Here is a 98,144-nt window from a genome sequence, read left to right as displayed (position 1 = left end):
CATACAAGAGGGGCATACTTTAGCTGAGTTAGATGCTATTAAACAAGAATTGACTACCCTCAAGCAACTACCAGAAAGACAAGAGTACGAAACTATTTTTCGAGAGTTTGAGCAGCAGTTGCAAGCAATGAGCGATCGCCATCGTTATCGCAAACATCAACGACAACAAACACGCCAGTTATTGAGCGAATCTCTCTTGCCAGCAGCACTCACTATTGCCCTTGAACAGCTTAACGAAGAAAGTCGCCAGGATGGAATTGAACGACGGCGACTAAAGCAGGAACGAGACACAGCTTTGCAGGCATTAAAGGAAGCGATCGCCTCAGCAAATATTAAAATACAAAACCTCAAACAGAAGCGGAAAGCTTTATCTCAGCAATTACAGTCGCAAATGCACGCTGCTTACTCCCTGATGAATTTTTTGGGGCAATCTGTATCATTACAGCAATTGATGCCGAATGGTTTACCTACAGGAACGGGAGACTGTTGTGCGCCAAAACTCTTACACTATGCAGCAACGCATGGACTTAAACCCCTAGCAATGGGTGAATTTTGGTGGGGTTCATCCTGTCAAGACAAAATTCAGGGTGAATTTTATGGCGCTTGTGTGGAACGTTGTCAGCCGTTGATGGGATTTTTGTTGTCGGGTTTGAAACCTACGCGAAACCTTGAAAAAGAACAAATTAATGTGATTTATGAGGACGAATGGTTAATTGCTGTGAACAAACCTTCGGGGTTGTTATCAGTTCCTGGTCGTTATATTGATACCCAGGATAGCGTTCTTAGCCGTTTGCGTCATATGTTACCTGAGGAAGAGATGCTCGCTGCTGTGCATCGCTTAGATCAAGATACCTCTGGTATTCTCTTACTGGCACGAGATAGCCAAACTTATCGTCAATTTAGCCAGCAGTTTCAACAGCGACAAGTTTACAAGGTTTATGAAGCCATACTTGCCGGTGTTATCAACACAGACACAGGGATAATCGATTTACCATTGTGGGGAGATCCAGAGAATCGACCTTATCAGCAAGTTGATTGGCAACGTGGTAAACCTAGCGTGACAAACTTTCGTGAGATCGCCAGGGAAGGAGATTACACCCGTGTAGAATTTGTACCACTCACCGGACGCACCCATCAATTAAGAGTTCATGCGTCAGATGTGCAAGGATTGGGAGTGGTAATTTTAGGCGATCGCTTTTATGGTTGCACTGCTAAAGCAAATCGATTACACTTGCACGCCAGAGAACTCTCCTTTCTGCATCCACGCTCAGGAAAAACAATTCACTTACACATAAAAACACCATTTTAATTGAGTCGCCCTTTTTGTATTGGCAGGGAGGGTATGAGATAGGTTTGACTCCACAAATATCAAGAGTGTAAAACCTCTTGGATTCTCCATCCCCAATCCCCGATTAGTTATTGTGTAAAGCAGAAACCTTTGCCAAGGCATCCTTGACGTTGCTGGGTAACTGACGCATGATTTTCCCCCTATCTCTATCCAAAGCCACTAATGTCACTTTGGCAGTAACAAATAGTTGCTGTCCATCAGTGGAGACAATAGCGTAATCCCAGTTGATCCGGACACCAGTCACATCTATCATCCGCGCTTTTACCACCACTGCCATACCTAACTGAACTGAACGATGATAGCGGATAGAAAGTTCTACTACTGGTAAGTCGCAGCCTAAGGCAACTAAATCAGCAAACTCAATGCCAATGGAGCGCAAACATTCTACTCTGGCTTCTTCCATCCAAGTTAAATAGGTACCATGCCAAACAATACCCGCATAGTCTGTATGGTGGGGATGAACTCTCACGGGATACTCAAACCAACTATCGAACTGACGTAATGATGAAACTTGGATGGCGTTGGTTGGTGGTAATTGGGCTTGGTTTGATTGTTCGTCAGACATCTTCTTGTTTTTGAGCAACTTAAGTTTTTCCAAATCTGGAATAACATAAAAAAGCGTCGCATTGTAGAATTTATTCAATTAATAAGGTTTAAACTCCTAAATAAAAGGAGTGCGTGATTATGCAGCTTCATCTGCCTTATTTCAGTACTTTGGTTTCATCTGTAATTTTTTTATTTAATTTTGGATTAGTAGAACCACTAATTCAAGAGGTAAATTTAAAATTTAATTACGGAGAAAAACATCAGATATTGGTTCAGAAAAATCAGCGATCGCCTGGGGTGGAACGTTCCCCACAAAAGGCGGGACTTCTCTCCCAGACGCTAGGCGAAAGCCCATCGCAAATTGAAGCATTAAATAGACAAGCAATCCTAAATTCCCAACAAGACCAGCCACAAGCCGCATTGCAGAAGTTACAGCAAGCTTTAGCTATCAGTCAAGAAGGAGGGCAAAGCTTCTGGGAAGGAGTTACCTTGAATAATCTTGGTAGAGTTTACCAAAAACAAGGTAATTATTCATTAGCTTTGTTGTCTTTTCAACAAGCAGCAATTATCTATAGACAAATTGGCGATCGCGTCCAATTAGGCAAAACTTATAGTAATATCGGATACCTATTTCAAATTCAAAATAAACCAGATTTAGCCATCTTCTTTTATAAGCATTGCGTGATTAATCGTGAATCAGCACGTTTGCAAACAGCCAATTTATCTGAATTGCAACCAAATGCGTATAATCTAACAGTAGGTCAAACTTACCGAATTTTGAGTGAAAAATTGCTCAAAAAAGGACGTGTAGCTGAAGCACAAAGGACTATGGATTTACTCAAAGTTGAAGAACTACAGGAGTACTTGCATAATGTTCCTGGTAATCAACATACTGCCACAGGTATTGCAATTGTCGCCACAGAAAAACCTGTTAAAGAAAAACTAGATCAGACTGTAAATAATGCCGTAGCTTTAGGTAAAGAACTGACGAAACTCAGAAAAATTCCACCACAAGAGCGATCGCCACAACAAAATCAACGCGTTAGGCAATTGGTGACACAGCAACAGCAATTACTAGACAAATTTAACAAATTTATTACTAGTCCAACTGTTACATCACAGTTAGAACAAATTAGCCGTACTGCTAGACGACAAAATCTAGATTTAGAAAGTATCAACGAAATTCGGGATAATTTAGCTCGCTTACCCCAAAAATCCGCAATTATTTATCCGCTAGTTCTCAAAGATAGCCTGGAATTAGTAGTAGTTACCCCAGAATCTCCGCCTATTCACCACACGGTGGCTGTTCCCCAAGCAAAACTCCATCAAACTATAGCTAACTTTCGTCAGGCGTTAACCAATCCCAGCAAGGATATTAAAACACCTGCGCGTCAGTTATACAACTGGCTGATCAAACCTATAGAAGCTGAATTAAAACAATCAGGCACACAAACCTTACTTTACGCACCAGATGGCCAGTTACGCTACATTCCCTTATCTGCTTTATATGATGGCAAACAATGGCTAGTTGAGCGTTTTAGTATTAATCACATTACCGCCGCTAGCCTGACTAACTTGAACACTTCACGGGATCAGACTTTACGGGTTTTAGCTGGTGCTTTTACTCAAGGTAGTTATCAAGTAACAGTTGGTAATCGACGACTGGCTTTTTCTAGCTTACCGTTTGCGGCGCTGGAAGTAGAAAATCTAGCCGCTACCATTCCTCAAACTAAAAAATTGTTAGGTAAAAGCTTTAGTCCGCAAATTACAGTACCACAGATGGATGATTATACAATTGTCCATCTAGCGACTCATGCAGCCTTTGTGGTCGGTAAACCACAAGATTCATTCATTTTATTTGGTAATGGCGATCGCGTGAACCTGTCAGATATTGCCACATGGTCACTACCTCATGTAGATTTGGTAGTTTTGAGTGCCTGTGAAACTGGTTTAGGTGGGAAGTTGGGGGATGGTCAAGAAATTTTAGGCTTTGGTTATCAAATGCAGAAAACTGGTGCAAAGGCTGCTATTGCCTCACTTTGGGCTGTGGATGATGGTGGCACTCAAGCATTAATGAGTGTGTTTTATCACAAATTATCTACAGATAAATTAACGAAAACCGTAGCTTTACGGCAAGCTCAAATAGCTTTAATCAAAGATATAGAGTCAACCAATCACATAATGCCTGTAGCCAACAATGGTAACTTTCATCACCCTTATTACTGGGCATCCTTTATTTTGATTGGGAATGGCTTGTAGAATAATTCGTAATTCGTAAATTTAATTTAAGGCATAGAATTTATGCTCCATCGTCCCTGTATGGAGGGTAGTGCAATTACGAATTATTCTGGCTTCAGCACACAGCTTAGAAGAGTGCGGCAATTAGCTAAATTAATTACGCCAAGGCAAATATAGATAGCTAAGAATTGCTAACCAAGTCTTAATCACTAAGTTTTTGGGTGAGATTTAATCAATTTTCCATTGAAAATTGACTATTAAAACTATATGTACAGAAATTTTTAACCTCGTTTTGCCAACGCCTTGTTCCCAGAACTAACTGGCGTAGGTTGCTTCACAAGATTTGCTAGTTCTTGTAACTGGTTAATTGCCTCTGCACCTTCTAATTTCATCAATTCGCGATCGTCTCGCATCTCTGTCCAGGTGATCCCATAGTCAGATACTAGGAATCGTATCAAATGATTATTACCCAAGCTGACCATAAACGAAGCACTGTTCATTTGGTCGCCGCAGGTATAACAAGAGGCAGGATATCCACGCCGTTCGAGTACAATTGCCAAGGCTTGGAGGTTCATTACCAAGTCTTGAACAAACTGCCGATGTTGATGAGCTAGTCTTAGAAACACTTTTGTCCTCCAGACACCACAGTCATTTTAGTCTCTTTTATATTTTCTTTAGATTCTCTCACCCATTGGTATTGTAAACTATCCATTACAATTACTAGACATTTGTTGAAGTCGTTAATTGACTACCTTGCTCAGGGTAAGAGAAAACTGCACATCCTGCCGTATCAAACAATTCAGTTTGCAAAATCAACACATCAGACAGAGTCAAAAAAAATTAATAATAAATTTACCAACTTTAGTCTGATTTTGTGATTACTAGCAGTGATGGCATCAAGATTAACTCAGATTTAACCTTAGTCAACCATAGAAAAATCACGGATTGCATTTTTAGACTATATGTGGTTTATTTCGTGATTATTACAGTTTTTCAGATGAGTTAATCTTCTCTACAGTGTTGTTATACAGTAAAAGTACAGATTTTATTTCTGGGATTGTTACCAGATTCTGCTTTACCCAATGCAACCCCTCCTGGGTTTATAGAGTTAAATGGATGAGGGCGCAAGCTTTAGAGTGAAAATGCGGGCGTAATGGCCAAATATAGTAGGGGGGTTGATTAAACTTCAGGAAAAGATAACTACAGCCCAAATACCTATAGGCATAAGACCGAGCATAACTAAACTAAAGATAAGTGTGTTGCCATTTCGGCAGTATTTTTTTAGGCTCTAAACGTTAAAAAAATTTAAGTAGATCACAAATAGCCCCTTTACAAATAGAACGGATTTCCTTTAAGAATGCCGATCCTCCTAAAACTCTGTAGCCAATCATATTTAAGACTAACAGTAAGTCACTCTAGCGAGAGTTATAGATACAGAACTTAAAAAGCAATAGAACTGGCTAAAGTGTGCCTGACCACTTGTTCTCTTGTGGAACAGGATTATTCACTGTGAGAGGGTGTAAGGATTTTGGACACATACACCCTTTCCCGATCTTTTGACAGAAATTTTAGGCGGCTACTTGCCACCAACCAAAAGCCGGCCCGATAAAACGGATAGTTACCCAAGCAACGACCATTACACCGATTCCTACCCAAGCACCGCGAGTAGTCCAACTAACGAATAGTTCAGCTTGAGATTTAGTGATGGGAACCCAAGATAAAATACGGGTGTCTTGCCCGTATTCTTCTCCCATAGTTGTTTTACGACGTTTTGCTTCACCCATAATTAAAATTCACGATTTAGTTTAGGCTATAAATTTACTTTAATACTTATGGTCATTAGTTATTAGAGGCGTTGCAGTGTAACGTCTGTACATCAATTATCTTCCTCATACTCACACTACGCTGAATTTTCTTCACCACTGGGGGCAAACAGACTTGGATCGAGATAGTTAAGGCGTGCTAGAGGGCTGAGGACATTGAGGATTTGGGAGCCGTAACTACGATTGACGACACGACTATCGAGTAAAGCGACAATGCCTTGATTTTCACGCACAGGGGCTACGGCTCTTTGTAGTTCATTTAAAGCAGTTGGTAATAAAAATAAACGAAACCAGTCTTGATGCGATCGCTTATAGTGAGCTACTCTACCAGCCACTAGGGGGTGTTCTAAAGATGGTAAGGGTAAAGTCGCAATCACTAACAGTTGAGGCGCAGGTAAGACAGCCTGATGTTCTCGCCAAAATTCCCAACCGCTAACCAAAATGCCATTTTCATCCAAACAGGTTTTTTCTACCTGCACCCGCGAACCAAACTCTGAGGCTAAAATTGCTCCCACCTGAGCCTTTAATGGCACATCTCCCACAAGCAACACTGTCAATCCTGGTGCAGTAGCACTTAGACAGACTAAAGTCCGCACCTTGTGAATGAATGCGGCTTGAAACTCTGGCGTATTAGGTAGAGGTAGCTTGTAAGGTATGTAGAGTTGAATTGCCTCTGATTGGCTATCAGAAGCGAATTTTAAGCAGGTTAAATCATCTAAACCCAAACGCTCTTGAAACAAAGGAGCCTCGGTTTCTGGCTCTAAAGCGCTGCCAATTAGGACTACTGGCTGACGTTGCCAAATAGGTGAGAGAATGTCTCCTAATTCGATTGGTGCGTAATGCAACGAGAATAAACCTTGGCGACGGGCGATCGTTGCCCAGAAGAGGGGTGGGGAGGATGAGGGGGGATGATTTTGCTCGCTGGGTAATTGTTGCCAGAATTTCTGCCATACTTCTGGCACACCTGATGCTGATTTTAAAGCTGTGTGGAGTTTGGTTAAAATATCAGTTTCTGATGGGGAAATTAAATAGCACTCGTAGGGATTTGCTGGATGTTTGAACAGTTCACTTGTCAATTCAATCCTTGCCAATCGGATTGTCTCAGCTTGTTCCGGGCAGGCTAGTATAAGTTGATCCCAGTCTTGGGGTTGAATATCTTGAGTCAGCTGATGACGTACCCAATCTTCTAAATCATCGACTCCATCAATAATGGTGGGTATACCTTGGGGGAAATTATCAGCAGATGTTAGCTGTCCTCTTAGCCAAGCTTCTGGGGAAGTCAGAAGTATTCCTTGGAACTCAGGGTTAGGCCAAGCGTCACCTGTTCTGATTGGTTTATTAACTTGTAGCCATTGCTGTAAACGAGGAATTTCCACTCGCAGCAGTAGTTGTTGCACTGTTTCTGTGGCAACAATAATTACAGGGCCGTGCCACATCAGAGCAGAGGCAATAAAACTTGTGCGATACCGTCCTTGATAGCCACAAACAGCCCCTACTTGAATTAAGGCGCTACGTCCCAGACGCAAGGCGCGTGCTACCAACCGTGCCATCGTTAAATGATGGGGCCAGGAAGGGAAACCCGCCTGCGATCGCAAAAAGTTATGTAATGACAAATGAACTTCTGCCTCAATCACACGCTTTCCATCCCATACAAAATGACTTTAATTGCCAATAGCCCCATTTCTATTATCTCTTTTGTCAGTTGTTGGTTGTCAGTTGTCAGTTGCATTCATACTGACCACTAACTACTGACTACTGACCACTAACCCATTACCCTGAATTATGCCAACTTACACAGGAATTTCCAGCGAAGCCTTCAGACATCCACTGGATCGCCAAGCCGAGCAAGCTTTGCGAAATCTACCAGGATTTGATTTGATTGCTCGTAAATTTGTGGAATTTGTCTACGAACGCCCTCAGCTAGTCTATCTAATGGGCAACACCATCCAAGTAGGGCCTCGGCAATATTCCACTATTTACCAGATGTTTCGGGAGTGTGTGCGGGATTTGGATATTTATCCAGAACCTACACTGTTTGTTTCACAAAATCCTCAGGCAAATAGCTACGCATTAGGTCAAGAGAATCCTTACATAGTCATAAATACAGGGATACTAGACTTGCTCAACGAAGCCGAAATTCGGGCGGTGTTAGCCCATGAACTGGGACATATTAAATGTGGCCATACTATTCTAATTCAAATGGCGATGTGGGCGATGGGTGCGGCTTCAGCCTTAGGAGAATTAACCTTTGGCATTGGTAATTTTGTCTCTCAAGCCTTGATTTATGCGTTTTTTGAGTGGCGGCGCAAGGCTGAGTTAACGGCAGATAGAGCAGCGCTGTTGGTGGTTGATGACCTAAATACTGTTTTATCGTCAATGATGAAGATTTCTGGCGGTAGCAGCAAATATGCCAATGAATGCAGTTTGCAGGAGTTTATTAAGCAGTCCGAAAATTATCAGGCATTAGACGAAGATGGGCTAAATCAAGTGTATAAATTCTTAATGTACAACGGCGCTCAAGGCATGATGTTAAGCCATCCGTTCGCTGTAGAAAGAGTCCAATACCTACAACAATGGGCAGTATCCTCAGAATATCAACAAATTCGCCAAGGTAATTACCAGCGATCGCCTGCCTCTGGTTCTGTAGACGTGAAAGCCTCTACCGCCGAAGCTGAAGCCGAAAGATTACGCCGCCAAATTGAAGAATTACAACAAGAAATTAACAAAATGAAACGGTCTGACTAATGGTGATGGGTAATTGGTAATTGGATATATATGCTAGTTCCCAATCCCCAATCCCTGATTTCATAAAACAGTCATCTAAGAGACTCCGTTGTTTCCCAGTTAGGTGTAGCCTCAGCATGAGAGCGATCATTTTAGATAAATCATCCCTTGGAGAGTGGGAGAATCTCAAATGTGAACCTTGACACCTGCTCAAAAGGCCACCAATAACCTAATTCCTTCTGGAAACTGCTGACTATGGCAATTAACTTTCCAAAGTGGTTGGCTGTATTAGCCACTATTCTTGCCCTGCTTCTACTGATGCCCGTAACTACCTCGGCAGCAACATTTGGATTTCATACTCCCTCTCAAGCAATTTATGCCTCTGCTGCTAGCTTAGTTACCACCTACCCTTCTTTTTCTGATTTGGATTTAACTCCTTTGCAGCGCCAACGACTGCAATCTGTGCTGCAACGCAGAAATAAAGAAATCCAGGCAGTGTTGGACATATCACAGCGTGATACCCTGAGGCATCAAATACACTCTGGTCATAGCTTCAATCAAGCTTTGCTCTCCCTAGAACTGCAACCAGAACAGCAACACCTGATTAAAGCTATAGAACAATTGACAAGCCTAAAATTGAAAGCGCTTTTAGTTAAATATTCAGTGCCAAGCGTTAGTAATTAAAGTCTGTCTGCCTTTTTTAGGAAAATAGCGATCGCCTCTGGGGATATGATGAGGGCGATCGCTTTTTATTTCACTCTTTTTCCAACAAGTCCCAAATGAGGAAGCAAAATTTAAGAAATGTAAGTACATTAAGAATTATGGTAAAAATTATGATACCAAGCAGAAATAAGTAAAGCCAGAAGTCCAAATCAGGTCAAGACTTCTCGGTTAAGAACATAGTGTGATGTTGCACCTCTAATTAACGTGCGCCTCCAACGGAGGCGCACGTTAATTACGAATTACGAATTAGTAATGATGACAATTCTTTTGTCTGTTGTCTTTCTAGACAAAGTGGATGTCGCTGACGCTGTAGCTAGTGGAAAAGATGGAAATGATATCAAAACGAGCAAATATAGAAGAGGATGTCAAATCACTCTGACTAGAAGCATCGTAGACACCATTGCCTTTCACAATCTGATTTGCAGTCGCCACTAACACGGAATCATCGAAGGCTTTACTGCTGTCTAACGAGAATGGACTGGCGATCGCAATATAATTACTGCCGAAGATATAACCGTCTAGCTTTTTGAGTTGGATTTGATCCTGACCGGTTTGAAAATCAGTAATCAAGGCAAAGTCATTCAAGCCTGCAAAACCACCACCGCCTACATAGTAGGGCTTTGTGGCATCTCCTAAGACGAATTTATCAGGATCTGCACCTCCGGTGAGGGTGTCTACTTCATTAATACCTGGTTGGCGACTGTTAGGATCAACGCCGATGATGGTATCTTTACCACCAAGACCAGAGATTTGATCATTGCCTCTACCACCAATCAATAAGTTACCTTGGTTATTACCAACTATAGTGTCAACTTGGGAAGTACCAGTGACGTTAACAAAATTTTGAACATTAAAGTTCAGTGTTCCTAAGACTGGAACACCGTTAACGATGAGACTATTAGTAGAGAGATTGACGTTAAATGACGTGGTTGTACTAGTACCGGTAGAACCATCAATGGTGTTGGCTTGACGTGTTGCACCGATGATAGTTTCAATGTTGAGGATTTGATCTGTACCTGCTGCACCTTTGTTGACAATACCAGATGCTTGTAAGGCGATCGCAGTACCTACATTACTATAGTCAGCTGTATCAAGGTCAGCACCACCATCAATGGTGTCATTACCAGTACCGCCGATCAGGACATCATTACCACCCTCGCCTTGTACGATATCGTTACCATCACCTAATCGGGAAGTCGCAAGACTACTTCTACTCCCTCCACCTATCACATCATCACCAGCACCACCTTGCACGGTGTCATTACCGTTGAGTCCAAAAATTTCGTCGTTACCTTGACCACCAATTAGCAGGTTATTGTTGTTATCGCCAATGATGCTGTCATTTTGTGCAGTACCGATAACATTTACAAATCTCTGCACTGTAAAATTCAATGGGCTAGTTGTGGGAACTCCATTCACTATCAGACTGTTAGCGGAAAGATTAACGCTAACTGATGTAGTAGAACCTGTGGTGGTGGAAGCATCTATTGTATTGGCTTGTCCTTTCGCACCAATTATAGTTTCAATGCCATTGAGTGTGTCTGTTCCGGCTCTGCCTTTTTGAACAATACCCGTAGCTTGTAAAGTAACAGCTTGACCTAATTCACTGTAGTCAACAGTATCAATTCCTATATCCCCAACTATGAAATCATTGCCTGCACTACCAATGATTTGATCATCTCCTTGCAAAGCAACTATTAGATCGTCAACCATAGTACCAACGAGCCGATCATTAAATGGTGTGCCGATAATGGTGTTATACACGTCGCTATTTTTCCTTTAAATTCGGTTGAGGAATGCAAATATTTGTAAATCTTTTTTAAGATATCAGAATTAGGTTAACAATTTGATACGGTTTCATTAAAAATAAAACCCTGCAACAGAGTTTTTCTAATATTCAATACTTTTGCATAGATATATCCATATATCAGCCTGAAATCTTTGTCTTCGCTAGGAAGTTGGCTGTTATGTTCAGTAAAGAGAAAGTGGGCTTTATTCCCGTTTACCCTGAGTTACTGGGTACAAGTTTTGATAATTAAATTTTGTTGCCAAACTTATGGAAACAGTTGACTAATTTGGATGTCTCTAACATCAGGTGATATTCTTCTACGTTCCACAAGCGGACTTTGGTTTGCATCATAGTGCTTTGATTTGTATGTAGCGATCGCATCAATTACAAATCCCCGCCTCCACAAATCATAAAAATTCTTCCCCAATTTCCAATCCCTACTCCCTAATCCCTAATCCCTATTTATAATTAATCTTGCCCTCTGAATAGTTCGTTACCATGTCGGAAGAAGATATCCGTGCCGCTAGGCTGGAGAAAGTAGAACAACTCAAGCAGCTAGGGACTAACCCCTATGCTTACCGTTGGGAGTCTACTCATCACGCCGCCCAATTGCAAGAAAAATTTGCTGATTTAACCAGTGGTGAAGAAGTCGAGACAGAAGTTGCCATTGCCGGACGCATTATGGCGCGTCGCGTTTTCGGTAAATTGGCTTTCTTCACCTTGGAGGATGAAACAGGCACTATTCAGCTTTATTTAGAGAAAAATCGTATCCAAGAAAGCATGGCAGAAATTGATGCCAATGCTTTTAATCATCTCAAACAACTCACCGATGTAGGGGATATTCTGGGAGCCAAGGGAACAATAAAACGGACTGAAAAGGGCGAGTTATCGGTTTACGTCAAAGAATATACCATCCTCACCAAATCCCTACTGCCGCTACCCGACAAGTGGCATGGGTTAACGGATGTTGCCAAACGCTACCGTCAACGCTACGTTGATTTGATTGTTAACCCCGAAGTCCGCCAAACTTTCCGCCGTCGCGCCCAAATCACGGCCGGGATTCGCCGCTATTTGGAACAAAGGGATTTTCTAGAGATTGAAACCCCTGTTTTACAAAGTGAAGCCGGCGGTGCTGATGCGCGTCCCTTCGTCACTTACCACAACACCTTAGAAATGGAGTTGTATCTACGAATAGCAACAGAACTCCACCTCAAGCGGTTGATTGTCGGTGGTTTTGAAAAGGTGTTTGAATTGGGGCGAATTTTCCGTAATGAAGGGATTTCCACCAGACACAACCCTGAATTTACCTCAATTGAAGTTTATCAAGCCTACGCCGACTACAACGATATGATGGCTCTAACAGAAGGTATTATCACCACTGTGGCCCAAGATGTACTCGGCACACTGCAAATTACCTACCAAGGCGAAACGGTAGATTTGACACCACCTTGGCGACGGGTGACAATGCACGATTTAGTAAAAGAATATACAGGATTGGATTTCCATTCTTTCCAAACACTAGAAGAAGCGAAATCAGCAGGTAAAAATGCTGGGATTCCTGGTGTAGATGAAGCCCAAACTATAGGTAAAATCCTGAATTTAGCATTTGAAGAAAAGGTAGAAACAAAGTTAATTCAGCCTACCTTTGTAATTGATTATCCTGTGGAAATTTCGCCATTAGCTAAACCTCACCGTTCTCAACCTGGGTTAGTAGAAAGATTTGAATTATTCATAGTCGGGCGGGAGACTGCGAATAGTTTCTCAGAATTAACAGATCCCATCGACCAAAGAGAACGCCTAGAAGCCCAAGCAGCCAAAAAAGCCGCCGGTGACTTAGAAGCCCAAGGTGTAGATGAAGACTTCTTGACTGCGTTGGAATACGGGATGCCACCTACAGGAGGTTTAGGTATTGGGATTGATCGGTTAGTCATGTTATTAACTGATTCTGCCAGTATTCGGGATGTGATTGCTTTCCCTTTACTCAAACCAGAAGGCAGCTTTATTAAGGCATATCGCTATGAGCCAACAACTCAAACACTGACTCTTGAATTTGATAGTGGAAGTATTTACGAATATTTCAAAGTACCGCTTACTGTTAAAGAAGAATTAGACAATGCACCGTCTAAGGGTCAATATTTCCATAAGTTTATTAAAGGGCAATTCAAGTATGAACAATTGAGTTGATCGAATTAAGTAGAAAATAAGATTTAAAAATAACGCGACCTCTGACCGATTTAAGCCGTGGGTTTGACGTTTTGGAGGTCAGCGATATTTTTAACAATCTCTGCCTCGATAACGCTTCTCACAAGGCGTGAGATAAAAATCATCCCATCAATCAGCAACGCCGGAAATTAATTATCAGTGACATCTCGCAAACTTTAGAATTTAATGCTACACCTGAAGCAGCCCAGGTCAGACCGGAAAATTCTCGTAGCCATTAGCATAGCAAATAATGTCTCAGAATCAATGGGTGATCAATGATTTCCCGGACTGATGGCTGAACATACAAGGGATAAATAGTGATGTCTAAGGCAATTATGAGTAACAACATCCAGGGGTGCAAACAATTATTTGGCGCTAGCTTGTGTACCGCCATTACTTTAATCACAAGTAGTAGTATTGCGGCTCAGGTACAGATGGCAAAACTGAATAATTGGCGCTTTTACCCAGACACAAAAAAGCTAGAAATAACCCTTTCATCCAGTAAAACACCACAGTACTTTTATTTAAACGAACCACCAAGACTAGTTGTAGATATTCCTGATACTCTATTAGGCAAGGTTTCCACCCAGCAAAACTACACCGGTTCCGTTCAAAGAGTCCGTGTTTCCCAATTAAGCGCTAATGTTACTCGCATTGTCTTAGATTTAGCCCCAGGGTCTACTGTAGACGCAAACAAAGTACAACTACAACCTGCTACTCGACAAAACCCTACTCGCTGGGTTTTACGTCCCGCAATTGTGAAAGTGGCTAAACAATCAAGCAACTTCCAACAGTCACCTAAAAGTCAACAACCAACAACCCCCTCCTATATACAATTACCTAGTACCCTACCTCCCATAACTGGTCTGCAACAGCAACCGTTTGTGAGTGTACCGCCCCTGAACTCTAATAATCCCACTTTGAAACCCAGCAATTTTAACAACACTAATTCTTCCACTCCTCCAGTCCCTACCCTACCCAACTATCCAGTGATTGAGTTTGGTCAACCTCTACCTAAATTCCGTTGAAGATGTGATTGGTCATGGGGATTGAGAGTTAGCAAACAAAATAATTATTTCTCACGATTACCTATGACCAATTACCAATTCCCATAGATATAATGAGTCTTCAAAAAGATATATTTTTTGGCTAATTAGTTGACATCTTTAGCCAAACAAAAATTATATCTACTGTTAATTCTAGATGAATATCCGGCAACACAGAATGGTTGTGTTTCGGGGAGTTTCAGGAATTCTTCCAGACTATAAGCTGGGGGGATTGTCAGAGTCATGGCTCCTGAATTTTGGGGAAATGTACTTTTAGTTTAGCGTTGAGCAACCCGCACTAATAAGAATATGCCTACTCCTAGTCCAATAAAGTTTGGTAGCCATGCGCCGATAAAGGGAGAAAAAATCCCAGCTTGTCCTAAAGCGCCAGTGATAAAACCCAGTAAGTAGTAAGAAAAAATTACTATAACACTAATACCAAAACTAGTACCTTTGCCTGTGCGTTGGGGTATGGTTCCCATCGCTGCACCTACTAAACCAAATACTACACAGACAAAAGGCAAAGCAAATTTTTGTTGGATTCTTACTTCCAGTTTACGAATTTTTTGGCGATCGCCACCAAGGCGTTCAATATTTAGCTGGTCTAAAGCTTGGGCAATATTCATTTCCCCGTAGTCGCGGCTTTGTTCTGCCAAGCTTAAGGGTGTGCGGGGTAGTTTGAGTTGTTGCTTCTCAAACCGGAGAATATTACGATAAGAGCGATCGGGCGCTACTAAATAAATTGTGCCGTTATAAAAATCCCAGATGCTTTGTGCGCCATTCCACTCGGCAGATTCTGCGACGACAATTTGATTTAAACCATCTGTTGAACGGTCGATGATGGTTAACCCTTTCATCCGCTTCCCGTCAAACTGGTCAGCATAAAACAGGCGTGTTAATATTCTGTTTTTTGTCCCATCTTTCTCTTGTATATCCCGATATTCAGGGTAAAAAATATTCTGTTGCTTAAACGTGGGTTTGTCTGATTTTAGCGCTTTGTCTAAAGTGAGAGTAGCTTGGTAATTTGCGGCTGGGGCAATTTGCTCGTTAAATAAAAACGTCAGCCCTGTGACGACGAAACTCAACATTACCGCCGTCATCACCATGCGATAGACACTCACCCCACAACCGCGCAAAGCAATAAGTTCACTTTCGCTCGATAGACGACTATAGGTCATTAAAGTCGCCAACAGTGTAGACATGGGGAAAGCCAACACAATGAAATTAGGCAGTTTTAATAAGAAAACCTGCACCGCAATACTAACGGGTAGTCCAGACTCTACAACTCTTCTGACTAACTCAAATACAGCGTCAATCGTCACGCCAATGGATGAAAAAGCGCCAACACCAAATAGAAATGTCGGCAGCAATTCGCTAGTCAAGTAGCGATCCATAATTGTAAAAGGCAGCAGGGAATGAAAGCTGTAAAAAGACGAGAGTTTTTTGGCTACCATAATTTAATTAGTCAGTTGTCAGAGACGCGATTAATCGCGTCTGTACTAAACCTGAAAATTATCACCTAAGTAATATTGACGGACAAGGGGATTATTATATAGTTCATCAGCATTGCCATAAGCCAGAATTTGCCCTTCACGGAGGATGTAGGCGCGGTCGGTGATGGCTAGGGTTTCTCTAACATTATGGTCTGTAATTAAGATTCCCATGCCGCGATCACGTAATTGTGCGACAATTTGTTGAATCTCGAAGACTGCGATCGGGTCAACACCAGCAAATGGTTCATCCAACAATAAGAATTTTGGCCCTTCTCCCCCAGCCGCTAAAGCCCTGGCTAATTCTGTCCGCCGTCTTTCTCCCCCAGATAGTTGAATACCTTTACTTCTAGCAACTTTTTCTAAGCGGAACTCCCGCAGTAAAGTGTTGAGTCGTTTTGCCCACTCCCAACGCGGCACATTGGTTTGCTCAAACACCAATAGAATATTATCTTGTACTGAAAGTTGGCGAAAAACACTGGCTTCCTGAGCTAAATAGCCAATGCCCAATCTTGCCCTTTTGTGCATAGGTAAGCCAGTAATATCTAAACTATCTAGCCAAACTCGCCCCTGATTGGGTTTTTCTAAACCTGTAGCAATGTAGAACGTCGTCGTTTTACCAGCCCCATTGGGGCCTAGTAAACCAACGATTTCACCCTGAGCGACAGAAAGATTAACGCGATTGACAATTACTCTCTTGCCGTAAGACTTGTGAATATTTTCTAAAACAATTTTCACTATGCCTGTGCTGTCTTGTTGGTTGATGCTAATTGGAACGTCGTAATACTGGTGTTGTCGGAGCGGGTGCGTTAGATTGGCCTCCCTGCTGCGACTCTTCAATCATATAGATGGATTCTACCTGGCGATTGGATTGAGGTAAGGCCACAAATCGGCCTTCATCAATCAAATATGTTACCTTTTCTGCGCGGATACTATTGCCACCTTGCTGCAAAATATAGACATTACCACTAAAATCAATGCGGCGTTCCTTGCTGAAATATTGTGCTTGAGCAGATGTCGCCTGAATTTGACGAGCAGGATACAACATCTGCACATTACCACGAGCAGTGATCACCTGATTTTTAGCATCGTATTCTTGAATATCAGAGCGAATCGTAAGCGGGCGATTTCCCCCTGGGGTTTGTGCTGTAACGCTCGATAATTGGTTAGGCAAGGCTACCGTACCGAATAAAGTCACAGGTAGTAGCAAAGCTAATCCCAAACGGCGCATTTTTGACAGAGGCAATTTATAGCAGGGCATCATAGGAATTTAATATTCGGGATTCTGGCTTGTATACTAATTATCTCAAGTACTTTCTCCTAAAATATAATCTCCTATCAGGAGTAGCATGAGATAGTCGCTAGCTGAAATCTTGACGCTACGCTAAAGTTTAAAGTTTCGTCAATAGTCATTAGAGAGACGCGATTAATCGAGTCTGTACAGTTGTCAGTTGTCAATAGTTTTCCCCTGCCTCCCCTGCTCTCCCTTCGCACACATAAAAAATTAGGGAATAAGAAGAAGTTTCTCGTTCCCTGAATTTTTATTCCTCATCCATCATTTGATTAACTAATTATCTGTTACCGTAATTGTCGGTAATGACAGTGCAAGGCTTTCACTGAGATTGCCAGCGTTTATCTTGTCCGCGCCAAGTTCTTGTAGTGTTTTTAACAAGCCCACGCTCTGGTTTAGTAATTCATCTACGTCAATATTGCCATAAACTGAAGGGTAACGTCGCAGGCGATTGCTGCCTTCCCCAAGCAAAATTACCGCTCCTCGCCAGTTGCGATTGCCCAAATGATAAAGACCCACAGCAATTTGTAAAATACCTTGATAGAAGGTTTTTTCTGGTTCGCTGGCTTCAATCCATAAAGCCTCTAAGGTGTCATGACAGGCGTAGAACTGTCCAGCGTTAAATTGTTCTACACCTTGCCAAAACTCTGTGGGCATGGTTTCACTCATCCCATGCTTTCTCGTACTTCTTTAATAGTTTCCAGCGAAATTTCTTGTTTTTCGCCAACAAAGTCGCTCTCCGGTGTGAGAAATAGCATACAATGGCATTCTTTACGTTCTCTCATCGGTACACAAGGGCAGTTCCAGTATGTAGCTTTTACTTCAGCTTCTTTGTCTTCGTAGTGGCGACAAGGACACAAAGGCGCTCCTAATTCGTCTTTATGCTTGGCTAATCCTTCAATCACGACTGCGGTCACAGATGGTTCAGAACAGAAGTATGTGCCAGTCCGTTTGGCATATTGTTCTGAAAAATGGCGCATTGCCTCTAGACTTTTGTCGCTGGATTTTGTGTTAGCTTCTGATGAAATCATGGGGATCGGCGGCTGATTATTTAAATATTTCTTTGCATTGTACCTCAGCCTTACTAGAGTATTGCTGGGGAGTTTTCCCCAAGTTTAGTTTTGGGATATGATTTATATTTTTTCCAGCACGGCTATGAGCAGAAGGGATGGGATCAAAGAACTGCTAGGTATGAAAGATATTTCAATTGTCAGCATTCATTGAAATTTTGAATCGTTAAAATACAATTTTATAATGAATGTAAGGGTTGTTGTAACTGGAGTTGGAGAGGCTTTTCTTGCTCTAGGATGATGCCTGGGTAATCTTTGTTAATTATTACTTGTTCTTTTAGAGATGATATGTCTTGCCATAATACCCAACGACTACCTGGAGGCAGACTAGAAAAACTCAGAGAACTTTGGGTTAACCAAATCCAAGGTGAGTTTGGTGGTTCTGGATTGGTAGCTTCTTCTTGAAATTTGGTTGCTGCTAGTGTTTCCAAAACGAGGCGTTCCCCTTTGATTAACCCTGTCGATGCAGTCCAAATCTGCACTTGCAATTGCTGATGCTGTGCGTAAAAATACAAAGACGCTGCGGTAATTACGGCTTGTTCAAAATTTTCTGCTGACCAATTACCCGCACTGTCTAGGGCGATAATAATCTCCTGTCCACTTGTCACTATTTCTAACTCCCGTACCCGTAATTCTCCATAACGGGCGCTAGTCCGCCAGTGAATCAACCGCGTGGGGTCGCCTTGGCGGTAGGGACGGAGCGATCGCGCTAATCCAGATGTGGCTGTTTGCAATGGTTTACCACGATATTCGCTCCTTTGGCTCTCTTCTTGTCCCAATTCATCGACTAAAGGACAAGTTGTTAAAGGTAATACTGTCGGATACACTATGGCTGTAGCATCACACTGACGCTGACGACGACACCAAAATAATCCCAAAGGCGCACCTGTTCCCAATTCTACGGTATGCCAGCGATAGATGCCCCGGTGCTGGGTAGGTTGGTAGTGTACCCAACGGTAACTATCTTGACTAGCAATTGTTTCTACCCCTTGTTTGATGGGTTTACCTAAAACAAATGGCAAGATATCCGCAACTTGTAACAGACTGACAGATTGCTTGGTGGGATTGTGAATCTCTAATTCTAAAGTTAAGTCATCCCCGGCTGATACAGGTTGGATAGGATAGCGAGTTACAGATAGACCTGTGAGCGATCGCGGTGGTAAAACAGCTGCTATCCCCAATAATGCAAAACTTACGCCGCTAATGGCATACAACCAGCCAGCCATTGTATTAATCGCTGCACCAAAAAAACAAACAGCAACTCCCACTAGCACCCAGCCGGTGTATGCAGGGGCGCTAGCACGGATTTCTAACCAGTTAGTGATGGGTTTAATGATTTTCATGTTTCTTTTTTAACCCAATACTGATGGAAATGGGGACTTTTGAGAGGCAGGGGAAGCAAAGAAGAATAACTATTGACTGTTGACTATGGACTAATAACTATGGACTAATAAATAAAAACTTCCTCACCCAAATTCATGACTTTACCCAACTGGATTACCTTCTCTCGTCTTCTTGGTGTGCCATTTTTGTTGTATGGTTTGTACGACTCTACATCAAAAGCTAGGTGGGTATGTTTGGCAATTTTTTTAGTTGCTGCTTTGACTGATTGGTTAGATGGTTATCTAGCGCGAAAACTTAACCAAGTTAGTGATTTGGGTAAATTTCTTGATCCATTGGTGGATAAATTTTTAGTATTAGCGCCGTTATTGGTTTTGGTGGAGTTGGGGAAAATTCCCGCTTGGGGAGTGTTTTTGATTTTAGCGCGGGAATTGGCGATCGCTGGTTGGCGCGTTAATCAAACGACGATTACAGGGGCGAATATTTGGGGTAAGTTGAAAACTGTGAGTCAGATATTAGCGATCGCTCTTTTAATTGCACCTCTATCATCAGATTGGCAACAAGTATCCTTAATTGCCTTTTGGCTTTCTGTGGCTTTGACACTAATCTCTGGCGGAATTTATCTCTGGCCGCAAAAACTCAGTCAGGCTTCATAGAATATATAGCCGTAGCCAAATATATTAGGACATCAAGCTAAAATAAAATCCTCATAACACAGGGCTTTCAAGTCTGTCAACCGTCAACAGCAACAGTTCTTGTATATTCGTTTGAACATTGAGAATATCTGTAGTGTTGGTAATGGTAAAAACCAATTACCCATTACCAACCACATAATAAATAAACTATTGAGAACAAGACTGTTGCCAAGTCTGTTTTTTCTCAACATTTTGCTGTTTACCTGGCGGTACAGTACGCTCACTCATAAAATAAATATCAAAGCTTTTCAGACTTTGCCCATCAGTATGTTGAGCATTCCAAGTACGGCACAGATATTTTCCGTAAAATGGGTAGAGCTTTTTACCGATTGCCCGATTCAAATTAATAAAATAAGTACGCCACTGCATATTTTGGTAGATGGCACTTCGTAAACCCAAGTCTGGTTTATCCCAAGTTACTGGACTTCCTCCCCGGAAAATATCAACCTCAGTTCCATCTTGCAAACGAGCCGGAATTACGTGCCAGCCGTCATCTCTCGGTGGTGCGGGCGCAAAGATACTCCAAGATTGGTCTAGGCGTGTAGCCCGGCCAATGAATTCTGTACTTTGCCAAACCTTGCGTTTAAAGGCATCGGGGGAATAACTACTGATATTCCAGACAAAAGTATACAACAGCAATAACAGCGCCAAAATATTCAGAATCCGTGATGAGCGTATCTGTATTGGTTTGAATTTAAAGGGTTTGGTGAAATTACCTGCTATTTTGCGGTTAGAAGCAATTACCTCATAAAATTTTGTACCTACTGCCATGACTGGTTTCCATGTGAGCAAGGGAACCAGAAAGCGGAATACAGGTGAGAGACTAACGATGTAGGCTATTCCCTCAAATTTGAAATGTCGGTTTCCCTGCCAGTCTTCCACTACCCAGGAATTGTAGGTTTGCATATCAGTATGGATATCTGGGTATTCTTGCGCCATGAGTAACGGCGTTCCTGGCAAAATCAAGAGTGTCCGCAACAGATGTACTGCTTTTTTACAGAAACCACAATCGGCATCGAAGTAAATTGTCAAGCCTTTATGTTCTGGTGTTTGCAGGCGCTTGTGTAGCCCATCCCAAAAGGAACTGGGGAGGAAGGCTAACCAACTGAAGATACTTAAAAATGGGAAGATGCCCAAGTTCAAAGTTAAGCCAAATCCTGCGTGCAGCAAGACGAAGGTAGTAACAGCACACATCCGAAAGAAGCTGTTACGGAAGGGAATAAACAGCAATAACGGCCCTACCCATTCCAGCACCAAGGTAACGTAGGTAAACAGGGTTAATAGTGGCGGGAAGTTGAGCAGAAAATGACCGAGAGGAGTGGTGTATTGATCAAAACTGAGAGAATAGTAAACAGCACTACCATCAACCCAGACTGGGCTTTTAGTTTTGAAGGCAGCAGAGAATATATAAATAAAACACTGCTGGCAAATTAAGGCAAAAGTAGCCCCAGAAACCACCCTTTCCGGTAACTTGCGCGTATTAGTATTCAGAGCGCTTTCAATGGAGTAACTAGCACCCAGGGGCAGAAACATTGCCCAAAACATCAGCGCACGCAACACATCATCGGCGGCAAAAATTAATGCCGGATTCCGGTTGTGGAGGGAGATGAGCAAAACCCAAGATGCAATCGTGGCAATCCGCGTGCGATATCCCACTAGCATCAGGAGCGCCATCACAGCCGCAATGCCAAACAATACCGCTTGAAAGATGGGTTCGCCACTCATGGCATGGAGTGACCAGTGCCAAGGTTTGCTGATGTCTGCCAGTAAGGCGCGGGGCATAACGCCTGCATCGGTGTAGTGGGCGATATAATCACTGAAACGAATGCCCAAATCGATCAAAAGAATTAATGAGATACCGATGCGAAAAGCCGCTAGCGATCGCAAATCCAGCCCAAATACATCATCTAGCTTCCTTGTCAATATGTTTTTGGATATTCCTTCATTTGCAACCATAATTAAAAGTGTGGAGGTAAGAGTCAGTTGTCAGTTGTTAGTTGTCAATATTTTTCCTCTGCTCCTCTCTCTGCCCCTTGCCCTGTACCTGCGGATTAGTTACGAATAATATTGAGGGTCTTGAGTTGTTCTACTAACTCGGTGGTGCGGGTGCGGCGACCTGGAGGATTGAGGTGATAGTGGGTGTCGGCAAACAGACTCGAATCGGTTTTTACGTTCAAGGTTTGTTTGTCGTAGAGTAGAGGGGCAATTTCACTTAGTTTCTCAGCAGTTTTGCTGATATTACCGATGGTTTTAGTATCAGTACTGGCGTAAATCCACGAAAGTCCGAGAACTAAAGTTGCGCCTTTAGCTTCAACTTCTTTTTTAAACTGGCGAATACGTCGTAAAGCCTGGGGAGAAACTGGCTCTTGGATTTTTAGTTGCCACCAAGCTGACTTAAGGCGCTGTTTCATCACTGTAGGGTCTCCATTCGCAGTGATGGGATCGGAGTAATAACCAGTGAAGCGGCCTTTTTCTACTAATTCTACAGATGACTTGGTAACTGCGCGCAAGGTAGGAACACCAAGCAACATGATATCTTGGGCTAGTTGTTTGGCAGGAACACCCCCAAGTCCGGGTTTACCAATGGCTACACTAAACTGACCAGAGCGATCGCCAAAGCCATCTTTATCATTTAAGATGAGATACTCCGGTATTAGTACGACAATATCACCTTTTTTAATGCTATCGGCGACACTGGGCAGGATGACATTTAAGCCGACTGGGCCATCTGTGGCCATGTTGAGAGCCGGGATGCCTAATTGTTGCTGCATCAATCCTGCGTCTACGGTGTAGTGCGCCCCAGAACCACCGACAATCAAAATCCGTTGGGGAGCTTGGACTTCACTTGCGATCGCTTTTTTCTGCTCATACATGATGCGTAGCCAACTGAGTTCGCCCCCATAACGAGCATTGTATAAGTAACCAACACCCCAGGCTAAAACGGCGATCGCCAACCAACTATTAAGCTGTAGAAATTTTTTCAGAGCAGCCATATAATTCCTTAGAACTCAAAGTAGATAAAGGGCGATGGTGTATTCGCAGCTAGTAAGACGGTTAACGCTAATAGCACCCGCGAAACCCAGGGAGAGAGTAACAAGTCATATTCACACGCCCGTTGTTGCCAGACTCCAATGTGTTCCATGAGTAACAAGGTGATGGCTAATGCTAGAGTAAATCCTAGTGCGATCGCTTCGTTACCACTGAAGAAACTCATGGCTTCGCCAAGATTGGCTAAAGAATATGTCCAAGGGTTCAGGATTGTTTGCAACTTCTCTAATAGTCTTGGTGTCTTGGTTTCCATAAAAAACAGACATCCCAAGATGATCGAACCGAAGGTTAATGCCCAGGAAATAAACTGTGGCATGAGGAACCTTTGCTGTCCAACAAGTTTGTAAAAAGGTCGTCCGGCGTAACGTATAACTAATAACAATAGCCCGTGGTATGCGCCCCAGAAGACAAAGTTCCACGCGGCTCCGTGCCAGAATCCCGAAAGGGTGAAGGTGAGAAATAGATAAAATGGGGCCCACTGTTTGTTCTTACCCATGAGAGGTAAGAAGACGTAATCCCGAAACCAAGTACTAAGTGTGACGTGCCATCTGCGCCAAAACTCGTTAATGCTTTGGGATGTGTAAGGAGCCAAAAAGTTAATAGTTAAGTTGATGCCTAAAAATTTTGCTAAACCCAGAGCAATAAAACTATAGCCGCCGAAGTCAAAGTAAATTTGTAATGTAAATAAGAAGGCAAAGAACCATACTAGCCAAGGGTTTTGGGCTTGGTCTAATTTGATATAAGGTGAAATATTATCTGCTAGGACAAACTTCATGAATAGTCCTAACGACAACCAGCGAAAGCCTGTTTCAAAGTTGTCATAAGTAAATTTAAAGCGGAATGACTCAATTTGGGGAAACAAATCACCCCGGCGTTCGATGGGGCCTGCCACCACTTGGGGGAAGAAGGAGACGAAATTGAGATAATCTAATGCGCCAATAGCACGTTTTTTGCGGCTGGTGTAGGAGTCAACAACAAACGCCACCATCTGGAAGGTGTAAAAAGACAATCCTGGGGGAATGGAACCCATACCGGGAATACTCTTGGATTGCCAATTGTCGGCTAATCCTGGGACTAACAACCCTAAAACATCTTCAACAAAAAAGTTTAGGTATTTGAAGTAGGCAAGAATAGCAATATCTATAATGATGACAGTAGTAGCGATCGCTTTAGCTTTCCATCCTTGTTGACGCAACATCAACCACACCATGACGTAGTTGAAGATGATTTCACAGACGAAGATGGCAAAACTAGAACGAGAAGCGTTGACAAATAATAGGGAAGAAATTGCTGCCAAACCAACTGCATCAAAGATTCCTCTCCACAGGTTCAATGATTTGGCAACATACCGGACTGTAAAGAAAGGGATGCTAAAAAGTAGCAGCACCCACCAGAAAGAAAATTCTGAGAAATTCAATTAACATCCCCCATGAATAATTGATAATTAATAATTCGTAATTCGTCGTTAAGATGGGAATTACGAATTACGTAGGCGTTAGCCTTTGCTACGCAACACTACCGCGAACCCGTAGGGTATTACGAATTAATTAACTGCCACTAATTTTGTTCCACAGACCACCCCAGGCTTTTTCTTTGGGGGCTTCTTGAGGTTTGGTAGCGGGTTCAGCCGTTGCTGTTTCCGCAGGTGTTACACCTACTTCGTTCACCAAATATTGAGACGCTTTTTCAATGGTGGGGTAATCCCAGAGTAAGGTAGGGGGTAGTTCTGCATCAAGCCAATCTTCCAATTCACCGACGATAGTGACTGAATCAATGGAATCTAGACCGTAGCGAGTCAAGGGTTCAGTAACTTTGATGGTTTGAGCATTGATGTTTAATTGTGTGGCAATCTGGTTAACTAACCACCCTTGGATAGTGTCAACGGCGTTATTAGTACTAGGCTTGGAGTTGGAGTCTTTGAGTTGCATCAGTTTTAGTCTCTTGTAGTTGAGGGTTTGCTAATTGGAAGGGAACGATGGAAAACATCCGATTGTCGGTGTACAACCGGACTAACTCTTGGGCAACTGCTGCGTCATCAATGCGCCCTGGTAAGGCTTTAGCTGGGCGGAAGGTTAACAGTAGTTTGCGGAGGCCGAGTGCCAACCACTCGCCATGACTAAAGAAGTCTCCCAAATGATGGCGGTTGTGAAGCCACATATAGACAGAGCTAGCAGCCGCGTGCAGGACGCAGTATTGTTTGGCTATGTCGAAGACTTCTGGTGCTTGCTCATGCCCAAACTGGAAGGTAGACTCTGTAATCTGATGATCAAGAGTGTTTAATTCCTCCTGTACTATTTCGGTTAGTTGGATAATTTGCTGCAATACTTCGGAATTGAGGCTGGAGTCTGCCTTTAAATCAATTAAAGATGTCAGGGCTAAACCTAATCCTTGCAAAACGTCATCACCACCCCGGTTGACTAGTTCCAACTTCTTACCATCAAAAGCGGGTAAGGTTTGGGTTAAGTCAAAGGTGGCTGCTAGACGTGCTTGTAAGGTTTCTTGGTTGCGTCCAGCATTTCTGGCGCGGGACTTGGCGAGTTGACGTAGTTGCAGCAACAAAGCATGGAGGTTAACTACAGTACTGCCATCAAACATACTGATGATGGCGTTATCCCGCAGTACTTTTTGGAAAATGCCATAGTCGTGTTCTTCACGCATATAAAAGCGTGAACCTAAAACGACGGAGACATTCTGCACGACTGTTTCTAGGTTGGTGGTGACGAAGTATTTCACCACGGCTGACCAGACGCTGATTTGCTCTGGCATGGTGTTAAACCCACGGGTAACGCCAATGGTGGCGCAGTCGCAAATCAGGATATCCAGAAACGCATCTGTTAAAGTGCGTTTGGGTTGGGGCATATCATAAACGGTCTTGCCGTATAACTGCCGCCCCAAGGCAAACTTGAGGGTAGTCCGCAGGGCAGTATCAGCAGCCCCTTGGGAAAAGGCGGCACATAAAGCGCGGGTGATTTGGAAGCCTTTGAGTGCTAGTTCTAGTCCTGCCCCTTCTGCCCCCAACCGCATAGATTCGGGGATGAAGCAGTTCTCAAATTTGATCCCACTCATATCTGAACCGCGCACACCGTGGGTAAAGATTTTTGGTAGGTGGCTATAGTTGGCGGGGTCGATTTTGCTCTTTTCTATCATGAATAGGGAGAGGCTACGCGCTCCGCCTTCTTCGTCGGTTTTGGCTAGGACGAAGGTAACCCCGGAGATGGTGGCGCGGTTAATCGGCCATTTTTCGCCGTTGAGGATGTAGCCACCAGGGGCTTTTGTCGCTCTCACATCACTGGCGAGTAAATCGCTACCGTGGGCTTTCTCTGAATAAGCCAGACACATAGCCCCGTTGGCATCTTTCATGAAGCTGGCTAGGGTGCGCTTCTGCTCGTCCGTGCCTGCCATCCATGTCAGGTATGACCAGAACATGGTGGTGAAGGCGATCGCTGCGGTTTGGTCACGGCGGGAAAGGACGCGCACAAAGGCGATAAACTCGTCAAAGGAGGTAAATTCACCGCCGCATTCTGTAGGGATGTAATAGTGCTGGAGTTTCCAGTTATAGAGCCAATTAATAATCTCATGGGGAAACTCTTCTCGTTCGTCCAGGTCAATTACCTGCTTAAACGACATCACATTATTTGGGTTGCTAGGGTCGCCCAAATCTTTCTCTAATGCTTCTGCGATCCAATATTGCTTGAGTGGCTGCATAATTTTCTCCTTAGTGAGTAACTTGCACCTTTTCCAGCAAAGAATTTACTTCCCCTTGTAGTCGCCGATAGCTGGCGGTGTATTTGGGGTTTTCGCTCCAATCGGCTAAAACTTCCAACTCACCGGCGAGGAAACTGGCTTTGCAGGCACGTCGTTGAATTTTGCCACTGGAGGTTTTGAGAACATTACCAGGCTTGACAAGAACCACAGCGTATGCTTGCAGTTCATGAATTTCGGCGATCGCTTGCCGAATATTGGTCAATACCTCATCTGAGTTAAACTCTTCTTCTGGTTTGCGTTTAACTTCCTGGACGACTACCAGTTGTTCCACTCCATCCACATCGATGGAGAAGGCTGCACCATAGTCTGGGCGAAGGGCTGGGTGAATTTCCTGTACAGTCCATTCCAAGTCTTGGGGATAATGGTTAGTCCCCCGGATAATAATCAAATCTTTGATCCGTCCGGTGATGAACAACTCACCACCCTTGATAAAGCCCAAGTCACCTGTGCGGAGGAAAGAGACTTGATTATTCCCGGCAATCTTGGCACGGAAGGTACTTTCGCTTTCTTGGGGGCGTTGCCAATAACCACCAGCCACGCTAGGGTCTGCTACCCATACCTCGCCTACTTCATCCGTCCCACAACGAGTCAAAGTATCTGGATTGACAATTGCCACTTGCGTCTCACAAACTAAGCGACCGCATCCAGGGATAGCCCGGACTCCATCGTCCCAGGTAGTGGCTTCCACAATTTTGTTCTGCTCAATTTTGGTTTTTTCTACCAAACACAGGACAGGTGGTGTATTTCTGGGGCTGGTAGAAACCAACAGTGTATTTTCTGCCAATCCATAAGCGGGTGCAAAGGTTTCCCACTTGAACCCACTAGGGGCGAACTTCTCAAAAAACTCTTCTAACACTCTAGGGTTAATTGGTTCGGCGGCATTCCCGGCTGCTACCCAACTGCTGAGATCCAGGGTAGCTAGTTGTGCATCGGTGACGCGGCGAATGCACTGTTCATAAGCAAAGTTAGGAGCTTGACTATGAGTACCGCGATAGCGAGAAATTGCTTGTAACCAACGTACAGGCTGTTTAATAAAGGACATAGGGGACATAACATAGCAAGGATGACCGTTGTAAATGGGTACGGTCAACCCTTCTACTAGCCCGTAATCGTGGAAATATGGCATCCAGGTGATGGAAACGCTCTCAGTATCATAGCCACAAGCTTTTTGTAGATAAGCGCAGTGGTGCATGATGTTGTGGTGGCTAATCATCACACCCTTTGGTGTGGAAGTCGAGCCTGATGTGTACTGCAAATATGCCAGGGTATTTGGAGTAATTTCAGGGTCTTGCCATTGGTCTGCTAGTTCTAAATCGATGTCTTCGCTGGCAAACCAAGTCATTTCCTCAAATTCGGGAAAATCTAACTTGGCTGCTTGCAGAACACCCAAAAGGTGCTGGTTGGTGAAGACAAATTTAGCGTTGGCATCCTTAACAATAGCCCGTAACCGAGGCAAAGCCCGTTTCAATCTACCAGCATCAGGAGGAGGTGCAGGGATGGCAATGACTCCACCATAAAGACTACCCAAAAATGCTGCCATCACGTCTAATCCCTGGGGGTACAGCAGCAAAACACGTTCACCTTTAGCATTATGTTTCTGCAATAATGCACCAATTGCACGGGCTAGACGATCCAATTCTGCGTATGTTAACTTTGGGCCTTCTGTTTTCCCATCGATGAGAAACATATAGGCGAGCTTGTCCGGCTCATGATTAGCACGAGCGCGTAGCAGTTCAACCAGGGTAGAGACGTTTGTCATTGGCAACTTCTTGGATAGTTAGGCAGTGAGTCATTTGGTGTTTCCAAAACTTATCTGGAAACTATGGCATCACATATCTTACTTTTTGCAGATGTGCTGCTTTCGGATATAGGCTTGCCAGGGATTTTTGTTACCTATTGATTCAGTAATATTGACACAACCATCTACTTATCGGAAGATATTACTCGGTGTTTTCACTAAAAAAATAAATTTACACCATAAGTGATCTGCAAATGTAAGTAAGTGTAGATGAAGCAAAGTATTGATTTTGTAAGCATTTACCGTCTCTCTATTGATGTGGGGGTGAAGAGAGATTATAAATTTACTATGAAAATTTATAATTACTTGGTATCCCTTTGCGTAAATTCGTGGTGAGTTGATGGGGGACTGTTAAACGCAGGGGGGCGCTGAGGTTAGCGCGGTGAACCAGCGCTGCGGGAGGGTTTCTCTCTGCTACGAGACGCTGCACGAACCGCAGGCGACTGGTGTTAGCGCAGCGTTAGCGACGTTAGGAGCGTCACCCGAAGGGAGTTACGCTGAGAGTTTGATGCTAGGTTGCCAAGATAGTGTAATTAGGGAGATGAGGGAGACATTCTGAATCACCATTCAACATTCCCTTCTCCCAACTAAAGTCTGGATGTTAGGCGTTTTGAGAAATACTGTGCTGATAAAAGTAGCGCTTATGTAGAATTACTACGGCAAAGTTACTGACCAAACAAGTGATCGCTAAACCTAACAAAATATACGTAGGAGCCATGACCACGCCAATTTGGAACCATGTATATACGTGTAAAATCATCAAAGTTGCAAAAACACTAGCTAGGCTGACGGCTTGCCAAATTTGATGGGTTGGGCGACCTACGACAGCTAGGATAATTGTTAACAATGTAGCGAGTAAATTGGCTGGGACAAGAAACGCACAAATACCGATACAGTTGGCACGGGAGAACTCAGATAAAACATGAAAATGGAGCATTCATTTTTGGGGATAACGTTAGCATCTAAAGGACAAAATATATTTTTAGATATGTCAATTGAAATTAGGATATATCTAAAGTAATTACTTCCGTCCTTATTTAACATAAATTAAATTTAACGCTTGACTATCATGCCGACATCTGCCTTAGACGGTAAAGACACAGCCGCTATCCAAGCCGCAACAGCAGAAGTTGCTGTATATGATCGCTCCAATTGGGGACTTATCCGTGTTTCTGATGATGACCGTTTGCGGTTTTTACACAATCAAAGTACCAATGATTTCCAGAGTCTGAAGCCAGGACAGGGCTGTGAGACAGTTATGGTGACATCTACAGCCCGGACTATAGATTTGGTGAGTAGCTATGTTCTTAATGATGCAGTCATACTTTTAGTTTCCTCCAGTCGTCGGGAGTTTTTGCTGCAATGGCTGGATCGTTACATCTTCTTTGCTGATAAGGTGCAGTTAACTGATATTACTGATGAAACTGCAACTTTGAGTATTATTGGCCCAGGTAGTGACGCTGTAGTAGAAAAATTGGGTGCGGGAGAAATTATCGGTCAACCCCACGGCAATCATATTACTATCGATGGCGGTGTCGTCGCTGCGGTGGGTAGTGGTTTGGCTTCCCCTGGCTATACGTTGATTTTGCCAGTGTCCCAAAAACAGCAAGTATGGCAGCAAATTCTCGACTCAGGGGCGGTAGAATTAAGCGATCGCGCTTGGGATACTTTACGCATATTACAAGGAAGACCAGCACCAGATGCAGAATTAACTGATGATTACAACCCGTTGGAAGTGGGTTTATGGCAGACTATTTCTTTTAGCAAGGGTTGCTATATCGGGCAAGAAACCATCGCTAGATTAAATACATATAAAGGTGTCAAACAACATCTTTGGGGTATCCGTCTTAACGCTCCGGCAGAAATTGGCGATAGTATTAATATTGGTGATGAAAAAGTTGGTAAACTCACCAGTTATACAGAAACTCCTGATGGTTATTTTGGTCTAGCTTACATTCGTAGCAAAGCTGGTGGTGTGGGTTTAAAAGTGCAGGTAGGAAACAGTGAGGGAGAAGTAGTTGCTATCCCCTTTGTTTCTCATGAATACCCTTAAAAAGGGGTATAGGGGTATAGGGGTGTAAATGTTTAAAACCCTTAACCCTGTGCGTAATTAATTATGTTTTCCATTACCCATTACCCATTACCCATCACTACAAATATGACCAGTATTGAAACAGACAAGATATTATAGATACTTCTGCAACAATAAGCCCAACTTTTCTTTTGTCGCCACAGGTGCTTTCTCTAGATTGGTCAAAATCGCATATTTCAAAGCCGAATGAGCCTCACTATGTGGCGGATTTTCACTCAAGCGCCGCACGGTTTCTTGAATAACTTTTTGAGCATTAACTGCATTGCGTAGTAAATTACCAATTACCATTTCCACGGTGACACTATCGTGGTCTGGATGCCAACAATCGTAATCTGTGACTAATGCCAAAGTTGCATAGGCGATTTCTGCTTCTCTAGCTAACTTGGCTTCTGGTAAATTGGTCATGCCGATGATTGTTGCACCCCAACTACGATATAGATTTGATTCGGCTTTGGTGGAAAATGCCGGGCCTTCCATGCAAATATACGTGCCACCTTTGTGGAGTGTGACATCTGGTAAATTTAAGGATGCGATCGCATCAGCTAAAACTCCAGCTAAATTTTTGCAAATCGGGTCACCAAAGGCAATGTGAGCCACAATACCTTCCCCAAAAAACGTCGAAACTCGATTTCTCGTCCTGTCAATAAACTGGTCTGGGACTACCATATCCAGTGGTTTAGCTTCTTCTTTCAACGAACCCACGGCGCTAGCTGAAATTAAGTACTCCACACCCAATTGCTTCATAGCATAAATATTGGCACGGAAGGGTAACTCTGTAGGTAACAGCGTGTGATTACGACCATGCCGTGCTAGAAATGCTACTCTTGTTCCATCTAATGTTCCCAAAATCAACGCATCAGAGGGCGAACCAAAAGGCGTTTCCATTTGTACTTCTTCTACATCTTTCAGGGCTTCCATTTTGTAGAGACCACTACCACCAATAATCCCAATCTGTGCGTGAGCCATGATTCTTTACCTGTTGCTTGCAGAACTGCCCAGTTATTGTACCTAAAAGGCGAGTATCAGAGGAGGCATAAAGCTTATAAATATTGAGCATTTGCTATTCCGTGTGCCTACTCATGTCAGACTTTACAGAAAATTGTTATTCTCTTGGGATAAATTTAAAAAACATAAATTTTGGTGAGGAATATGCAAATTACTAGCCCCTCAACCCAAATCAATTTAGAAACAGTTTTTGAGCGCATTTTTAGTATTGGCAGAATCTCACGCCGAGATCAGCAGTTATTAATGTCTACACTGCTCTCCAAAGACGGTTTAAGCGAAGGTGAGCGACAGCAAATCAGCCGAGTATTTACTGCTTTGCAAAACGGATTGCTCAAGGTGGTAGATTAACGGCAACAAGAAATTCCTAATAAACCAATTCAAAATAAACCACCAAGATAAGTGTAGGCGATCGCCTTAACTTAATAGTTAAGATCTGTTTGAAAAAAGAATGTGGCAGATACCTTGGTAGGGGCTTACAGATGTAAGCCCCTAAGGTTTCCCTATGTTGCATAAATCCTTAAACTTAGTATTACCTTCTGGTGCTTTGAATTGTCTTCTATAGGTCTGTGAACTTTCTAGCCTTGAATATTATTTTATTTTTGTTAATTTTCTACTACTTTTGGAAGAAAAAATGATTATTCCATTAGAAAGAAGTAATTAATCTTTTAACTCTCTAGAGTGAACTAAATAGCACGAATGTCTTGTCTTGGTTGAATAGAAATTGACTATAGGATTCATACTTGATTTCTGAAATATACGTAGGATGGGCATTACATACCCTACAGATACTTATATTTTTCCAATAATCAAATCAGATTCTTATAAAAATTTTTTCTATTTACATAATAAGAATCTATTTAACTTTCACATCTTTTCGTGTTGGCTGTCAACTGTTAACAAACCATACAAGTGACTATGTAATTTAAAAGCTTCATAGCTTATGACTATACAAGAGCAACTACACCAATGGCATGAATTAGCGCAACAATTGCGAATAGATAGTATTCGCGCCACAACTGGCGCTACTTCAGGCCACCCTACTTCTTCCATGTCCCCTGCCGATTTAATGGCGGTTTTATTAACTAATTATCTTCACTACGATTTTGACAATCCACATCACCCTAATAACGATCGCTTTATTCTCTCAAAAGGACACGCTGCACCCTTACTTTACGCCATGTATAAAGCGGCTGGGGTCATCACTGATGAGGAATTAATGTCACTACGACAAATGGGCAGCCGTCTGGAAGGTCATCCCACACCGGTATTACCTTGGGTGGATGTGGCGACTGGTTCCTTAGGGCAAGGATTACCCATCGGTGTGGGGTTGGGGTTAGCGGGGAAATATTTAGACCAGCTACCTTATAACGTCTGGGTGTTATTAGGTGACAGTGAAACAGCCGAAGGTTCAGTGTGGGAAGCTTTCGACCATGCCGCACACTACACCCTAGACAACCTCATTGCCATTATCGATGTTAACCGCCTTGGTCAACGGGGTCAGACAGAACTAGGCTGGAATACTCAAGCCTATGCTAATCGTGCCAAGGCTTTTGGTTGGCAAGCAATAGAAATAGATGGTCACGATTTGACGGAAATTGACCAAGCCTTTAGCGCTGCTGTCAGTATTAACGATCGCCCCACTGTAATTATTGCCCGTACCAAAAAAGGTAAAGGCGTAGCATCTTTGGAAGATTTGGGTGGGTGGCATGGCAAAGCTTTAAAGCCTGATGCAGCAAAACAAGCGATCGCTGAATTAGGTGGTGAACGTCAGATTACTATTCAAGTAGCCAAACCGGAGCCAGAACAACCCGCATTAGCTAACCCCCAACCCTTCCAACTACCAACCTATGAACAAGGTGCAGAAGTTGCCACCCGTCGCGCCTATGGTGATGCTCTCAAAGCCTTAGGTGCTGCTCAACCTGATGTTGTTGCCCTGGATGCAGAGGTGAGCAATTCCACTTACACTGAAGATTTTGCCGAAGCTTACCCAGAAAGATACTTTGAGATGTACATTGCCGAACAGCAAATGGTTGCAGCTGCTGTTGGCTTGCAAGTACGCCAGTATAAACCCTTTGCTTCGACCTTCGCCGCCTTCTTAAGTCGTGCCTACGACTTTGTGAGGATGGCTGCTGTCTCTCGCGCCAATATTAAATTAGTGGGTTCCCACGCGGGTGTATCCATTGGTCAAGACGGCCCTTCACAAATGGCATTGGAAGACTTAGCCGCCTTTCGAGCAGTGTGGAATAGTACCGTACTCTACCCCTGTGATGCCAATCAAACAGCGAAATTAGTAGAACAGATGAGCGATCTCCAGGGTATTGTTTATCTGCGTACCACCAGAGAAAATACACCAGTGATCTACGGAACTGAAGAAGATTTTCCCATCGGCGGCAGTAAAGTTATTCGTAGTTCCGACCAAGACCAAGCCACCATCATTGGTGCAGGTATAACTTTACACGAAGCCATCAAAGCAGGCGATCACCTCAAAAACGAAGGCATTATAGTCCGCATCATCGATGCTTACTCTGTTAAACCCATTGACGTAAAGACTCTGCATCAAGCAGCCAATGACACAGAAGGCAATTTAGTAGTCGTCGAAGACCATTGGCATGAAGGCGGATTAGGTGCAGCCGTACTGGATGCCTTTGCTGGTGTTGGTAACCTTTCTAGCTACGATGGCCCTCCATTGCAACTAATTAAGTTAGCAGTTCATAATATGCCAGGTTCTGGCACACCAGAAGAATTACTCCATGCAGCCAAAATTGACGCTGATGCGATCGTCGAAGCCGTAAAATTGCAAGTCAGACATCCTATTGGTGCCAGAATTTCAATACATCCTTAATAAAATCTGTCAACTGACTTCAGTCGTCAGCCAGAGGGAAACGAGACAAAACTTTTTTAAGCTGATAGACAGATTATTCTATCTTGCACAATTGGTAACAGTTTATGCCTCTTTATAAACTTGAAGAATTTGACCCTAACTACAGAGAAACCTTTGGTGGGGATGATGTTAAAGCTTTAGAACTCTATACCCAAAGTGGCGTGAGAGTTGGAGCGATCGCTGATGTCTTAGTTGATAATGAAGGACGTTTTCGTTATCTAGTAATTGACACTCATATTGATGATTCAATTAGCAAGAAAATTTTACTACCAATTGGGCTGTCCCAGATCAATTATCCAGAAAGACGCGTTTATGTTGACGGACTGAGCAAAGAACAAGTAGAACATTTACCTGAATATCACGACAATATTGCAGTTGATGAAGAATACGAAGAAAGAGTACGCGGTGTCTTTCGGACACAGACTAGCAATTTAACTTATGACCGTCAGTCATACAACTATCAGCAAGAACCAGCTTTATATAATTTGAATGAGCAATATCATCAAACTTTCAGACTCTACGAAGAAAGATTAATTGCTAACAAGCATCGTGTCAAAACTGGTGAAGTAGCTGTTGGTAAACACATTGAAACAGAAAACGCACGGGTGGCTGTGCCTATTCAAAGAGAACGTGTAGTAATTGAAAGAGCCGCACCAACATCGCCAGATACGATAGTAGATCCCAAAGAGGTTAAGTTTCAACAAGGGGAAGTGGCGCGCATCGAATTGTACGAAGAAACCCCAGAAATTCGCAAAGAAGCTTTTGTACGCGAAGAAGTCCGGGTAAGAAAAGTAGTAGAAAGCGATACCGTTGAAGCCCAAGATGTAATTCGTCGGGAAGAGTTAGATATTGATACTGCTGGTAATTTACTCGTCAATGAAACTAATGTGGAAAGACATGAAAATGGTTGAAAAATTAGTTAAAAGATAGATGATACTTGCTTGCTTTCTGGAGTATACGTAGGGTGGGCAATGCCCACCATAGTCACTATAAAGCAGGCAGGAATAATCTTGCAGAGATAGTTTTTTAACAATAAAATCTGATTGCTATAGTTTTAATCTCCTGAAAAGTAATGACATAAATAGCGAATGATTCTTTATTTGCACTCTATCAACTAAAAAATATTTTATTAATTTAAAATATCTATTACTTTTGATTTTTTATTTAAAAACTGACTTCATTCGCTAGAAAGAGGCAATTTAAATCATAAATACTTAGGTTAGTGATTAAGAGGCATTTTATATATTTGAGGTGGAATCACATGGCACTTTACAAGTTAGCTGATTTTGATCCTAATTATCAAGACTCCTTTCAAGGTAACGACATTAAAGGACTTGGTGTCTATACAGAAAGAAGCGATGAAAAAATTGGTACTGTCAACGATGTTTTAGTGGATGATGAAGGCCACTTCCGCTATTTAATCGTTGACTTAGGTTTTTGGATTTTTGGTAAAAAAGTATTACTACCAGTGGGTCGTTCTCGTATTGATTATGGCGCTGGTCGTGTTTATGCAATTGGGATGACCAGAGACCAAGCTGAAAATTTACCCGAATTCAACGACCGTTTAGCTGTTGATTACGATTATGAAGAACGAGTACGCGGAGTATATCGTAATCCCAGTTACGCTAATACAAGCGCAGACAGATCAACTTCTTTGGAAACATCCACACCTTTGGAAAGCAGAACACCTCTAGAAGCTTCTACACCTCTAGACACAAGCTATAAAACAACTACGCCAGCAACACCCACTTATACCCGTGACACTTACAATTACGAGCAAGAGCCTGCTTTGTTCGGAATTAATGAGCAAGATCACCAAACGCTGAGACTTTATGAAGAACGGCTAATTGCCAATAAACGCCGTCAAAAAACTGGTGAAGTAGCTGTTGGCAAGCACGTAGAAACGGAAACTGCACGGGTTGCAGTACCCGTGGAAAGAGAACGCGTGGTGATTGAACGCGTTACGCCAGATGATGCTGGTAGGTCTGTTGCTCCTGGTACTGCTGACTTCCGTGAAGGCGAAGTTGCCCGTGTAGAACTTCATGAAGAAACTCCTGACATTCGCAAAGAAGCTTTCGTACGGGAAGAAGTTAGAGTTCAAAAAGTTGTCGAGCATGAAACTGTGGAAGCTCAAGAAAAAATCCGTCGTGAAGAATTAGACGTGAATGCTCCTGGTCTTCCCATTGAAGAACGCTAATTGTTCATCAATAGAGTTATTAGTCATTATCTAATAACTCGTCCTAATGCAGTACAGGTAAGTAAGGCTTTTTATTATCAATATTAGCTTTACCTGTACTTGTAATAACTCTAGAGATAAGTTTTAAAAGTAGATTATATGTCCGATAATTTAGCCGCAGAAATACCAATTCACCAACCAATAACTGATAATTCAAGTGAGCAAAACAATCACCATATAATTGAGGAAGAGAAGAACATTCGCTTACTGGAAGAAAGGCTCTTAGTTGATATAAGTAGGCAGAAAATTGGTGAGGTCGTTGTCCGTAAGGTAATCGAAACTCAGATGGTGCAAGTTCCTGTACGGCGCGAAAAGCTGATTGTGGAACAAATAGGCCCAGAACACAAGCAACTTGCAGAGATCGATTTAAGCCAAGGTGAGATTACTGGCATTGAATTAGCTCAAAATGCTAGCCACGAACTACGAGGTTGGAATGGTGGTTTAACGGTAAGTGGTAGCTTTAGCTCTCCTAAAATTGCTAGTTTATTATTAAATGCGATCGCTCTAGAACGCAAACATGGTTGTCAACAGGTACGAGTCTCTATTGTTGTTGAAGACGAAGAACACCAAAAGAAATACCAAGAGTGGTTTGACCGTTGCTCTCATGGTCAGCTATCAAAACACGAAAAATCGGCTGATACCTAGTACCGGAAGTCAAAAGTCAATACTTTATGTAAATGCGTAATGGGTAACTAATCAACTAATTACCCATTATGCTTTACCAATTACGAATTATTTTGTTTCCTGTTCTGGTCGCTGGGTAGCTGGAGGAAAATCGACGTACTCATCAGTTCTCAGAGTTTCTGTATTTGTCAGATTTTCAGGTAGAAGTTCTTCTGGTTCTACTGATTTATCAGCAGCATCACCAATTACTCCATTGGCATTAATGTTAGGTTTATCACCAGTGCCTTTATGGCTAGCGTGACCACTAGGCATAATACTTTACCTCATTTTTATATTCAACTATACTCAGTTTAAACATTTAAACTATGAGAAACTACCTATCGTAAGACTCGTATCCTTTATTCGATAATCTAGCCTTTAGATATAAAATTTAAAAAGTAGACTATTACTTTTGTCTTGGCAAAAATAATAATAAATAATAAAAATGAGCGCGCTAATAAATATATCATTTGTTAGAAGTTACTGCTCGTTAGATGAACAATAATTAAGATAAATCAACTAAGCAATTTGTATAAAGAGGTAAACATGAATCAAGAACCGAGAAAGTTAATTAATTTGTCAGTTCATGAATCGTCTGACCCAAGTATTATTAGTGGTAACCAGAATGAAGGAGACTTGGGAAATAATGATGACTTGAATGATTCTGCTAATCGTTATGAGAACATTGATGTTCCCACTCCCCAGCCTACTGATCCTTTTACAGAATCAACAGTTGTAGATAGACAAATCACAACTGCAAATTTGAGTGCGGGTTAATTTGATCCTACATTGCCTTTGTTGTGGCGATGGCGTTCCGACCAGCGTAGCTGATCGCTTTTCGTCTTGTCTTTAGACATCGCTCGGTTTTAATAAATATGCCATATCTGGCCCAGAGGGAATAATACCACCAGGATTCAACGGAAATAGATTCCCATAATAGTCCCGCTTGATGCTGTCTAAATCACAGGTACTAGCAACGCCCTTTAGCTGATATAAGTTACGCAGATATGCGCCTAAATTTTTATAATCTTGTATCCTGCGGCGATTACATTTAAATAAGCCGTAATAAACAATGTCAAAACGGAACAATGTTGTAAATAGGCGCGCATCGGCTAAAGTGACTTGATCACCGCAAAGATAGCGACTATTGGCAAGTGCAACCTCAATCTCATCCAAGGTGGTGAATAATTCATCACAGGCTTTGTCATACGCCTCTTGGGTTTGGGCAAAACCGCAACGATATACGCCGTTATTGACATTGGCGTAAATCTTCTCGTTCCACCAGTCAATCTTTTGTTTTAGTTCTTCAGGATAAAGATTCAGTGTGGAATTCTTCGCAAACTCATTAAATTCAGAGTTCAGCATGACGATAATGTCTGCACTCTCGTTATTGACAATAGTTTTGGTTTCTTTGTCCCACAACACCGGCACAGTAGAGCGTCCACTATAGCCAGGTTCTGCTAGGGCATATAATTCCGCTAAAGTCTGACAACCTTCCTCTGGAGTGTTGAACACCCAGCCGCCTGAATCGGGAGAGGGAACAACAATAGATACCGAAATTGTATCCTCTAGTTCTTTCAACGCCCGGACTACTAGCGTGCGGTGCGCCCAAGGACAACCCAAACCAACATAGAGAGTGTAACGTCCTGTGGCTGGTTGGTAGGGGCTATCTTCTCCAGTTTTGACAGAATTCCTAAACTGGCTACTAGGACGAATATATTCTCCTGATTGATTACGGGGGGCAAGTTTTGACATCATGATTTGCCAAAGGGTTGTCCACACAAACTTACCTAACCCAATAATCAATTTAGGTGGTAATGACTTGCCTTTTTTCTGAGTCTTACTGATACCTGTCATGATTAAATTGCCTAACTTGCTACCTTTTGCGGCTGACTAGATAGTAAATCTACACTTGCTTCTGGTAGTGGTGGACGCAAGCACAGATAAAGCAACGGGCCAAATAGAGGAATCAAAGCAAATACCCAAAATAACTGGGGTTTTTGCCAACCGCGCCGCGTCATATCATCTCCTAACAATGCTGGAAATAATAGCGAAAGTAGGCAAAAATCTAGGCTCATGACATGGATAAAGCGCTTGGTTTGCCATTGCTGGAGAAAGTTGCTCCAATCTCCTTGCTGTAAACCATAGGCTACTAAAATCGCTGCGACTATAGTGAGAATCATACCAGTCACGCGAGAATCTAATAGTTTAATTAAGGTGTTCTTTGTGCCAGGAAATTGGGGATTGGGTTCTCGCAAAGTTAAATAAGGCAATAGTGCAAAAATACCTACGCCAAATGAAGCTGTGGCGAATAACCAAGCTGGGATTTTTTGCCCTCTACCGTCAATAAACATGAGGGCGCTGTAAATCATAGGCCAGATACCCATGAGGTTGAATAAGGCGATGATTAGGGGATTTACACCTTGCCATTGACCGGTGGACAAGTTTTTGATTAGCTCAAATGTATCGGGTTGATCGGGAGGAGCAAGGACAAAAGCATAAAACGTAAACCCTAACCACAGCACCCCAAAGGCAATTTTTCTGACCATGATTTCATCTAATTTAACTGAAGGCTTCTGAGAGGTAATCAGCAGCAGCCGCTACAACTGCGATCGCACTTTCGTAATCTAGGCGTGTCGGCCCCAAAACTCCCACACTACCCAACGGGACTCCTCCCCGGCGATAGGTAGAAGAAATTAAGGAGCAGGTGCGTATCGGTTCTAACGGGTTTTCTGCGCCGATACGCACTGTTACCTTGGATTTGTGCGTATCTTCTAACTCTGGTTCCTCAAATATTAGCCGCCACAGTTGCTCTTGTTCTTCTTCCAATAGTTGTATAATCGTTTTCACTTGCTGAAGCTGGGAGAATTCCGGTTGACGCAACACTTCTGCCAAACCCCGCACCATGATTTGAGTTGCAGCCGGCGCAGCACTGCGGTGGGCTAATTCTGCTACGGAATTTTTTAGAAACTCTCCATAACTTTGAAATTCTCGATCTAATTGACTCCAATCCAGAGTACTGATTTCTAACAGACTCCGCCCCCGTAAGTGACTATTTAAGAAGTTAGAAACAATTTGTAATTCCCTGTCAATTACTTCTGGGTCGGGTTTTGTTTCGCTCCTCGCTGGGGGTAAATCCATCAGCTTTGAGTGGGTTTCATAACTATCCGTCACCAATATCAGCATGATTCGTCCCGTTTCTATCTGCATTAACTGCAAATGTCTTACGGATGCTGTGTTGGTTTGGGGCATAGTAATCAAGCTAATACACCCACTCAAGCTAGCTAAAATCTGGGCGGCTCCTTGCAACAGTATTTCCAGACTCCAGTCTTCCCATTGCAGATGCTGTTGTAGGGCTGATTCTACCTCTTTTGCTAAAACTTCTGCTCGTGTAGTGTCTCGCAGAGAGGGGGTAATTAACTGGTCAACATAAATGCGATAACCTGAGTCAGAAGGTACTCGTCCAGCAGATGTATGCGGTTGGTACAATAACCCAGATTTCTCTAGTACGCCCATTACATTGCGAATTGTGGCAGAGCTAACGCCCAAGTCGTATTCCTCGACCAAAGCTTTTGAGCCAACAGGCTCTGCTGTAGCTATATAATGACGTACCGTTGCCCAAAGTATATGCTGTTGTCGATTAGTCAACTGGACTTGCATAGGGATATGTTTGACGGAAGGCAAATGCTAAGTAGATTTTGAAAAATTGTGAAATTTTAAAGCAAAAATTCATAATAGTTAATTAGAAACGCAAAATATATATTTCTATTGTAATAACTATTATTAAAATTCTGTGGTTGCTATTTTTTGAGTCGGCTGATGAAAGAAAAAAATTGATGTATTGCTATTTAATTTTCTCAGTATTTTTGCATATATAAATTAGATAAAATGTATTGTAAGATACGTATTTTTATGGTTGATATATATACTAATAATGCTAGCTAAATTTAGGTTGAACCTAACTATATTGGGCTTCATTACTGCAATCTCAAACTCCGAGAATTTTGTCAACAATAGCACAAATAAGCTGGAGTTTAGTATTCCAGCTTGAGATCATTTAATGAGCTAGTAAGCCGCTAATACTGGGGAATTGAGGAGTCAACTAGCAAAGAGTAGGCAGCAATACCACCAGCAATATTTTTGACATTGGTGAATCCCTGAGAGACTAACCACTGACACATCTGAGCAGAGCGGACACCGTGGTGACATAATACAAGGGTTTCTGCTTCTGGATTAAACATAGTTGGGACTTTTTCTGACCACTGAGCATATTCACTCAGGGGTAGGTTGACAAAGCCATCAATTTGGGCGATCGCTAACTCTTGCGGTTCCCGTACATCTATTAACTGAATATCTGCATTTTCATTAGCAAGATATAGAGCTAATTCATTTACACTAATTTGAGTCATTGGTTGCCCAGAAGTATTCCCAGTCATGAGGTTTTAGTAAACAATCCTATATTATTTATGTTGACAGAAAAGGGGAAGAGTGGGGAGTAGGGAGCAGGGGAAGCAGGGGGGGGAAGAGAAAACTATTGGCAACTGACAACTGTACAGACGCGATTAATCGCGTCTCTAACAACTAATTAAATAACTAATGAACACACAACGCTCTTTTTCTGGTTTTATTGTTGCAGGGGCGATCGCTTTGATTGTAGCGGCGATCGCAGGCTTTTACTGGTTCTTCGCTAAAAGTCCGGTTAACCTTGTCTCTTCTAGTTCTCAACCTAGTGCAGCCATATTTATATCGAAGCTGTCTCCTGTAACAGTTTCATTACTGGTAAATCCTGACCGGTTGCAATCTTTCGACAGTTCAGGCGAATTAACTAAACTCAAAACCAGCTTATTGGCTAAGAGTGGCATAGATTATAAGCAAGACATTCAACCTTGGCTAAAAGATGAAATTACATTGGCTGTCACTACCCTAGATATTGACCGTGACCCGGAGAATGGGAGACAACCAGGCTATTTAATGGCGCTAGCAACCAGCAAACCAGAGAAAAGCCAAGAATTTCTGCAATTATTGTTCTCTAAAAGAGTATTAGCTGGAGCGAACTTAGCAACAGAAGAATATCAAGGCGCAAAGGTTATCTATGATAGTTCTTTACCAGAGTCCGATTCTCTGGCTGGTGCAGTGGTTGATAACTTTGTGTTATTCGCCAATAATCCTAAAGTATTGCGTGATGCGATTAATAATGTCCAGGCTCCTGATTTAAATTTGCTGAGTTCTACCCAATACCAAAAAGCTATTGAACAAATACCTAAAGGTTCTCTAGCTACGGCTTTTCTCAATCTCCCTCTAGTGGCACGATGGCAAGGTTTAGATTTACCAGAACCAACCTACGATAGTGAAATTGTCGCTTTCACCTTAAATCCTCAAGGAATATTAGCAGAAACTAGCTTTCTCACTGCATCGGAAATTTTACCAACATCACCCCCACTATCTAAACCTGTAGGCGCATTACAATATATTCCCGCATCAGCAGGGTTGGTCATTTCTGGTTCCCACTTAGACAATTTGGGTAACAGCGATTTAGCCAAACTCTGGACACAAGCAAAAACAGCCATCTCTGGTTCAGGAACAGATATAATTTCCCGATTGATTCAACCCTTAGCCGATGTGCAGAAAAGTCAGGGTATCAATTTAGGACAAGATATATTTAGCTGGGTACAGGGAGAATACGCAGTTGCATTAATCCCCCGTACAGGACAGAGCATTCCTGACTGGGTTTTTGTGACAGAAAAGTCAGAAAATGTACCAGAAGCTATTGGGCGTTTAGATGCGATCGCCTCATCTCAAGGACTCAGTACTAATACAATTAAACTGGACAAGCAAACAGTCGTCGCCTGGACAGAATTAACAACCGCAACTCAAAAAGCTGATGGCAAAAACAAACCATCATTTATAGTGGAAGCCAATGTAAAAGGGGTACATACAACCTTAGGCAATTATGAAATTTTTACCTCTGACCTAGCAACTATCTATGAGGTTTTTACAACTAAAGACAAATCTTTAATCAATAACCGCAACTTCCAAGATACTATCGCTACCATTCCCCAACCAAATCAAGGTTATATCTATCTGGACTGGTCAAAAAGTCAGAATTTAGTAGAGCAGCAAATACCCATACTTAAGCTCATAGAATTAGTCGGGAAACCATTCTTTGAGAATTTGCGATCGCTGACCTTCAGTAGTTACGGTAATGAGCCTGGAACGCTTAAAGGCGGTATTTTATTCCAACTTGATCATTGATTTAGCCAAGCGATCGCACCTGATGAAGAGCAGGCGATCGCTTGATTACAATGGGAGCAAGAAAAGGCTAGCCATTTACCGAGTCAGACAAAAGCTTTTATAATATTATTAATCCCATTGGCGACAAAAGTTAAATTTGTTAAATATTTGTTCCATTTACAAACAAATTGCTCAGGCTACTGACTTATTCTCGATTAAGCTTAATTTTTATACAAAAATATTCAAATTTTTACATATATAGGACTAGTATTTTATTTCTAAAATATAAGTAGGGTGGGCATTGCCCACCACAACCATGATACTGTGGGCAATGCCCACCCTACAGATACTTAGATAAATTCAATAATCAAATCGGATTCCTATATCAAAAATGGGACTTTGAGTATTTACCTAAATATAATTTTTGTCTAAACTATTCTACTAGCACTAACTATGACACTACAAATCTTAAATAAAAACACCACGATTTCAGAGCAGCGATTTCTCCTACCAGGTCATTATACCTGGGAAGAATTAGAGACAATAGAAACTTTAACCGCAGATGCAGCAGGTTTGCGAATAACTTATCTTGATGGGTGCATTGAATTTATGACTCTTGGTGAACAACACGAAATGATTAAAAGTGTGATTAGTATATTATTGGCATTATACTTTTTTGAAAAAGGTATAAACTTTATTCCAGTAGGGAGTGCTACGCGACGGGCAAAAGAAAAAAGTGTATCCTTTGAACCTGATGAATCTTATTACATCGGAGAAAAAAAAGAAAATCCCGATTTAGCAATTGAAGTCAATATTACCAGTGGCAGTATTGATAAACTAGAAAAATACAAACGGTTCAATATTACTGAAGTTTTGTTTTGGGAAAAAAATCAATTACTATTATATCGTCTCAAAAATGATAATTATGAACAAATTAATCAAAGTGAGTTATTCCCGGATTTAGATATAAGTTTATTGGTAAGCTGTGTTTTAATGCCTTCAATTATTGATGCAAGAAAACAATTTTTACAAGGGATGAATCAATAAATATAAACTTACTAAAATATTTGCATATCAATAAATGCAGAAATATATTTGTCTTTTTCTCTGTTTGACTATCATTAATGCTCTAATTGGTATTTATCATCCAAAATTACAAGCATCAAGTATCATTGTTAGACAAAAGCAAAACCCTAATCAATCATTAGCATCTCAGCGTGTGACAAGTCCATTGTTTCGTATTCTTAAAAATGGCAAATATGGTTTTATCGACAAAAATGGCAAAATAGTTATCGAGCCACAATTTGATTTAGCGTGGGGCTTTATCGACGAGCGATCGCAGGTTAAAATTGGTGATAAATATGGATATATTGATACTACAGGTAAACAGATTATACCTCCACAATTTCGATTAGCCTTTGCTTTCTCCAACAGACTCGCTTTAGTATTGATTGATTATAAATATGGCTACATTAACCCTAACGGAAAATTAGTTATCCAACCTCAATTTGAGGAAGCTTTAGCTTTTAGAAATGGTTTAGCAGCAGTTAAGGTTGATGAAAAGTGGGGTTATATAGACTTTAGTGGTAAATTAGTCATTCAGCCACAGTATGATAAAGCTTTACACTTTAACGAAGGATTAGCAGCCGTTCAAATCAACAATAAATGGGGCTATATAAACTCTCAAGGACATATAGTTGTACAACCAAGTTTTGACGAAACCATAGCTTTTTACCAAGGTTTAGCAGCAGTTAAAATTGGTAATAAATATGGGTATATTAATACATCTGGTAAGCTTGTTATCCCACCACAATTTGATGATGCCTGGGAATTTACTTTTAACTTAGCAGTAGTAAAAATCGGTGAAAAATGGGGTTATATTAATCCTCGTGGTGAGATAGTAATTGCTGCTGAATTTGATAGAGTCACAAAATTTGCTGAAGGATTAGCAGCCGTCAAAATTGATAACAAGTATGGCTATATTAATACTCAAGGTAAGATGGTAATCCAGCCAAAATTTGACTTGGCTTTGAGTTTTACAAATGAACTGGCGTTGGTATATGTTGATGGCAAGGCTGGCTATATCAATAAAATAGGAGAGTTTATCTGGAATCCCAGCAATTAATCAAAATGTGAAACATACCTCTTTTCTTACTAGTTTTCACTTTTGTGAGTGAAATCTTCCTCATCAGCATTTATCAAGCAAAGAATATACTCTAATAAAGATGGTGTGAAAACTTTTAATTTTCATGAAAAAAACATAATTGATACTAATCATAAATACGTAATTTGTGCCACATTCAAAGGTTTCACAAACTGTTTATATTTTTCCGAAACTTTTTTAATAGAATATGTATATACCATTACTAAACTATTATTAGAGCCTGTTGGAGGGCTGCTATGAAAGATTGTCGCCCTCGACTTCACTGGCGAGGCGGTTGGCTGTTGGCTATAGTCACTACCGTCATTACGACACCTGTCATCGCTCAGACAGCTAATTTTGCCACACTTCATCTATCACCAGGGTTTGAACCGGCAAAGGGGAAAGTTTCCGGTTATACGGGTGGCTCTTATTCATTGTCTGCCATTAGTAACCGCGATCGCTCAAGAAAACCCTGCATTGGCTTTGCTGACCCTAAGCCGGATCACATTATGGTTTTGGAAAAGGACTTTCCTCGCCTGAAATTATTCATCAATAGTGGCGGGAAAGATACTACTTTATTAATTCAAGGACCAGACGACACCACAATTCGCTGTGGTGATGATACAGGAAAGAGTAAAGACGCTAGCATTGACGATATCGACTGGAAAACTGGAACCTATCGAATTTGGATAGGTAAATTCCACTCTGGAGTCAAAACTAACTACACTTTGACTGTACAGCAATAGCTTGGGAACTGGAAGAGGCAGGAGAAGCAGGGGAGAAAACATTTACTTTATCCCCAATACCCAATACCCAATACCCAATCCCTATTAAAGATATTATGGGATAGTACCTTGTTATGCTTTCCGAGGGTGCTATCTCGATGCTCTCTATACTGCGTGCTGACTTCCGTATCATCTTTGAACGTGACCCGGCTGCTCGTAATTTGCTGGAAGTCTTGTTTTGTTACCCTGGTTTGCAAGCCTTATTATTCCATCGGGTAGCTAACTGGCTGTATCGCCTTGGATTACCGTTTATTCCCCGCTTAATTTCTCACATAGCCCGGTTTTTGACGGGCATTGAAATTCACCCTGGTGCCACAATTGGACAAGGTGTATTTATCGACCACGGTATGGGTGTGGTTATTGGTGAAACTGCGATCGTGGGAGACTATGCTTTGATTTATCAAGGTGTCACCCTTGGGGGAACGGGTAAAGAAAGCGGTAAACGCCACCCTACTTTAGGCGAAAATGTTGTTGTTGGTGCTGGTGCTAAGGTACTGGGCAATCTTCAAATCGGGAATAACGTCCGCATTGGTGCTGGTTCTGTTGTCCTTAGGGATGTACCCGCCAATTGTACTGTTGTAGGTATTCCTGGGCGCATTGTTTATCGTTCTGGTGGACGAGTTGACCCCCTAGAACATAACAATTTACCAGACTCGGAAGCTCAAGCAATTCGCGCTTTGGTTGACCGCATTGAATCGCTAGAACAACAAATACAAGCCTTACAAAATAATCAATCTGCTGCTAAAATTCCTGCTTTGGTTGCTGCAAGTTCACAGGAAGCAGAGAGATCCCACGATTCCCAGTGGTGCAACCTCAGAGATAAGGCAATTCAAGAGTTCTTAGATGGTGCTGGCATTTAACAATTCAAAATAGCCTACGGCATCTCTTACGAGAAGCTAACCGCCAACGCGTAGCGTCTCGTAGAGTATTTTGAATTGGAGCAAAGCGACTTGACTCAGGGTTCAGCGCTCCCGATTATGGGTTAACACCTTGGATGGTCCACTCTTGGTTATGATCACGACGATAAAGATAACGGTTTTGTGGTTCACCTCGTAATTCCAAATGGTCTATCTGGGTGGGTTCCAATAGTAGTAGGCAAAAATTAGGTATTGGTTGCTGGGGATTTGGTGGCGGTGGGTTAAAGGCCGCCTGATCCTCCCCTCTTGGTTGGCTAGGGTGAGGCCAAGCAAATTGTAAGCGTGCAGCATCACTCAGTTCTTGCCAAGTGCTAATCCGGGCTGGTTGGAGATGAGGATGAGATTCATCACTTGCCACTAAAGTTAATTGTCCGGTGATGCGAAACTGCTCTCTGGTATTGGGAAAATACCAACAAGCTTCTGCCCAAGGTTGATGCTGTATCTGGTCGATTTTCTCACTACGAGCATCGGTGATAAATTTGAGTTGGTTGGTGTCTGCCAAAAAACCGCGAAATACGATAGTCCGGTTAGCTGGATGACCGTTTGCTTTGACTGTGGCTAGTTGTAAGTAGTGGGAGTAAACTAGGCTGCGGTTACAATGGAGAGCATGGGCGATCGCGCTTCGCCAAGGAGCTAGAGACATACTAAATAATTTATAATTCGTAATTTATATTACTCTTTTGCTTGGTTAATTAAGTTTGATGGCGATCAGCTAATGTCAGATTTATCGTAAGGTGTGTGATTTCACCTTATTTTAGATTGATATATATTGCTTATTACTAAAATTTGTTATTTGAATGGAAGTAGAGATTAAGTTAAATTTGCCCTATCGCCTATCATTTTCACGCTTTGTCACTGTTAATAATTGCAACTCAGTATATAAACTTTCTGGGTAGGAAAAGTTATTATACACCATAAACTTATGTGGCAATTTGTACAGCACTGGCCTAGCGTAAAGTGGCAAATTTTTCAATCTTTTATCCTCAATCTACTTGGCGTATAGTCGTAATCTGTTAACAAGCAACAAGACTTGATTTATGGTTCGTGAGCTTGAGAGAAAACGTCAGAGTGCAAGGTTTCCTGAATCTGCCCCAGCTGCCAATCCGGTATTTTTTAGAACCTATAGCCGCCGTACAGAAGCGGGGTTAAGGGAAACGTGGGATGAGGTGTGCGATCGCACCCTCAAAGATTTAATCGAATTAGGTAAGCTGAGTCCGGAAGAAGTAGCAATTTTAGACAAGACACAGCGTAATTTAACAGCCTTACCCAGTGGACGCTGGTTGTGGGTGGGCGGCACAGATTGGATCAATAAATCCAAAAACTTCTCCGGTGCCTATAACTGCACATCCACCAACCTCCAAGACTGGAAAGCCTTCGGGTTGATGATGAACCTAGCGATGATGGGGTGTGGCACGGGAGCCGTCATCGAACCGGAATATATTAATCAACTGCCACCCATTCGTAATCACCTGAATATCATTGTTAAAGGGGAAATTGGTACTACCCCTAAACATTTACGTCGTGAATATACACAAACCCATATAGAAGGCAATAGCGCTACTATCTACGTTGGAGATAGCCGTGAGGGTTGGGTTGAATCTTATCAAGCCCTTCTGGAACTCTCCACAGATGAAAGATTTACTGATGAAGTACAAGTGTTTGTTGATGTTAGCGACGTGCGCCAATCTGGGGAAACCCTCAACGGTTTTGGTGGCGTTGCCAATCCCGTTAAATTACCTGGACTTTATCAGCGTTGTGCAGCCATTCTCAACAAAGCCTTAGGCAGAAAATTAAATTCTGTAGAGTGCTGTCTGTTGATTGACGAAGGTGCTGTAACAATTGTTGCAGGCAATATCCGGCGTTGTCTCCCAGAAGATGCTTTAGTTCATACTGCTAAAGGTTTAGTTCCGATTCGTGACGTGCAAGTTGGTGACTTGGTACAGACTCCTTTAGGATTCCGGCGAGTTGTTGATAAATTCGACCAAGGGTTTCAAGATGTCTACGAAATTGAAACTAATGCCACCTACCCCAGGGCGACTTTAAACCACAGACAAGCTGTGTTAGAAGATGCTAAGGGTGGCATTGTCTGGAAACATATTGCTAGTTTAGAAGCAGGCGATCGCCTACTGCACAACAAGCAAGTTCTACCTGGTACAGTTACCCATCTACCCGCCGATTTTACAGAATCTCGTCCCTCCCACAGCCGCACAGCTAAATCCTTCGTTGTTCCTGAACTAACGGCGGAAGTGGCTTGGCTCATCGGGTTTACCCACGGTGATGGCTATGTAGCTCTTGGGCGCAATAAATACGATAAACCATACGGTCGTGTTGAGTGGTCAATGAACAGCCTAGATGCTGAAGTCACAAGTAGAATACAAGCTAAAATCGATGCTGCTTTGGCTTTATTTGGCTTGAGTGCTGTTCATAGCATTACCAAAGGTGAGAACACTGCCAAATCAATCTGTTCATCAATTCGGCTAGCTGAGTATTTCCATCGTCACATCAAACAGCCCAATATTCCCCTGACAGTTCCTAGTTTTATCTTGCAAGGTTCAGTAGATATCAGGGCTGCATATCTAGCTGGCTTAATGGATAGTGATGGTGCTGTTAATAACCGTCCTCCTCACCTAATTACCTCAGTTTATCGGTCATTTATTCGACAAGTAAGTGTAGTTCTATCTAGCCTGGGTATTGCTGGGAGACTTACCACAACTTACCCACAAAATTCAAATTGGCAAGTCAAATACAACTTGACAATTCCAGCGCTAAAGGAGCGTTACAATGCCCTGATTTCGCCGCATTCAGCTAAAGGTGAACTACGTCAAGGCCTGAAAATGTATGGTTTTACCGTTCCTGGTGCAGTCATGCGGGAAACTTACACCTACAGCGAAATGCGCGAGATGGGATTTCAAGGCTCCCGTACTGTAGATGCTAATTACGAACGCTACGTTGCTGAGGCAGATATTTCCTTAGATATTCCTGTCACAGTGAAAGGATTAGGCAGTTACGATCATGTTCAAACCTATGATATAGAAGTCGATGAAGCTCATTGCTTCTACTGCGACGGCTATCTCACACATAACAGTGCCGGAATGCGTCAGTTCATCTCTGATGACCAATTAGGGGCAGCTGCCAAAGATAACCTATGGCAGCAAGATGAAAATGGCAGATGGCGTATTGATCCTGAGCGTGATTCTTTGCGGATGGCGAACCACACCAGAGTCTTTCACCGCAAGCCCACATTAGAAGAGTGCGTTGATGCTGTACGTAAACAATACTACAGTGGCGAAGGGGCAATTCAATGGGCTGGTGAAGCTGTAGCTAGAGCCAATATTGATTTACTACCAACACAAGCTTTGAAAGTAGAGTTTCTCAAAGCTTATGAACAAGGAACGGCTAAAGACTGGTTGCAAAAACGACACCCTCATTTTGATGAAAAAGAGCTAAAACACCGTTTGGCTCGTTATGCTTTAAATCCGTGCGGAGAAATAATAGGTAGCAATTTTCACTGCAACTTATCGGAAATCCACTTAAATCAAATTGACCCATTTAATTACAAAGAACAAGAGGAGGCCTTCACTGCTGGGGCTTTGTCTGTAGCGACACTGTTAAATCACAAATTCCCAGAACCGCGTTATCAATATAGTCGGGAACTAGACCCCATTGTCGGTGTTTCTTTCACTGGTTTATTTGATTTCTTTGTTCATGCTTTTGGTGCAGAGTGGCTGCAATGGTGGGAAGCAGGACGACCAGCAACGCCCCAAGGATTGGCATTTAAGCGCGAGGAAGAAAAATACCTCAGTTCTTGGCGCGAGATTGTGCAGCGTGTTGTGTGGGATTATTGCGATCGCCATAACATTAAGCGTCCAAATCGCTGTACCACCGTCCAACCTAGTGGCACAAAGTCTTTATTAACTGGTGCTAGTCCCGGTTGGCATCCCCCCAAAGCTCAAAGGTTTATTCGTCGGATTACATTCCGCAAAAATGACCCGGTGGCTTTGGCTTGTATTGACTACGGTTACAATGTCATACCTTCCCAGTCAGACAAGGATGAACAGGGTAATTTGCTGAACGATCCGTTAGATCCACGGGTGAGTGAATGGTTAGTAGAAATCCCCGTGGCTGTATCTTGGGCTGATATACCGGGGGCGGATACCATCGACATTAGCAAATTTAATGCGATCGCCCAAATGGATTTCTATATGCAGGTGCAGAAATTCTATGTCACCCACAACACATCTGCAACCATCGAAGTGCGAGAACACGAAGTGGAAACCTTAGGCACACAAATCTGGCAAGCCATTCAAAATGATGAAGGCTACATCAGTGCAGCACTCCTCGCCAGATTCGATGACCACCAAACCTTCCCCCGTTTACCATTTGAGCCAATCTCAAAAGAACAGTATGAGCAAATGGTGAAAGAAGTTGTACAACGTCGTAAAACAGATGATTTTTACGCCGTCTTAAGTCGCTACGATTTCGGCGATTTAATGGAAGTCGGCCCAGCCGGTTGTGACTCTGATAAGTGCATGATGCCTGAACAAAGTCCTAATTAATTCCAAAGTCAATAGTCAAAAGTATAGGACTTACACACCCAGGTTTCCTGTTAAGACTGGGTATAAGAGGGTAAGGATATAGGGGTGTAAGGATTTTAAACATTGACACCCCTATACCCTTCTCCAAACCCTTGATTTTTCGTTTTCATGCGTAAGTCCTCAAGTAATGACTATTGGCTTCTCTGAAAACCTACCTGAATTTACACGTTAAGATTGATGAAGATTTGATATTTTTACACCAACATCAGGAGAAATTTAAATGTTCATTGATGAACTGTCACCCATATTCAAACAATTAGTCCAACATCCAGCCTCTTTTTTGGGTGGATTTGCCTCTGGAGTGTTGAGACTCAACTTGGCTGATGATCCCGTTAAAAGCTGGTTAGATAAGCAAAGAGGCGTTAACAGTTATTCTTTTCCCGTAACTGACGCACATAATGGCAAAGCCAGTGGCCCTCAGTCGATATCGATTGATTAGGGACTGGGGATTGGGGACTGGGTGTAAGGGAGACGAAATACAGCAAATACACACTCACAACTCCCCACACCCCATTCTTATGACCAATTACCCCACTAATACATAATCAGGTTAGATGGAATATAGAGACAGTACTTTATAAACAATCCAAAAATTTAATCATTTCAGACAATGATTGATAAATATATACAGTCTGGCTGTTTGTGATTTTCCACAAAAATTGTTGAGAATTTGATATCACTTCTACTGAGATTGGCAAATTATTTTGAGTTTGATTAACTTGGAAGCCTGCACGTTTTAAAGCACGAATAGTCCACACAGATGCGATACCTTCACCTATCAAATTAATTTCTCCCTTGACTGGTGTATGTAAATGAAACTCCCCAGAAAACATATCAAACTCCACACCTTCACTGCGGAAAGTATCAGCAAAAGCACCACTTAACACCAAATCTTCAGGTGCGCCAACCTGTAAAATTCCACCAGTTGATAATAGCCAAACTTTATCAGCAAGCCGCAAAGCTAAATCTAAATCGTGGGTAGAAAGGAGAATTGCTTGATTAGTTTCTCGTGCTAATTGACGCAACAATTGCATAATTTCCACCCGCCGTGGTAAATCTAAAAATGCCGTCGGTTCATCCAATAACATCACCATCGGCGACTGCGCCAAAGCACGCGCAATCATAATTTTTTGGCGTTCACCATCACTTAATTCACTGACTTGGCGTTGTGCTAAGTGTACTGCTCCTACAGATTTTATCGCCCAATGTACTATTGCTTCATCTTCAGGAGTTAACCTCCCCCACCAGTCAGTATAAGGATGTCGTCCCAAACTCACCAAAGTGTAGGCTGATAGCATTCCTACATCAACTTTCTCAGTCAGTACCAAACTCATACGTTTGGCTAAGTTCTGTGGTTGTAAATGATAGACGTTTTCGCCTAAGAGTCGGACTTCTCCGGCTATTGGGGGTTGCATTCCGGCGAGCGATCGCAGTAATGTAGACTTACCCGCACCATTGGGGCCAAGTAAGCAAACCATTTCCCCAGATTGCAGAGATACCGAAATATCTGATGCAACACACCGAACATTTTTTCTGGATGTTTTATAACCAATAGTCAGATTGTGAGTTGTTAAAATTGGATTACTCATGACGGGAAAGATTTTTGGGAATTACGCCGCAGAATTACCCAAGTTACAACAGGAGTACCAATTAAAGCAGTAATTGCATTCAAAGGTAAAACCATCTGACTTACCCAAAGTTGAGAAAACAAATCAGCAATTAATGCTAAGATTGCACCCATAATTATTACACTAGGGATTAACATTCTATGGTCGGAAGTATTAAATAAACTACGGCACAGATGGGGAATAGCCACACCTAGAAATGCTATAGGGCCACAAAAAGCCGTAATTGCCCCTGCTAATATAGACGCACTAGTAATAATTGAAAATCTAGTTTTCTGTACTGTTAAGCCTAAACTACGTGCGTAAGTTTCTCCCAATAACAGCGCATTTAAAGACTTCGATTGCAACACCGCCACTAATAAACTTAAAACTATCACTGGAATTAAAACAATTAACTGTTTCCAAGTCACCCCAGCAAAACTCCCAAAAGTCCACATAATATAATTTTGAATGCGTTCCTTTGAGCTAAACTGCAACAAAATACTCACAATTGCACTAGTAGCATAACCAAACAATAAACCTAAAATCAGTAGCGTCATTGTGTCTTGCACTCGGCGAGACACAACTAACATCATCCCTAAAACTGATGCTGCGCCGAGACTTGCTGCTATAACTAAACCAAAATCACTAATGATTCCCAAATCTGTTAATAATGTTGGTGTTGTTACACTTGCTGTCAGCACAACTAACGCCACACCTAAACTTGCACCAGAACTAATTCCCAATACAAAAGGCCCCGCTAAGGGATTTTTAAATAAGGTTTGCATTTGTAAGCCACTCACACCTAAAGCTGCACCTGCTAAAGTTGCAGTTAAAGCTTTAGGTAAGCGAAATTTGAGAATAATATGAGCATGAGTTGCTTTTTCTGGTTCTTGTCCGAGTAAAATATTGACTACTTCGTTGATAGGGATATCAACTGAGCCTAAAGCTAAGTCTAATAAAAAGGCACATAGTAAACCTATTAATAAAACTGAGAAAATAAGGCTTTTTATAATTTGAGAATTGTGGGTTAATAAAGAGTTTTTAAATTTATATTTTTCACTTAACATTATTTAAGAATTTTGTGGTAATAAAATAATTGATGATTCGGTAATATCTCTGGATGCAGTATTCTAATTAAGTCAGATAAAACTATATCTGGGTTACTAATTCCACCTTCCCGGTAATCATTACCTCCACTTTCATTAACACGGGCATTATTATTATAAAGATTGCCTATTTTCACAGACTTAAAATCAGCATAGCGATTATCTTCAGCTAATAAATCTTTTAAACTCTGCCAAGATTGGCTAAAATTCAACCAATAGTCAGCATTTGTCGCACGTTCCAAAACAACTTCAAAAGAAAGCGGTAGACTACCAGCAGATTGCTCATTACTCCAGAGATAATCACCTCCAGCATCAGCAAGATATTTCGCTACGTAACTATTCCCACCAGGCATAAACCAAGTACCTTTAAAGTTAAATCCGACAAATACTGTTGGACGGTTTTTTACAGATTTGACTTTTTGAGCTACTTGTTCATATTTATCAGTAATTTCTGCAAATATCTTTTCTGCTTTTTCTTCTTGATTAAAAAACAAAGCCGTAAATTTCAACCATTCACTTCTTCCCAATGGCGTATCTTCCATATATTCAGCATTTATCCCGACTTTCAAACCTGCCTCCGTGAGTTTGCTATAACTATCAGTTTGGGAATTTCCTGTTCCAAAAGTTGTTACTAAGTCAGGATTTAATTCTAATAACCTTTCTATGTCTACATTAGAATTATTACCTACTTGTGTAATCTTTCCGGCTTTGATTCTCTCAACTACATCAGGAGTATTGACTTGTTTACTATTACTAATACCAATTAGTTTATCAACTACGCCTAATTTGGCTAGGTGGGGTAGATGTGTAGTTGATAGAGAAACTATAGAGTGAATGGGAACTGTAATTACTTGCGCCTGCTTAAATCCTTGGGGTGTGGGAGTTCCGCATTGGACTAAAACATATTGAAACTGAGTTTTGGCATTTTGCCAAGGGTTTTTAATAGTGACTACTTTGTAATGTTTGTGATATTCTACCGCCAAACCTCTGGCGTGGGTGATTTTGATTTTATTGGGAAAGTAATCTTGATTGGGGTTATAGTTGGGGGTGCAGGTATTAGTTGATGTGTGAATTGTGGTCTGATGACAAGCGATGATGAGGGTGGCTATGAGGAATAATTGACAGAAGAAAATGATTGGTTTTTTGTGTGGGAGTTTTATCATTTTTATCTCACGCATTCGACGAAGTCGTTCTCGTTCGCGCCAGCGTCTCCGACAGGAGAATGAGAAGAGTAGGCGCATTCGCCGTAAGGTGTTCCCGCAGGGTAGACGCAAAGATTTAAAGGAGATTAGAGGGTTTGGGGTGGGTAGAGGTTTTCGGTGATTTTGTTACCTTTGATTAGATGTTCGTTGACGATATTTTCGGCAACGTTGGGGTTAACGCGAGTGTACCAAGTTCTATCATTGGAATAAAAAACAACTGGGCCGAGTTGACACACTTCTAAACAGCCAGATGTTCTGACTTCGATGTCTAAACCTGCGTTTTCTACTGCTGATTTTAAAGCATCAAATGTAGGTTGCCATTTACGAGAAGGCAGACAGCGTGTAGAGGTACAAACGGAAATATAGGAATGTTTGAGAGGATTTTTGCTAAAGGGTATGGGTTTTTTACCTAATACATAAATATCTCGCAAATCTTGATAAAGAGCTAACTTATCTAGATTTGGTTTACCCTCTGGTAATAAATTTTCTCCATCTACCAAAGGATTAGGTAACAAAATCGTCATTAATTGTTCATTCGCACCATTCCAAAACTGAATCCCCCAACTTCTAGGATTTCCTTCTGTATTAAACCGCCGATAAAAAGCCGCACGAGAAACTAAACGTTGCTTCCTCACTTCCACAGGAGTTTTACACAAAGGGCCACCAAAATTAGTATCAATACATAAATGTAAATGCCAACCCTCAGCCGCTACCGTCAAATAGCCATCATAGAGAATACACAGCTTTGGTGGTGCATTAAATTCCAACTCTAAAACACTACCTTGAACAATATGAGCAATGCCAACTTGTTGCCAATTCTGTTCAAACAAGGTATAAACTAACGATGCTAAAACATCACTGCCACAATCAAAATATTCATACTCAATAAACCCCCCCGTAGCTAAATCTTCCTTAACTACCTCATTAACAAGTGTCACCCAACAATTAAACTCAGCCATTCTTAATTCTCCTTTGCGTGAAAAAAACTAAAACTCTTCTTTTTAAAACCGAGAACTCAACCCAACCTGAAAAACCCTCCCCCCATCAGGATAACCAGGAAACAACTGATAACGCTGATCAAACAGATTATCCAAACTCCCAGTTAAAACCAAACTATCACTAATAGGTACACGCATCTTTAAATCAAAAGTAGTATACCCCGAAAGAAACTCCGTATTAATATTATTAGTGGGATATCCATTTAAGGAGTTCATCAACACCCCCAAATACCAACCTTGAGGATTTTCATAAGACGCACCCAAATTTAATTTATCCGCACCTGCAAACCTTAACGCCTTATCAACCTCCGCCGGATTAGCACTTTCTAAAATACGCGGATCATTCGCCGTATAATTCACAAAAGCATAGATATTTTTCGCCAGTTGTAAATTTAAAGAAGCTTCAATTCCTGTAGTTTGTACTAACCCGATATTTTCCCAAGTCCCTGTATTTCCATTTACAGGGGGCGTGAGTCTTTTAAAGGCAACTGTATCAGAGACACGGTTACTAAAAAATGTCAACCTCAACAAGCCAATATTACCTAATTTTTGGTCAATTCCTACATCAAAACTATCCCCCTTCTCTGGTTTAAGGTCAGGATTACCAATATTAGTAGGATTATTATTAAATAAATTGACTATAGTAGGCACGCGGAAGTTTCTTATATAGTTAGTGCGGAGTGTAGTTGAATCTGAAACTGCAAATTTTGCCCCTATAGATGGTGATGTAAATGAGCCATTTACCAAACTACTAAAATCTTGCCGCACTCCTAAATTCATACTCAAACTAGGAGAAAAGTTAATTTCATACTTTCCAAAAATTGCCCCTTGACCTATAGCATCATCATAATTTTCTCTAGTAATATTTGTCCCATAATTAAACGTGGTGTTGCGTACATTTGTATGACGATAATCAAAGCCATAAACTAAGGTCTGATTCTTGGCAAAGTTCCAGCTATGTGTGGTTTGAATCCCGTAGGAATCTTGTTTAGTATCAAAGCGGTTTTGAGATGTGATTGCACCGCTACGGTCATCAAAGCGAGTATTGAGAAAATCAGCGTAAACTCTCGCTGTTAATAGAGAATCATCACCACTGCCTAATTTAGAGTTCCAGGTTAAATCAGTGAGAACTTGGTCTGTGTATTTGCGATAATTCTCAGTCAGAGAGTTAAAAAATCCCTGTCCAAATTCGGGTACAGGAATAGGTACACCTCCCGGTACTCCCTGTTCTTTACCTAAATATAGGGTGGAGAGGGTTAAGGTGTTACGTTGACCGAAATTTGCCTCTAGTTTGACGTTAAAGTTATTAAAGAGTGCGTCATTATTTCTTCTTGTTCCCTCAAAGTTAGCTTCAGGAATAGTAAAGCGATAATTATTTTGTGCTTGGGTACGGTTGTAACCAATTACCCAAGAAATATCACCTGATTTTCCACTATTTTGAATGCTTTGTTGGTTAAGTCCATAGGAACCGAAATTAACTTTGGTTTCTGTGGTGATTTTCTCTGTAGGACGACGGGTAACAATATTAATTACCCCGCCTATTGCATCTGAACCATAAAGTGTTGAACCACCTCCTGGTAAGACTTCAACTCTTTCAATATTATTAGTGGTAAATTCTGACAAATCGAAACCACCACCACCTAAATTATTAATTGGTCTGCCATCCAATAAGATTAATACTTGTCCGGTATTAGAACCGCGAATAAATTGACCACTTAAGGCGTTTACTTCTGTCCCAACTGTACCGTCACCCAAAATACCAGGAAGAAATCGCAGTGCTTCTCTGACAGTTATTGCACCCTGTGCTTCCATTTCTTCGCCAGTAATCACATACACCGGACGGGTGGAATCTTTTACTGTTCCCTCGCGGCGAAAAGGGGAAAATACAGGTTCATTGAGGAGTTTGTCAATGACTGTCAGTTGAATGTCGGGTTCGGTTTCTGTCGTATCTTGAGATATTACTTCTGTAACTGGTTGTAAGTCTTTGGCTGAACCTTCCTCTTGCGGAAACTCGGATATTTGTAGAACTTCTGTGGCTATCATGCTGGAATTTTCCCACAGCATCCCTGCGGTGATAGTCAAACTAGAAACGATAAGTTGAGTTCCCCATCTGGCAATAAACTGAGTACGCATTGGTAATTGAAGCCACCTGTATAACTAAAAATTTTTCTCAAGTAGAAATTTGAGCTTTTTCGGTAAAAAACTCTCAGCCAGTAGGAAAATTGCTATGTTTAGATAATGATTATTATTATCACACTGATAGTGTAATTTACAAGCTAGTTTTTAAGTTTGTAGTCAGTACTTGAGTGCTGAGAGTTTTGAGGACTAAAGTCCTGACTACGAACTGGATGGACTACTGGTGTTAAATTAACAGCAATTATGATGGAATTTTGCCCACTTACTTAGGGGTGGAATTTTGGCTAAGATGCCTCTTTTTAAAGCTTCTGGACGTTCTGACCAAGGTAGTAAACCAGATGCTTTATTGTAGTATTGAGTGGCGCATTGCAGTATTGCAGATGCGCTATCATCAACTGCTAAATTGCCGAAAAGATAGGTTAACTTCTCTTCTCCCGTAAAGGCAATAACGCAAGCATGGTTGCAAGCACTCATACATTCAACTCCCTGAATGGAGAATTTATGTTGCAATTCCCAAGTTTGTGCAAGTGCTTGGAGTTGTTGTAATAGCTGCTGTCCACCACTTTCGCCAACTCGCTTGCCATCTTGCCACACACTGGCGCAGGTCGTGCAGACAAATAAAGTATGTTGTTTTTTGCTCATTGATTTTCAGGCGTTGCTGATTGATAGCATGAATTAGCCTTACGCATTTACCGCTAGGCGTTCCCGTACCCCTTACACTGTGGGTTCGTGGTAGCGTCTCTCTCTAAAAGAGAAACTAAGGCAACGAGGAGGCTTAGGCGCATTCGCTGTTAAGCGTTTGATGCAGGTAGGCGTAAAGTTACCTCTAGCTTGGATAAAGTAAATATGCAAAGCGAAAGATAAAATACAACTGTGTTTTCCAGTTTGTATCTATAACCTTCTGTGTAAGTATTGATATCTGTAAGGAAATATCTACAATCTCATAGAAATTTGTAGTGTGTGGCGTATATATGACGCTATGAGATAGTGATCCTCTTTAAGGGGGAGAGTATTGATTGCGTTATTCATCTGTACCTCGCAGATAAGAATTTGTTGTACTTTCGGCGGGCATTCTGACTTTGAGGCATAAGCCCCATTACAGTTGCGGGACAGCGCCGGATTTACACCGGACTTTCCCCCTTACCTCTGATGGCTGATCCCCACCAGAACCGAGTTGATATTGAAAAAATACTACCACAGCAATGATGCTGAAATTCAGCCGCTACTTAAAACGTAAAGTAATTGCCAGTGTACCAGAATCAGCAAAAGCTGGGGCGATCGCATAACTTAAGTTTCTCTGCGCTTACCTTTGCGCGCCTTTACGTTTAAATGTCCACCCTCAACCAGCCATGATTTTATGCAAAGCCGTACTAAGAATCAAAGCTAATCCCCAAATACTAAAAGTTTATACTTGGCAGATTGGGTTTACCGTATGTGCGTTCGCGCAGGAGAAGATAACCCATCGCACAAATCCAAGCCAGACAGTTTGACTGTCTGTCATTTGACAGGTCGTTTAAAATCAAATCAAATTGGGGATGTTGCAGCATATATATGTGCTGGGAAAAGCAGACAAGGATGGGAAATAAAGTCAGAATACGACAATAAGATTGTTGTTCTCTAGTTAAGAAATAGTAGGTAAGGTATGTGCCTGATCTACTTACTTTGCTCTGCTAATCAAGTGAGATGTTATTATGAGTCGCTTTTATCGATTCATCTTCAAGTTGGGTATTGCTGTTACACTCGTCTGCTGTTTTTTTACTTTACCTGCATATTCATTGTCTCCATCGGACACGGAAATCCCAGGAGGCGACTTATTCAAGCTAGGGATTGAAAAAATGCAGCACGGCAGTTACTCTGAAGCCAACAGAGAGAAACTACACTCTATGACAAAGCTTTCTTATTACTGAAAAATTTACAGCAACAACTCTCATCTTTATCAGAAATTGCTCTCATCCCCAGATATGCAGAAACTAAGGTGTTTATAGTCCCAGATAGAGATGAGGATATTCTTTGACAGATTGTCTTTTGACAAGCCTATTCCATGAAGTAAACAATATCACTGGAAGTATGGATGTAACACTTAAGAGTTGCGTTCTCAGTCTCGTGGTGTGGTTTTTGTGGAGTGTGGGGCAGCCTTGAAACTAAATCAGTGTATCTATATAGGTATAGCAAGTACGATTTGCTTGTTGATAACTCAGAAAGCAAATGCACAAGAGAAGCCGGTAAACACAAAGAACATTGGATTAATTACAAATATTCCTCGACTGAGTGATATTGAGCGTCCACCAACAAGTGTTAAAGATTGGCTATCACAGTCAGCGCCAACCCCTCCAAAAATCAAGATTACTGGTGTGCGAATCAATCGTACAGACGATAATTTTGAGATAATTCTGGAAACTCCAGATGGAGAAATATCTGCACCAGAAACTCTTCAAGAAGGCAATATATTTATTGCAGATATCCCCAATGCAGTACTAGCTTTACCAGAAGGAAAGGAATTTCGGGAAGACACACCAGTTGATGGTATTTCTTATGTGACGGTAACACAGCAAGAATCTAACAACACAGTACGTGTAACCATCGCATCTTCAGGGAAGCTACCACCAATCCAGGTAGTAAATCAATCTAATGGTTTAACGATCGCCCTTACTCCTACTTCCCCAGACATTGAATTGATAGTAACCGCCCAAAAACGCCCCGAAGACGCGCAGGATGTCCCTCTTAGCTTGACGGTAATTCCTCAGCAAGAAATCGAAGACGCTCAAATTCGTTCTTTCCAAGATATCGCCAACAATACACCCAACTTTAGTTTTCTCCCCACGACTGCGGGGAGTGCTGATTTTAGTTACTACAGTGTGCGGGGGTTAAATAACTTTAACTTTTTAGCCAATCAAGACACCGTTGGCTTTTACATTGATGATGTTCCCTTCGATTATGGCGGCTTTTTAGATGTTGGTTTGATTGATTTAGAACGGGTAGAAGTTTTGCGAGGCCCCCAAAGCACCCTCTATGGTAGAAGTAGTCCGGCTGGGGTGGTGAATGTGATTTCTCGCCCGCCAAGTAATCAGCCAGAGATGCGAATTAGCGCTCTTTATGGTAGCTATAACAACCGGGAATTGCAATTATCCCTCAGCGATGCAATTATTCCTGATAAACTGGCATTTCGACTAGCAGGCGCATACAATGCACGAGATGGCGTATTTGACAATACCTTTCTGAATAAGCCAATAGGAGAGCGATCGCAACTCACAGGACGCGCCCAAATTCTCTGGACACCCACACCAGAATGGAATATATCGTTTAACGCTTATGCTAGTGACAACGATAACGGCAATCCTACCTTTTCTCGACAAAACGCAGAAAACCCTTTTCAAGTTTCCCAAGAAGTTGACGGTTTCCATCGTCTCAGCACTAATACCCAAGCGCTAAAAATTAGCTACAACGGCGATGGATTTCGGGCTACATCCATTACCACCAGGCGATTTAGCAATCAAAATACCCTGGTGGGCGACAATTTCCCCGGTGATTTGCTACAGCAAATTATCGGTATCAATTCAACCTTGTGGTCACAGGAATTTCGCCTCCAGTCCCCTGAAAGTGCCGATCGTTTGCGGTGGTTACTTGGTGGATATTACGAGTCACGGAATTTTAATGTTCTAGATGACACCTTTAAATATAGTGATGCTGGTGCAGTATTCTTTGGCTTACCAGCGTCAGGGAGCGATCGCGTTTCCGCAGAACAAAATCGCCACACCTACGCCATATTCGGACAGATTGACTACAAACCAATTGCACCACTAACTTTGTTTGCAGGTTGGCGCTATGAAACTGCTGACGCTGAACTCGACCGTCGCCGTGTTTTTGTCAATCCTGATGGTACAGCCAATCCACCCACCGCAGAAGTACGCAATGCTACCCTTAATAGTGACGCATTTATCCCCCGCTTTGGCTTACAGTATCGCTTCAATCCCAATTTAATGGCTTACGCCACAATAGCGAAAGGCTACAGACCAAGTGGATTTAACTACCGTGCAGATACAGAAGATACACGCCGATTTCAAGAAGAAACCACCTGGACTTACGAAGCAGGTTTAAAATCTTCTTGGTTAGATGACCGTCTGAGTGCAAACCTATCTATTTTTCAAAGCGATGTTGATAACTACCAAGTGCTGCTGACCGATGATTTTGGCTTTTTTAGAAACGTTACCAATGCAAACGTCAAAGTTACAGGTTTAGAATTTGAACTCAAAGCCAATCCTTTACAAGGACTAGATTTAATTGCTGGTATTGGCTACGTGGACAGCAAATTTAAAAACTATAGAAATTCTTTCACAAATCGAGACTTTAGCAACAACCGCGTTCCTTTCGCACCGGAATTAACCTACAATTTAGCCGTTCAATATCGCAGTCCTGGTGGTATTTTTGCCCGTGCAGAATTACGCGGTTATGGAATAACTTACTTTGATGATGCTAACCAGGTGAAGCAAGACCCCTATGCCCTAGTAAATGCCCGGATTGGTTATGAAGGTGAAAAATATGGCATTTATTTATATGCAAATAACTTGTTTGATACTCGTTATATCACCTCTGGTTTCCTATTCCCACCACCTAATGTAACTGCGGGATTTGGCGACCCAGTAACTTATGGTGTGCGAGTAAGTGCGAGTTTTTAATCTTGATTTTGGAGGCGATAGCAAACATTATCTCTGTCGCCATTTTGCCCTTTCCCAAGTGCTACTATGCTTCCTAAATTGATTTTACTCGCCACACTTTATATTTCTCAGTTTATCCCGACGACATTCTTTATTCAAGCATTACCCGTTTTCATGCGACAACAAAAAATGTCCCTGGATGTGATTGGATTTCTAGGTTTATTAATTCTACCATCAGGATTAAAATTTCTTTGGTCTCCATTCATTGACCGCTACCGTTTAGGCAAACTAGGGCATTATCGCGGTTGGATTATTTGCTTTCAGTTATTGTTGATTTCAACCATGTTAGTAACGGCTTTTATTGACATTCAAGATAACTTAAACGCCTTCCTAACTTGTATGTTTTTAGCATCTTTATTTTCATCCAGTCAAGATATTGCTACTGATGCGTTGGCAGTCAATTTACTCGAACCTCAAGAACGGGGATTAGGTAATGCAATTCAATCTGGAGGCAATATTTTCGGCGCAATTATTGGTGGTGGTGTAATGCTCATTCTCTTAGATAAAATTGGCTGGCGATATAGTTTAATTACTCTGTCGATATTTATGCTGATAAATTTAGTTCCCATATTAATTTATAGAGAAAAAAGTCAGCATCAACTAGAAAATTCAACCTTTTTTCGATCATACTTTCAACCATTTATCAGCTTTTTATCACGTCCAAAAGCATTACCTTGGCTTTTTGTTGTACTGCTATATATGATGGGTGATAGTGTAACAAGTCTGATGATTCGCCCACTCTTGGTAGATAGGGGTTTGTCTTTACCAGATATTGGTTGGATTTTAGGAATAGTTAGCTATAGCGCCCGTATTGTTAGCGCCTTGATTGCGGGATTAGTAATTGTCAAATTAGGAAGAATAAAGTCTCTAATTATATTTGGCTTCATAGCAGACCTGACCACACTTTTATATATTATTCCGGCAATTGGTGTGAGTAGTTTGCTTGTACTTTATACAGTTTGTATTATAGTTAATGCAACCCAAAGTATGGCATATACTGCTTTACTCAGTGCCATGATGGATAAATGCGAAAAAAATACAGCCGCTACTGATTACACAATGCAAGTTTCTGTGATGTTTTTAGGTGGGATTGCTGCCACAGTTTTGAGTGGAATGTTGGCAACTACAATGGGTTACAGTTTTATATTTATAATGAGTGCAGCAGTAAGTTTATTGAGTGTCTTTTTGATTACGCAGGAATATGGAGTTAGTTCTTGATATTGTCTAATTATTGTCAAAAATAACTCAAATACTCACCTAATCCTTTTAATACAGTAAATTAGCGATCGCTCTTTGGGAAAAACTTTTCGGTTTACTGAGAAATGTTCCGTTACCATGCGACTATGACCCCAAGATGCTACGCCAGTCAAGATTTAAACAAATTCAGAGGTTAGTTGATGGATTTTATATCGGACACCGTTGCTCTATCGCGGATGCAGTTTGCACTGACGGCGATTTTTCATATGCTATGGCCTGTTCTCACCACGGGGATGGGAATTTATCTGGTCATTGTCGAAGGAATGTGGCTAAAAACACGCAATCCTGATTACTACCACCATGCTCGTTTCTGGGCCAAGCTATATGTGTTGAATTTCGGGATTGGTGTAGCATCTGGCTTACCAATGGAGTTTCAATTTGGTACGAACTGGGCCCCGTTTTCCGAAGCAGTAGGCGACTTTTTTGGCAGCATTTTAGGCTTTGAGGCTTCGATGGCATTCATGCTAGAAGCCGGATTTCTGGGTATTATGCTGTTTGGCTGGGAAAGAGTAAACCCAGTGATTCACTATTTTGCCACGATTATGGTTGCCTTTGGTGCAAACCTATCTACCTTCTGGATTTTAGCGGCAAACTCTTGGTTGCAGACCCCAGCCGGCGGGGAAATAGTGAACGGGAAATTTGTTGTTGATGATTACTTTCAGGCAATTTTAAACCCCTTCATGGTCAACAGTGTCTCCCATATGTTTTTAGGGACGCTGGAAACTTCTTTGTTTGTGATTGGGGGAATTAGCGCCTGGTATATTCTCAACAACCGCCATCAAGCTTTCTTTGCGCGATCGCTCAAAATTGCCCTAGCAACAGCGATCGCTGTCACCCCATTACAAATCTATGTCGGACACCTCAGCGCTGAACAGGTAGCTGACTATCAGCCTACCAAACTAGCAGCAATGGAAGCCAAGTGGGAAACCTCTCCAGCCGGAGAACCTGCGCCCTGGAGTGTAGTTGCATTACCCAATAATCAGACTGAGCAAAATGACTGGGAAATCTCAATTCCCAACGGCTTAGGCTACATTTTGGAATTCAAAAAAAATCTGTCTAAACCCGTTCTGGGACTGAAAGAGTGGAAACCTGAAGATCGCCCCCGGATGGTGGGTTTGATTTATTATTCCTTCCGCATCATGAGTGGTATCGGCTTTTTCTTGGCTGGCTTGATGGGTATCAGTGTGATTCAATGGTTGCGGGGTAAACTTTCACCAGAAGCGATCGCCCAGCAAAAATGGCTACTGCGAATTTGGATTTTAGCGGCTCCATTGGGCTACATTGCCGTGGAATCAGGCTGGATTGTGCGCTGTGTTGGGCGACAACCTTGGGTAGTTTATGGGAAAATTCGCACAGCAGATGGCGTTTCCCACCTACCGGCGACTGAGGTTTTAACATCCTTGCTAATTTTTGCAGGAATTTATACAGCCCTGTTTATTTGTGCCTTATTCTTTGGTAGTCGGATTATTCGTCAAGGCCCCAACCTAGAGCTTCCCGTTCCAGGTATTGACACCCAACCAGGCGTAGAAACGACTCCGGCTGAATTTGTTCCAGATCAACGTCCTGTGGAAGCACAGCAGTAAATCAATTCGCAATAGCCTGCGGCAAGGCTAACGCCAACGCAATTTGCAATAAAGAGTGCTGTGTATGGTAAATCAATAGGTAATTGTATGGAGAATTTAGAACACTTTTTAGCCCAGGTATGGTTTATTATCTTGGCTCTGTTTTTGTTTCTCTACGTTATGTTAGACGGGTTTGATCTAGGCGTAGGTATCCTGTCCCTAACCAGTTCCAATGAGGAGCGACGGGACATTTTAATGACGAGTTTGGGTAATATTTGGGATGCCAATGAAACCTGGCTGGTGTTGATGGGAGGTGCATTATTTGGGGCATTTCCTCTGGCTTATGGCACCATTTTGAATGCGCTCTACATTCCCATTTTTGGCATGATATTTGGCTTGATTTTTCGGGCTGTGGCCTTTGAATTTCGGGAGCATTCGACAAACAAAGTATTTTGGAACGTCGCCTTTGGAGTTGGAAGTTTCATGGCGGCGCTGTTTCAAGGATTTGCCTTGGGCAGCATTTTAGAAGGCATTAAGGTGGATGAATCGGGTCACTTTATCGGTAGTATGTGGGACTGGCTCGATTGGCGATCGCTCTTAGTTGCCTTGACATTAATTCAAGGTTATGTGTTGATTGGCTCCACCTATCTCATCTTAAAAACTGAGGGAGAACTGCAAACATCCCACTACCGCACAGCAAAAATCGCTGCTTGGACAACTCTTATCGGTGCAATCTTAATCACCATCGCCACCCCTGTTGTGTATGAAAATGCCAGGGCAAAGTTATTTCACCAACCAGAAGTGTATCTATTTTCACTTATTCCCGTGCTAGGTGTGCTGCTAATTGGCTTATTGATTCAAAGCCTGAACCGCAAAGCAGAAACTACTCCCCTGGTTTGGACAGTGCTGCTTTTTCTACTTACCTTTGTGGGCTTGGGATTAGTTGTTTTTCCCTATATCATCCCCCCAGGTATCACCATTTATCAAGCAGCCGCAGCACCTAGTGCGTTAGTGTTCATGATTATCTTCATTGGATTTCTGATTCCCATTATGTTGTTCTACAACATCTACAATTACATTGTGTTTCGCGGGAAAGTCATAGGTACACATTATGGGGAATAAGTTAGGACTTACGCGTGAAAACGCAAGATCAAGGGTTTGGAGAAGGGTATAGGGATGTAGAGGTATAAATGTTTGAAACCCTTACACCACTGCATCCTTACAAACGAGGTTTTCCGCTGCTTGTTTGCTGTTAATCAAACATATAAGACTTGCTAATTTTATTTGCGAGATATTGTAAAATCTCTCACTTTGAAAATTATCATGATCAGTTATTATATGAGCGTATGCCTCAGTTCAGTCGCAGCGTAAGTTTAGTTGGAGTGAATGCCAGCAACCATAATTGCTGCACTACAACATTTGCCGTCTGCAACTAAAGAAGACTATGCAATATTTGCTTAGAACTTTTTTAAAGCTGAACTAGCCGCTCTTTGTTAAGAATTACGTGATCCCACATGACTATCTACGTTGGAAATCTCTCATACCGCGCCACCGAAGCAGACTTAAAAGCCGTATTTGCAGACTACGGTGAGGTCAAAAGAGTCGTATTACCTACAGACCGTGAAACCGGTCGGATGCGTGGTTTTGCCTTTGTTGAAATGAATGAAGATGCCCAAGAAGATGCAGCTATTACCGAATTAGATGGTGCAGAATGGATGGGTCGTCAGCTGAGAGTCAATAAAGCTAAACCGCGAGAAGATGACCGACGAGGTAGTTGGGGTAAAAAACAAGATTATTAATCAAAAATGGCTCCCTACACTAGCAAATTTTATCCTACTTATCAAGACACATAAGGCCGATATTTGCTAGAAATATCTCGGACAATGCAATAAAAATTCCATAATAAATCCGACTAGTGGAGATTTCCCAAAAAATTATTCTACTAGCCGGATTTTCTTTACCTTAAACGCTCCGCATCTAATGGAGAAGGGTTCTAAGAATAAATCGTACATCGCGTTACTTATGTAATTGGTATAAGTACCGCACTCTGTGGACGGAATCTATAATTATCAGGAGAAGACCAATACCTTTAAAATTTATCTCCAAGGAGGTTTAGTCAACAGTCAATGCGAAAATGAACCTTTCAATTAAAAGTGATTGATGCTCACCCTACAAAAGTCGTCATCATATTGGTGCAAGATGTTAATAGTCGTACTTAATATGCCAATCGAGTAGATAACACAAAATACTAAGTACACTTACTCAACCCTATGCTTCTATCTGCCGCAACTCTCCTCACCATAGCAAGCGTAAACTCTCGATTTCTTTAGTTTATCTAAAATCACATCTAGGTTATCAAATTACCTTTCTAAGATAGAGGCAGCAACTATGTGTTGCCACGCAAACTTGATCCAACTAACAGCAGTCGCTAGGAAGTACATAACATGGCTAAAGCCTCAGAATCCTTGGATTTGTCTGTCAACGAGTCTACAGATAAAGCTCTAGACCGCGATTGTACAACCTTATCCCGTCACGTCCTCCAACAACTCCAAAGTTTTTCCGCAGATGCACAAGATTTGAGTGCATTAATGAATCGGATTGCTTTAGCAGGTAAATTAGTTGCCCGTCGCCTTAGCCGCGCTGGTTTAATGGAAGGGGTTCTCGGATTTACTGGGGAGGTAAATGTACAAGGTGAATCCGTCAAAAAGATGGATGTCTATGCCAATGACGTGTTTATCTCAGTGTTTAAGCAAAGCGGCTTAGTTTGTCGTCTTGCATCTGAGGAAATGGATGAACCATATTACATTCCCGAAAATTGCCCCATAGGTCGTTACACCTTACTGTATGACCCAATAGACGGTTCCTCAAACACAGATACAAATCTCAGTTTGGGTTCCATTTTCTCTATCCGTCAACAGGAAGGTGATGATAGTGATGGCCAAGCTAAAGACCTCCTCACCAACGGACGCAAGCAGATTGCGGCGGGTTACATTTTATATGGGCCTAGCACGATGCTAGTTTATACAATGGGTACGGGAGTTCACTCATTTACCCTTGATCCCAGCTTAGGAGAATTCATCCTCAGCGAAGAAAATATCCGCATTCCCGACCACGGCGCAGTTTACAGCGTTAATGAAGGTAACTTCTGGCAATGGGAAGAATCAATGCGGGAATATATCCGCTATGTTCACCGTACAGAAGGTTACACAGCTCGTTACAGTGGTGCAATGGTGAGCGATATCCATAGAATTTTGGTACAAGGTGGTGTGTTTCTCTACCCAGGGACGATTCAAAACCCTGAAGGTAAATTACGGTTGTTGTATGAATCTGCTCCTTTAGCCTTTTTAATTCAACAAGCTGGTGGTCGGGCAACTACGGGATTAGTAGATATCTTAGATGTTGTACCGAAAAAACTACACCAACGTACACCTCTGATTATTGGTAGTAAAGAGGACGTAGCCAAGGTTGAATCATTTATTCAGAATGGTCATTAACAGGCAGGAGGCAGGGGGAGAATAAGAAATAATAATTCCTAACGCCCTACTCAGCACTTACTACTCAGCACTTTCTCAGCTAAATGTGAGAGATTATCTCAGCTGGCCGATGTAATAAGTGATAGACAAAGCAAAAATGCAAAAGTAACCATCAATACTTTGGTGTGTTTTGTCGAAGTCACTTAAAACATCTTTTACGGGGTGAAACAAACTGTAGCTATGGCCATCAATCATTTATTGGAGATTAAAGAATACGGTCAAAGTATCTGGATGGATAATTTGAGCCGTGACATTATTCAGTCGGGTGAACTCAAAAATCTAGTTGAAAATCAAGGGATTTGTGGGATTACTTCCAATCCGGCGATTTTTGAAAAGGCGATCGCCAATAATGTCATTTATGATGCTGATATCGAAGCTGGTGTGCGTGCGGGATTACCCACATACAAAATTTATGAATCCCTAATTTTTGCAGATATCCGTAATGCCTGTGATATCTTGCGCCCTGTATATGAAGCCTCGAATAAATTAGATGGTTATGTGAGTATCGAAGTCCCACCAACCATCGCCCATGATACACAAGCGACAATTAACGAAGCCCGCCGCTATTATCAAGAAATTGGGCGGGAAAATGTGATGATTAAAATCCCCGGTACTGAAGCCGGGTTGCCAGCTGTAGAACAGGTAATAGCTGAGGGCATTAACGTTAACGTTACCCTGCTATTCTCTGTTCAAAGCTACATCAACACAATTTGGGCATATATTCGGGGTTTAGAAAAACGCCTAGCTGAGGGTAAGGATATCAGCCAAATTGCTTCTGTTGCTAGTTTCTTCCTCAGTCGGATTGATATCAACATTGACGGGAAAATTGATGCCAAACTAGCCCGTGGCGTTGATGATATTAGTTTAGAAGCAAAACTGATGGTTGTAAAAGGTAAAGTAGCGATCGCCAATGCCAAGATTGCTTATCAAGAATACAAAAAAATTATTGAGAGCGATCAATGGCAAGCACTAGCAGCTAAAGGGGCAAAAGTGCAAAGATTATTATGGGCTAGTACCAGCACCAAAGACCCCAACTACAGCGATGTCATGTATGTTGATGAGTTAATTGGCCCCGATACCGTCAACACCTTACCACCAGCAACAATTACCGCTTGTGCCGACCATTGCGAAGTCGCTAACCGTGTAGAAACAGGAGTTGCAGAAGCCTACCAATTGATCGAAAGCCTCAAAGACCCAGACATCAACATCGATATCAATGCCGTGATGGACGAATTGTTAATCGAAGGCATTAACAAATTTGTCCAGCCCTTCCAGTCCCTTATGAACTCTTTAGAGGGCAAAGTCAAGCTATTGTCACCAGTATAGGGACTGGGGATTAGGAAGAGGCAGGGGGGCAGGGAGTAGGGAGCAGGGGAGAAAACATTTACCTGATCCCAATCCCCCATCCCCAGTACCCAATCCCCAGTACCCAACTCCCCAAACCTCCATCTAAAATCCCAAAACTGTTATGGTTAGTCTCCTAGAAAATCCCTTGCGCGTTGGTCTGCAACAACAAGGGATGCCCGAACCCCAAATTATAGTCATCTTTGGCGCTTCTGGTGATCTTACCTGGCGCAAACTCGTCCCAGCACTTTACAAATTGCGGCGGGAACGACGCATTCCCCCAGAAACTACCATTGTTGGTGTAGCCCGTCGGGAATGGAGCCACGAATACTTCCGCGAACAAATGCAAAAGGGCATGGAAGAGGCTCATAGCAGTGTCGAACTTGGAGAACTGTGGCAAGATTTCTCTCAAGGTCTGTTCTACTGCCCTGGAGACATAGATAACCCGGAAAGTTATCAAAAACTGAAGAATTTGTTAAGCGAATTAGACGAGAAACGAGGTACACGGGGCAACCGGATGTTTTACCTCTCCGTCGCCCCTAACTTCTTCCCTGAAGCTATCAAGCAACTAGGGGGAGCAGGAATGTTAGACGACCCATACAAACATCGTCTAGTAATTGAAAAACCATTTGGTAGAGATTTGGCATCAGCCCAAAGCCTGAACGCAGTAGTGCAGAAGTATTGTAAAGAACACCAAGTCTACCGCATCGACCACTACTTGGGTAAAGAAACAGTTCAAAACTTACTGGTATTCCGCTTCGCCAATGCCATTTTTGAACCCCTGTGGAATCGTCAGTTTGTTGACCACGTACAAATTACCGTGGCAGAAACCGTAGGCGTGGAAGACCGGGCTGGTTATTACGAAAAAGCCGGCGCACTGCGGGATATGTTGCAGAACCACCTGATGCAGCTTTATTGCCTGACAGCAATGGAAGCACCAAACTCAATGGATGCCGATAGCATCCGTACAGAAAAAGTCAAAGTGTTACAAGCTACTCGCCTGGCTGACGTACACAACCTATCACGTTCAGCAATACGCGGACAATACAGCGCTGGTTGGATGAAAGGTCAACAAGTTCCTGGGTATCGGACAGAACCAGGAGTTGACCCAAATTCCTCCACCCCTACTTATGTAGGTATGAAGTTTTTAGTTGACAACTGGCGTTGGCAAGGTGTTCCTTTCTACCTGCGTACTGGCAAACGGATGCCGAAGAAAGTCAGTGAGATTTCTATCCACTTCCGCGATGTGCCTTCTCGGATGTTCCAATCTGCCGCGCAACAAAGAAACGCCAACATTTTAGCTATGCGGATTCAGCCAAATGAAGGAATTTCCTTGCGTTTTGATGTGAAAATGCCAGGAGCCGAATTCCGTACCCGTTCCGTAGATATGGATTTCAGCTATGGTTCCTTTGGGATTGAAGCTACTTCCGACGCTTACGATCGCCTATTCTTAGATTGTATGATGGGCGACCAAACATTATTCACCAGAGCCGACGAAGTAGAAGCAGCTTGGCAGGTAGTCACCCCCGCCCTTTCTGTTTGGGACTCACCCGCCGACCCCGCCACCATTCCCCAGTACGAAGCCGGAACCTGGGAACCAGCAGAAGCAGAATTTCTGATTAACCAAGATGGTCGTCGCTGGCGCAGACTGTAGGCATAGGGAATGGGGAATGGGGACTGGGGAATAGGTATTGCTTATTGGTTTATCAAAGCTTTTTTCCCTCACACCCTTACACCCCTACACCCTTACACCCCAGATTAAAACTGATCACAGACAACATCACAATTATTATGACTTCCCAAGCTCCTACCATTTTCTCGCTCCAAGCCCCAAAGGATATTTCGCTAAACGAAATTGAAGCGGAACTCAATCAAATTTGGCAAAGCTACGGCATCACTGGCGAAGATGGCGCACTACCTGCGGCTACTCGTGCTACTACATTTACTCTAGTAGTATATGAACCAGAAGAAACCCAATATTTATTGGCTTCTTTAGGATTCTATAACGGCCCAATTGATGGCATCTTAGGCCCACAGACAGAAACTGCCCTGCGACAAGTACAAATCAAGTACGCACTCCCAGAAACCGGCACAGCTACACCGGAAACCATAGCTAAACTGCGGGAAGAATTTGTTAAACGCCAAGGCAATTCTGCTAATGGTGATGCTAATGGCAGTACTTCCTATGCTTACAGCAGTAGCACCAGCCCCAGAATTGCTGATGAAATCGCCCTCCGCAACCCTTGCCGAATTATTGCCCTGTTTCCCATTGTTGGCGAAGATGAAGGGGTAAAGGCGCAAGTTTCTGCCTACTGCCCAATTCAAAAACAATCTTCCAGTACACTCATCTGCTGTGAATACATCACTCTCAGTGGTACAGCAACCGCTTTGGAAAGAATTGGCGGCATGATTCCCGCATTGTTGATTGGTGGCTTGCCAAAATTCCTCTGGTGGAAGGCTACACCAGACCCCAACAACATCTTATTTAAACGATTGGCAGCAGTTTGCAACAACGTGATTGTTGACTCTTGCAACTTCAACGAGCCAGAAAGCGATTTACTCAGCCTGCAAAAGTTAGTAGAAACAGGCGTACCTCTAGCTGATTTAAACTGGCGTAGGCTGGCTGCATGGCAAGAGTTGACAGCCGAAGCTTACGATTCTCCCGACCGTCGCGCCGCCTTGGGAGACATTGACCGGGTGACAATTGATTACGAAAAAGGCAACCCAGCTCAAGCATTATTATTTTTGGGTTGGTTAGCCAGTCGCCTGCAATGGCAACCCATTTCCTATCAAAAGGATAGCGGAGACTATGATATTACGCGCATTCACTTTGTTAACCAAGACCAAAAGCGAGTAGAAGCTGAGTTGGCAGGGGTTCCAGTTGCGGATGTGGGTGATATTGTGGGCGATGTAATTGCCTTGCGCCTCAGTTCAACCAATCCCCAAGCGAATTGTGGTACAGTCATCTGCTCAGAAACCGGTGGTTGTATGCGGATGGAAACCCACGGTGGCGCTCAAGCAGCAGGTCTTTTTCAACAAGTGAGTTCCTTATCGGAACAAAAAGCAGAAGCTTTACTCAGTCAACAGGTACAACGCTGGGGACGTGAGTCACTGTTTGAAGAAAGTTTAGCCTTAATCGGGCAAGTATTTCAGTTAGGCATGAAAAATTAAGCCTGACGAAAAACAAGGGAGATTTCCCCAACTTTCAACAAAAATTGCACCGATTAAGTAAACCCCGGTTTTCCGAATCAACCGGGGTTTTAATACCAATTCAAAATTCAAAATTAAGAATCAAGACAGGACAAGCGTTTAGGTCTGTATATCTGTCGCATTCTTTTTTCAAATTGGTATAAGTTTAACAACAAAGGCAGGAGCCGAGAGAACTGCCCAATTACTAATTACCAATTACCAATTTAAAAATCATCATCAGTATTTCTCATGGCTTTGGGGTCGGGAGCAAAAGCTAACCATAGAGGAAACTGTAGTAGTGCCAGACTAATTTGCTCCTCGGAATCATCAATGAGAATCAAAGGTAACTGATTCGCTTTCACGAAACGGTCTGCTTTCTGCGCTAAAGCATCTGGGGCTTCAAACAATACAACCCCTCTATCTGGGCCAAAATCTGGGCGACCGATACCGAGACAGTCTTGTAAACCGCGCCGCCATTCTCCTAGACGTTCTGGCGTATTAGCTAAAACTAGAGTACGAACGCGATCGCCATATAATTTATGTAATATCGAAATTGCTGCCGAAGCAATCAAAATATTCTGCAAACGGCTACCCATCGTCCGTAAAGCACCCCGTCCCCCTTGGTTAAAAAACCAATTGGCGACTCGTTCGGCGTGGACTGGTTCAAAGGTGCGTCGCAGTTGCCAAGCCGGGCCATAATAATCAGGTTTGTTACGATACTGGTCAATTAGGCGGCGAATTTGCTTGGTAGTGTCTTGAAACTGCTGTTGAGCAAACTGCGGTGTACCTGCTTGAGGTTCGGCGGGTTTAGTGTCTTTTACTGGTGCTTTTTCTCTTTCAACAACGGCTGGGACTAATTGCAGTTGTTCGGCTGAAACTGCCAAATCTTGTAAACTACCTGCTAGATAATCTTTAAAACCTTGTACCCTGATTGCCAAGTCTTGAGATGCACCTGCAAAAGTAGTTCGCATCTCATTACGAATGCGCTCTTGGCGGCGTTCTAGCTGTTCTACAGAAATTTGCAGTGCTTGTTTGCGCTGTTCTAGTTGTGCTAGCGACTCTTGCACAATTCTTCCCAATGCGGTTTGAGTTTCGCTGAGTTGTCCTTGCAGGATTTTGTACGTAGCTTGTAGATTAGCTATTTCTTTTGTGAGTGCTGCTTCAGTACGTTGCAGTTCCGCGATGCGTTGTTCGGCTTCTGTGTATAAGGGATTATTTGGTAATTCTGAACCCAATAATGTAGTTTCTGTTTCTAACGGCTGAACCAAATCATCCGTTGATTCCGCCGTTACATTGTCTGTAGAATTTGCCAATTCTTCATTAGAGACTGATAGCGGCTCAACCAAAGGAGTTTGCCCTTCGATGACCAGAACTGACTCTTCAGATGAGTTTTCTGGATTTTCCAGCTTAGGGTTTTCTTGTTGTATTTGCTCCAACCACTCATCAATCGGTTCTGGAGTTTGAGATTCGTCAGGGTTCATAAACTACAGTGCAATTCCTAAGATGCAAATAATATAGCTTTCAAAAATATACTGTTGAGTTGCCCGAAAATTTCTAAGTTCCCAGTTTAACTTGAAATTGGGGGCTGAGGACTGGGTATTGGGGACTGGGAAGAAAACTCCCTTACTTCTCTCTAAATACGAGGACAACGCTCTTCTAAACAAGCTTTGAGGGTTTTGGGGTCAAATAAAATCGGCAAAAAGTGAATGCTGTTAATTTCTTTAAAGTAAAACAATATGGGAACTTTATCCCAGAAAATTCGCCAGTTTTGCCATTCTCGGAAGGGGAAGCGGCGAATTAGTTTTTCACCTCTGTAGAGGTCAAAATCAGTGGCGGTAAACTGCACACGCAGGCTGACTGTTTGGAATAAAAGAAATAAACCCAAAAAGGCAAACACAATTCCCACCCAAGGTTGTACAAACAGTAGTGGAATGGCCGAAATTACCAACACGACAGGGATATTGTAACTAGGTTTAAGTTCCACAATTGCTGTGGAGTTAGGCGCAGTTGAACTGGTCACACTTTCTCATCCTGGTTTAGTAAACACCTTTCTTATTTTAGGAGTTTAGTCAACAGTCAGTTGTCATTGGTCATGAGAAGAGATGTTGTATACAACGTCTGTACATTAATTTTTCCGACTATCCACTCCCTATCCTTATATCCCTGGCTGGAATGCACCACCAGTTCCTTGAAACATTACCCAGGATAAGAAAAAGTTACTAACGAAGATAATTAATAAGGCCGTAACAACAGCCGTTGTAGTCGATTGTCCTACTCCTTTAGCTCCACCTGTGGTGGTCAAACCCCAACTACAACCAATAATGGCAATTAATACCCCAAAGCAGCACGCCTTAATCATGGCGCTACAAATATCCCAGATTTCTAGTAAGTTACGGGCGGAATCTAAAAATACTGTGTCGGAGATTCCATACATATTTGTGGCAATGATTAATCCCCCTAACATTCCTGTGACTAAGGATAGGAGGGTTAAAATTGGCAGCATGAGGAAGCAAGCCAGCAGACGGGGTATAACTAAATAGTCAATTGGGTCAGTTTTTAACATCAACATGGCATCGATTTGTTCTGTTACCCGCATTGTGCCGATTTCTGCGGCAAAAGCAGAACCAACACGTCCGGCTAATATCACGGCTGTTAGTACTGGCGATAATTCCCTCGTCAATGCTACTGCTAACACTCCGCCGACAAGATTACCTGCGCCAAAATTAATAAACTCCCGTGCTACCTGAATGGTAAAAACTGCACCAACAAAAACTGCTGTTAATAGGGCAATAAATAACGAATCTGGCCCCACTGCTGCCATTTGTTCTTTGGTGTTGCGCCAGTGGATTTTACCCCTCAAGAGGTGAACTATAGCTTGTCCACCCAGAAATATTGCTGCCAGCAATCGCTGACTCCATGTTCCTATGCTGGATTTGGATGTGGTCATTAGTTATTATTCATTTCCATCATTGGAGACGTTACACTGCAACATCTGTACATAGTCCATAGTCAACAGTCAACAATCAACAGTCAACAATTATTTTCCCTTGCTCATTCATCTTGTGGGAAATATTAACTTTGCTTAATGATTTTCTCAGGAAATATAGCTTTGCATGAACACGTTACACATTGCTATAAATTGATATTTTGCAGTAAAAACTCTGTTTAATTAGGCTTTTCCAGCTTTTTATTTTGTTTTGCAAACTTACGCACTTGTGTAACAAGTAACCACTTAATTTAATGAAAACTTAAGATTTTTGACAACTTGTCTGTTGGGAAGCGATCGCACGTATTGTAGAAAGAGGACACATAGTTGTTGGCTATTGTTCACTGTAGTCTCGGAGTTTGTCTGAAATGACTATTTTTACCAATTTTCTCCGTTCTCTGGTGTTGACGATTATTTTTAGCTTTGTCGCTCCCTTATGTTTAATCGGCGGTGTGCTGCTTTTCCTGTCTTTAGGTGGCTATGTTCCCCTTGTGGGAGGCTTAACTGCGGCGATCGCTAACGGAATCTTTAATTTCCTGATTATTTTCGGTAGTGGCTCTGCTCTACACGGGATTTTAGTTATTGGTCTGACTTGTAGTTTTGTTGGCGCACTGTTCGATACTTACGTTTACTACCGATATCAAATTTTAAGGTTAGATTCCTAAGTCATCAAAACTCAATACTGATAGTTTCAAGGTTATGAAGGTGAATTTAACTGTTACTTCCACACCTAATTAGAAATATTGTAACTTTTAGATTTAACAAATATTAATAATCAATTATAACTTTTCAATTAAACAATGTATAGCGGTTGACGGTGTTGAAAGCCTTTTATTGTAAGGGTTTTGTCTTAGCTTGATGTCCTAATCTATCTAGCTACAGCTATACGAGCAAAATCAAGCAAGCTTCTCCTGATCACAAAGAAACTGTAACTCATATCTACCGCAACATCTGATGATTTACAGCGCTTCTCGCTTGTGTGAAATACTCTTTGTAATAAGAGAGAATCTATATCAATTAATAATTAAATACTGACAAATGATCTTTATAGATAGTTCCATCTTGCTTACTCTAGGTTGAACTGCATAAACATACAGATTTTAGATGAGACTAATTAAGTATCAATAATCTTAGTATAATTTATAGGCTTTTTAACTGGAATTATCAGAATAAATTTGACTGAAATATGAAACCTGTGAAATTAACAATAGCAAAGAAACAACCACACAAAACATAAAAAATTCATTAAAATTCGTAAGGGTCTCATAGCTGCTTGTTTTTTTCAAAGAGCAGAGTTAGGACATCTGACCACTAGACAATTTATATTTAGATCATTACGAGGTTTCTATTTGCTCATGGTTTGGCCTTTTAAGTCAAAGTTTCGTAAACAAATCGCTCGCATTGAAATTACAGGTGCGATCGCCAGTGGAACACGCAAACGGGTGCTAGAAGCTTTAAAAACTGTTGAAGAAAGAAAGTTTCCCGCATTACTGTTACGTATTGACAGCCCCGGCGGTACAGTCGGAGACTCCCAAGAAATCTACAGCGCCTTAAAGCGGTTACGGGAAAAAATTAAAATTGTTGCTAGTTTTGGTAATATTTCTGCTTCTGGTGGTGTTTACATCGGTATGGGAGCAGAACATATCATGGCTAACCCTGGAACTATCACGGGTAGCATTGGTGTAATTCTGCGTGGAAACAACCTAGAACGCTTATTAGACAAAATTGGTGTATCTTTCAAGGTAATTAAATCTGGGCCTTACAAAGATATCTTGTCATTTGACCGCGAACTAACCGAACCAGAACAAGATATATTGCAGGAGTTGATTGACACAAGTTACCAGCAGTTTGTCCAAACAGTAGCTGAGGGTAGGTCTTTAGCCGTAGATAAAGTTAAAAGTTTTGCTGATGGACGGATTTTTACTGGGCAGCAAGCTTTAGAATTAGGAGTTGTAGACCGCTTGGGAACCGAAGAAGAAGCCCGTCGCTGGACAGCAGAATTAGTCGGTCTTGATCCTGAGAAAACACCTTGTTATACCCTAGAAGAACGCAAACCCCTATTAAGTAGAGTTTTACCAGGGAGCCGTAAGGGTTACTCAAGGCTAGGTGCAAGTATAGATTGGCTAGAATTTGAAATGTCTACTAGTGGTTTACCACTCTGGTTATATAGACCTTAATTGTCAATAGTCAGTAGTCATTGGTCAGTGGCAAAAGTAAGAAGTGACAACTGACAACTGACAACTGACAACTAACAACTAACAACTAACAACTGAACTAATCAAGGAGGACTGTGGCGTGGAGTGGCGATTGCGTGCAATTCGTGGAGCAACAACCGTTTCGGGAAATAGTGTGGAAGCAATTCGAGAGGCGGTGAGTGAACTGCTAGACGAACTGGAAAGGCGAAATCAACTCCAGCCACAAGATATGATTAGTGTGACATTCTCTGTTACACGGGACTTAGATGCAATTTTTCCAGCAGCGATCGCTAGACCCCGTCCGGGCTGGGATAATGTAGCTATGTTAGATGTACAGCAGATGCACGTTGAAGGTAGTTTACAGCGCTGTATCCGTTTCTTAATCCACGCCTACCAGCCAACCTCTGTCCCGGTTCATCACATTTATTTGCGCGAAGCTCGGAAACTGCGCCCTGATTGGAGTTTACCCCAGGCGCTACAAGCACCGCAGCAAATAGTAGAGTCAAGAGTTTAATTGAAGTGATGAGAAAACCTGGCTTGCGCCCAATTAAGTTAAATTCCAGGGCGCAGAATTTTGTCTGCTAGTTGGGGAAACCATCGCTGGAGGAAAAACAGTAGTTTGGTTTTACCGATTCGCATTTCATAGCGATCGCGTGTAAAATCATGCCAAAATTCATTTACCAGTGCATCAGGGGAAATCTTCCCTTTACCCCGTCCTTGAGTCATGGGTGTATCAACTAAAGGCGCGATAATTTCAAATACTTTAATAGATGTGGTTTCGAGTTGCCAGCGCAAGGCTTTAGTAGCAATATGTATCCCTGCTTTACTACCACAGTAGACAGGTGCGCTTTCTTTGGGAACTAATCCTAAGCCAGAGGAAACATTTATAATCGCGGCTTCGGGCTTGTTCAACAGATGGGGTAACATCAGTTTAATCAATTGCAATGGCGCAATTAAGTTAGTTCGTAACTCTGCTTCGATTAACTCTGGGGTAATTTCTGGATTGGTAAATTCGTAGTTATATTGAATGCCAGCATTGTTGATCAGGATATTCACATTTGGGTAACGATTGACTAGCTTTTGCAAGATATTTAAATCCTGTAAATCAGCAACTTCAGTGAGAATTTCCGGCCATAATGCCTTTACGCCAGCTAATTTTTCAGCATTCCGTCCAGTGATTATCACTGTATTTTGCGCTTGCAGAAATTTGTGTGCTAGTGCCAAACCAATTCCTGATGCACCTCCAGTGATTAAAACTGTGTTGCCTTGGGTTGAAATTGGAGATTTCTTGTTGTAAGCCGGATGTAATACTTTTTTCACCATTGCCAGTTTAGTAAGCGCATTTCAGAACATCTTCTTTAGATGTAATCTGGAGCAATGGTGAAGTCATTAACTTATGTTAATCAGGGTGGAAATTTTTCCTAATTCGGCTAAGAGACACAGGTGAAATGCCCAGATAAGAGGCAATGTGATACTGCTTGACTCTATGATCTAGATGAGGATATTCCGCCAGAAATTTTTGGTATCTGGTCGTGGCATCATCTAGAAGTAACTCTGCCTCGCGTTTTTCTTTTTTAAGATACAATGCTTCTAAAAATTTATGCTTAATTATCTGCCAGCATGAATGCTCTGCACATAATTGGGTGAACTTGTCATAGTCGGCAACTAATAATAATGAGTCTTCTAAAGCTTCAATATAAAATTGAGCTGGCTGTTTTAAAATCAACGCACTGTAGGCAGCAACAAAATGGTCTTCTGGGCAAAATGATTTTGTGAATTCTGTACCCGATGCATTTACGTAGTAGAGACGTAAGATTCCGGAAATAACGAATCCAATTTGCCGGGGTATGTCACCCGCCTGAATGAAAAACTCTCCAGCAGTTAAAGGTAGTGGGTAAAAAGTTTGGTTTAACTTTTGAATTTCATCTGCTGGAATATCTGCGAAGTTTTGCAGAACAGTATTGAGTTGAATATAAGGGGGGGTGGACATACAAAGTGGCGATCACGCTATGCCTCTAGATTATTACTTGATACTTTTTCTTCTTTGTGATGGTGAAATCTGATCCCTAAAAAGATGTCATACACAAATTCAAAGAAATCTTTTTTCTGCAACAATCCTGAAGTTTGATAACAGCCTTTCTCATCTAACAGTGGCTTCATTACATAATAGGCTGGCTGATAGTTATACCAGGGGATAGAAGGCCATAAATGATGAATTAGGTGGTAATTCTGCCCCATAATTAAGATGTTGAGTAACTTTCCAGGGTAGACGCGGGCATTTTTCCAGCGATCGCGTTCCACAAAAGGACGATGGGGCAGATAATCAAAGAATAGTCCTAAAGCTATACCAACTATGAATGCGGGGATAAACCAAAAATTGAGAATGTAGCCCAGGAAATGATATTGAACGGAAATGTAAACAATTGTAATGACAATTAAGCGACTGATAAACCACTCCAGCAGTTCATATTTGCGCCACAGCTTTCTTTGAAAGAAAAATACCTCATGGTACAAAAACCGTACAGCGATTAGCCACAGTGGCCCACCTGTAGAGACGTAATGATCTGGGTCATCTTTGGGATGGTTAACATGGGCGTGATGCTGCAAATGCACCCGCGTAAACACAGGAAAAGCAAAAGCCAATATCAACGCGCTACCATGACCTAACATGGCATTAATTATCCGATTACGATGGGCAGATTGATGACAAGCATCGTGAATGACTGTCCCTGCACAATGTAAAGCTAGGGTATTTGTGCTGAAGCATAGCCAATGAGGCCATTGCCAAAGCCAATAGCCAAAGTTCGACAAAATCAACATGACCACCGATGCCGAAAATAAAAGCATCGTGGGGTTAAAATCACCAGGAGGCGCTAAAAATTCCTTTGGTGGGATTTTTGGTAACTGCTGTGCCTCCAATGAGAGCATTTGTGTCTCCTTTGTGATCAAACATTACAAATATACGACAAATATTAGAAGATAATAAACTTTTGTAATGTTTTGTATAGGGAGATTTATCAAAAACCTATGCTGATTAGCAGGTGAATAGCGCTATGATTCCAGACAAGACCCAAGTATTTTGGGATTTACTCAGTAAAACAAGAAATCAATGGTTGAGGTAAGGGGTGCAGAAGAGTAGTTTACCAAAACCCTTACAGCCATTTTCCATAAAAATTCTTGTAGAGTAAAACTCGTCTTTGCTGATCAATAGGGTGTGCTATCCGTATCACGAATAATTTTGATGTAAGAAACCTTCTCTACGGAAGGATGGAACCCAGATTAGTGTACGATATCTAGTCTATCTCACAGTTCCATAACATCTCCCATAGTTTGAGTCACGGATATAACAGTGACTGAAAACTAAATGCCCCTTAATTTACTATGACTCACTAGATAGCTCCCTAGAATCAGCCCCTATGCAATTAAGAGATTCTGTACGCCGGACAAAAATCGTCGCTACAATTGGCCCTGCCACTAGTAGCCCCGAAATGCTGAAAGCCATCATTGAAGCGGGTGCAACAACGCTGCGACTCAACTTTTCCCACGGTTCCCACGCCGACCATCAGCGTAGTATTCGCCTAATTCGGCAAACCGCTTTTGAACTAAATCAGCCAGTGGCAATTCTCCAAGATTTGCAAGGGCCAAAAATTCGCTTGGGAAAGTTTGAAAACGGGTCTATAGTTTTAGCTAAAGGCGATCGCTTCACCTTAACAAATCGCCCAGTTGTTGGTAGTCAAGAAATTAGCTGTGTCACCTACGATTATTTGGCAGATGAGGTCCCTGTAGGTGCAAAAATCCTCCTGGATGATGGCCGTGTAGAAATGGTGGTAGAGGATATCAACCGCGACAAAGGGGATTTGAACTGTCGGGTGACTGTAGCAGGTAAGTTATCTAATAACAAAGGTGTTAACTTTCCTGGCGTTTATCTCTCAATTAAAGCCATGACCGACAAAGATCGTGAGGATCTGATGTTTGGTCTAGATCAGGGTGTTGATTGGGTAGCCCTTTCCTTTGTCCGCAATCCGCAAGACATCATTGAAATTAAAGAGCTAATTTCCAGCACTGGTAAACAAGTGCCGGTAGTTGCCAAAATAGAAAAGCATGAAGCGATCGAACAAATGGAAGCAGTTCTCGCTTTATGTGATGGCGTAATGGTGGCTAGAGGCGATTTAGGTGTAGAACTACCAGCAGAAGATGTCCCCGTACTACAAAAGCGCTTAATTGCCACAGCAAACCGCTTGGGGATTCCCATCATCACTGCTACTCAAATGTTAGATAGCATGGTGAGCAATCCCCGTCCCACCCGCGCGGAAGTGTCCGATGTAGCCAATGCCATTCTTGATGGTACAGATGCGGTCATGCTCTCCAATGAAACGGCTGTGGGTAGCTACCCAGTGGAAGCAGTGGCGACAATGGCAAGAATTGCCGAACGCATCGAGCAGGAAGAAGCTATGGCTAGTAAATTACGCCAAATGCGAGATAACCGCCGTTCTATTCCCAACGCCATCAGCCAAGCTGTAGGTCAAATTGCTGAACAGTTGGGAGCAGCAGCAATTATGACTCTCACCCAAACAGGGGCGACTGCACGCAACGTTTCCAAATTCCGCCCCCAAACACCAATCTTGGCAGTAACACCCCACGTTAACGTAGCTCGTCAACTACAAATGGTGTGGGGCGTAAAACCTTTGTTGGTCTTAGAATTACCTTCCACTGGTCAAACTTTCCAAGCCGCCATTAACGTCGCCCAAGAGCATAGTTTACTGTTTGAAGGTGATTTAGTCGTGATGACAGCCGGGACGTTACAAGGGGTATCTGGCTCAACGGACTTGATTAAAGTTGAAGTGGTAACGGCAGTTCTAGGACAGGGAATTGGTCTAGGACAGGGTTTGGTAAGCGGTTGTGCTAGGGTTGCTCACACCGGGATGGATGTGGGGAACTTTAACGCTGGTGATATTTTGGTTGCACCCCGCACAGGTGCAGATTTTGTCGAGGCGATTCGCAAAGCCGGCGGGATTATTACAGAGGATGAAAGTTTAACTAGTCATGCGGCGGTGATTGGTTTACGCCTGGGTGTGCCGGTGATTGTAGGTGTGAAGAAAGCCACGCAAGTTATCCGTGATGGAGCAATTTTGACTCTGGATTTGCAACGAGGTTTAGTTTATTCCGGAGCAGTAGGAACTCCTTAATTAACTTAAACAAGGGTGTAGGGGTAGAGGGGTGTAGGGGTGTAAATGTAAATGTTTAAAACCCTTACACCCATTCTCAACGCAACTCTGTGAAAATCGACTAAGATCCCCAACTTCTTTGAGAAGTTGGGGATCTTATTATGTAGAATTTTCCTCAGTTAACAAGGCTCTCAACCATTTTACGTAATGCTGTTTACAGCATTTCCATAGGCTAATGATTTATTAGTAAATTAAGCCTTTATGGAAGAGAGTGGGGAGAGTATTTTGAATAAAAATGTCATCAGTCTTATTAGTTTTATCGTTGCTATCATTTTCAGTGTTGCAGCTATAATTCTGATTCAATCACTGAATATACCTGCATTTATAACTCTCAGTGTTTCTGTTTTAAGTAGTTGTTTTTTGATAATTTTCATTTTTATATATAATCTCATATCTCAATTTAAATAGTCTGGCACTTTTTAGCAATTTAGTGTTTGTTGGATCATGTTGGTTTCTGCAAAGCTTCCACCCAATCTACTAATGCACTATTACAATGCACAAGTTGAGTATTGCCACGCCACTATTAATATTTACTAATAGCCAAAATTAGGAGTATTATTTGACTCTTGAATAATGACTTGTGATTGCTGAGTGTTGACGTTTCCACGCCCTCTAGCAATTTGTTGTTGGGAAAACATTTCTCGTAAGACCATTGCTGGATCTACATAATTATTGGCGTACTTTAATCCCCAATGCAGGTGTGGCCCTGTGGTGCGTCCGGTCATCCCGACTCTACCTATTCTGGCTCCGGTGGGTATGGTTTGACCTTCCCAAATTTGAATTCCACCAGGGCGGTCAATCAAAAAGCGGCGACCATTTGCGGTGTCTACATAACCTTCCATGTGGCAATAAGTATGTTCCCACTGACCTGACTTAATAACTATATGTGTACCACAGGCTGTGCGATCGCCTACTTTAATCACTGTACCTGCCCACCAATTGCGAATGTAACTACCTTGGGGCGCAGCAATATCTAAGCCACTATGAAATTCCCAACCATCTCCACCAGTCGCAGAACGGCGATAGCCAAAAGCAGATGTGTAAGCTTGAAAGTTTTCTACTGGGAAGGAAGCTGATAACCAACCACTGCTTCTGGCTGTTGTGTTTGATCTTGTCTCTCTTGCTATCACAACTTCCGCCTTAGGGAATAAAGCTATAAAGCTAAAAATATTTAACCCTAGTACTAATAGTGTGGCTCCAGAAAATGCTAATCTCTCTTGCCTATTAATCATTTTTATTCCTTAAGCCACTCAATATGTTTGTATCTAATTCCTGTGAAGTTCTTGTAAATAAATTGGGAAAAATAATCACAAAATTTAAATTAATCACATTGCCAAAATATATTTTTTATGGTTTTTGAGAATCGCTGTTTACGTATGTACTTAAGTATTACTACTGCTTTAGTCAAACAGCTTACGATATAAAGCTTTAACCTGTCAAATTTATCTTAAGCGCCACCATGAGAGAGGGTTATTAGCCATCCAATAACCACATGATTCAGAAAAATATCTAAAATATAGAGAAAGATGATGGCTGTACTTACGTATTTACTTAATCAACTTGGAAGCTGTATCGAAATAAACAATTAATCCTGATGAGGATTTTCAACTCAGTATTCCTGGACATGAGTTGATTCAGAGAATTCTGTCAATCGAATGACGACTCACATCAAAAGATAGTTGCCAAGTATTCAAAATATTGTTAGCGTTTATGCTTAAAATTGCTGAATATGTCGATTGACATTAGCTTAAGTGTCGATCTGACCACTTGCAGGACTCCTCAAGCCATGCTGACTGAAATTTTACCTTTTCGTTTTGAGTTGAACACGATCGCGATCGCCGGCGCTAGTCTGTGGTCTTTGGCGCTATATCTAGGTTTTTCGCCGTTGAGTGAATGGGTCATCGAGCAACTTAACCGTTGGTTTAACTTTGCCGAGCGATCGCTGTATACTAGCCAAACAGAATTTGAAAAAACTCGCAAAGCCAGAGAAGCTCAAAACGCCTTTTACGCATCACTTTTTAGTATTGTGCCGTTTCTGGTAATTGGCGCTTTATGCAACTGGGGAGTGGAAATCAGCTTAGGACGTAGCTGGGCTATTAGTACGGGTATACTTGCTTGTATGGGTTGTGGTATTTACGAACTAGGGCGACGTGACGGACAATCTGATTAAGTTGACAGTTGTCAGTTGTCTCTCCTAATTCCCAATTTCTTCACTAACTATCTGTGCTAACTTCTGGGCTGCTCCGCTTTCACCACGAACATGGCGGAGTTTCCCTCGCATCTGTTCCAATTTCTCAGGATGATTTAGCAAATCTAAAACCATTTCCCCAACTTCTTGCGGCTGGAGTTTACCTACAAGTTCTGGGACTATTTCTTCCTGCGCCCAAATATTTGGCCATGCTAATAAACCTTTGCGTCTAAGAAACAGCCAGTTAATCATCTTGGCAAAGGTCGAACCCACACCTGGTAAATTTGCCAATAATCCTGGTAAACCGTCCCAAGAACGCATCGCATCAAGTTGTTGTGTAGGGAGTAAAACTATCATAGGTACGCCTAAAGCCCCTAACTCAGCCGTGTTAGCTCCAACTGTGGTTAGGCAGATACTACATTGGGATAATAATTCATAAGCAGGATTTTCTTGCCATAACTCCACATTTAAGCCATTATCTGTTTTCAAAATGGAGCGCTGGTGATTGTTATCTGGGGAAATTAAGGAAGCGCCAGAAAAGCTAAAGGTTTCTACAAATGGGTTTTTTTGGGAATCGGCGAAACTAGCCAAAGTTTTTAAATCCAAAGTCGGGGCGACTGGAATCACAAACTTTGTTTCGGGCTTTTTGCTGTGGATATACTCACCAATACTTAGCATTAATGGTATGCCTTGGGTTAATTTTGCTGCTTTTGACCCTGGTAAAATACCTATGATTGGGGTGTGGGGTGTGGGGTGTGGGGCGTTGGGGAGTTGGGCGTTGGCTTCTAACATCAAGTCGCCGACAACTGTGAACTTATGGGCGTATTTAGGGGATGCTTTGGCTGCAACTAGGGGTTTCATAACTCCGAAACGGTCAATTAAGTTATGCCAACGGGCTTCCCATTCTGCGTAAACTACTGTGCGATAGCCCAGTTTTCTGCCGATGACTACAGGAAAAAACTGGTCACCTCCCAGGAAAATAACTACCCCTTTACTTCGCCAATCCCAATTGTCAACAGTTCTCCCCCAAAGCAAAAATTGCCAAAAATGCTCTGCTGACTGTACTCTGTCCACTTCTGGGTAAGAAAGTGCGATCGCAGCTTCTTTGCCACTAGCATTAGGACATGGTGACAAAATTACAGAAATCCTGACTTGAACACGGTCATCACTCAGTTTTTCACGTAAAGCTTTAACTACAGGACGTACCCAGGTTGTTACCTCACCAGGCCCATTGGAAAGAATAAGAATATCTACTGGATTCATAAGTTAATAGTTAGGAGCAGATGCACTAATTTTTTGTAGTTAAATATCTAGAATTCCAAACCAGACCAAAAGCCCATTCCTGTTCGCATAAGTGATTATCGCTTACGGATGGATCAAAAACTCCCGCTACACAAACTACAATTTACTACAACGAAGCTTGCCAACATCAGCTATATGCGAAATTGTGGAATCAACTTTACCCCTTATCTTCGTGCAGTAATGACAGAGAGTTCCAAATCTTTTCCCTTGTAAGAGACTGATAATGATTGATTTGTTACTAGAGACGAAATTTCTATCTGTGGGATAAATCTTGATTTCTGCCGCCTCTACGACTTTTTGATTGGTAATGAGCGATCGCCCCAACATCTCAAAATTTATTTTCACTTACTGATAATTTATTTCAATAAATCTGCTAAGATATCCTCCAGACTTATTGATATAAATAGTCAATAAGTTTTTTTCCGCATCATAACCATTTCAAACCATTCTTAGGAAATGACACGATGACGAGCATCGCTGTGCAAACTCCCAACTCTATCCCTTGGTGGTCTGGTAACGCTCGCTTAACTCATCTTTCAGGGCGACTGTTAGGCGCTCATGTGGCTCACGCAGGCTTAATTGTGCTGTGGGCAGGAGCAACAACCTTGTTTGAACTAGCCCGTTTCCAGACATCACAACCAATGTATGAGCAAGGCTTAATTCTCCTACCCCATTTAGCCGTTCTGGGTTGGGGTGTGGGTAGTGGTGGTCAGGTTATAGATACCTATCCCTACTTTGTGATTGGAGTATTACACCTGATTAGCTCTGCCTTTCTGGGTCTAGGCGGAATTTTTCATGCTCTCCTCGGCCCTGCCATTCTGGAAGAGAGATTTTCCTTCTTTGGCTACCGTTGGCAAGATGCTAATAAAATGACGACTATCCTGGGCATACATTTAGTTTTGCTAGGTTTAGGAGCAGGCTTACTCGTTGCCAAAGCCGTCTTTTTTGGAGGCTTATACGACCCCACATTAGGAGAAGTGCGAGTTATTTCTCATCCGACTTGGAACTTTGCAACTATTTTTAGCTACCTATTTGGTAGTCATAAATATTGGATTGCGGGAGTCGATAATCTCGAAGACTTGGTTGGTGGTCATATTTGGGTCAGTATTCTCTGCATTGCTGGGGGTCTCTGGCACATTACCACCGAGCCTTCAGCTTTTGTCAAAAGTCTCTTTGTTTGGTCAGGAGAAGCATATCTTTCCTACAGCTTAGGTGCATTAAGCTTAATGAGTTTGATAGCGGCTTATTTTGTTTCTATCAACACACTGGCTTACCCTGTAGAGTTTTTTGGGCCAGCATTGAGTATTGGTTTTGACCGCTTTCCCTACTTCCAAAGTGCAGATTTATTATCCTCTCGTGTTTGGTTAGCAAATGCTCACTTTTGGCTGGGCTTTTTCTTCCTGCAAGGGCATCTTTGGCACGCCCTCCGCGCGGCAGGTTTTGATTTCCGGACCGGAAAAGTTTTACTTCCAACTCGTGGGCAGGTAATTTAACTATGACTACGGCAACAATCAACCCCCAACAATATGGATGGTGGGCAGGTAACGCTAGGTTTATCAATCTCTCAGGTCGTCTATTAGGAGCGCACATTGCCCATGCAGGCTTAATTATCCTGTGGGCAGGGGCAATGACCCTATTTGAAATCACCAAATACAACCCCTCCCTACCTATATACGAACAAGGGTTAATCTTACTGCCTCATTTAGCAACCTTGGGATTTGGTATTGGTGATGGGGGACAAATCATTGATACTTATCCTTATTTCGTCATTGGTGTAGTGCATTTAGTTAGTTCGGCTGTACTCGCTGCGGGTGGTATTTATCATGCCTTGTTGGGGCCAGAAGTATTGCCCGAAAACAATCAATTTCCTGGTTTCTTTGGTTATGACTGGGAAGATGAAGACAAAATGACCACAATCATCGGCATTCACTTACTGTTGTTAGGTGCAGGTGCTTGGTTGTTGGTCGCAAAAGCCTTATTTTGGGGCGGTCTTTATGATTCAACGGTTGCATCTGTCAGAGTCATTACTGAACCCACTGTCAATCCGGCTCGGATTTTTGGTTATCTCTTCGGTGCATTTGGCAAGCAGGGAATGGCTGCTGTCAATAACTTAGAAGATGTTGTTGGTGGCCATATTTGGGTAGGCATTCTCTGCATTGGTGGGGGATTTTGGCATATCTTGACTCAACCTTTTGCTTGGGCGAAAAAGGTACTTTTCTGGTCTGGTGAGGCCTACTTATCCTATAGTCTTGCTGCTCTAGCCTATATGGGTTTATTAGCCGCATACTTTGTGACTGTTAATGACACCGTTTATCCGACTGAGTTCTATGGCCCTTTGGGATTCAGTAGTACATCAGGGGTAATTTCGGTTCGTACTTGGTTAGCAACCAGCCATTTTGCTTTGGCAATTGTGTTTCTATCTGGTCATATATGGCACGCTTTGAGAGTGCGTGTCCTAGAGGCTGGATTGAATTTTGAACAGGGAGTAGTCAACTATCTGGATACACCAGAACTAGGAAACCTCCAAACCCCAATTAATACTTCTGATTTGACGCTGAAGTTTTTGGTAAATCTGCCAATTTATCGTCCGGGTTTGTCTGCCTTTGCCCGTGGCTTAGAAATCGGCATGGCTCATGGCTATTTCCTGCTTGGCCCCTTCGTCAAATTAGGCCCCTTGCGGAATACAGAGTTTGCTAATCAAGCCGGACTGCTTGCAACCATTGGTCTGTTATTGATTTTATCAATATGCCTGTGGCTATATGGCAGTGCATGGTTTCAAGAAGGCAAATCTCCCCAAGGTGAGCTACCAGAAAATCTCAAAACAGCTAAGTCTTGGAGCGAGTTTAATGCTGGTTGGATAGTTGGTAGCTGCGGCGGAGCTTTATTTGCTTATTTGCTCGTAACTAATAGCAGTTTGTTTTTCTAAATATCAGGTTTCCAAATGTTGAAAAAAGTCGGGTTATTCTACAGTAATCAAACTTGTAAAAATGAATTGTGACCTGATGTTTGACCACTTATGCACACAGAAAATTTGGTTTTTCAAACCTATGTTGTAGAGGTGTAAATACTCTCCTATTTATAGGACTTACGCACCCAGATTGTCTGTTGAGACTGGGTGTGAGGGTGTAAGGGTATAGGGGTGTAATGGTTTTAAATATTTACCACTACACCCCTATATCCTTGCCCAAACCCTTGATTTTTGGTTTTCATGGGTAAGTCCTAATTTAATTGGTGATTCACCCTTTTTGACAGCGACAAAATTACTTATTGTCGCCGATTTTTTGCTGTTAAATTGACTGCAAAATAATTGTTAACTTTTGTAAAAAATAGTATTAATTAAGAATCTTTTTCAATAAATTAGATTTATATCCACCCAAATCAACTGTTAACTTCAAGCATTCAATTAACTCTAGTTATTCTCTCAAATTTTTTATGCTGAAGTTAATCAGCCAATACTTGAGTATTTCTGGCAACAACTCTATAAATTTAGAAACCAATGCAGACATACGATAATCCCAACATCAAATATGATTGGTGGGCTGGTAATGCCCGCTTCGCCAATCTCTCTGGCTTATTCATCGGCGCACACGTAGCCCAAGCTGCTCTGACAACCCTCTGGGCAGGGGCGTTTACATGGTTTGAAATTTCTCGTTACAAACCCGAAATCCCAATGGGTGAGCAAGGACTTATTTTGTTACCCCATTTAGCTACTTTGGGTTTTGGTGTTGGTGTATCTGGTCAAGTAGTCAATACTTACCCTTACTTTGTCATTGGAGCTTTGCATTTAATCTCTTCTGCCGTTTTGGGAGCAGGTGCGCTCTTTCATACCTTCAAAGGGCCACGCAATTTAAAAAACACTACTGGTTCTGCTCGTAAATTTCACTTTGAATGGAACGACCCGAAACAACTCGGTTTGATTTTAGGGCATCACCTCCTGTTTTTAGGCATGGCAGCTTTATTACTGGTAGGAAAAGCTATGTTTTGGGGAGGACTATACGACGCAACAACTCAGGTTGTCAGAGTAGTTAACCATCCCACCCTCAACCCCTTTGTTATCTATGGCTATCAAACTCATTTTGCCAGTGTTAACAACCTAGAAGATTTGGTGGGTGGTCATATTTATGTAGGTTTAATCCTGATTGGTGGCGGTATTTGGCACATCGTCAAAGAGCCGTTACCTTGGGCTAAAAAGCTGTTAATCTTTTCTGGTGAAGCGATTCTTTCTTATTCTTTGGGTGGTATTGCTTTGGCTGGGTTTGTCGCCGCTTATTTTTGTGCGGTCAACACCTTAGCTTATCCTGTAGAGTTCTATGGTGCGCCCTTAGAATTAAAGTTTGGTGTCACTCCTTATTTTGCCGATACAGTCAAGTTAGCTGATGGCGGCTACAGTGCGAGAGCATGGTTAGCTAATGCTCACTTTTTCTTAGCTTTCTTCTTCTTGCAAGGTCATCTGTGGCACGCGCTACGCGCTATTGGCGTTGACTTTAGGCAAATTGAAAAGTCATTGAATGCCATTAGTAGTGCTGAGTAAGCTATTACGCTTTTAAATTACATAGTCACTTGTATGGTTTGTTGGCTGTGAGGCAGTCGCAGTCTTGGCGGTTTCCGTCGATTGCGGTAGCGACGTTAGGAGCGTCACTGCCGTTCTCCGTTCGCGGAGCGTTCCGTAGGAAAGGAGTTCTCGAAGAGTACCCGGAGGGCTAACGGTCAACTGTTAACAGCCAACATGAAAAGATGTGCAAGTTAAAGCAATGGCATCTCAATAACTCCTTATACCAATTCAACAACATCATGAAACAAATCCAAATCCTAAAACCATTGTAAAATTTGGATTTCTCAATTTTGAGTTGGTATCAGTTGTCAGTTTCGGTCTCGCTCTCTGAGTGATAAGGATGAGGTCAGTGTGCTGAGTCTATACATAACTCAGCACTTTTCTAGAGAGGATAGATAACAGTGGCAATTTCTACTGATAGAACTTTTGCAGCAAACACACAATTACCTTGGTTAATTGGTAATGCTCGTTTGACTGATTTATCTGGTCAATTATTAGGCGCACATATTGCCCATGCCGGCTTAATTATGTTTTGGGCAGGAACAACTACCATCTCAGAAGTCCTTCGCTTTGTTCCTGACGTTCCCATGTATGAGCAAGGTTTAATTTTATTACCACACCTAGCAACCTTAGGTTGGGGAGTAGGTGTTGGTGGTCAAGTAATTGATACCTATCCCTATTTCGTCATTGGTGTACTGCATTTAATTGCCTCTGCGGTATTGGGTGCAGGCGGACTATTTCATGTATTTCGCACTCCAGCAATTTTATACAATAACGGTGGGAGAACGGCGCAATTTCATTATGAATGGAATGACCCTAAACAATTGAGTTTGATTTTAGGACATCACCTAATTATTCTGGGTTTAGGAGCATTCTTACTAGTGCTAAAAGCCATGTTTTTTGGCGGCATTTATGACACTAATTTGGGAGATGTACGCTCGATTACTAACCCTACTCTTAACCCAGGCATAATTTTCGGTTATTTAGTCGGGTTAAAAGATCATACTTGGCATCCTTTAGGAATAGCAACTGTAGACAATCTAGAGGATGTCATTGGTGGTCATATTTGGATTGGCGGCATTTTAATTTTTGGCGGTATCTGGCATATTATCGTACAGCCATTTGCTTGGGTGAGAAGAATTTTACCAATAGAAAATGGCGAAGAAATTTTGGCTTACAGTTTACTGGGTTTAGCCTTGATGGCTTGGATTTCTGCCAGCTTTGTGGGATACAATACTACAGTTTTTCCGACGGAATTTTACGGTTCGGAACGTTTATTTGCTGCCAATATTCAATTTTTTCTAGGGATATTAGCTTTCTTGGGTTATGTTTGGCACGCTTGGAGAGGGCGTAACATTTCCTAATCACTAGCTTTTCTCAAGTTCCTTTCCCTGCCTACGGTTAAAGGTAGTTTACTGTAGGCAATTTCCTAAATTTTTTTGTGGAGTAACAAATAGTGATGGCTACAATTTTGTGTGCCTTATCTGCTTGGGTAATCATGATTTTATTACTTTGTAGTATGTGGGCGACTTGTAGACAAGGAATCTCTTTTTTGTGGAAATTACATCAAGTTCCTTGTCATAATTGTGAATATTTCACTAATGATTATCGTTTAAAGTGTACTGTACACCCTAAAAAAGCTTGTTCTGAACAGGCAATTGGTTGTCTTGATTTTGAACCTAAAACTGCTGCTTGTAATGCCTGTCAAAAGGGTCATACTTGGAAGTTAGACAAGCGAAGTTTGCAGTCAAATTAATTTGATATATGTAAAAAATATTATTTATGCTCAATTATCTGCTTGTCAAATATTCAACCTATTGCTAATTACATCCCATGAATACTAAATCTGATTTCCTGTCTGAATTATGCGATTTTCTCTATCCTCGTAATCCATATAATGGAGAACTCAAGGAGGAGTATGTAGCTTTCAATGCACATCTTCAAGATTTTTCTCAACGTGTCACCTATATTTGTAGTCTCCAAACAGGTGGAAAAATTGCTCCAGAAGAAGCCTATAAACAAATTCACCAACTTTGGAAGCAATTAAAACAAATTAAAAAATCTCTAGAAGCTGCTAATTAATTACTTAAAATGTCTCAAATTATAACGTTTTTGGTATGCGGCAATATAATCCACATTTCGTTGCTCTAGTCTTGTCAGCAATTTTATAGGAAATTCTTTAGGTGAATATATGGGGTTATACCAAGGTTGATTATTAAAGTAATCTTGTAAACCTGGATTATCAAAACGGCGACCATGACGAGCAAACACCGTATTACGCATAATATCTAGAGTGTAACCATCTTTATCATCTAAATCTGCATCGGTCACAGCCTGTTGGGAAAGCCACAAATAATTATTGTTATTGATGTTTACATCTATTGGCACAGATGTGATGGAAGGAAAGGGTGAAGAGTTAACCTGTTGTTGAGGGGATGGGACAATAGGTTGTGCAGTAACTGGTGGTTGGGTAACCTCAGGAGTTGCTTTAATTACTGGTGTTTCTGTTATTGAATTGACTGGAGATGTGTTGTTGTTTTCGGCTACAGGTTGCGGTGTCCTGGTAAATGCTAGTCCGATAATTACTGATGCACCGATTAAGCCGCCTGCAATCAAACTACCAAAGAGGATACCTTTTTGATTATTACCTGTAACGTTTGCTTGGGGCGCTACGGGAACGGTCGGCTGTGGTGGCGCAGATACTACTGGAGGTGGTGCAAAATACGGTTGTGTAGGGGGAATGGGACTGCTGATACTTTGTAAATTATCTAACATGGCTCTAGCAGTGGCATAACGATCGCGTGGATGGTAGGCGATCGCTTTATCAAGTACACTAGCTAAAATCGGATTCATCTGACTGGCGTACTGTCGCCACATAATTTCCCCAGTCTGGGAGTCTATCTCTAACGTTTGTGGCTGTCTTCCAGTTAATAAATAAATGGCTGTGAGACCTAAACTATACAAATCGCTGGAATAAACTGGTCTTCCGGCTGCTTGTTCACTGGGCATATATCCGGGTGTACCAATGACAATGGAACTGGTAGGATTACCTTGGGAATTGACGACTGTTCCCATTGATTCCCGCACTGCACCAAAATCAATGAGTACAGGTTTACCGTCACGATGACGCAGAATAATGTTATCTGGTTTAATATCACGGTGGACAATGTGTTTAGAGTGGACATATTCCAACACAGGTAACAAATTTACCAAAAGTTCTTGAATCGCACTTTCCGTAAATAACCCTTGTTGTTGTAGTCTGCCTGTAAGTGTATCCCCTTCAACCCATTCCTGCACTAAATAAAATTGCCCATCGGCGGAAAAATAAGCATATAGTGCCGGAATTTGTTCGGTTGCACCACCTAGTTCTTCTAAAATTGCTGCTTCCCTTTGGAATCTTTCCTGTACTAGCTGGTAAATCTGAGGATTGTTTTGAATCGGTCGTAATTGTTTGACCACACACCGCCGCTTAGAAGGCATATAGGTGTCTTCAGCTAGATAGGTTTCACCAAACCCCCCAGCACCCAATGTGCGGATAACTTGATAGCGATCGTTCAACAGCTGTATGGTCATAGCAGACTTCAGAGACTAGCTAGTCTAATATAGGCGTTGTCAGTTGTCATTTGTCCATAGTCAAAAGTTATTTTCCCCTGCTTACCTAGTTTCCAGGCAAGTTTCATTTCAAATCTAGTAAACCGTCTTCTTTTAACTTAGGATTAAAACGCAATTGAGTTTTTAACCCACGTAATTCTAAAGATGCTAAAATTTCCGTCTCTACTCGTCGAGCTACATTTTTAATAATTTTCATTTGTGTGAGTTCATCATTAGTGGGTTTGTGATAATTCGTCTGTTCTTCGTCTGTCATGAATTTTTTCACATCTACAGGCTGCGTCCATATTTCTTTCTGTTCTCCATTCCCCACAGGTGTAGTTCCGTTTTCGGCTATCCAAGCCTTTTCAATATTTTCTAAAACAGTCCGACTGGGACGTTCAATTGTTTGAACTTTCACCCAGTAGCAATGTTGTAGCTGACGGACTAAATGCTGTCTCAAACTTAAATAAACATCACGAGAATATCCGACAAACTGTAATGTTTTTTCCTGGTCAAAGATTGCATACACCCCTATTTTTTCTTGATAATTTTCTGGTAATTGCCCATTTTCATCAATATAGGGAATATATTCGAGATTGACTAAATTAGGAATATTAATTTCGGTTGTCATAAATTTGTTATGTTAATTTTTTTGAACCCCAGCATCGTTATATAGGGGTACTAGATCAACTTATCATGGCCTGCGATCGCCTGGTGTAAGGACTATTAAGAGGCAGGGAAGCAGAAGGGAAAACAACATTATTACCCATTACCAAACTTAAAATCTCCCATTCCCCTGAATAATGTGTTTGAGGGTAGTCAAAGTTTCTAGGCTGATAAACCCCCGGCGATGACCTTTTTGATTGGACATACCTAAAAACACAGAATCACCCCGTGAAGGGTTACGAGAGAAGCGTGGGGATGTGTTGATATAGGTGGCAGCGCTGTTAACTCCTAAGGCAAATTGGCGACTT

General features: G+C 42.0%; 84 protein-coding genes and 1 riboswitch (2 of these 85 only partly in view). Of the genes, 41 read left to right on the top strand and 43 right to left on the bottom strand.

The window, feature by feature from the left end; translation table 11 throughout:
• Window positions 1-1,309: the 3' portion of an RluA family pseudouridine synthase gene (locus ACN222_RS20395; RefSeq protein WP_010998220.1), read on the top strand. Its footprint begins 341 nt before the window's first position; the window shows 1,309 of its 1,650 coding nt (coding positions 342-1,650); its start codon lies beyond the left edge, outside the window; it ends in the stop codon at window positions 1,307-1,309.
• Between the two features lie 103 nt (window positions 1,310-1,412).
• On the opposite strand, the gene ACN222_RS20390 is transcribed toward ACN222_RS20395, so the two are convergent.
• Window positions 1,413-1,913, bottom strand: a complete 501-nt coding sequence (locus ACN222_RS20390; protein ID WP_010998219.1) for an acyl-CoA thioesterase — start codon at window positions 1,911-1,913, stop codon at window positions 1,413-1,415.
• Window positions 1,914-2,032: 119 nt separating this feature from the next.
• Here ACN222_RS20390 and ACN222_RS20385 point away from each other — a divergent pair, with 119 nt between their 5' ends.
• Complete coding sequence (locus ACN222_RS20385) at window positions 2,033-4,153, top strand: CHAT domain-containing protein (protein ID WP_044522081.1); 2,121 nt, start codon at window positions 2,033-2,035, stop codon at window positions 4,151-4,153.
• A gap of 260 nt (window positions 4,154-4,413) precedes the next feature.
• Here ACN222_RS20385 and ACN222_RS20380 read toward each other — a convergent pair whose 3' ends face one another.
• From ACN222_RS20380 to ACN222_RS20370, 3 genes are all read right to left on the bottom strand, one after another.
• Window positions 4,414-4,758 carry a DUF1815 family protein gene (locus tag ACN222_RS20380; protein ID WP_010998217.1) on the bottom strand — a complete coding sequence of 115 codons (345 nt, stop codon included), beginning with the start codon at window positions 4,756-4,758 and terminating at the stop codon, window positions 4,414-4,416.
• A gap of 942 nt (window positions 4,759-5,700) precedes the next feature.
• A complete protein-coding gene (locus ACN222_RS20375) occupies window positions 5,701-5,916 on the bottom strand; it encodes a DUF2839 domain-containing protein (protein WP_010998216.1) in 216 nt (71 codons plus the stop codon).
• Between the two features lie 116 nt (window positions 5,917-6,032).
• Window positions 6,033-7,589: a helicase C-terminal domain-containing protein gene (locus ACN222_RS20370; protein ID WP_010998215.1), complete on the bottom strand. Its 1,557-nt coding sequence runs from the start codon at window positions 7,587-7,589 to the stop codon at window positions 6,033-6,035.
• Window positions 7,590-7,737: 148 nt separating this feature from the next.
• Here ACN222_RS20370 and ACN222_RS20365 point away from each other — a divergent pair, with 148 nt between their 5' ends.
• Together ACN222_RS20365 and ACN222_RS20360 are read left to right on the top strand one after the other, a co-directional pair.
• On the top strand, window positions 7,738-8,700 hold the full coding sequence (locus ACN222_RS20365; RefSeq protein ID WP_419756871.1) for a M48 family metallopeptidase: 963 nt from the start codon (window positions 7,738-7,740) through the stop codon (window positions 8,698-8,700).
• A 234-nt stretch (window positions 8,701-8,934) separates the two neighbouring features.
• Window positions 8,935-9,363, top strand: a complete 429-nt coding sequence (locus ACN222_RS20360) for a hypothetical protein (protein ID WP_044522079.1) — start codon at window positions 8,935-8,937, stop codon at window positions 9,361-9,363.
• A gap of 321 nt (window positions 9,364-9,684) precedes the next feature.
• Here the strand turns inward: ACN222_RS20360 and ACN222_RS20355 are convergent, their stop codons facing one another.
• On the bottom strand, window positions 9,685-11,166 hold the full coding sequence (locus tag ACN222_RS20355) for a calcium-binding protein (protein ID WP_010998212.1): 1,482 nt from the start codon (window positions 11,164-11,166) through the stop codon (window positions 9,685-9,687).
• A gap of 523 nt (window positions 11,167-11,689) precedes the next feature.
• Here ACN222_RS20355 and lysS point away from each other — a divergent pair.
• Together lysS and ACN222_RS20345 are read left to right on the top strand one after the other, a co-directional pair.
• Window positions 11,690-13,375: a lysine--tRNA ligase gene (gene lysS / locus ACN222_RS20350; RefSeq protein WP_010998211.1), complete on the top strand. Its 1,686-nt coding sequence runs from the start codon at window positions 11,690-11,692 to the stop codon at window positions 13,373-13,375.
• A gap of 338 nt (window positions 13,376-13,713) precedes the next feature.
• On the top strand, window positions 13,714-14,421 hold the full coding sequence (locus tag ACN222_RS20345; protein ID WP_049942504.1) for an AMIN domain-containing protein: 708 nt from the start codon (window positions 13,714-13,716) through the stop codon (window positions 14,419-14,421).
• 296 nt (window positions 14,422-14,717) lie between these two features.
• Here the strand turns inward: ACN222_RS20345 and ACN222_RS20340 are convergent, their stop codons facing one another.
• The 6 genes from ACN222_RS20340 to ACN222_RS20315 all read right to left on the bottom strand — a co-directional run bounded on the left by ACN222_RS20340 (window position 14,718) and on the right by ACN222_RS20315 (window position 19,633).
• The gene (locus tag ACN222_RS20340) at window positions 14,718-15,833 is read right to left on the bottom strand and encodes an LptF/LptG family permease (RefSeq protein WP_010998209.1); all 1,116 of its coding nucleotides are present in this window, start codon (window positions 15,831-15,833) and stop codon (window positions 14,718-14,720) included.
• A 105-nt stretch (window positions 15,834-15,938) separates the two neighbouring features.
• Window positions 15,939-16,667, bottom strand: coding sequence for an LPS export ABC transporter ATP-binding protein (gene lptB, locus ACN222_RS20335; RefSeq protein ID WP_010998208.1), 729 nt, complete (start codon window positions 16,665-16,667; stop codon window positions 15,939-15,941).
• A gap of 28 nt (window positions 16,668-16,695) precedes the next feature.
• Window positions 16,696-17,193, bottom strand: a complete 498-nt coding sequence (locus ACN222_RS20330) for an LptA/OstA family protein (RefSeq protein ID WP_010998207.1) — start codon at window positions 17,191-17,193, stop codon at window positions 16,696-16,698.
• 303 nt (window positions 17,194-17,496) lie between these two features.
• Window positions 17,497-17,889 (bottom strand): DUF309 domain-containing protein, encoded by a 393-nt coding sequence (locus tag ACN222_RS20325; protein ID WP_010998206.1) that lies wholly within the window; start codon window positions 17,887-17,889, stop codon window positions 17,497-17,499.
• Window positions 17,886-18,251 carry a ferredoxin thioredoxin reductase catalytic beta subunit gene (locus ACN222_RS20320; RefSeq protein ID WP_010998205.1) on the bottom strand — a complete coding sequence of 122 codons (366 nt, stop codon included), beginning with the start codon at window positions 18,249-18,251 and terminating at the stop codon, window positions 17,886-17,888. Before ACN222_RS20320 ends, ACN222_RS20325 begins: the two co-directional genes overlap by 4 nt.
• Before the next feature lie 218 nt (window positions 18,252-18,469).
• Window positions 18,470-19,633 (bottom strand): DUF58 domain-containing protein, encoded by a 1,164-nt coding sequence (locus tag ACN222_RS20315; RefSeq protein WP_010998204.1) that lies wholly within the window; start codon window positions 19,631-19,633, stop codon window positions 18,470-18,472.
• A gap of 135 nt (window positions 19,634-19,768) precedes the next feature.
• On the opposite strand from ACN222_RS20315, the gene pgsA reads away from it, so the two are divergent.
• Window positions 19,769-20,287, top strand: a complete 519-nt coding sequence (gene pgsA, locus ACN222_RS20310; RefSeq protein WP_010998203.1) for a CDP-diacylglycerol--glycerol-3-phosphate 3-phosphatidyltransferase — start codon at window positions 19,769-19,771, stop codon at window positions 20,285-20,287.
• 186 nt (window positions 20,288-20,473) lie between these two features.
• Here the strand turns inward: pgsA and ACN222_RS20305 are convergent, their stop codons facing one another.
• The 7 genes from ACN222_RS20305 to ACN222_RS20275 all read right to left on the bottom strand — a co-directional run bounded on the left by ACN222_RS20305 (window position 20,474) and on the right by ACN222_RS20275 (window position 29,874).
• Complete coding sequence (locus tag ACN222_RS20305) at window positions 20,474-22,282, bottom strand: HTTM domain-containing protein (RefSeq protein WP_044522078.1); 1,809 nt, start codon at window positions 22,280-22,282, stop codon at window positions 20,474-20,476.
• Window positions 22,283-22,377: 95 nt separating this feature from the next.
• Entirely contained in the window at window positions 22,378-23,319 is a 942-nt protein-coding gene (locus ACN222_RS20300; protein ID WP_010998201.1) for a hypothetical protein, read from the bottom strand.
• An 8-nt stretch (window positions 23,320-23,327) separates the two neighbouring features.
• Window positions 23,328-24,791, bottom strand: a complete 1,464-nt coding sequence (locus ACN222_RS20295; RefSeq protein WP_044522076.1) for an MBOAT family O-acyltransferase — start codon at window positions 24,789-24,791, stop codon at window positions 23,328-23,330.
• A gap of 130 nt (window positions 24,792-24,921) precedes the next feature.
• A complete protein-coding gene (locus ACN222_RS20290) occupies window positions 24,922-25,302 on the bottom strand; it encodes an acyl carrier protein (RefSeq protein ID WP_010998199.1) in 381 nt (126 codons plus the stop codon).
• Window positions 25,271-27,079: an acyl-CoA dehydrogenase gene (locus ACN222_RS20285; protein WP_010998198.1), complete on the bottom strand. Its 1,809-nt coding sequence runs from the start codon at window positions 27,077-27,079 to the stop codon at window positions 25,271-25,273. Before ACN222_RS20285 ends, ACN222_RS20290 begins: the two co-directional genes overlap by 32 nt.
• A gap of 10 nt (window positions 27,080-27,089) precedes the next feature.
• Complete coding sequence (locus tag ACN222_RS20280; RefSeq protein ID WP_010998197.1) at window positions 27,090-28,898, bottom strand: fatty acyl-AMP ligase; 1,809 nt, start codon at window positions 28,896-28,898, stop codon at window positions 27,090-27,092.
• 640 nt (window positions 28,899-29,538) lie between these two features.
• Window positions 29,539-29,874, bottom strand: a complete 336-nt coding sequence (locus ACN222_RS20275) for a hypothetical protein (RefSeq protein ID WP_010998196.1) — start codon at window positions 29,872-29,874, stop codon at window positions 29,539-29,541.
• Window positions 29,875-30,006: 132 nt separating this feature from the next.
• Here ACN222_RS20275 and ACN222_RS20270 point away from each other — a divergent pair, with 132 nt between their 5' ends.
• Window positions 30,007-30,990 carry a YgfZ/GcvT domain-containing protein gene (locus ACN222_RS20270; RefSeq protein WP_010998195.1) on the top strand — a complete coding sequence of 328 codons (984 nt, stop codon included), beginning with the start codon at window positions 30,007-30,009 and terminating at the stop codon, window positions 30,988-30,990.
• 132 nt (window positions 30,991-31,122) lie between these two features.
• On the opposite strand, the gene ACN222_RS20265 is transcribed toward ACN222_RS20270, so the two are convergent.
• On the bottom strand, window positions 31,123-31,995 hold the full coding sequence (locus tag ACN222_RS20265; RefSeq protein ID WP_010998194.1) for an S-methyl-5'-thioadenosine phosphorylase: 873 nt from the start codon (window positions 31,993-31,995) through the stop codon (window positions 31,123-31,125).
• Window positions 31,996-32,178: 183 nt separating this feature from the next.
• Between ACN222_RS20265 and ACN222_RS20260 the strand changes: the two genes are divergently transcribed.
• The 5 genes from ACN222_RS20260 (at window position 32,179) to ACN222_RS20240 (ending at window position 37,796) form a co-directional block, all read left to right on the top strand.
• Window positions 32,179-32,382, top strand: a complete 204-nt coding sequence (locus tag ACN222_RS20260; RefSeq protein WP_044522074.1) for a hypothetical protein — start codon at window positions 32,179-32,181, stop codon at window positions 32,380-32,382.
• 592 nt (window positions 32,383-32,974) lie between these two features.
• Complete coding sequence (locus ACN222_RS20255) at window positions 32,975-34,876, top strand: transketolase (protein ID WP_010998192.1); 1,902 nt, start codon at window positions 32,975-32,977, stop codon at window positions 34,874-34,876.
• Window positions 34,877-34,980: 104 nt separating this feature from the next.
• Complete coding sequence (locus ACN222_RS20250) at window positions 34,981-35,826, top strand: DUF2382 domain-containing protein (protein WP_010998191.1); 846 nt, start codon at window positions 34,981-34,983, stop codon at window positions 35,824-35,826.
• 350 nt (window positions 35,827-36,176) lie between these two features.
• On the top strand, window positions 36,177-37,112 hold the full coding sequence (locus ACN222_RS20245) for a DUF2382 domain-containing protein (protein WP_044522071.1): 936 nt from the start codon (window positions 36,177-36,179) through the stop codon (window positions 37,110-37,112).
• Window positions 37,113-37,250: 138 nt separating this feature from the next.
• Window positions 37,251-37,796: a DUF2382 domain-containing protein gene (locus tag ACN222_RS20240; protein ID WP_010998189.1), complete on the top strand. Its 546-nt coding sequence runs from the start codon at window positions 37,251-37,253 to the stop codon at window positions 37,794-37,796.
• An 87-nt stretch (window positions 37,797-37,883) separates the two neighbouring features.
• On the opposite strand, the gene ACN222_RS20235 is transcribed toward ACN222_RS20240, so the two are convergent.
• Window positions 37,884-38,087 carry a hypothetical protein gene (locus ACN222_RS20235; RefSeq protein ID WP_010998188.1) on the bottom strand — a complete coding sequence of 68 codons (204 nt, stop codon included), beginning with the start codon at window positions 38,085-38,087 and terminating at the stop codon, window positions 37,884-37,886.
• 273 nt (window positions 38,088-38,360) lie between these two features.
• On the opposite strand from ACN222_RS20235, the gene ACN222_RS20230 reads away from it, so the two are divergent.
• Window positions 38,361-38,591 carry a hypothetical protein gene (locus tag ACN222_RS20230; RefSeq protein WP_010998187.1) on the top strand — a complete coding sequence of 77 codons (231 nt, stop codon included), beginning with the start codon at window positions 38,361-38,363 and terminating at the stop codon, window positions 38,589-38,591.
• A 72-nt stretch (window positions 38,592-38,663) separates the two neighbouring features.
• Here the strand turns inward: ACN222_RS20230 and ACN222_RS20225 are convergent, their stop codons facing one another.
• The 4 genes from ACN222_RS20225 to ACN222_RS20210 all read right to left on the bottom strand — a co-directional run bounded on the left by ACN222_RS20225 (window position 38,664) and on the right by ACN222_RS20210 (window position 42,250).
• Complete coding sequence (locus tag ACN222_RS20225; RefSeq protein ID WP_010998186.1) at window positions 38,664-39,671, bottom strand: glutathione S-transferase family protein; 1,008 nt, start codon at window positions 39,669-39,671, stop codon at window positions 38,664-38,666.
• Window positions 39,672-39,682: 11 nt separating this feature from the next.
• Window positions 39,683-40,363 (bottom strand): hypothetical protein, encoded by a 681-nt coding sequence (locus ACN222_RS20220; protein WP_010998185.1) that lies wholly within the window; start codon window positions 40,361-40,363, stop codon window positions 39,683-39,685.
• 13 nt (window positions 40,364-40,376) lie between these two features.
• Window positions 40,377-41,474, bottom strand: a complete 1,098-nt coding sequence (gene hrcA / locus ACN222_RS20215) for a heat-inducible transcriptional repressor HrcA (protein ID WP_010998184.1) — start codon at window positions 41,472-41,474, stop codon at window positions 40,377-40,379.
• A gap of 416 nt (window positions 41,475-41,890) precedes the next feature.
• A complete protein-coding gene (locus tag ACN222_RS20210) occupies window positions 41,891-42,250 on the bottom strand; it encodes a rhodanese-like domain-containing protein (protein WP_010998183.1) in 360 nt (119 codons plus the stop codon).
• Window positions 42,251-42,410: 160 nt separating this feature from the next.
• Between ACN222_RS20210 and ACN222_RS20205 the strand changes: the two genes are divergently transcribed.
• The 5 genes from ACN222_RS20205 to cysE all read left to right on the top strand — a co-directional run bounded on the left by ACN222_RS20205 (window position 42,411) and on the right by cysE (window position 47,833).
• Window positions 42,411-44,066, top strand: coding sequence for a DUF3352 domain-containing protein (locus tag ACN222_RS20205; RefSeq protein ID WP_010998182.1), 1,656 nt, complete (start codon window positions 42,411-42,413; stop codon window positions 44,064-44,066).
• 432 nt (window positions 44,067-44,498) lie between these two features.
• Window positions 44,499-45,092 (top strand): Uma2 family endonuclease, encoded by a 594-nt coding sequence (locus tag ACN222_RS20200; RefSeq protein WP_010998181.1) that lies wholly within the window; start codon window positions 44,499-44,501, stop codon window positions 45,090-45,092.
• A 34-nt stretch (window positions 45,093-45,126) separates the two neighbouring features.
• Complete coding sequence (locus tag ACN222_RS20195; RefSeq protein ID WP_010998180.1) at window positions 45,127-46,170, top strand: WG repeat-containing protein; 1,044 nt, start codon at window positions 45,127-45,129, stop codon at window positions 46,168-46,170.
• 275 nt (window positions 46,171-46,445) lie between these two features.
• A complete protein-coding gene (locus ACN222_RS20190) occupies window positions 46,446-46,934 on the top strand; it encodes a hypothetical protein (RefSeq protein ID WP_010998178.1) in 489 nt (162 codons plus the stop codon).
• A gap of 137 nt (window positions 46,935-47,071) precedes the next feature.
• Window positions 47,072-47,833 (top strand): serine O-acetyltransferase, encoded by a 762-nt coding sequence (gene cysE / locus ACN222_RS20185; RefSeq protein WP_010998177.1) that lies wholly within the window; start codon window positions 47,072-47,074, stop codon window positions 47,831-47,833.
• A gap of 115 nt (window positions 47,834-47,948) precedes the next feature.
• Here cysE and ACN222_RS20180 read toward each other — a convergent pair whose 3' ends face one another.
• Window positions 47,949-48,533 carry an Npun_F5749 family FMN-dependent PPOX-type flavoprotein gene (locus ACN222_RS20180; protein WP_010998176.1) on the bottom strand — a complete coding sequence of 195 codons (585 nt, stop codon included), beginning with the start codon at window positions 48,531-48,533 and terminating at the stop codon, window positions 47,949-47,951.
• Window positions 48,534-48,927: 394 nt separating this feature from the next.
• On the opposite strand from ACN222_RS20180, the gene nrdJ reads away from it, so the two are divergent.
• Together nrdJ and ACN222_RS20170 are read left to right on the top strand one after the other, a co-directional pair.
• Window positions 48,928-52,446 (top strand): ribonucleoside-triphosphate reductase, adenosylcobalamin-dependent, encoded by a 3,519-nt coding sequence (gene nrdJ, locus ACN222_RS20175; RefSeq protein ID WP_010998175.1) that lies wholly within the window; start codon window positions 48,928-48,930, stop codon window positions 52,444-52,446.
• 259 nt (window positions 52,447-52,705) lie between these two features.
• A complete protein-coding gene (locus tag ACN222_RS20170; RefSeq protein WP_010998174.1) occupies window positions 52,706-52,924 on the top strand; it encodes a hypothetical protein in 219 nt (72 codons plus the stop codon).
• A 136-nt stretch (window positions 52,925-53,060) separates the two neighbouring features.
• Here the strand turns inward: ACN222_RS20170 and ACN222_RS20165 are convergent, their stop codons facing one another.
• The 6 genes from ACN222_RS20165 to ACN222_RS20140 all read right to left on the bottom strand — a co-directional run bounded on the left by ACN222_RS20165 (window position 53,061) and on the right by ACN222_RS20140 (window position 60,176).
• Complete coding sequence (locus ACN222_RS20165; protein ID WP_044522062.1) at window positions 53,061-54,074, bottom strand: ABC transporter ATP-binding protein; 1,014 nt, start codon at window positions 54,072-54,074, stop codon at window positions 53,061-53,063.
• A complete protein-coding gene (locus tag ACN222_RS20160) occupies window positions 54,071-55,159 on the bottom strand; it encodes a FecCD family ABC transporter permease (RefSeq protein ID WP_010998172.1) in 1,089 nt (362 codons plus the stop codon). Before ACN222_RS20160 ends, ACN222_RS20165 begins: the two co-directional genes overlap by 4 nt.
• Window positions 55,159-56,361 (bottom strand): ABC transporter substrate-binding protein, encoded by a 1,203-nt coding sequence (locus ACN222_RS20155; RefSeq protein ID WP_419756870.1) that lies wholly within the window; start codon window positions 56,359-56,361, stop codon window positions 55,159-55,161. Before ACN222_RS20155 ends, ACN222_RS20160 begins: the two co-directional genes overlap by 1 nt.
• Before the next feature lie 125 nt (window positions 56,362-56,486).
• A complete protein-coding gene (locus ACN222_RS20150; protein ID WP_010998170.1) occupies window positions 56,487-57,359 on the bottom strand; it encodes a (2Fe-2S) ferredoxin domain-containing protein in 873 nt (290 codons plus the stop codon).
• A 42-nt stretch (window positions 57,360-57,401) separates the two neighbouring features.
• Complete coding sequence (locus ACN222_RS20145) at window positions 57,402-59,531, bottom strand: TonB-dependent receptor plug domain-containing protein (RefSeq protein ID WP_096637184.1); 2,130 nt, start codon at window positions 59,529-59,531, stop codon at window positions 57,402-57,404.
• 234 nt (window positions 59,532-59,765) lie between these two features.
• Window positions 59,766-60,176 (bottom strand): DUF1636 family protein, encoded by a 411-nt coding sequence (locus tag ACN222_RS20140; RefSeq protein ID WP_010998167.1) that lies wholly within the window; start codon window positions 60,174-60,176, stop codon window positions 59,766-59,768.
• Between the two features lie 403 nt (window positions 60,177-60,579).
• Window positions 60,580-60,723, bottom strand: a riboswitch (cobalamin riboswitch).
• A gap of 928 nt (window positions 60,724-61,651) precedes the next feature.
• Between ACN222_RS20140 and ACN222_RS20135 the strand changes: the two genes are divergently transcribed.
• From ACN222_RS20135 to opcA, 9 genes are all read left to right on the top strand, one after another.
• Window positions 61,652-64,207: a TonB-dependent receptor domain-containing protein gene (locus ACN222_RS20135; protein WP_044523223.1), complete on the top strand. Its 2,556-nt coding sequence runs from the start codon at window positions 61,652-61,654 to the stop codon at window positions 64,205-64,207.
• A gap of 66 nt (window positions 64,208-64,273) precedes the next feature.
• Complete coding sequence (locus tag ACN222_RS20130; RefSeq protein WP_010998165.1) at window positions 64,274-65,464, top strand: MFS transporter; 1,191 nt, start codon at window positions 64,274-64,276, stop codon at window positions 65,462-65,464.
• Window positions 65,465-65,643: 179 nt separating this feature from the next.
• A complete protein-coding gene (locus ACN222_RS20125; RefSeq protein WP_010998164.1) occupies window positions 65,644-67,086 on the top strand; it encodes a cytochrome ubiquinol oxidase subunit I in 1,443 nt (480 codons plus the stop codon).
• Window positions 67,087-67,173: 87 nt separating this feature from the next.
• Window positions 67,174-68,187: a cytochrome d ubiquinol oxidase subunit II gene (gene cydB / locus ACN222_RS20120; RefSeq protein WP_044522056.1), complete on the top strand. Its 1,014-nt coding sequence runs from the start codon at window positions 67,174-67,176 to the stop codon at window positions 68,185-68,187.
• Window positions 68,188-68,579: 392 nt separating this feature from the next.
• On the top strand, window positions 68,580-68,864 hold the full coding sequence (locus ACN222_RS20115; RefSeq protein ID WP_010998162.1) for an RNA recognition motif domain-containing protein: 285 nt from the start codon (window positions 68,580-68,582) through the stop codon (window positions 68,862-68,864).
• Window positions 68,865-69,509: 645 nt separating this feature from the next.
• Window positions 69,510-70,559, top strand: coding sequence for a class 1 fructose-bisphosphatase (gene fbp, locus ACN222_RS20110; RefSeq protein WP_010998161.1), 1,050 nt, complete (start codon window positions 69,510-69,512; stop codon window positions 70,557-70,559).
• 219 nt (window positions 70,560-70,778) lie between these two features.
• Window positions 70,779-71,924, top strand: a complete 1,146-nt coding sequence (tal, locus tag ACN222_RS20105) for a transaldolase (protein WP_010998160.1) — start codon at window positions 70,779-70,781, stop codon at window positions 71,922-71,924.
• Window positions 71,925-72,066: 142 nt separating this feature from the next.
• Window positions 72,067-73,596: a glucose-6-phosphate dehydrogenase gene (zwf, locus tag ACN222_RS20100; protein ID WP_010998159.1), complete on the top strand. Its 1,530-nt coding sequence runs from the start codon at window positions 72,067-72,069 to the stop codon at window positions 73,594-73,596.
• Window positions 73,597-73,733: 137 nt separating this feature from the next.
• The gene (gene opcA, locus ACN222_RS20095) at window positions 73,734-75,113 is read left to right on the top strand and encodes a glucose-6-phosphate dehydrogenase assembly protein OpcA (RefSeq protein WP_010998158.1); all 1,380 of its coding nucleotides are present in this window, start codon (window positions 73,734-73,736) and stop codon (window positions 75,111-75,113) included.
• Between the two features lie 242 nt (window positions 75,114-75,355).
• Here the strand turns inward: opcA and ACN222_RS20090 are convergent, their stop codons facing one another.
• The 3 genes from ACN222_RS20090 to ACN222_RS20080 form a co-directional block, all read right to left on the bottom strand.
• Window positions 75,356-76,612 carry a DUF3086 domain-containing protein gene (locus ACN222_RS20090; RefSeq protein ID WP_010998157.1) on the bottom strand — a complete coding sequence of 419 codons (1,257 nt, stop codon included), beginning with the start codon at window positions 76,610-76,612 and terminating at the stop codon, window positions 75,356-75,358.
• Between the two features lie 152 nt (window positions 76,613-76,764).
• Complete coding sequence (locus ACN222_RS20085; protein WP_010998156.1) at window positions 76,765-77,151, bottom strand: DUF3119 family protein; 387 nt, start codon at window positions 77,149-77,151, stop codon at window positions 76,765-76,767.
• 135 nt (window positions 77,152-77,286) lie between these two features.
• The gene (locus ACN222_RS20080; protein ID WP_010998155.1) at window positions 77,287-78,078 is read right to left on the bottom strand and encodes an MlaE family lipid ABC transporter permease subunit; all 792 of its coding nucleotides are present in this window, start codon (window positions 78,076-78,078) and stop codon (window positions 77,287-77,289) included.
• Window positions 78,079-78,485: 407 nt separating this feature from the next.
• On the opposite strand from ACN222_RS20080, the gene ACN222_RS20075 reads away from it, so the two are divergent.
• The 3 genes from ACN222_RS20075 (at window position 78,486) to aroH (ending at window position 80,826) form a co-directional block, all read left to right on the top strand.
• Window positions 78,486-78,782: a hypothetical protein gene (locus tag ACN222_RS20075; protein WP_010998154.1), complete on the top strand. Its 297-nt coding sequence runs from the start codon at window positions 78,486-78,488 to the stop codon at window positions 78,780-78,782.
• Between the two features lie 690 nt (window positions 78,783-79,472).
• Window positions 79,473-80,294 (top strand): signal peptide peptidase SppA, encoded by an 822-nt coding sequence (gene sppA, locus ACN222_RS20070; RefSeq protein ID WP_010998153.1) that lies wholly within the window; start codon window positions 79,473-79,475, stop codon window positions 80,292-80,294.
• Window positions 80,295-80,412: 118 nt separating this feature from the next.
• The gene (gene aroH, locus ACN222_RS20065) at window positions 80,413-80,826 is read left to right on the top strand and encodes a chorismate mutase (RefSeq protein WP_010998152.1); all 414 of its coding nucleotides are present in this window, start codon (window positions 80,413-80,415) and stop codon (window positions 80,824-80,826) included.
• Window positions 80,827-80,864: 38 nt separating this feature from the next.
• Here aroH and ACN222_RS20060 read toward each other — a convergent pair whose 3' ends face one another.
• From ACN222_RS20060 to crtR, 3 genes are all read right to left on the bottom strand, one after another.
• The gene (locus ACN222_RS20060; protein WP_010998151.1) at window positions 80,865-81,635 is read right to left on the bottom strand and encodes an SDR family oxidoreductase; all 771 of its coding nucleotides are present in this window, start codon (window positions 81,633-81,635) and stop codon (window positions 80,865-80,867) included.
• Between the two features lie 76 nt (window positions 81,636-81,711).
• The gene (locus tag ACN222_RS20055; RefSeq protein WP_010998150.1) at window positions 81,712-82,302 is read right to left on the bottom strand and encodes a Crp/Fnr family transcriptional regulator; all 591 of its coding nucleotides are present in this window, start codon (window positions 82,300-82,302) and stop codon (window positions 81,712-81,714) included.
• Window positions 82,303-82,319: 17 nt separating this feature from the next.
• Window positions 82,320-83,240 (bottom strand): beta-carotene hydroxylase, encoded by a 921-nt coding sequence (crtR, locus tag ACN222_RS20050; RefSeq protein ID WP_044522047.1) that lies wholly within the window; start codon window positions 83,238-83,240, stop codon window positions 82,320-82,322.
• Window positions 83,241-83,728: 488 nt separating this feature from the next.
• Between crtR and pyk the strand changes: the two genes are divergently transcribed.
• Window positions 83,729-85,498 (top strand): pyruvate kinase, encoded by a 1,770-nt coding sequence (gene pyk / locus ACN222_RS20045; RefSeq protein WP_010998148.1) that lies wholly within the window; start codon window positions 83,729-83,731, stop codon window positions 85,496-85,498.
• 572 nt (window positions 85,499-86,070) lie between these two features.
• On the opposite strand, the gene ACN222_RS20040 is transcribed toward pyk, so the two are convergent.
• A complete protein-coding gene (locus ACN222_RS20040) occupies window positions 86,071-86,769 on the bottom strand; it encodes a M23 family metallopeptidase (protein WP_044522043.1) in 699 nt (232 codons plus the stop codon).
• A 554-nt stretch (window positions 86,770-87,323) separates the two neighbouring features.
• Here ACN222_RS20040 and ACN222_RS20035 point away from each other — a divergent pair.
• A complete protein-coding gene (locus tag ACN222_RS20035) occupies window positions 87,324-87,707 on the top strand; it encodes a hypothetical protein (RefSeq protein WP_010998146.1) in 384 nt (127 codons plus the stop codon).
• 24 nt (window positions 87,708-87,731) lie between these two features.
• On the opposite strand, the gene ACN222_RS20030 is transcribed toward ACN222_RS20035, so the two are convergent.
• Together ACN222_RS20030 and ACN222_RS20025 are read right to left on the bottom strand one after the other, a co-directional pair.
• The gene (locus ACN222_RS20030) at window positions 87,732-88,988 is read right to left on the bottom strand and encodes a hypothetical protein (protein ID WP_010998145.1); all 1,257 of its coding nucleotides are present in this window, start codon (window positions 88,986-88,988) and stop codon (window positions 87,732-87,734) included.
• Window positions 88,989-89,123: 135 nt separating this feature from the next.
• A complete protein-coding gene (locus ACN222_RS20025; protein ID WP_010998144.1) occupies window positions 89,124-89,372 on the bottom strand; it encodes a hypothetical protein in 249 nt (82 codons plus the stop codon).
• A 119-nt stretch (window positions 89,373-89,491) separates the two neighbouring features.
• Between ACN222_RS20025 and ACN222_RS20020 the strand changes: the two genes are divergently transcribed.
• The 6 genes from ACN222_RS20020 (at window position 89,492) to ACN222_RS19995 (ending at window position 95,661) form a co-directional block, all read left to right on the top strand.
• Window positions 89,492-90,520, top strand: a complete 1,029-nt coding sequence (locus tag ACN222_RS20020) for a chlorophyll a/b binding light-harvesting protein (protein WP_010998143.1) — start codon at window positions 89,492-89,494, stop codon at window positions 90,518-90,520.
• Between the two features lie 2 nt (window positions 90,521-90,522).
• A complete protein-coding gene (locus ACN222_RS20015) occupies window positions 90,523-91,953 on the top strand; it encodes a chlorophyll a/b binding light-harvesting protein (protein ID WP_010998142.1) in 1,431 nt (476 codons plus the stop codon).
• A gap of 570 nt (window positions 91,954-92,523) precedes the next feature.
• Window positions 92,524-93,558, top strand: coding sequence for a chlorophyll a/b binding light-harvesting protein (locus ACN222_RS20010; RefSeq protein ID WP_010998141.1), 1,035 nt, complete (start codon window positions 92,524-92,526; stop codon window positions 93,556-93,558).
• A 422-nt stretch (window positions 93,559-93,980) separates the two neighbouring features.
• Entirely contained in the window at window positions 93,981-94,943 is a 963-nt protein-coding gene (locus ACN222_RS20005; protein WP_010998140.1) for a chlorophyll a/b light-harvesting protein pcb, read from the top strand.
• Between the two features lie 95 nt (window positions 94,944-95,038).
• Window positions 95,039-95,335 (top strand): hypothetical protein, encoded by a 297-nt coding sequence (locus tag ACN222_RS20000; protein WP_190449765.1) that lies wholly within the window; start codon window positions 95,039-95,041, stop codon window positions 95,333-95,335.
• A gap of 77 nt (window positions 95,336-95,412) precedes the next feature.
• A complete protein-coding gene (locus tag ACN222_RS19995; protein WP_010998138.1) occupies window positions 95,413-95,661 on the top strand; it encodes a DUF7219 family protein in 249 nt (82 codons plus the stop codon).
• Here the strand turns inward: ACN222_RS19995 and ACN222_RS19990 are convergent, their stop codons facing one another.
• From ACN222_RS19990 to ACN222_RS19980, 3 genes are all read right to left on the bottom strand, one after another.
• A complete protein-coding gene (locus ACN222_RS19990; protein WP_010998137.1) occupies window positions 95,662-97,152 on the bottom strand; it encodes a protein kinase domain-containing protein in 1,491 nt (496 codons plus the stop codon).
• Between the two features lie 103 nt (window positions 97,153-97,255).
• Entirely contained in the window at window positions 97,256-97,801 is a 546-nt protein-coding gene (locus ACN222_RS19985) for a GIY-YIG nuclease family protein (protein ID WP_010998136.1), read from the bottom strand.
• Between the two features lie 147 nt (window positions 97,802-97,948).
• Window positions 97,949-98,144, bottom strand: partial view of a glutamate-5-semialdehyde dehydrogenase gene (locus tag ACN222_RS19980; protein WP_010998135.1) — the end only. It continues 1,070 nt past the right edge of the window; 196 of the gene's 1,266 nt are visible here — the last part of the coding sequence; its start codon lies beyond the right edge, outside the window; the stop codon is at window positions 97,949-97,951.

This window comes from Anabaena sp. FACHB-595 (genome assembly GCF_048568275.1).
Lineage (GTDB): Bacteria > Cyanobacteriota > Cyanobacteriia > Cyanobacteriales > Nostocaceae > Trichormus.
The sequence above is the reverse complement of the archived record's forward strand: the minus strand, read 5'-3'. Positions and strand labels throughout refer to the sequence as shown.

Excerpts from the sequence above, each read along its gene's own strand:
- ACN222_RS20200 (WP_010998181.1), top strand. The coding sequence starts at position 44,499 with ATGACACTACAAATCTTAAATAAAAACACCACGATTTCAGAGCAGCGA.
- ACN222_RS20265 (WP_010998194.1), bottom strand. The coding sequence starts at position 31,995 with ATGGCTCACGCACAGATTGGGATTATTGGTGGTAGTGGTCTCTACAAA.
- ACN222_RS20325 (WP_010998206.1), bottom strand. The coding sequence starts at position 17,889 with ATGAGTGAAACCATGCCCACAGAGTTTTGGCAAGGTGTAGAACAATTT.
- ACN222_RS20290 (WP_010998199.1), bottom strand. The coding sequence starts at position 25,302 with ATGCAACTCAAAGACTCCAACTCCAAGCCTAGTACTAATAACGCCGTT.
- ACN222_RS20170 (WP_010998174.1), top strand. The coding sequence starts at position 52,706 with ATGTTCATTGATGAACTGTCACCCATATTCAAACAATTAGTCCAACAT.
- ACN222_RS20245 (WP_044522071.1), top strand. The coding sequence starts at position 36,177 with ATGGCACTTTACAAGTTAGCTGATTTTGATCCTAATTATCAAGACTCC.
- ACN222_RS20155 (WP_419756870.1), bottom strand. The coding sequence starts at position 56,361 with ATGATAAAACTCCCACACAAAAAACCAATCATTTTCTTCTGTCAATTA.
- ACN222_RS20205 (WP_010998182.1), top strand. The coding sequence starts at position 42,411 with ATGAACACACAACGCTCTTTTTCTGGTTTTATTGTTGCAGGGGCGATC.
- ACN222_RS20055 (WP_010998150.1), bottom strand. The coding sequence starts at position 82,302 with ATGTCCACCCCCCCTTATATTCAACTCAATACTGTTCTGCAAAACTTC.
- ACN222_RS20235 (WP_010998188.1), bottom strand. The coding sequence starts at position 38,087 with ATGCCTAGTGGTCACGCTAGCCATAAAGGCACTGGTGATAAACCTAAC.
- ACN222_RS20125 (WP_010998164.1), top strand. The coding sequence starts at position 65,644 with ATGGATTTTATATCGGACACCGTTGCTCTATCGCGGATGCAGTTTGCA.
- ACN222_RS20130 (WP_010998165.1), top strand. The coding sequence starts at position 64,274 with ATGCTTCCTAAATTGATTTTACTCGCCACACTTTATATTTCTCAGTTT.
- ACN222_RS20280 (WP_010998197.1), bottom strand. The coding sequence starts at position 28,898 with ATGACAAACGTCTCTACCCTGGTTGAACTGCTACGCGCTCGTGCTAAT.
- ACN222_RS20210 (WP_010998183.1), bottom strand. The coding sequence starts at position 42,250 with ATGACTGGGAATACTTCTGGGCAACCAATGACTCAAATTAGTGTAAAT.
- ACN222_RS20060 (WP_010998151.1), bottom strand. The coding sequence starts at position 81,635 with ATGGTGAAAAAAGTATTACATCCGGCTTACAACAAGAAATCTCCAATT.
- ACN222_RS20040 (WP_044522043.1), bottom strand. The coding sequence starts at position 86,769 with ATGATTAATAGGCAAGAGAGATTAGCATTTTCTGGAGCCACACTATTA.
- ACN222_RS20375 (WP_010998216.1), bottom strand. The coding sequence starts at position 5,916 with ATGGGTGAAGCAAAACGTCGTAAAACAACTATGGGAGAAGAATACGGG.
- fbp (WP_010998161.1), top strand. The coding sequence starts at position 69,510 with ATGGCTAAAGCCTCAGAATCCTTGGATTTGTCTGTCAACGAGTCTACA.
- ACN222_RS20390 (WP_010998219.1), bottom strand. The coding sequence starts at position 1,913 with ATGTCTGACGAACAATCAAACCAAGCCCAATTACCACCAACCAACGCC.
- ACN222_RS20285 (WP_010998198.1), bottom strand. The coding sequence starts at position 27,079 with ATGCAGCCACTCAAGCAATATTGGATCGCAGAAGCATTAGAGAAAGAT.
- ACN222_RS20300 (WP_010998201.1), bottom strand. The coding sequence starts at position 23,319 with ATGGCTGCTCTGAAAAAATTTCTACAGCTTAATAGTTGGTTGGCGATC.
- ACN222_RS20305 (WP_044522078.1), bottom strand. The coding sequence starts at position 22,282 with ATGGTTGCAAATGAAGGAATATCCAAAAACATATTGACAAGGAAGCTA.
- ACN222_RS20330 (WP_010998207.1), bottom strand. The coding sequence starts at position 17,193 with ATGATGCCCTGCTATAAATTGCCTCTGTCAAAAATGCGCCGTTTGGGA.
- ACN222_RS20260 (WP_044522074.1), top strand. The coding sequence starts at position 32,179 with ATGCAAATTACTAGCCCCTCAACCCAAATCAATTTAGAAACAGTTTTT.
- ACN222_RS20315 (WP_010998204.1), bottom strand. The coding sequence starts at position 19,633 with ATGAAAATCATTAAACCCATCACTAACTGGTTAGAAATCCGTGCTAGC.
- ACN222_RS20195 (WP_010998180.1), top strand. The coding sequence starts at position 45,127 with ATGCAGAAATATATTTGTCTTTTTCTCTGTTTGACTATCATTAATGCT.
- ACN222_RS20365 (WP_419756871.1), top strand. The coding sequence starts at position 7,738 with ATGCCAACTTACACAGGAATTTCCAGCGAAGCCTTCAGACATCCACTG.
- ACN222_RS20030 (WP_010998145.1), bottom strand. The coding sequence starts at position 88,988 with ATGAATCCAGTAGATATTCTTATTCTTTCCAATGGGCCTGGTGAGGTA.
- ACN222_RS19985 (WP_010998136.1), bottom strand. The coding sequence starts at position 97,801 with ATGACAACCGAAATTAATATTCCTAATTTAGTCAATCTCGAATATATT.
- ACN222_RS20225 (WP_010998186.1), bottom strand. The coding sequence starts at position 39,671 with ATGACAGGTATCAGTAAGACTCAGAAAAAAGGCAAGTCATTACCACCT.
- ACN222_RS20275 (WP_010998196.1), bottom strand. The coding sequence starts at position 29,874 with ATGCTCCATTTTCATGTTTTATCTGAGTTCTCCCGTGCCAACTGTATC.
- ACN222_RS20180 (WP_010998176.1), bottom strand. The coding sequence starts at position 48,533 with ATGTCTCTAGCTCCTTGGCGAAGCGCGATCGCCCATGCTCTCCATTGT.
- cysE (WP_010998177.1), top strand. The coding sequence starts at position 47,072 with ATGCTCTCTATACTGCGTGCTGACTTCCGTATCATCTTTGAACGTGAC.
- ACN222_RS20220 (WP_010998185.1), bottom strand. The coding sequence starts at position 40,363 with ATGGTCAGAAAAATTGCCTTTGGGGTGCTGTGGTTAGGGTTTACGTTT.
- crtR (WP_044522047.1), bottom strand. The coding sequence starts at position 83,240 with ATGCTCTCATTGGAGGCACAGCAGTTACCAAAAATCCCACCAAAGGAA.
- nrdJ (WP_010998175.1), top strand. The coding sequence starts at position 48,928 with ATGGTTCGTGAGCTTGAGAGAAAACGTCAGAGTGCAAGGTTTCCTGAA.
- ACN222_RS20150 (WP_010998170.1), bottom strand. The coding sequence starts at position 57,359 with ATGGCTGAGTTTAATTGTTGGGTGACACTTGTTAATGAGGTAGTTAAG.
- ACN222_RS20345 (WP_049942504.1), top strand. The coding sequence starts at position 13,714 with ATGTCTAAGGCAATTATGAGTAACAACATCCAGGGGTGCAAACAATTA.
- ACN222_RS20115 (WP_010998162.1), top strand. The coding sequence starts at position 68,580 with ATGACTATCTACGTTGGAAATCTCTCATACCGCGCCACCGAAGCAGAC.
- ACN222_RS20010 (WP_010998141.1), top strand. The coding sequence starts at position 92,524 with ATGCAGACATACGATAATCCCAACATCAAATATGATTGGTGGGCTGGT.
- ACN222_RS20360 (WP_044522079.1), top strand. The coding sequence starts at position 8,935 with ATGGCAATTAACTTTCCAAAGTGGTTGGCTGTATTAGCCACTATTCTT.
- ACN222_RS20145 (WP_096637184.1), bottom strand. The coding sequence starts at position 59,531 with ATGCGTACTCAGTTTATTGCCAGATGGGGAACTCAACTTATCGTTTCT.
- pgsA (WP_010998203.1), top strand. The coding sequence starts at position 19,769 with ATGACTTTACCCAACTGGATTACCTTCTCTCGTCTTCTTGGTGTGCCA.
- ACN222_RS20000 (WP_190449765.1), top strand. The coding sequence starts at position 95,039 with ATGGCTACAATTTTGTGTGCCTTATCTGCTTGGGTAATCATGATTTTA.
- ACN222_RS20320 (WP_010998205.1), bottom strand. The coding sequence starts at position 18,251 with ATGATTTCATCAGAAGCTAACACAAAATCCAGCGACAAAAGTCTAGAG.
- ACN222_RS20255 (WP_010998192.1), top strand. The coding sequence starts at position 32,975 with ATGACTATACAAGAGCAACTACACCAATGGCATGAATTAGCGCAACAA.
- ACN222_RS20270 (WP_010998195.1), top strand. The coding sequence starts at position 30,007 with ATGCCGACATCTGCCTTAGACGGTAAAGACACAGCCGCTATCCAAGCC.
- ACN222_RS20090 (WP_010998157.1), bottom strand. The coding sequence starts at position 76,612 with ATGAACCCTGACGAATCTCAAACTCCAGAACCGATTGATGAGTGGTTG.
- ACN222_RS20190 (WP_010998178.1), top strand. The coding sequence starts at position 46,446 with ATGAAAGATTGTCGCCCTCGACTTCACTGGCGAGGCGGTTGGCTGTTG.
- opcA (WP_010998158.1), top strand. The coding sequence starts at position 73,734 with ATGACTTCCCAAGCTCCTACCATTTTCTCGCTCCAAGCCCCAAAGGAT.
- ACN222_RS20165 (WP_044522062.1), bottom strand. The coding sequence starts at position 54,074 with ATGAGTAATCCAATTTTAACAACTCACAATCTGACTATTGGTTATAAA.
- ACN222_RS20160 (WP_010998172.1), bottom strand. The coding sequence starts at position 55,159 with ATGTTAAGTGAAAAATATAAATTTAAAAACTCTTTATTAACCCACAAT.
- sppA (WP_010998153.1), top strand. The coding sequence starts at position 79,473 with ATGGTTTGGCCTTTTAAGTCAAAGTTTCGTAAACAAATCGCTCGCATT.
- ACN222_RS20140 (WP_010998167.1), bottom strand. The coding sequence starts at position 60,176 with ATGAGCAAAAAACAACATACTTTATTTGTCTGCACGACCTGCGCCAGT.
- tal (WP_010998160.1), top strand. The coding sequence starts at position 70,779 with ATGGCCATCAATCATTTATTGGAGATTAAAGAATACGGTCAAAGTATC.
- pyk (WP_010998148.1), top strand. The coding sequence starts at position 83,729 with ATGCAATTAAGAGATTCTGTACGCCGGACAAAAATCGTCGCTACAATT.
- ACN222_RS20020 (WP_010998143.1), top strand. The coding sequence starts at position 89,492 with ATGACGAGCATCGCTGTGCAAACTCCCAACTCTATCCCTTGGTGGTCT.
- ACN222_RS20230 (WP_010998187.1), top strand. The coding sequence starts at position 38,361 with ATGAATCAAGAACCGAGAAAGTTAATTAATTTGTCAGTTCATGAATCG.
- ACN222_RS20385 (WP_044522081.1), top strand. The coding sequence starts at position 2,033 with ATGCAGCTTCATCTGCCTTATTTCAGTACTTTGGTTTCATCTGTAATT.
- ACN222_RS20240 (WP_010998189.1), top strand. The coding sequence starts at position 37,251 with ATGTCCGATAATTTAGCCGCAGAAATACCAATTCACCAACCAATAACT.
- ACN222_RS20340 (WP_010998209.1), bottom strand. The coding sequence starts at position 15,833 with ATGGATCGCTACTTGACTAGCGAATTGCTGCCGACATTTCTATTTGGT.
- ACN222_RS20035 (WP_010998146.1), top strand. The coding sequence starts at position 87,324 with ATGCTGACTGAAATTTTACCTTTTCGTTTTGAGTTGAACACGATCGCG.
- ACN222_RS20250 (WP_010998191.1), top strand. The coding sequence starts at position 34,981 with ATGCCTCTTTATAAACTTGAAGAATTTGACCCTAACTACAGAGAAACC.
- ACN222_RS20080 (WP_010998155.1), bottom strand. The coding sequence starts at position 78,078 with ATGACCACATCCAAATCCAGCATAGGAACATGGAGTCAGCGATTGCTG.
- hrcA (WP_010998184.1), bottom strand. The coding sequence starts at position 41,474 with ATGCAAGTCCAGTTGACTAATCGACAACAGCATATACTTTGGGCAACG.
- zwf (WP_010998159.1), top strand. The coding sequence starts at position 72,067 with ATGGTTAGTCTCCTAGAAAATCCCTTGCGCGTTGGTCTGCAACAACAA.
- lysS (WP_010998211.1), top strand. The coding sequence starts at position 11,690 with ATGTCGGAAGAAGATATCCGTGCCGCTAGGCTGGAGAAAGTAGAACAA.
- ACN222_RS19990 (WP_010998137.1), bottom strand. The coding sequence starts at position 97,152 with ATGACCATACAGCTGTTGAACGATCGCTATCAAGTTATCCGCACATTG.
- cydB (WP_044522056.1), top strand. The coding sequence starts at position 67,174 with ATGGAGAATTTAGAACACTTTTTAGCCCAGGTATGGTTTATTATCTTG.
- ACN222_RS20075 (WP_010998154.1), top strand. The coding sequence starts at position 78,486 with ATGACTATTTTTACCAATTTTCTCCGTTCTCTGGTGTTGACGATTATT.
- ACN222_RS20015 (WP_010998142.1), top strand. The coding sequence starts at position 90,523 with ATGACTACGGCAACAATCAACCCCCAACAATATGGATGGTGGGCAGGT.
- ACN222_RS19995 (WP_010998138.1), top strand. The coding sequence starts at position 95,413 with ATGAATACTAAATCTGATTTCCTGTCTGAATTATGCGATTTTCTCTAT.